103 protein-coding genes and 3 pseudogenes (1 of these 106 cut by a window edge) are annotated in these 105,769 nt (G+C 64.7%); 51 read left to right on the top strand and 55 right to left on the bottom strand.

What is annotated here, in order from left to right; genetic code table 11:
• Positions 1-761, top strand: a 761-nt coding sequence (locus tag B208_RS23040; protein WP_018128982.1) for a CPBP family intramembrane glutamic endopeptidase, incomplete at its 5' end; no start/stop codon positions are given.
• A 539-nt stretch (positions 762-1,300) separates the two neighbouring features.
• Here B208_RS23040 and B208_RS0116300 read toward each other — a convergent pair.
• The 4 genes from B208_RS0116300 to B208_RS0116285 all read right to left on the bottom strand — a co-directional run bounded on the left by B208_RS0116300 (position 1,301) and on the right by B208_RS0116285 (position 4,902).
• Positions 1,301-1,738: a transcription elongation factor Spt5 gene (locus tag B208_RS0116300; RefSeq protein WP_007981573.1), complete on the bottom strand. Its 438-nt coding sequence runs from the start codon at positions 1,736-1,738 to the stop codon at positions 1,301-1,303.
• Positions 1,739-1,748: 10 nt separating this feature from the next.
• Entirely contained in the window at positions 1,749-1,925 is a 177-nt protein-coding gene (locus tag B208_RS0116295; RefSeq protein WP_007981575.1) for a protein translocase SEC61 complex subunit gamma, read from the bottom strand.
• Between the two features lie 369 nt (positions 1,926-2,294).
• Positions 2,295-3,440 carry a cell division protein FtsZ gene (ftsZ, locus tag B208_RS0116290; RefSeq protein WP_007981576.1) on the bottom strand — a complete coding sequence of 382 codons (1,146 nt, stop codon included), beginning with the start codon at positions 3,438-3,440 and terminating at the stop codon, positions 2,295-2,297.
• A gap of 118 nt (positions 3,441-3,558) precedes the next feature.
• Positions 3,559-4,902 carry a D-aminoacyl-tRNA deacylase gene (locus B208_RS0116285; protein WP_018128980.1) on the bottom strand — a complete coding sequence of 448 codons (1,344 nt, stop codon included), beginning with the start codon at positions 4,900-4,902 and terminating at the stop codon, positions 3,559-3,561.
• Between the two features lie 80 nt (positions 4,903-4,982).
• Between B208_RS0116285 and B208_RS0116280 the strand changes: the two genes are divergently transcribed.
• The 6 genes from B208_RS0116280 to B208_RS0116255 all read left to right on the top strand — a co-directional run bounded on the left by B208_RS0116280 (position 4,983) and on the right by B208_RS0116255 (position 9,848).
• Entirely contained in the window at positions 4,983-5,378 is a 396-nt protein-coding gene (locus B208_RS0116280; protein WP_026177897.1) for a universal stress protein, read from the top strand.
• A 78-nt stretch (positions 5,379-5,456) separates the two neighbouring features.
• Positions 5,457-6,608 (top strand): sodium:calcium antiporter, encoded by a 1,152-nt coding sequence (locus B208_RS0116275; protein WP_049805648.1) that lies wholly within the window; start codon positions 5,457-5,459, stop codon positions 6,606-6,608.
• A gap of 53 nt (positions 6,609-6,661) precedes the next feature.
• Complete coding sequence (locus B208_RS0116270) at positions 6,662-7,810, top strand: sodium:calcium antiporter (RefSeq protein ID WP_232423825.1); 1,149 nt, start codon at positions 6,662-6,664, stop codon at positions 7,808-7,810.
• A 38-nt stretch (positions 7,811-7,848) separates the two neighbouring features.
• Positions 7,849-8,652, top strand: a complete 804-nt coding sequence (locus B208_RS0116265; RefSeq protein WP_007981584.1) for a shikimate dehydrogenase — start codon at positions 7,849-7,851, stop codon at positions 8,650-8,652.
• A 26-nt stretch (positions 8,653-8,678) separates the two neighbouring features.
• Positions 8,679-9,389 (top strand): helix-hairpin-helix domain-containing protein, encoded by a 711-nt coding sequence (locus B208_RS0116260; RefSeq protein ID WP_232423824.1) that lies wholly within the window; start codon positions 8,679-8,681, stop codon positions 9,387-9,389.
• A 48-nt stretch (positions 9,390-9,437) separates the two neighbouring features.
• The gene (locus tag B208_RS0116255; protein WP_007981587.1) at positions 9,438-9,848 is read left to right on the top strand and encodes a Rieske (2Fe-2S) protein; all 411 of its coding nucleotides are present in this window, start codon (positions 9,438-9,440) and stop codon (positions 9,846-9,848) included.
• Positions 9,849-9,905: 57 nt separating this feature from the next.
• Here the strand turns inward: B208_RS0116255 and B208_RS0116250 are convergent, their stop codons facing one another.
• On the bottom strand, positions 9,906-10,199 hold the full coding sequence (locus B208_RS0116250) for a transcriptional regulator (protein ID WP_007981588.1): 294 nt from the start codon (positions 10,197-10,199) through the stop codon (positions 9,906-9,908).
• 92 nt (positions 10,200-10,291) lie between these two features.
• On the opposite strand from B208_RS0116250, the gene B208_RS0116245 reads away from it, so the two are divergent.
• Complete coding sequence (locus tag B208_RS0116245) at positions 10,292-12,313, top strand: bacterio-opsin activator domain-containing protein (protein WP_018128978.1); 2,022 nt, start codon at positions 10,292-10,294, stop codon at positions 12,311-12,313.
• Between the two features lie 105 nt (positions 12,314-12,418).
• On the top strand, positions 12,419-13,393 hold the full coding sequence (locus B208_RS0116240) for a sugar phosphate nucleotidyltransferase (RefSeq protein ID WP_007981590.1): 975 nt from the start codon (positions 12,419-12,421) through the stop codon (positions 13,391-13,393).
• Positions 13,394-13,567: 174 nt separating this feature from the next.
• On the opposite strand, the gene B208_RS0116235 is transcribed toward B208_RS0116240, so the two are convergent.
• Together B208_RS0116235 and B208_RS0116230 are read right to left on the bottom strand one after the other, a co-directional pair.
• A complete protein-coding gene (locus B208_RS0116235) occupies positions 13,568-14,275 on the bottom strand; it encodes a diphthine--ammonia ligase (RefSeq protein WP_007981591.1) in 708 nt (235 codons plus the stop codon).
• Positions 14,276-14,312: 37 nt separating this feature from the next.
• The gene (locus B208_RS0116230) at positions 14,313-15,452 is read right to left on the bottom strand and encodes a DUF373 family protein (RefSeq protein ID WP_026177894.1); all 1,140 of its coding nucleotides are present in this window, start codon (positions 15,450-15,452) and stop codon (positions 14,313-14,315) included.
• 174 nt (positions 15,453-15,626) lie between these two features.
• Between B208_RS0116230 and B208_RS0116220 the strand changes: the two genes are divergently transcribed.
• Positions 15,627-18,014, top strand: coding sequence for a DUF5059 domain-containing protein (locus B208_RS0116220; protein WP_026177893.1), 2,388 nt, complete (start codon positions 15,627-15,629; stop codon positions 18,012-18,014).
• 61 nt (positions 18,015-18,075) lie between these two features.
• On the opposite strand, the gene B208_RS0116215 is transcribed toward B208_RS0116220, so the two are convergent.
• The 11 genes from B208_RS0116215 to B208_RS0116165 form a co-directional block, all read right to left on the bottom strand.
• A complete protein-coding gene (locus B208_RS0116215; protein ID WP_007981594.1) occupies positions 18,076-19,257 on the bottom strand; it encodes a DHH family phosphoesterase in 1,182 nt (393 codons plus the stop codon).
• 52 nt (positions 19,258-19,309) lie between these two features.
• A complete protein-coding gene (locus B208_RS0116210; protein ID WP_007981595.1) occupies positions 19,310-20,164 on the bottom strand; it encodes an SDR family oxidoreductase in 855 nt (284 codons plus the stop codon).
• Positions 20,165-20,240: 76 nt separating this feature from the next.
• Positions 20,241-20,642 carry a DUF5791 family protein gene (locus B208_RS24760; RefSeq protein ID WP_018128977.1) on the bottom strand — a complete coding sequence of 134 codons (402 nt, stop codon included), beginning with the start codon at positions 20,640-20,642 and terminating at the stop codon, positions 20,241-20,243.
• Positions 20,539-23,907 carry a DUF7286 family protein gene (locus B208_RS0116200; RefSeq protein ID WP_232423823.1) on the bottom strand — a complete coding sequence of 1,123 codons (3,369 nt, stop codon included), beginning with the start codon at positions 23,905-23,907 and terminating at the stop codon, positions 20,539-20,541. Before B208_RS0116200 ends, B208_RS24760 begins: the two co-directional genes overlap by 104 nt.
• Entirely contained in the window at positions 23,904-24,737 is an 834-nt protein-coding gene (locus B208_RS0116195; RefSeq protein ID WP_007981600.1) for a DUF7284 family protein, read from the bottom strand. The genes B208_RS0116200 and B208_RS0116195 overlap by 4 nt, the downstream gene beginning before the upstream one ends.
• Entirely contained in the window at positions 24,734-25,132 is a 399-nt protein-coding gene (locus B208_RS0116190; protein WP_007981603.1) for a DUF7285 family protein, read from the bottom strand. The genes B208_RS0116195 and B208_RS0116190 overlap by 4 nt, the downstream gene beginning before the upstream one ends.
• Positions 25,110-25,604, bottom strand: coding sequence for a DUF7283 family protein (locus tag B208_RS0116185; RefSeq protein WP_007981605.1), 495 nt, complete (start codon positions 25,602-25,604; stop codon positions 25,110-25,112). Before B208_RS0116185 ends, B208_RS0116190 begins: the two co-directional genes overlap by 23 nt.
• Before the next feature lie 86 nt (positions 25,605-25,690).
• Entirely contained in the window at positions 25,691-27,397 is a 1,707-nt protein-coding gene (locus tag B208_RS0116180; protein ID WP_026177891.1) for a hypothetical protein, read from the bottom strand.
• A gap of 2 nt (positions 27,398-27,399) precedes the next feature.
• Complete coding sequence (locus B208_RS0116175; RefSeq protein ID WP_007981608.1) at positions 27,400-29,463, bottom strand: ATPase, T2SS/T4P/T4SS family; 2,064 nt, start codon at positions 29,461-29,463, stop codon at positions 27,400-27,402.
• Between the two features lie 26 nt (positions 29,464-29,489).
• Positions 29,490-30,032: a DUF7311 family protein gene (locus B208_RS0116170; protein WP_007981610.1), complete on the bottom strand. Its 543-nt coding sequence runs from the start codon at positions 30,030-30,032 to the stop codon at positions 29,490-29,492.
• On the bottom strand, positions 30,029-30,550 hold the full coding sequence (locus B208_RS0116165; RefSeq protein WP_007981611.1) for a DUF7310 family coiled-coil domain-containing protein: 522 nt from the start codon (positions 30,548-30,550) through the stop codon (positions 30,029-30,031). Before B208_RS0116165 ends, B208_RS0116170 begins: the two co-directional genes overlap by 4 nt.
• A gap of 133 nt (positions 30,551-30,683) precedes the next feature.
• On the opposite strand from B208_RS0116165, the gene B208_RS0116160 reads away from it, so the two are divergent.
• Positions 30,684-31,760: a tubulin/FtsZ family protein gene (locus tag B208_RS0116160; protein ID WP_018128976.1), complete on the top strand. Its 1,077-nt coding sequence runs from the start codon at positions 30,684-30,686 to the stop codon at positions 31,758-31,760.
• An 18-nt stretch (positions 31,761-31,778) separates the two neighbouring features.
• Here B208_RS0116160 and B208_RS0116155 read toward each other — a convergent pair whose 3' ends face one another.
• A complete protein-coding gene (locus B208_RS0116155) occupies positions 31,779-33,017 on the bottom strand; it encodes a pyridoxal phosphate-dependent aminotransferase (protein WP_007981615.1) in 1,239 nt (412 codons plus the stop codon).
• A gap of 75 nt (positions 33,018-33,092) precedes the next feature.
• Between B208_RS0116155 and B208_RS0116150 the strand changes: the two genes are divergently transcribed.
• The gene (locus B208_RS0116150; RefSeq protein ID WP_007981617.1) at positions 33,093-33,989 is read left to right on the top strand and encodes a 1,4-dihydroxy-2-naphthoyl-CoA synthase; all 897 of its coding nucleotides are present in this window, start codon (positions 33,093-33,095) and stop codon (positions 33,987-33,989) included.
• Between the two features lie 354 nt (positions 33,990-34,343).
• Positions 34,344-34,739 (top strand): hypothetical protein, encoded by a 396-nt coding sequence (locus B208_RS0116145; protein WP_232423822.1) that lies wholly within the window; start codon positions 34,344-34,346, stop codon positions 34,737-34,739.
• 435 nt (positions 34,740-35,174) lie between these two features.
• Here B208_RS0116145 and B208_RS0116140 read toward each other — a convergent pair whose 3' ends face one another.
• A complete protein-coding gene (locus B208_RS0116140; protein WP_007981620.1) occupies positions 35,175-35,933 on the bottom strand; it encodes a hypothetical protein in 759 nt (252 codons plus the stop codon).
• Between the two features lie 128 nt (positions 35,934-36,061).
• Between B208_RS0116140 and B208_RS0116135 the strand changes: the two genes are divergently transcribed.
• The 6 genes from B208_RS0116135 (at position 36,062) to B208_RS0116105 (ending at position 41,451) form a co-directional block, all read left to right on the top strand.
• Positions 36,062-36,445, top strand: coding sequence for a hypothetical protein (locus B208_RS0116135; RefSeq protein ID WP_007981622.1), 384 nt, complete (start codon positions 36,062-36,064; stop codon positions 36,443-36,445).
• A gap of 374 nt (positions 36,446-36,819) precedes the next feature.
• A complete protein-coding gene (locus tag B208_RS0116125) occupies positions 36,820-37,761 on the top strand; it encodes a 1,4-dihydroxy-2-naphthoate polyprenyltransferase (protein ID WP_007981627.1) in 942 nt (313 codons plus the stop codon).
• Positions 37,758-38,780 (top strand): mandelate racemase/muconate lactonizing enzyme family protein, encoded by a 1,023-nt coding sequence (locus B208_RS0116120; protein ID WP_007981628.1) that lies wholly within the window; start codon positions 37,758-37,760, stop codon positions 38,778-38,780. The genes B208_RS0116125 and B208_RS0116120 overlap by 4 nt, the downstream gene beginning before the upstream one ends.
• Positions 38,777-40,240 carry an o-succinylbenzoate--CoA ligase gene (gene menE, locus B208_RS0116115; RefSeq protein ID WP_007981630.1) on the top strand — a complete coding sequence of 488 codons (1,464 nt, stop codon included), beginning with the start codon at positions 38,777-38,779 and terminating at the stop codon, positions 40,238-40,240. The genes B208_RS0116120 and menE overlap by 4 nt, the downstream gene beginning before the upstream one ends.
• A gap of 133 nt (positions 40,241-40,373) precedes the next feature.
• A complete protein-coding gene (locus tag B208_RS0116110) occupies positions 40,374-41,075 on the top strand; it encodes an NRDE family protein (protein WP_007981632.1) in 702 nt (233 codons plus the stop codon).
• A 25-nt stretch (positions 41,076-41,100) separates the two neighbouring features.
• On the top strand, positions 41,101-41,451 hold the full coding sequence (locus B208_RS0116105) for a helix-turn-helix transcriptional regulator (protein WP_007981633.1): 351 nt from the start codon (positions 41,101-41,103) through the stop codon (positions 41,449-41,451).
• A 4-nt stretch (positions 41,452-41,455) separates the two neighbouring features.
• Here the strand turns inward: B208_RS0116105 and B208_RS0116100 are convergent, their stop codons facing one another.
• The 4 genes from B208_RS0116100 to gatC form a co-directional block, all read right to left on the bottom strand.
• The gene (locus tag B208_RS0116100; protein WP_007981635.1) at positions 41,456-42,121 is read right to left on the bottom strand and encodes a helix-turn-helix domain-containing protein; all 666 of its coding nucleotides are present in this window, start codon (positions 42,119-42,121) and stop codon (positions 41,456-41,458) included.
• 227 nt (positions 42,122-42,348) lie between these two features.
• The gene (locus tag B208_RS0116095; RefSeq protein WP_007981637.1) at positions 42,349-42,666 is read right to left on the bottom strand and encodes a cupin domain-containing protein; all 318 of its coding nucleotides are present in this window, start codon (positions 42,664-42,666) and stop codon (positions 42,349-42,351) included.
• A gap of 213 nt (positions 42,667-42,879) precedes the next feature.
• A complete protein-coding gene (gene gatA, locus B208_RS0116090; RefSeq protein WP_007981639.1) occupies positions 42,880-44,148 on the bottom strand; it encodes an Asp-tRNA(Asn)/Glu-tRNA(Gln) amidotransferase subunit GatA in 1,269 nt (422 codons plus the stop codon).
• A complete protein-coding gene (gene gatC / locus B208_RS0116085; RefSeq protein ID WP_007981642.1) occupies positions 44,145-44,423 on the bottom strand; it encodes an Asp-tRNA(Asn)/Glu-tRNA(Gln) amidotransferase subunit GatC in 279 nt (92 codons plus the stop codon). Before gatC ends, gatA begins: the two co-directional genes overlap by 4 nt.
• A 269-nt stretch (positions 44,424-44,692) precedes the next feature.
• Here gatC and B208_RS0116080 point away from each other — a divergent pair, with 269 nt between their 5' ends.
• A complete protein-coding gene (locus tag B208_RS0116080; RefSeq protein ID WP_007981643.1) occupies positions 44,693-45,667 on the top strand; it encodes a transcription initiation factor IIB in 975 nt (324 codons plus the stop codon).
• 39 nt (positions 45,668-45,706) lie between these two features.
• Here the strand turns inward: B208_RS0116080 and B208_RS0116075 are convergent, their stop codons facing one another.
• The 3 genes from B208_RS0116075 to thsA form a co-directional block, all read right to left on the bottom strand.
• Positions 45,707-45,979 (bottom strand): hypothetical protein, encoded by a 273-nt coding sequence (locus B208_RS0116075; RefSeq protein ID WP_007981646.1) that lies wholly within the window; start codon positions 45,977-45,979, stop codon positions 45,707-45,709.
• A gap of 81 nt (positions 45,980-46,060) precedes the next feature.
• Entirely contained in the window at positions 46,061-46,324 is a 264-nt protein-coding gene (locus tag B208_RS0116070; protein WP_007981648.1) for a DUF7520 family protein, read from the bottom strand.
• 116 nt (positions 46,325-46,440) lie between these two features.
• The gene (gene thsA / locus B208_RS0116065) at positions 46,441-48,003 is read right to left on the bottom strand and encodes a thermosome subunit alpha (RefSeq protein WP_007981650.1); all 1,563 of its coding nucleotides are present in this window, start codon (positions 48,001-48,003) and stop codon (positions 46,441-46,443) included.
• Positions 48,004-48,150: 147 nt separating this feature from the next.
• On the opposite strand from thsA, the gene B208_RS0116060 reads away from it, so the two are divergent.
• Positions 48,151-48,975: an amidohydrolase family protein gene (locus tag B208_RS0116060; RefSeq protein WP_007981652.1), complete on the top strand. Its 825-nt coding sequence runs from the start codon at positions 48,151-48,153 to the stop codon at positions 48,973-48,975.
• A 6-nt stretch (positions 48,976-48,981) separates the two neighbouring features.
• On the opposite strand, the gene B208_RS0116055 is transcribed toward B208_RS0116060, so the two are convergent.
• Both B208_RS0116055 and B208_RS0116050 read right to left on the bottom strand, forming a co-directional pair.
• Complete coding sequence (locus B208_RS0116055; RefSeq protein WP_007981654.1) at positions 48,982-49,905, bottom strand: glycosyltransferase family 2 protein; 924 nt, start codon at positions 49,903-49,905, stop codon at positions 48,982-48,984.
• Between the two features lie 51 nt (positions 49,906-49,956).
• A complete protein-coding gene (locus B208_RS0116050; RefSeq protein ID WP_007981656.1) occupies positions 49,957-50,664 on the bottom strand; it encodes a class I SAM-dependent methyltransferase in 708 nt (235 codons plus the stop codon).
• Between the two features lie 111 nt (positions 50,665-50,775).
• On the opposite strand from B208_RS0116050, the gene B208_RS24460 reads away from it, so the two are divergent.
• Entirely contained in the window at positions 50,776-50,934 is a 159-nt protein-coding gene (locus tag B208_RS24460; RefSeq protein ID WP_007981657.1) for a hypothetical protein, read from the top strand.
• Positions 50,935-51,033: 99 nt separating this feature from the next.
• Here the strand turns inward: B208_RS24460 and B208_RS0116040 are convergent, their stop codons facing one another.
• The gene (locus tag B208_RS0116040; protein ID WP_007981659.1) at positions 51,034-51,432 is read right to left on the bottom strand and encodes a PPOX class F420-dependent oxidoreductase; all 399 of its coding nucleotides are present in this window, start codon (positions 51,430-51,432) and stop codon (positions 51,034-51,036) included.
• 146 nt (positions 51,433-51,578) lie between these two features.
• Between B208_RS0116040 and B208_RS0116035 the strand changes: the two genes are divergently transcribed.
• The 4 genes from B208_RS0116035 to B208_RS0116020 all read left to right on the top strand — a co-directional run bounded on the left by B208_RS0116035 (position 51,579) and on the right by B208_RS0116020 (position 54,210).
• Positions 51,579-51,830 carry a MarR family transcriptional regulator gene (locus tag B208_RS0116035; RefSeq protein WP_026177889.1) on the top strand — a complete coding sequence of 84 codons (252 nt, stop codon included), beginning with the start codon at positions 51,579-51,581 and terminating at the stop codon, positions 51,828-51,830.
• A gap of 110 nt (positions 51,831-51,940) precedes the next feature.
• Positions 51,941-52,711 (top strand): MBL fold metallo-hydrolase, encoded by a 771-nt coding sequence (locus B208_RS0116030; protein WP_007981663.1) that lies wholly within the window; start codon positions 51,941-51,943, stop codon positions 52,709-52,711.
• Between the two features lie 48 nt (positions 52,712-52,759).
• Positions 52,760-53,398 (top strand): YkgJ family cysteine cluster protein, encoded by a 639-nt coding sequence (locus tag B208_RS0116025; protein WP_007981665.1) that lies wholly within the window; start codon positions 52,760-52,762, stop codon positions 53,396-53,398.
• A gap of 380 nt (positions 53,399-53,778) precedes the next feature.
• The gene (locus B208_RS0116020) at positions 53,779-54,210 is read left to right on the top strand and encodes a TRAM domain-containing protein (RefSeq protein ID WP_007981667.1); all 432 of its coding nucleotides are present in this window, start codon (positions 53,779-53,781) and stop codon (positions 54,208-54,210) included.
• A gap of 274 nt (positions 54,211-54,484) precedes the next feature.
• On the opposite strand, the gene B208_RS0116015 is transcribed toward B208_RS0116020, so the two are convergent.
• Positions 54,485-56,212 carry a radical SAM protein gene (locus B208_RS0116015; protein WP_007981669.1) on the bottom strand — a complete coding sequence of 576 codons (1,728 nt, stop codon included), beginning with the start codon at positions 56,210-56,212 and terminating at the stop codon, positions 54,485-54,487.
• Between the two features lie 74 nt (positions 56,213-56,286).
• On the opposite strand from B208_RS0116015, the gene B208_RS23930 reads away from it, so the two are divergent.
• The 3 genes and pseudogenes from B208_RS23930 to B208_RS0116000 form a co-directional block, all read left to right on the top strand.
• A complete protein-coding gene (locus B208_RS23930; protein WP_018128975.1) occupies positions 56,287-56,460 on the top strand; it encodes a hypothetical protein in 174 nt (57 codons plus the stop codon).
• A 192-nt stretch (positions 56,461-56,652) separates the two neighbouring features.
• Positions 56,653-56,811, top strand: coding sequence for a DUF7559 family protein (locus tag B208_RS24455; RefSeq protein ID WP_007981673.1), 159 nt, complete (start codon positions 56,653-56,655; stop codon positions 56,809-56,811).
• Positions 56,808-57,182, top strand: a pseudogene (locus tag B208_RS0116000) (Hsp20/alpha crystallin family protein); the annotation flags it as partial. The gene B208_RS24455 and the pseudogene B208_RS0116000, both read left to right, overlap by 4 nt.
• A gap of 105 nt (positions 57,183-57,287) precedes the next feature.
• On the opposite strand, the gene B208_RS0115995 reads toward B208_RS0116000, so the two are convergent.
• The 4 genes from B208_RS0115995 to B208_RS0115980 all read right to left on the bottom strand — a co-directional run bounded on the left by B208_RS0115995 (position 57,288) and on the right by B208_RS0115980 (position 61,984).
• The gene (locus tag B208_RS0115995; protein ID WP_007981676.1) at positions 57,288-58,427 is read right to left on the bottom strand and encodes an NAD(P)/FAD-dependent oxidoreductase; all 1,140 of its coding nucleotides are present in this window, start codon (positions 58,425-58,427) and stop codon (positions 57,288-57,290) included.
• On the bottom strand, positions 58,424-59,188 hold the full coding sequence (locus B208_RS0115990; RefSeq protein WP_007981677.1) for a creatininase family protein: 765 nt from the start codon (positions 59,186-59,188) through the stop codon (positions 58,424-58,426). The genes B208_RS0115995 and B208_RS0115990 overlap by 4 nt, the downstream gene beginning before the upstream one ends.
• A gap of 98 nt (positions 59,189-59,286) precedes the next feature.
• Entirely contained in the window at positions 59,287-60,072 is a 786-nt protein-coding gene (locus tag B208_RS0115985; RefSeq protein WP_007981678.1) for a DUF7388 family protein, read from the bottom strand.
• Positions 60,073-60,457: 385 nt separating this feature from the next.
• Complete coding sequence (locus B208_RS0115980; protein WP_007981679.1) at positions 60,458-61,984, bottom strand: flippase; 1,527 nt, start codon at positions 61,982-61,984, stop codon at positions 60,458-60,460.
• Positions 61,985-62,439: 455 nt separating this feature from the next.
• On the opposite strand from B208_RS0115980, the gene B208_RS0115975 reads away from it, so the two are divergent.
• Together B208_RS0115975 and B208_RS0115970 are read left to right on the top strand one after the other, a co-directional pair.
• Positions 62,440-63,591, top strand: coding sequence for a hypothetical protein (locus tag B208_RS0115975; protein ID WP_007981680.1), 1,152 nt, complete (start codon positions 62,440-62,442; stop codon positions 63,589-63,591).
• A 188-nt stretch (positions 63,592-63,779) separates the two neighbouring features.
• Positions 63,780-64,991, top strand: coding sequence for a glycosyltransferase family 4 protein (locus B208_RS0115970; RefSeq protein WP_007981681.1), 1,212 nt, complete (start codon positions 63,780-63,782; stop codon positions 64,989-64,991).
• A gap of 2 nt (positions 64,992-64,993) precedes the next feature.
• On the opposite strand, the gene B208_RS0115965 is transcribed toward B208_RS0115970, so the two are convergent.
• The 3 genes from B208_RS0115965 to B208_RS0115955 form a co-directional block, all read right to left on the bottom strand.
• On the bottom strand, positions 64,994-65,707 hold the full coding sequence (locus tag B208_RS0115965) for a TOBE domain-containing protein (RefSeq protein WP_007981682.1): 714 nt from the start codon (positions 65,705-65,707) through the stop codon (positions 64,994-64,996).
• Positions 65,708-65,738: 31 nt separating this feature from the next.
• Positions 65,739-66,740, bottom strand: coding sequence for a M48 family metalloprotease (locus B208_RS0115960; protein ID WP_018128972.1), 1,002 nt, complete (start codon positions 66,738-66,740; stop codon positions 65,739-65,741).
• 85 nt (positions 66,741-66,825) lie between these two features.
• Positions 66,826-68,178, bottom strand: a complete 1,353-nt coding sequence (locus B208_RS0115955) for a cytochrome P450 (protein ID WP_007981684.1) — start codon at positions 68,176-68,178, stop codon at positions 66,826-66,828.
• A 90-nt stretch (positions 68,179-68,268) separates the two neighbouring features.
• Here B208_RS0115955 and B208_RS0115950 point away from each other — a divergent pair, with 90 nt between their 5' ends.
• The 3 genes from B208_RS0115950 (at position 68,269) to B208_RS0115940 (ending at position 70,878) form a co-directional block, all read left to right on the top strand.
• The gene (locus B208_RS0115950) at positions 68,269-68,931 is read left to right on the top strand and encodes a helix-turn-helix domain-containing protein (RefSeq protein WP_007981685.1); all 663 of its coding nucleotides are present in this window, start codon (positions 68,269-68,271) and stop codon (positions 68,929-68,931) included.
• A gap of 120 nt (positions 68,932-69,051) precedes the next feature.
• Entirely contained in the window at positions 69,052-70,290 is a 1,239-nt protein-coding gene (locus B208_RS0115945; RefSeq protein ID WP_232423821.1) for an MFS transporter, read from the top strand.
• Positions 70,291-70,341: 51 nt separating this feature from the next.
• Positions 70,342-70,878 (top strand): Ntn hydrolase family protein, encoded by a 537-nt coding sequence (locus B208_RS0115940; protein WP_007981690.1) that lies wholly within the window; start codon positions 70,342-70,344, stop codon positions 70,876-70,878.
• 32 nt (positions 70,879-70,910) lie between these two features.
• On the opposite strand, the gene B208_RS0115935 is transcribed toward B208_RS0115940, so the two are convergent.
• The 3 genes and pseudogenes from B208_RS0115935 to B208_RS24755 all read right to left on the bottom strand — a co-directional run.
• On the bottom strand, positions 70,911-71,672 hold the full coding sequence (locus B208_RS0115935) for an ABC transporter ATP-binding protein (RefSeq protein WP_007981692.1): 762 nt from the start codon (positions 71,670-71,672) through the stop codon (positions 70,911-70,913).
• On the bottom strand, positions 71,669-72,739 hold the full coding sequence (locus B208_RS0115930; RefSeq protein ID WP_026177887.1) for a FecCD family ABC transporter permease: 1,071 nt from the start codon (positions 72,737-72,739) through the stop codon (positions 71,669-71,671). The genes B208_RS0115935 and B208_RS0115930 overlap by 4 nt, the downstream gene beginning before the upstream one ends.
• A gap of 242 nt (positions 72,740-72,981) precedes the next feature.
• Positions 72,982-73,941: pseudogene (locus B208_RS24755) on the bottom strand (ABC transporter substrate-binding protein); the annotation flags it as partial.
• A gap of 60 nt (positions 73,942-74,001) precedes the next feature.
• Between B208_RS24755 and B208_RS0115920 the strand changes: the two are divergent.
• Complete coding sequence (locus B208_RS0115920; protein WP_007981698.1) at positions 74,002-74,715, top strand: hypothetical protein; 714 nt, start codon at positions 74,002-74,004, stop codon at positions 74,713-74,715.
• Between the two features lie 79 nt (positions 74,716-74,794).
• Positions 74,795-75,685 carry a sulfurtransferase gene (locus B208_RS0115915; RefSeq protein WP_007981700.1) on the top strand — a complete coding sequence of 297 codons (891 nt, stop codon included), beginning with the start codon at positions 74,795-74,797 and terminating at the stop codon, positions 75,683-75,685.
• A gap of 33 nt (positions 75,686-75,718) precedes the next feature.
• Here B208_RS0115915 and B208_RS24450 read toward each other — a convergent pair whose 3' ends face one another.
• Positions 75,719-75,874 carry a hypothetical protein gene (locus B208_RS24450; RefSeq protein WP_007981701.1) on the bottom strand — a complete coding sequence of 52 codons (156 nt, stop codon included), beginning with the start codon at positions 75,872-75,874 and terminating at the stop codon, positions 75,719-75,721.
• Positions 75,875-76,048: 174 nt separating this feature from the next.
• Between B208_RS24450 and B208_RS0115905 the strand changes: the two genes are divergently transcribed.
• Positions 76,049-76,351 carry a HalOD1 output domain-containing protein gene (locus B208_RS0115905; RefSeq protein ID WP_007981703.1) on the top strand — a complete coding sequence of 101 codons (303 nt, stop codon included), beginning with the start codon at positions 76,049-76,051 and terminating at the stop codon, positions 76,349-76,351.
• A gap of 4 nt (positions 76,352-76,355) precedes the next feature.
• On the opposite strand, the gene B208_RS0115900 is transcribed toward B208_RS0115905, so the two are convergent.
• Both B208_RS0115900 and B208_RS0115885 read right to left on the bottom strand, forming a co-directional pair.
• Positions 76,356-76,817 (bottom strand): hypothetical protein, encoded by a 462-nt coding sequence (locus tag B208_RS0115900; protein WP_007981705.1) that lies wholly within the window; start codon positions 76,815-76,817, stop codon positions 76,356-76,358.
• 550 nt (positions 76,818-77,367) lie between these two features.
• Positions 77,368-78,060: an SDR family NAD(P)-dependent oxidoreductase gene (locus B208_RS0115885; protein ID WP_007981711.1), complete on the bottom strand. Its 693-nt coding sequence runs from the start codon at positions 78,058-78,060 to the stop codon at positions 77,368-77,370.
• Positions 78,061-78,202: 142 nt separating this feature from the next.
• On the opposite strand from B208_RS0115885, the gene B208_RS0115880 reads away from it, so the two are divergent.
• The 10 genes and pseudogenes from B208_RS0115880 to B208_RS0115835 all read left to right on the top strand — a co-directional run bounded on the left by B208_RS0115880 (position 78,203) and on the right by B208_RS0115835 (position 88,054).
• On the top strand, positions 78,203-78,829 hold the full coding sequence (locus tag B208_RS0115880) for an SOUL family heme-binding protein (protein WP_007981713.1): 627 nt from the start codon (positions 78,203-78,205) through the stop codon (positions 78,827-78,829).
• A 235-nt stretch (positions 78,830-79,064) separates the two neighbouring features.
• Positions 79,065-80,246 (top strand): annotated as a pseudogene (locus B208_RS0115875) (LeuA family protein); the annotation flags it as partial.
• A 343-nt stretch (positions 80,247-80,589) separates the two neighbouring features.
• A complete protein-coding gene (gene ilvB / locus B208_RS0115870) occupies positions 80,590-82,425 on the top strand; it encodes a biosynthetic-type acetolactate synthase large subunit (protein ID WP_007981717.1) in 1,836 nt (611 codons plus the stop codon).
• On the top strand, positions 82,422-83,141 hold the full coding sequence (gene ilvN / locus B208_RS0115865) for an acetolactate synthase small subunit (RefSeq protein WP_007981719.1): 720 nt from the start codon (positions 82,422-82,424) through the stop codon (positions 83,139-83,141). Before ilvB ends, ilvN begins: the two co-directional genes overlap by 4 nt.
• 11 nt (positions 83,142-83,152) lie before the next feature.
• On the top strand, positions 83,153-84,214 hold the full coding sequence (gene ilvC, locus B208_RS23025) for a ketol-acid reductoisomerase (RefSeq protein WP_007981721.1): 1,062 nt from the start codon (positions 83,153-83,155) through the stop codon (positions 84,212-84,214).
• A gap of 91 nt (positions 84,215-84,305) precedes the next feature.
• Entirely contained in the window at positions 84,306-84,545 is a 240-nt protein-coding gene (locus tag B208_RS0115855; protein WP_232423820.1) for a hypothetical protein, read from the top strand.
• Positions 84,542-85,963 (top strand): 3-isopropylmalate dehydratase large subunit, encoded by a 1,422-nt coding sequence (gene leuC, locus B208_RS0115850; RefSeq protein WP_007981725.1) that lies wholly within the window; start codon positions 84,542-84,544, stop codon positions 85,961-85,963. Before B208_RS0115855 ends, leuC begins: the two co-directional genes overlap by 4 nt.
• A complete protein-coding gene (leuD, locus tag B208_RS0115845; RefSeq protein ID WP_007981727.1) occupies positions 85,960-86,559 on the top strand; it encodes a 3-isopropylmalate dehydratase small subunit in 600 nt (199 codons plus the stop codon). The genes leuC and leuD overlap by 4 nt, the downstream gene beginning before the upstream one ends.
• Entirely contained in the window at positions 86,556-87,536 is a 981-nt protein-coding gene (locus tag B208_RS0115840; RefSeq protein ID WP_007981729.1) for an isocitrate/isopropylmalate dehydrogenase family protein, read from the top strand. The genes leuD and B208_RS0115840 overlap by 4 nt, the downstream gene beginning before the upstream one ends.
• Before the next feature lie 71 nt (positions 87,537-87,607).
• Complete coding sequence (locus B208_RS0115835) at positions 87,608-88,054, top strand: VOC family protein (protein ID WP_007981731.1); 447 nt, start codon at positions 87,608-87,610, stop codon at positions 88,052-88,054.
• A gap of 4 nt (positions 88,055-88,058) precedes the next feature.
• Here B208_RS0115835 and B208_RS0115830 read toward each other — a convergent pair whose 3' ends face one another.
• From B208_RS0115830 to B208_RS0115790, 9 genes are all read right to left on the bottom strand, one after another.
• Positions 88,059-88,469, bottom strand: a complete 411-nt coding sequence (locus B208_RS0115830) for a hypothetical protein (protein WP_007981733.1) — start codon at positions 88,467-88,469, stop codon at positions 88,059-88,061.
• A gap of 57 nt (positions 88,470-88,526) precedes the next feature.
• Positions 88,527-89,324 carry an ABC transporter permease gene (locus B208_RS0115825; RefSeq protein ID WP_007981737.1) on the bottom strand — a complete coding sequence of 266 codons (798 nt, stop codon included), beginning with the start codon at positions 89,322-89,324 and terminating at the stop codon, positions 88,527-88,529.
• On the bottom strand, positions 89,321-90,325 hold the full coding sequence (locus tag B208_RS0115820; protein ID WP_007981739.1) for an ABC transporter ATP-binding protein: 1,005 nt from the start codon (positions 90,323-90,325) through the stop codon (positions 89,321-89,323). Before B208_RS0115820 ends, B208_RS0115825 begins: the two co-directional genes overlap by 4 nt.
• Positions 90,326-90,371: 46 nt before the next feature.
• Positions 90,372-91,688 carry an aspartate aminotransferase family protein gene (locus B208_RS0115815; RefSeq protein WP_007981740.1) on the bottom strand — a complete coding sequence of 439 codons (1,317 nt, stop codon included), beginning with the start codon at positions 91,686-91,688 and terminating at the stop codon, positions 90,372-90,374.
• A 10-nt stretch (positions 91,689-91,698) separates the two neighbouring features.
• Positions 91,699-93,036 carry a dicarboxylate/amino acid:cation symporter gene (locus B208_RS0115810; protein WP_007981742.1) on the bottom strand — a complete coding sequence of 446 codons (1,338 nt, stop codon included), beginning with the start codon at positions 93,034-93,036 and terminating at the stop codon, positions 91,699-91,701.
• Positions 93,037-93,531: 495 nt separating this feature from the next.
• Positions 93,532-95,241 (bottom strand): dihydroxy-acid dehydratase, encoded by a 1,710-nt coding sequence (gene ilvD, locus B208_RS0115805; RefSeq protein ID WP_007981744.1) that lies wholly within the window; start codon positions 95,239-95,241, stop codon positions 93,532-93,534.
• An 87-nt stretch (positions 95,242-95,328) separates the two neighbouring features.
• Entirely contained in the window at positions 95,329-96,708 is a 1,380-nt protein-coding gene (locus tag B208_RS0115800) for an FAD-dependent oxidoreductase (RefSeq protein WP_007981746.1), read from the bottom strand.
• A gap of 97 nt (positions 96,709-96,805) precedes the next feature.
• Positions 96,806-97,057 carry a hypothetical protein gene (locus tag B208_RS0115795; protein ID WP_007981748.1) on the bottom strand — a complete coding sequence of 84 codons (252 nt, stop codon included), beginning with the start codon at positions 97,055-97,057 and terminating at the stop codon, positions 96,806-96,808.
• 52 nt (positions 97,058-97,109) lie between these two features.
• The gene (locus tag B208_RS0115790) at positions 97,110-97,994 is read right to left on the bottom strand and encodes a sulfurtransferase (RefSeq protein WP_007981749.1); all 885 of its coding nucleotides are present in this window, start codon (positions 97,992-97,994) and stop codon (positions 97,110-97,112) included.
• Positions 97,995-98,102: 108 nt separating this feature from the next.
• Between B208_RS0115790 and B208_RS0115785 the strand changes: the two genes are divergently transcribed.
• Positions 98,103-98,402 carry a hypothetical protein gene (locus tag B208_RS0115785; protein ID WP_007981751.1) on the top strand — a complete coding sequence of 100 codons (300 nt, stop codon included), beginning with the start codon at positions 98,103-98,105 and terminating at the stop codon, positions 98,400-98,402.
• Here B208_RS0115785 and B208_RS0115780 read toward each other — a convergent pair.
• On the bottom strand, positions 98,386-99,780 hold the full coding sequence (locus tag B208_RS0115780; RefSeq protein ID WP_007981753.1) for an FAD-binding oxidoreductase: 1,395 nt from the start codon (positions 99,778-99,780) through the stop codon (positions 98,386-98,388). The two genes, B208_RS0115785 and B208_RS0115780, sit on opposite strands and share 17 nt — an antisense overlap.
• A 409-nt stretch (positions 99,781-100,189) precedes the next feature.
• Here B208_RS0115780 and katG point away from each other — a divergent pair, with 409 nt between their 5' ends.
• Both katG and B208_RS0115765 read left to right on the top strand, forming a co-directional pair.
• Positions 100,190-102,337: a catalase/peroxidase HPI gene (gene katG / locus B208_RS0115770; protein ID WP_007981758.1), complete on the top strand. Its 2,148-nt coding sequence runs from the start codon at positions 100,190-100,192 to the stop codon at positions 102,335-102,337.
• Positions 102,338-102,536: 199 nt separating this feature from the next.
• Positions 102,537-104,357 (top strand): S9 family peptidase, encoded by a 1,821-nt coding sequence (locus B208_RS0115765; RefSeq protein WP_007981760.1) that lies wholly within the window; start codon positions 102,537-102,539, stop codon positions 104,355-104,357.
• Here the strand turns inward: B208_RS0115765 and B208_RS0115760 are convergent, their stop codons facing one another.
• Positions 104,358-105,338 carry a WD40/YVTN/BNR-like repeat-containing protein gene (locus B208_RS0115760; RefSeq protein WP_007981761.1) on the bottom strand — a complete coding sequence of 327 codons (981 nt, stop codon included), beginning with the start codon at positions 105,336-105,338 and terminating at the stop codon, positions 104,358-104,360. It abuts the gene before it with no gap.
• Positions 105,339-105,448: 110 nt separating this feature from the next.
• Here B208_RS0115760 and B208_RS0115755 point away from each other — a divergent pair, with 110 nt between their 5' ends.
• A protein-coding gene (locus B208_RS0115755; RefSeq protein WP_007981763.1) for an MFS transporter crosses the window boundary here: on the top strand, positions 105,449-105,769 show its beginning. Its footprint extends 876 nt past the window's final position; 321 of the gene's 1,197 nt are visible here — the first part of the coding sequence; the start codon lies at positions 105,449-105,451; the stop codon falls past the right edge of the window.

Genomic DNA, 105,769 nt, shown 5'->3' with positions numbered 1-105,769 from the left:
ACGGGACCGCCCAGACCGCGGCGGGCGGACGCGCGGTCGGACGGGGTGACGGAGGAGTTGGGGAAGCCGAGACCGTCGCGGACGAAACCACGCGCCGGCCCGAATACGGTCCCTTCGAATCGGCGGCCGACTACCCGAACGTGACGAACGAGGTCACGAATCCGGCGACGGAAGCGGAGTTCACGCCCGGAACCCTGCTCGTCAACGTCGCGTTGAGCCAGGGCTTGTTCGGCGTCGTCCTCGTCGTCGCGGCGGTGAACCTCGCCGCGATTCCCGCGGACGCGCTCGGCCTCGAACGCGTGACCGTCGCTCAACTGGGTATCGGCGTCATCCCCGGCGTCGGACTGTACGCGGCCAACGAAGTCGGCCAGCGCGCCGCGGATACGTTCGGCATCGACTACGACGACGGCCTCCGAGAACTCCTCACCCCCGACTCGCTCGGCGGGTGGGTCGTCCTGTTGGCCCTCGTCCTGCCGATAATCGCCGGATTCGAGGAACTGCTGTTTCGTTCCTCGCTGGTCGGCGTGTTCGCCGCCGGATACGGGATTTCGCCGTGGTTCCTCGTCGTCGCCTCGTCGGTCGCGTTCGCGACGGGCCACGGCGCGCAAGGCCCGGCGGGCGTGCTCGTGACCGGCACGCTCGGCGCGGTGCTGGCGAGCGCGTTCGTCCTGACGGGAAGTTTTCTCGTGGTCGTCGTCGCCCACTACCTCGTCAACGCGCTGGAGTTCGTCGTTCACGCCCACGGCGATTCGTCCAGATAGTCGGCGAACACGGACGCCGCGCGCTCGTACGGGTCGGGCGAGCGAACGTCGATGCCGATGTCCGCGAACGTCTCGACCGCACGCTGTCGGCCACCGGTTCGGAGGAAGTCACATAATAATATCCATGAAGAAGGGGTGCGTAAGTAATATACATTCTCAAATAGAAAATCAGATATAGTGAAAAATAGCTCAGGAAGACATACAACAATCATATTCGCTATCGCATATATATTATGGGTGACTTTTGCACCAAGGATATTACTAATCGCTCAAAATCATCATAATTATGATCAGAATGTGAGAACTCTGTTGATTATTTTGATTGCTTTACTACCGTTTATCGTTCTTGCGTTAATTCATACGTTACGTAACTACTGCCACCGCTCTTCGCTATTCTCGTGAGTAGAACGAGAGCCAGAGGAGCTACTGTTCCTCGCTGTTCCCGTGAGTGACTGCAAGGAACGAACGAGAGCCAGAGGAGCTACTGTTCCTCGCTGTTCCCGTGAGTGACTGCAAGGAACGAACGAGAGCCAGAGGAGCTACCGCTCTTCGGAGTCCAGCACGCGAATCTGATCACCGCGCACGGTGACGGGAATCGGGACGGTCGCCTCGTACAGTTCGACGGTCACTTGATCCTTGCCCTCGTCGATGCGCTGGACCTGTGCCTTCTCGCCCTTGAACGGTCCGGCGATGAGTTCCACGATGTCCCCTTCCGCGATACCCTCGACGTCGGGGGTCGGGGAGAGGAAGTGTTCGACTTCGGATATGTTGCTCTCGCCGGGGACCATGCTCCGCGCGTGGGGAATCTCCTCCAGCACGCGGTTGATGACCCGGTGGTCGTCGGCCTCGACCATCACGTAACTCGTCAGCGAGTCGGGCGCGAGGACGGCGTGAATCTCCGGTTCCTCGCGGTTGATGATCATGTCCGCGACGGTGCGTTCCTGACTTGCCGTGGTCTTTACTGCGTAAATTGGCATTTAGAGTCACCTAGACGGGAACGGGGTTGATGAAAGTCATGATAGCAAAAATCGTGAATCCGAGCAACCCGACGAGCAAGATTCCAGCACCGGCAATCTGTGCAATCTTCGAGAACTCGTCCCACGACGGCGTACTCGCCAGCTTGAGTACGCGCACGTACGACGCGAGGTCAAGTTTAACGTCCATTGTTGGTTGTGCTTGGCTATCGGGCTTTTTCTATCTTTCTACAAAGAGAGAACAGCATCGGGTCCGTCGAAGGGACGTCGCCGGGGCGAAATAGCCGCCGGACACACCCGTTCGTGGCGAAAAACCGAGGATTTCGACCCGAAATGAATTTTCGCCCGACGCGTCGCGGTACCGTTCTCGACGTATCCGCCGGTAGCGCAACCCGCCGACGAGGGCGAGGACGTGGTGCGCGCCGTCCACGGACCGCCGTGGTTGCGGTACAGGACGGCTTCCCGGAGCGATGGCGCGCGAATCGAGGGAGCGTTCGCTACCGAATCGGAGCGTAACAAGACACCCCCACGTTCGGCGACTGCAGAAAAAGGAGACGGACTATTCCACGTAGTCGATGTCTTCCGTCTGCTGTTGCTTCGCCTGCGCTTGTTCGGCTTCGTTACTGCCGTATATCTGGGGCGACTGCACGCCCGTGACGACGATCATGGTGCGCATCGTGCCGTCGAGGTCCTCGTCGATGGAGGTCCCCCAGATGATGCGGGCGTCGGGGTCGATGCGGTCGTAGATCTGCTCGACCACGCCCTCGGCTTCTTCGATGGACATGTCGTTGCCACCGGTGACGTTGACGAGCGCGGATTTCGCGCCGCTGATGTCCACGTCGAGAAGGGGGGAGCGGAGGGCGCTCTTCACGGAGTCCTGTGCCTTCTGGTCGGAGTCGCTCTCGCCGAGGCCGATCATGGCGACGCCGCCCTTCTCCATGACGGTGCGAACGTCGGCGAAGTCGAGGTTGACGAGGCCGGGCTTCGTGATGAGTTCCGTGATTCCCTTCACGGAGCGCATGAGCACTTCGTCGGCGACCTTGAACGCCTGTTTGACGGGGAGTTTGCCGACGGAATCGAGCAGGCGGTCGTTCGGGACGACGATGACCGTATCGCTCACGTCGCGGAGGCGTTCCAATCCGGCCTCCGCGTTCGTGCGCCGGACCTCACCTTCCGCCGTGAACGGCGTCGTGACGATGGCGATGGTGAGTGCGCCCGCCTCGCGGGCGGCCTTGGCGACCACGGGGGCGCTTCCGGTGCCGGTGCCGCCGCCGAGACCGGCGGTGACGAACACCATGTCCGAGCCCTGAATCGCGTCGTAGATTTCGTCCTGACTTTCGAGCGCGGCCTCCTCGCCGACCTGCGGGAGCGACCCGGCACCGCGCCCGCTGGTCTTCTGTTCCCCCATCAAAATCTTCGTATCGGCCTCGATCTCGACGAGGTGCTGAACGTCGGTGTTCGCGGCGACCAGTGACGCGCCGTGAATCCCCTCTTCGGCCATGCGATTGACCGTGTTCCCCCCGCCACCGCCGCACCCGACGACGGTGATGTTCGTTTGGAGTTCTTTGAGAACGTCCTGCAGTTCCTCGTCGGTCATCGTCCCCGACAGGCCGGTGTCCTGCGAGGCACCTCCGATTTGCGACTGGGGGGCACTCTGTTGTTGCCCTTCCGCCTCCTCAATAGCGTCTTCGACGATGGAATCCATCCTTGAACCGTGCTTTACAAACGCAGATTAATTATCTTTCCCCTCTGGCTGACGGATGTCTGACTCCTGTCACCATACCTCATAAAAAGTATTATATAAGAGAACGATTCGCCGGAAATTATCTCACCGGGAAGACATGTGTTCGTTCGGTTTGGACCTCTTCGGGCGGAATCGTTCGCCCGTCCACCGTCACCGCGACCCCGGAGGAGAGTTTGCCGAAGGCGGGACCCTCCGACACGCCGAACGTGCGCGCCTTCTCGGGGTCGAACGAGACCTCGCGCACGACGATTTCGTCCTCCCGGCGTTCGACGGCCGCGTACTTCCGTTCGAGCAGTTCGACCAGTTCGTCGATGATGGCGTCGTAGTCGGCCGGTTCGCGGACCGCCGCGCGTCCGCAAACCAACGTCCCGCCTTCGGTCGTCTCGAACGCTATCGTCCGCTCGGCGACGACATCGAACACGGCCCCCCGGTCAACGCCCGCCGCGGCCGCGAGGAACTCCTCGGGGAACGTCCGGAGGGAGAACGTCCACTCGTCCGGGTTCGACGATACGTCGCTCGCCCGGTCACCGAACCGAAGTCCGGACTCGACCGTCGAGAGTTCGGATTCCAGTTCCTCGGCGAGCGCGAGGGAAACGCCGGACACCTCGCGGACCCACGTCTCGCTCACCACCCGATAGCCGAGGTCGTCGATGACCGCGGCGAGGTCCGTCGTGTCGCCTTCACAGACCGCGTACTCGGCCCCGCTCCGCTCGAACGCCTGTCGAATCACGTCGGGGTGCGCCTCTGGAAGCCCGAGCGTTTCGAGGTTCCAGTCGGACGCGATGTGGCCCACCGCCCAGTCTGTCTCCCGGACGATGCGCTCGAACCGCGTGACGTTGTGGCCGCCGCCGAACCCGACGAGTTGGCGTTCGCGGTGAGGTGAGACGCCGCGAAGGTCAAGGATGGCGCGGGCGACGGCCCGCGCTGCTTCGGGGTCGCCCCACTGTTCGTCGTCGCTACCGAGTTCGACGAACATCGAGGGAACGCCCACCTCGCTCGGGCCGTGGTGGGTACACTCCATTCCGACCTCGTACTCCTCGGGTGCGTGTTCGTCGAACGCCCGAAGCAAGCGCGCGTGGGCGTTCGGGCAGGTCTCGGCGAGCGTTCTGTCTTCGCCGCCGTACTCCGCCGGGCCGAAGTTCCCGGTGAAGTGGGCGGTCAGTAGCGCCCCGGTGTCGCCCGAGTGCCGCGAGGCGAACACGAGCACGTCGGGGTCGGAGAACGCCTCGGCGACGTTCTCGATGTCGAGGTGGAGGGCGTCGAACTCCCGCAGTTCGAAGCCGTCCGTCCGGTAGTACTCCCCGCCGCCTTCGGCGTCGGGTCGGGTTTCGTCTTCGTGTGAACTCCACTCCGCCTCGGAGAGAAGGAACTCGCCGATGTGTTCGGAGGCGTAGTCGGCCCGGCTGACGACGACGGCAATCACGGACACATCTCGGACCGGACGGCGAAAAAGTCCGTCGAATCCCGGAAACGATTAAGCACTGGGCCGAAGTGTGTTACCGTATGAACGTTCTAGTTCCAGTTGACGGGTCCGATTGCAGCATGCGCGCGCTCGATTTCGGAATCGAGTTTGCGAACCGTTACGACGCGGATATCGACGTCGTTCATTTCACCGACGTGAAGGGAGAAGATACCGAATCGCTGATGAATCGAGTGCGATCCGAGCTCGAAGACGCCGACATCGAGAGCGGTACCAGCGTCGCGGTGGACGTCCATCTGGCGGACTTCAAGGCGTCGAACCGCATCGGAAAGAACATCAACGAGATGGTCGAGTCGGAGGGCTACGACCACGTCGTCATGGGACACCACGGCACCGGACGCGTCGGGTCGTTCATCCTCGGGAGCGCGGCGAAAACGGTGCTGGAATCGGGTGACGTTCCCGTGACGACCGTTCCGTGACCGTTCCCGACGGGATGAAAACATCTCCGCAACCAGATAGAACCGCTTAATTAGGGTGCTTTTGAAGATGCCCGTAGTATGAACCCGATACCGACTGTCCCACTGGCGATTTTGCCACCAGTGTGGGAAAACTCGTTACTGCTTCTCGCATCGTTCCTTCTCCTCCTCCTCGGCGCGGAAGTGTTCACGAACGCCGTCGAGTGGCTGGGTCACCGCCTCGGCGTGAGCGAAAGCGCGACCGGCAGCATCCTCGCCGCGGTCGGTACCGCGCTTCCCGAGACGACGATTCCGATAATCGCTATCTTCGGGAGCGGCGGCGGGACGAAAGCCGCGGAAGAGGTCGGCGTGGGGGCGATTCTGGGCGCGCCGTTCATGCTGGTCAACTTCGCCATGTTCCTCGTCGGCACGAGCGTCCTCTACTTCAGGACGCGCCGTTCGAACGGCCAGAAGATGCACTTCAACAATAAATCCACCCGCCGAGACCTCTCTTTCTTCCTCGTCGGCTACACGCTCGCGTTCAGCGCCGCGCTGATTCACAGCGACACTATCTCCCACGGCATCGCCGCGCTGCTCGTCCTGCTCTACCTGTTCTACCTCTACCGCTCGCTCAAGAGCGGGGAACTGGTCGAAGGGGAGGAGCTGGACGACCTCCACCTCGGACTGATGATAGAGGGGTTGGTTCCCGGCATGAGCGCGGACGACAACCACTCCGGCGACCCGCACTCGATTCTGGTGGCGGTTCAGACGCTCGTCGCGCTCGGCCTCATCATCGGCGGGGCGCAGGTGTTCGTCTCCCAGACCCAGTGGGTCTCCGAGGAGGTGCTCGGCATCCCGACGGCCATCGTCGCCCTCCTCATCGCGCCGCTCGCCACCGAACTCCCCGAAAAGTTCAACAGCATCATCTGGATTTCCCGCGACAAGGACACCCTCGCGCTCGGCAACATCTCCGGCGCGATGGCGTTCCAGGGTACGCTCCCGGTCACGCTCGGGATCATGTTCACCTCGTGGGACCTCTCGTTCCAGTGGGGAACCGCGGGCTTCCTGAACGGCCTGTCGGCCATCCTCGCCATCATCAGCGGGTGCGTGCTGTACTTCCGCGCGCGTCGCATCAACGGCAGCAAGATGACGGCGCGCCCGTTCCTCATCGGCGGCCTGTTCTATCTCATCTTCCTCGCGGTGGTCGTCTACCACGTCGTCGTCCTCAACGTCGGCGGTATTTCGGGTCACTGACGGCGCTTGCTGGATGGTGTGTCTTTAATTGACCACCGTCGAAATCACAGCGTATGTCGCTTCCAGTGGCCGGTGCAATGCGGCCTCTCTTGTTGTCGAAATCGTCCACCAAAGGACTGTTACTGCTCGCATCGTTCGGCTTTCTTCTCGTCGGTGCGGAAGTGTTCACGAACGGGGTCGAATGGCTCGGTCATCGCCTCGGCATCTCGGAGAGCGCGACCGGTAGCATCCTCGCCGCGATGGGGACCGCGCTCCCCGAAACGACGATTCCCGTCATCGCCATCCTGAAGGGCGGGTCGGCGGCCTCCGATATCGGCGTGGGGGCGATTCTGGGCGCGCCGTTCATGCTCGCTACCATCGCCATGTTCCTCGTCGGCGCGAGCGTCTACTACTTCGCCGACCGCCGCGCGAACGCCACCGACCTTCATTTCAACGAGGGCGCGACGACGCGCGACCTCTCCTTCTTCCTCGTCGGCTACACGCTCGCGTTCGGTGCCGCGCTCATCCCGGACGGCACGAGCGTCGCCGCGGTGCCGATTCGGGTCGTCATCGCCGCCTTCCTCGTGGTCCTCTATCTCGCCTATCTGTACCTGTCGCTCCGGGCGGGCGAACTGGCCGACAGCGACGACATGGACGACCTCCACATCGGGCTCGCCGTCGAGGGGGTGCTCGAACGGGTCGGCATCGACCCGTCGGCCGACCACAGCTCCGACCCACATTTCGTGCTCACGGCCCTCCAGACGCTCATCGCGCTCGGCTTCATCGTGTACGGCGCGCACCTGTTCGTGGACCAAGTGGAGTGGATGTCGAGCGAAGTCGGCATCCCGTACGCCATCGTCGCGCTCATCATCGCTCCGGTGGCGACGGAACTGCCGGAGGCGTTCAACAGCGTCATCTGGCTCTCGCGGGACAAGGACACCCTCGCGCTCAACAACATCACGGGTGCGATGGCGTTCCAAGGGACGCTCCCCGTCACCCTCGGCATCCTGTTCACGCCGTGGAACCTCAGCCTCGCGTGGGGAACCGCGGGCTTCCTGAATGCGATTTCCGTGCTCTTCGCCATCGTCGCCGGGTGCATCGTTCTCTTCCGCGCGCGTCGCGTCGGCGAGGACGACTTCAACCCGACGCCGTTCCTCGGAAGCGGCGTCTTCTACGTCCTCTTCATCGCGCTCGCCGTCTACTTCGTCATGCTCGGTGCCTGAGGCCCGTCGATTAAGTCCCCCCACTCCCTTCTTCCGCCATGGACGTGTACGGACTCCTCGGCAATCCGGTGGGCCACTCGCTCTCCCCGCCGATGCACGAGGTCGCCTACGACGAACTGGACATGGACGCCCGCTACGTCACCTTCGAACCCGAGGCCATCGGCCCGGCAATCGAGGGGGCGAACGCCCTCGGCATCAGCGGACTGAACGTCACGATTCCGTTCAAGGAGGACGCCCTCTCGCACGTCGAACCGGATTCGCTCGCGGAACACATCGGTGCGGTGAACACGGTCGATTTCTCCGCCCCCGACGATTCCGTCCCGACCGGTCACAACACGGACGCCGAGGGCGCGCGTCGGGCGTTCGAACGCCACGGCGTGTCCCGCGACGGAGCGTCCGCCGTCGTCGTCGGTGCGGGCGGCGCGGCGCGCGCGATTGCCTTCATGCTGGCCGACGACGGCGCGACGGTCGAAATCGCCAATCGAACCGTCTCCCGCGCGGAATCCCTCGCGGCGGATGTGGACGGTGCGAGCGCGCACGGCTTGGACGAACTCCCTGGCCTCGTGTCGGGGGCGGACGTGCTGGTCAACGCGACGAGCGTGGGAATGGAATCCGACGAATCGCCCGTTCCGGCGACCGCGCTCCACGGCGACCTCGCGGTGATGGATGCGGTGTACAGCCCGCTCGACACGCGACTGCTCCGCGAGGCGTCCGCGCGCGGCGCGACGACGATCGACGGTGCGTGGATGCTTCTGTTTCAAGGAGTCGCCGCATTTGAACTATGGACTGGGAAGGATGCACCCGTCGAGCGGATGGACGCCGCCTTGCGAAGACGCCTTTAAGTGAAGGGACTTTGTACTATCCCACAATGGGGCTTATCACACGGCTGAAATCGTTGCTCGGTCTTGGCGATGAGCGGTCGAAGACGCGCAATCGTGACAACGGTGTGACGATAGAGCGCGAGCCGACCGAGACGAGAGCACAGCCCAACGTGGAATCGGAGAACGCAGTGAAAATGGCGGACGAGACCCCGAGCGAAGACACGAGCGTTTCCACCGAGGAGCTCGTCGACGAGGGGAAACCAACCGATCACATAGAGGAAGCCGAGCCGGACACGGCGGCCGAACCCGCGGAAGCGACCGGACCGAGCGCCGACGCGAGCCAACCGGCGCAGACGGAGGCGACCGAGCCGGAACCCGAACCGGACGAGGAACCCGAACCCGAGGCGGAAGCGCCGGAAGCGGAAAGAGAAGGAGAAGTGTCGAAAGAAGAGCCGGAAGGAGAAATCGAAGCGGAACCGGAGGAAGAACCCGAAATCGCGGAGGAGGAACCCGAAGCCGCGGAGGAGGAACCCGAAGCCGCGGAGGAAGAACCCGAAGCCGCGGAGGAAGAGTCCACCGACGCCCGGCCGCTCGAAGACGTGAAGGGAATCGGCCCGGCCTACGCGGAGCGACTGCAGAACGCGGGCGTCGAAAACACGGCGGAGTTGGCGGTCGCCGACCCCGCGGAAATCGCCCGCGAGACCGACCTCTCGACGAAGCGAATCGAGGGGTGGATAGACCGCGCGAAGTCGATGTGACGACCCGTTTGAAAAAGCTCAAACGTCTTCATCGGCAACCTCCGGCCGATGGACGAGAACCGCCGAATCGCCGCCGTCGAGGAGATACCCGACGACACGACGTTTCTGTTCACGATTCGAAACGGCTTCGACGAGGAGGAGGCCGTGCTGGTCGAAGCCGACGACGACATCCGAGCGTGGAAAAACTACTGCCAGCACTGGACCGACGTGCGCCTCGACAAGGGCGACGGCGCGAGCATGCGCGACGGCGAACTCGTCTGTGGCAAACACGGCGCGCTGTTCGAATCGGACTCCGGCGTCTGCACCTACGGCCCGTGTGAAGGCGCGGTTCTCGACGAAGTTGACGTGACGGTCGAAGACGGTGCGGTCTACCTCACCGACCCCGATTACGAGTTCGTCCAACAGGGGTCGTCCATCGAGTACGACCTCTCCTCGAACCGCTCGCTCGGATTCGAATAGCGACGCTGCCGGTGCGGGAGCGTCGTCTCGTCGGAATCACGAGCGTTCGTCCACCGTTTACGGCTCCCGAATCACGAACGTCGGTTCGTCTACCGCCTCGCTCTTGCACTCGGGACATCGTGACGGTCGATTCGCCGGGTTGTCGAACCGGTCGAAGCCACAGTCCCGACACTCGGGCGGGGCGACGAGCAACTGCTCGCCGTTCGATTCGACCGACCGGGCGATGTGTTGAACGTGACGAACGGCCGCACCGGCCGTGATTTCGAACTCCGCGGCGAGTGCGCTCGGGGCGGCCGGTTCGGTCCGGAGGAACGTCGCTATCCGCTCGCGCGTCGTCTCATCGTCGCGCATACACATCGTTGGTCGTCCGGGTTCAAATTTCTAGCGCGAAATTTCGGACAACATAAACTGTTTTCCCGACGCGGTTCGTGAGACAATCTGCGATGGGGGAGCGAACGACGACGGACGAATCGCCGAAGACGGAAATGACGAGGAGTCATACCATTCTGTTCGTCGAACACGAAACCGATATCGCACGGTCGCTCGACCGCCAACACGACGACCTCACGGTACACGTCGAGTCGTCCGTGACGGCGTGTCTGTCCCGTCTGGGGGAGGAAGCGATAGACTGCATCGTCAGCAACTACCACCTTCCCGATTCGACCGGGTTGGACCTCCTCGAAACCGTGCGCGACGACCACCCGAACCTCCCGTACGTCGTGTTCACGGGGGACGGAAGCGAACGAATCGCCAGCGAGGCCATCAACCTCGGCGTGAGCGATTACATTCCCGAGACGACCATCGATGGGACCGACGACCTTCGCAAACGGATCGTGGACGCGATTCGAACTCACCTCGGCGGACGCGGCGAAAGCCGAATCGACACGCTGATGAGCGCGTTTCCGGACGTCGCCTTCCTCCTCGACGAGGATGGGCAATACCGCGAACTGCTCGTCGGTCCAAACTCGGAGAACCTCGCCGTTACCGCGCCACCCGACCTCGTTGGTCGGCGGCTCCACGACGTCTTTTCGAACGACATCGCGAATCGGTTTCTGGAACACATCCATCGGACGCTGGAAAGCGGCCGCGTCGAAACCATGGAGTATCCCCTGACCGTCGAAAGCGGGCAACGGTGGTTCGAAGCCCGCTCGACGCCGCTCGGCCAGGAGATCGACGGTAAAGATGTCGTCGTGTGGGTCGCCCGTGATATCACCGAGCGACGAAAACGCGAGCGAACGCTGGCGCGCCAGCACGACGAACTGGAGACGCTGAACCGGATTCACTGGGTGATTCAGGAGGTCATCCACGAACTCGTGCACGCCGCGACCCGCGACGACATCGAACAGTTGGTGTGTGAGCGACTGGTCGAATCGGGGCTGTACGAACTCGCGTGGACCGACGAGAGCGAAGTCAGTCGCGGCGGCGTGACGCCGCGAACCCGCGCCGGGGGTCTCGACGGCTATCTCGATAGGCTCGTCGAGTTCGGGGCGGATATCGGTGACGACCCCGCGAGCAGGGCGATGCGAACCGACGAACTACAGGTCATCTCGGACGTCGCGGAGACGTCCTTGCTCCCGCCACAGGTCCGCGCGGAAGCGCTGGAGCGCGATATCGAGTCCGGCATCTCCATCCCCGTCTCGTACGGCAACACGATGTACGGGTCGCTGTCGCTCGTCTCCACCCGCTCCGGCGTTCTCGGGGAGCGAGCGCAAGCCGCCCTCGAAATCCTCGGGGACACCATCGGCTTCGCCATCAACGCCGCGCGGAACAAGAAGATACTGCTGTCCGACAGTCACGTCGAACTGGAATTCCACGTGGCCGGCTCGCGGGACGCGGTTATGGCCGCGTCCCGCCAACTCGACTGTACGTGTCACCTCCTCGGGTTGGTTCCGGCCTCGGAAGGGCAACTGCTCCACTACATCCGCGCGGAGGGCGCACCCGCCGACCGGCTCGAGACGCTACTGTCGGAGTCCGACACCGTGGCGGAATGTCGACTCATCGAGACGGACGAAACCGGTCTCGTCATCGAAATCCAAATGACTGAATCGACGGTCAAGCGATGGGTCGAAGCCGGTGCCGCCGTCCAGTCCGCGACGGCGAATCACGGCGAGGTGTCCATCGTCGCTGAAATCCCTCGCGAGACGGAGGTTCGCAAGGTCGTGGATGCGTTTCAGGCGGCGTATCCGTCCGCGGAGCTGATCGGAAAACGAACCATCGACCGACCGATTCAAACCGCACAGGAGTTCCGACAGTCCCTCACCGACCGGCTCACCGACCGACAGGAGACGGCGCTTCGAAGCGCCTATTTCGCTGGATACTACGATTGGCCGCGCGGGAGCACCGCCGAGGAGGTCGCGGGCGCGCTCGACATCGCGTCGCCCACGCTGCACTACCACCTTCGGAAGGCACAACACCAACTGCTCGGCGCGCTGTTCGACGAGACGGGCACCGACGATGCCGACTGATTCGAGGGACGCGCCGCGGATTGTATTCGTCTCCGGAGGTCGTTCGTCCCGCCGACCGCTCCCGCAATGAAAAAGGACTTAGGGGGTCGGGGTGACGGTCTGGCTATGAAAGCCGTCGTCCTCGCGGGCGGATACGCGACGCGCCTGTGGCCGATCACGAAACAGCGCCCGAAGATGTTTCTCCCCATCGGCGAGACCACGGTTATCGACCGTATTTTCGCCGACCTCGAAGCCGACGAGCGCGTCGATACCGTCTATGTGAGCACGAACGAACGGTTCGCTGATGACTTCCGCGACCACCTCGCGGAGAGCGATTTCGAAAAACCACAACTGAGCGTCGAAGACACTTCGGAGGAAGACGAGAAATTCGGCGTCGTCGGCGCGCTCGCGCAACTCGTCGAGCGCGAGGAAGTCGACGATGACCTCGTGGTCATCGCCGGTGACAACCTCATCAGCTTCGACGTGGGCGACTTCGTGAACTTCTTCGAGGAGAAGGGATCGTCCTGTCTCGCCGCGTACGACGTCGGAACCAAGGAGCGCGCGAAAGCCTACGGTCTCGTCGAACTCGACGGCGACCGCGTCGTGGACTTCCAAGAGAAGCCGGACGACCCGAACTCGACGCTGGTGTCCATCGCCTGCTACGCGTTCACCGAGGAAACGCTCCCACTCCTGGAGACGTATCTGGAAGACGGCAACAACCCGGACGAGCCTGGGTGGTTCCTCCAGTGGTTGCAGTCCCGCAAACCCGTCTACGCCTACACGTTCGAAGAGGCGTGGTTCGACATCGGCACGCCCGAGAGCTACCTCGATGCCGTCAGCTGGTACCTCGGCGGCGAGTCCCGCGTCGCCGACAGCGCCACGCTGGAGAACACCACCGTCGGGGAGAACGTCCACGTGATGGACGGCGCTGAACTCGCCGACGCCAACCTCGAAAACGCCATCATCTTCCCCAACGCGACGGTTCGGGGCGGTGACGTGCGCGACTCCATCATCGACGAGGGAACGCACATCGAGAACATGGATTTGGCGGGCGCACTCATCGGTGCCCACACCCAAATCACGAACGAATCGGACGAGTAGACTCTCCCACTTTTTTACGCTCGGGTAACGCGAGAGCCTCCAGCTCTCGCGTACCACTCGCGCAAAAAAATCTGCACCGTCAGAGCGAAGCTCCGACGAGCCGTTCGTTCGCTCCCGTTGGTCGCTCACGAAGAGATCAAAAAGCCGCTCACTCGCCTTGCTCGTTCGCAACGATTACTCGCCGAGCCAAGCGTCCGTAATCCGCACCCGTCCGCGGTCGCCGTCCCACTCGGTTTCGTATTCGAGTTCGATGGGACGGTCCATGTGCGGCGCATCGGTCACGAGGGTTTCGAATTCCCCACCCTCACCGAGAATGTGGACGCCGTATTCGTCGTTGAGGGCTTCGAGTTCGGAAAGCGCGTCCTCGTCCAAGGTTCGTCCGAGCCACGACTCGTCCAAGCCGTAGGCCGCGACTTGGACGATTTTGATCTCGAATCCGGCGTCCAACATCGCATCGGCGAGTTCACGAGGGTCTTCCTGCCAGAGGGGAGCGAACAGGTCGATGCCGAGGTCATCACAGAGATCCTGAATGCGGTGGGTCTGGAATTCGCTTTCGACCGCCCCCGCTGTCACGCCCGCGAGGTCGATATCGAGGTCGCGGAGGGCGTCCGCCATGATTTCCGTCTCCTTGTCGCCCTGTTCGCCCGCGTCCTCGACGGATTCGGCGTCGAAGTTACCCTCGACGTTCACGAGCGGGATGCCGATGCTTTCGGCGGCGAGCGCCGTGAGCTCGGTCGCCGGGACGTGATACATGTACGAGTCGCCCGCCGGGTGGACGGTGAGGAGTCGCTCAACGGGAAGTCCCGCTTCGAGCGCGCGGTAGAGCGCCCACGAGGAGTCCTTGCCGCCGGAAAAGAGGCTGACCCACGCCTGCTGGTTCATACGGAGATTTGCGAACCGGGGAATAAATGCGCCTCGGTTACTCGACCAGTTCTTCGCTGATGGCCGTCCCGCTGACGTAGGAGGCCACGCGAACCCCGACGAGGCTGACGAGGACGCCGAGGACGACGTACACCGCCAGTCGCATGCCGGGGTCGAACGTGAATCGCTGAATCGTCGTCTGGCCGACCACAATCTTGGGAACGACGACGGGAGCTATCTTCCCCGCTCGCTGGAGGAAGTAGGCCGAGAACCCGCGCACGACAAGTCCGACCGCGAGAACGCCGAACGGGAGGTTGAGGTAGGAGTTCCGAACGCGGTCGTTGCGGATGGCTTCGTCCAGCAGGCGGCCCGTGCTGGCGGTGAGGGCGGCGACGGCGATCCACGGGACGCTCTCGAAGACGAACGCCATCGCGGTCATGAGGACGTTGCCGGTGGAATCCATGGGTGCGGCCCGGAGCGCCCCGGCGAACACGCCGATGAGCGACAACCCGACGCCGACGACGTAGGTGACGATGGACACCCGGCCGGAGTAGAGTGCGTCGCGGGCCTCCGCGGGGAGATTGCGGAAGTAGTCGCCGATGGCGAGACCCTTGTAGAGGACGAACAGGCCGATGACGGCGGTGATGGCCGACGTCGCCATGGCGAGACCCAACTGCAACAACAGGACGGGAAACGCGATGAGCGCGATTCCGGTCGGGACGAGCACGGTCTGGCGGAGTTCCTCGTCGGCGAGGAACTGCTTCAGCAGGTAGTACGTCGATTCGATGTCGCGGGCCTGTCGGACGACCACGCGGTCCACCGCGTCCACCCGGGTTCGACTCTCGACGATGGGGACGAGTCGTTCGTCCTCCGCGCTGTCGATGACGACGATGGTGGAGTCCGGGTCGTGTTCCGCCACGAGTTCGTCCATCTGGGCGGCCACGGCGCGGTCCGCGCCGACCCGCGTGTCGGCGGTGCCGGAGATGACGGCGACTATCGACTCCTCGTCCCCGTCCCGCAAGTCGCGGGCGACGCGGAGGGCTTCGAGCAGACAGTTGACACTCGAATCCTCGGGGTCCGCCAGACCGACGTCGGTGACGAGCGCCTGCACGGCCTCCCACCCGGCGACCGGCATCTCCAGCCCCGTCTTCCGACCGATGTCGTTGTTCCTATCGACACACACCACCAGCGTACTCATTCGATATTCCCTCCCAGACGGTGAAAGGTTAAAAAGGTCGTCTTTATCCCAACGTTTTCCATCTGTGAGAGGTCATCCATCGGCGAGAGGTCACCGTGTGACATCCGAACGCATTGTTTTTGGGCCGCCTAAAAATCGGAACGCTTTAGACCTTTAGGTGGGCCTAAATCAAATATGGACATCGATAGACGGACTCTCTTAAAGGTGGGTGGAACGACGCTCGTAAGCGGACTTCTGGCGGGCTGTAGCGCTCCCGACGCCGAATCGACTGCGAAAGACGTCAGCGCGGAGGCGGCCGTCGCGGCCGAGTGGAACGTCCTCCGCGCCCGACTGCACGACGCGTTCGCGCTCGGTGTCGCGGGCGAGTTCGACGCCGGTACGACCGTCGCGGAGGACACCTTCGCCCGGTTCGAGCAGGCCACCGGCGAGTGGGGCGCACACGAGAAACTGGAGGGGACGAGCGAGACACACTACGAGGAGTTCGAGGAGGCCGTCGGCCAACTGAAAACCCGTCTCCGAGAGGAGAACACGGAGGAGATGTCGGTCGAACTCGGACTCGGAAACGAGCACCTCCGGGAGGCGCAAGTGCAACTCGTCGGCGAGCGGAACGTCCGCGCGCTCGACCTGCAACTGCTGGGGACGCGCTTGGAGAACGCCGCGATGGTCGCCGCCGCCGGAAACCTCTCGGGGGCACGGACGATTGCAACGCGGGCGCTCTCCGCGTTCGAGGACGGCGACCTCCGCGACGCGCTCGAATCGGCGAACGAGGAGACCTACGGCGCGTTCGAACACGCCGCGAAAACGATGGTTCGGGCCGCGAAGAACGGGAAGGCGGACGTCGTGGCGAACCAATCGAACGACGCGGTGACGGCCGCCGTGTCCGGGTCCTACGGCCTCGGAACCGAGAACGTCGGGGGCGCGGGCCACATCGCGGTCATGCAGGCACAAGCGTTCGACGCGAACGCCCTCGCCTCGCTCGGCGGGCCGTCCGCTTCGTTCGCGCACGCCGCCACCCTGAACGGCTACCGCATCCGGGCCGCCGACTGCACGCGGTTGGTCGCACGGGGCGAGACGAAGCGAGCAGCAAAGGTCGCGGAGGACATCTTCGCCGACTTCGAAGCCTCGGATGCGCACGAAGCCCTCGAAGAGGGCGACGAGGACGCCTACGAAGGGTTCGAGTCCGGACTCGAAGCGCTTACCACTGCCTCCGAATCCGGCGACGGAACGGCGGTCGAGGAGGCCGTATCGAAGGTCGATACCAACCTCCGGGCCGGTATCGAAACGCTCGGAACGGGCGTCCAACCCGCCATCCTCCAAGCCGGATTCTTCCGCGCCCGGTTCGCCGACGCGCTCGAACGCCACAAACGCGGCGAGTCGGACGCCGCCGCGACCGTCGCACAGTCGCTGTTCGCGCGGTTCGAGAAGAACGAACTCGACATGCACGAGACGCTGGAGGGGACGAGCGAGCAACTCTACGACCGGTTCGAACACGAACACCTGAAAGAGGGGCTGATTCCGGCGTTGAAGGGCAACGGGTCCGGCGCGTCCGCACACTTTGAAGGGGCGATGCAGGCCCTCCTCGACTTCGAGACGAAGGCCGCGAGCGCGAGCGTCGTGGCCGGTGCCGAGGCGAGTTTCATGGCCGGACGGGCCTTCGACGCCGCCGTCGTGGCGAAACTCGGTGACGCGAAGCGGGCGAACGCCATCGTGGAGGCGACCTTTGCACACTTCGAAAGTGGCGCGGGCGGCTACCACGAGGCGCTGGAACACGCCGACACGGACCGCTACGAGTCGTTCGAGGCGGCGCTGGGGAACGTCGGCGGAGCCGACGACACCTACGCGAAAGCCGTGGAATTCGGCCACGAAGCGGTCGAATCAGTTTCCGCCGTCGTGACGAACACTGGCGGCGACTTCGGCGGCGCGGCGGCCACCATCGTGCAGGATTCGTTCTCCCAGTTCGAGAGATCCGAGGTGCACGAGAGCCTCGAATCCGGCGATAAGAACGCCTACGAGTCGTTCGAGGCGAAACTGACCGCGTACGCTGACGCGCTCGACTCCGGGGAGGACGTCGATTCAGCGAACGACGCCTTCGCCACCGCCGCGCTCCGGGCCGAGTTCGCCGTCGTCGGAGAACTCGACAAGGCACCCGTCGGCGAGGCCAAGAAGGAGTCCGGCGAGGAATCGAAGACGAAACTGAAGGGCGGACCGAACGTCCAAAAGGGCGTCCCGGACGCCGCGGACCACGTTATCGACGTCAAAGCCGTCTCGTTCGACCCCGAAAAACTCCGTATCGAAACGGGCGATACCGTCGCGTGGAAACACGTCGGCGGCGAGGCGCACACGGTCACCGCCCGCGAGGAGTCGCTCCCCGAGGGCGCGTCGTACTGGGCCTCCGGCGGATTCGATTCCGAGAAGAAAGCCGTCTCCGGATGGGACGCGGGCAAAGGAGCGGTGCAGTCCGGGCAATCGTACGTCCACACGTTCGAGACGAAAGGGACATTCGAGTACTACTGCATCCCCCACGAGGCGGCGGGCATGACCGGGACGATAGTCGTCGAATAACCCCCGAGAGTTCCGTCTCGGTAGATGATGGCCCGGAGGGAAGTGCCGCAACGACACCTTCTCAGACGTTTCCGTTCAGCGCGTCGAAAATCCCGTCGGTGAACTCCCGTTCCGACCACAGTCCTCCTTCCATCCCACCCGCGACGACCGCCGATTCGACCGGGACCTGACCGCCGCCCATCCGGGCGTGGCCCCCGGCGTCCGCTCCCGGAATGTCGGTGACGGCCATCTGCAACGCTTTTCCCATGTGAACTCGGTCGTCCCGGGAGCGACCGGAGATGTAGAGGGTGTCCTCGCGTCGGCCGTAGACGACGACGGCCGTCACGCCCTCGAGGTGCATCAGTTCGTCCGCAGCCTGTGGAATCGCGTCGGCGTTCGAGAGCGCACCGACGTTACAGACCGCAAAGGACCCGCGGACCTCCCGTTCCGTGATGGCACGCGATTTGATTTCGAGCACTTCGGCGCTCACTTGCGGATTGGCGATGCGGTCGAGACGGTGTTCGTCCACGCCCCGATACAGGTACGCGCTCGCCTCGAATTCAGCCGCACAACAGCCGTTCGTGAGGTGTTTCGTGTCGGATTGGATGCCGTACAACAGGCCGGTGGCGATGTCGGACGGGAGGACGAAATCGTCCTCCGGCGGGACTTCGTCCGGGCCGACCGGCGTCGCGCCGAGGTCATCGAAGTACTCCGCCACGATGGTTGAACACGCGCCGTAGTTCGTCCGTTTGTCCGTGAACACCTCACCGGTCCCGTTGCCGGGGTGGTGGTCGATGACGGCGTAGGGTTCGATTCGCTCCGACCCGTCGAACCCGCGCGGCGTGTTGTGGTCGACGAGGACGATGGTAGAAGCAGCGAGGTCGGTGACGTGTTCGACGCGTTCGAGTTCGAGGTCGAGAATGGTTCGAAACGCGCGGTTTTCCTGATGTCGTATCTGCCCGGCGTACTGAAGCGTTACCTCCGTCCCGACCGTTTCGGCGAGATAGGCGATAGCGATGCCACAGGCCATCGCGTCGGGGTCGGGATTCGGATGCATCAGGACGACGAGTTCGTCCCGTTTCGCCAACGCGCGTTTGAGCCGAGCGCCTTTCGGTCGCCGAATCCAGCGGACGACCAACCAAAGGGACACCGCCAACACGGCCACGCCGACGATACCCCCGACGACGAGCAGCGGATCGTCGGAGCCATAGAGCTGTGCCGTGCGGAACAGCCGTTGTGCGGACTGGTCGCCGCGAAACTGCATATCCCGGAAATCGATACGGGAAACCAAGAACTTTTCCCAACAGTTACAGGTGTCAGACGTTTTGTGAATCCCGGAACGATTCGATGGCCCCCCGATACCCCTCCCTGTACGTCGGGTACCGGAGTTCGTACCCTAACTCGCGGAGCTTTTCGTTCGAGCAGCGCTTGCTCGCTCGCGCTCGCTCGCTCGTCGCCGGTTCCCTCGGCGGGTGGGAAACGCCGCACTCGTCCGCGAGCCAATCTGCGAGCGTCGGCTTCCGAACCGGTTCGTCGTCCGAAACCAGAACGACCTCGTTTCGCCCCCGTCCGGTGTCGAGGAGGTATCGAATCGTCCCCGCCGCGTCGTCGCGGTGGAGCAGGTTCAGATATCGGTCCGAGACAGGACCCTCCAGATAGCGCTCCAGTCGATACCGGTCGGGACCGTACAACCCCGAGAACCGGGTTATCGTCCAGTCCCACCCTCGCTCCGCCCGCACGATTTCCTCGGCGTCAGCCAGGATCTCCTCTCGTTCGGTTCGGGGCTCCAGCGGCGTCGATTCGTCCACGCGAGCACCGTCACGGTCGCCGTACACGCCGGTACTCGACGTGTAGACGACGCGCTCCGGTGACGACTCGCGGGCCGCGAAGTGATCGAGCGCGGTCCGAAGTCCCTCGACGTAGGCCGTGCGCGCCGCCGCCGAATCCCGGCCGTCGGCGCTCACCGCGTAGACGAGCACGTTCGCGTCGGGAATCGAGGACAGCGAATCGCCGTCCGTTACGTCCGCCCGCACCGCGTCGGCACCCGTTTTTTCGACCGCCCGAAGCCCCTCGGACGAGCGTCGCACGCCGACGACCTCGTGACCGTCCGCGAGCAACTCCCGCGCGAGTTCGCACCCGACGTAGCCGCATCCGAGCACTGCGACGTTCATATCGTTCCTTCGAACGGACCGCGGATAACTCCGCCGTCTTCTCGTCTCTCCGCAACCGCCGCCACCCTCGCTGCGTCTATCGGTCGTTTCGCTGCGCGATGGCGTGGTGAACGAGCGCGTACTCCTCCACAGACATCGGCGCTCGCCCCTCGATTTTCTGCTGGACGGCGCGCGCCTCGAAGTCGCCGTCGATGTCCCGTGCGAGCGTGTCCACGTCCAAGAGGCCGGTCGTCATCCCCATCAGGAGGTGGTCGCGCACTTCGAGGAGGATGGCATCCTTCTCCGGCGTGCCCTCCTCGGTGGCGAGAATCGCGGCGGCGTCTTCGAGCGACAGGTCGTCGGCGGTCTCGCCGTCGGCGATTGACTCGACGGTCTCACGGTCGAGTCCCGTCAGTTCCACCACCTCGTCGATACCGACCGACGATATCGTCTCCGAGAGCTCCGCCGCGTACCGTCCGTGGAGTTCCGTCGGCGTCATCTCGCCGGGGTCGTCTATCTCGTCGTAGAGCATGGTCGTCACGAAGGTCTGCGGCATCAAATGGGTTGTCACTCCGGTTCGACCAGCCGGGAGAGCGCTCGTCGGCGTTCCCGTCCACGTCACCGACGCCCGTCTTCCCCGGCGGTACCGCGACGACGACCGTCGTTCCCGTATCGAACGAAACCGGCGTCGTCCGCCCGAGCAGTTCCTTCGTCCCATCGTCGTCCGTGTCCAATCGGACGGGTCCGGCTTGCCGGGAATACGCGACCGACGCACCCGGTGTGGTTGGCGAGCCCTCACGCGCCCGAACCGTGAACCGAGCGTACGTCCCCGACACGTCCACCTGCCAGACGTTGACCGTCGCGTACCAGTAGCCGGGGACGGGAACGACCGGCAGTCCCGCCGGTAAGTCCCCGACGGTTTCGTTGATGGATTCGTTCAATCGCTGCTGCACCCGATTTTCGATGCCCTGTTGTACCGCCGCTTTCAGCTCCGTCACGAGAACGCGGCGGGTCGTGGAGACGGTCGGTGCGACGCTCGACTGGCGTACCCCATCGACGTCCCGTCGTGCCGATTCGAGCGCGAACCGAATCCGAATCGTCGCCGCATCGCGTCGCATTCGGCTCCAATCGTCCCGACGTTCCCTTTCGACCGCTCGTGCGATACTCCCAGCAGCCGAACCGTTCGCGATAGCACTGGCCCGATTCGCCGTCGTCCGCCAGCGGGTCACTCCGCGGTGAACGGCCGTTCGACGCTCCGACCTATCGAGTTCGATGGCGTCGCTCGCGGCGAGTTCGCCCCGGACGTTTCGTTCGATATCGCCTATCGATGAAGACAGCGCCCGCTGAAGGTCGTCGCGTCGTCGTCGAAGCGACGCGTTCGTTTCAGTCGCAAGCGTCTCGTTCGCTGCCCGAAGCGCGACGCCAGCGGTCCGTAGCCGAACTCGTTTCGGCTTTCGTCCATCCGGGAGCAGCGAAACGATGCCGTCCGAAATGTCGGACGACGGAACCGTGAACAGGTTGACGTTCCGCGCCGAAAGCGGGTAGGTCTTCGACCCGCGCGGGACGGCCGAAACGTGGCGATGTTTCACCGCCGAAAGCGTCAGATACGGCGGTGCGCCATCGACGCTGATATTGACCGGTGTTCCGGGGCCGCTCGTTCGCAGCCGATGCGTGGACGGAGAGGTGACCCTCCGACGAGCCGCGAATATCCGTCGAATTCGGTCGAGCGAGACGCCCGTCGCGTCCCGCACCGCCCTGCCGAGTCCCATCCGCGTTCGACGGGTACGCTCCGCCCTGCTATCGAGTCGGTCGATGACGGCATCGAGATACGTCGCACGGGCCGCGTATCGCGCCCGTTCGGCGGCGTCCTCGTATCTCGCGGGTACGCCGATCAGCGCGCTTCGGTCGGCGCGAAGGGACGACGCCAGTTTCGCCGCCGGATTCGTTCCGCCAGTTGCGAGAGTCCCGCGGGAAACGGTCACCGAGCGGTTTCGAACCCGGTTCCGAAGCGACCGCACGTCGCGGTACGCCCGCGCTCGAAGCAAATTCGAATATCGACCCTGCACCGCGACCGCTCGCGTGTTCATCGTTCCGACGCTCGCACGACGTGCCAACCCGTCCGCGCCGCCGCGGTCGGTGACGAGACGTTCTATCGCCATTCCCCGAACGTCCGCGAGGTTCGGCCCGGCGGCCCCATTCGCCTCGTGGGCGCTCGGAAGGGGTCGAACCGGTGCGCGGTCCGTCGTCACGTGGTCGCCAGCGACGCCGAGCGAGACGACGAACTCGTCCGTCCACCGGTGGGTCGTTCGGACGGTTCGATTCGTCGGTGGCCGTGGTTGCGTCGGAGGTGTGGGTCCCGGCGGCGTCGGTTGTGGTCGTGGCGAAGTGCCGGGGAACGGCAATCGCGCGGTCCACCCGCGATTCTCATCCTGCGTCGTGTCTTCCCGCTCCCACCGCCGAACGACGGTGTGCGTTCGAACGACACGACGGGCACCGGTCCAGAGGAGGTGCCAGCCCCGCCGTGTTCCGGGAGACGACGCACTGGCGTTTTGGACCGAAACGTGCGTTTTCGTTCGCTCATCCCGGAGCGTCCATCCCTCACCCGGCGGACGGGGATGCGGTTTCAGTTCGTCGCGGACGGTTCGAACGCTCGCAACTGGGCGGACGGAAACGCGATACGCCGACCCGATTGCGGCGTCCAACTCGCTCGACTCGCCGCCGTCGATGAGGTCCAAGAGTGCACGCTCCGCCGATTCGTTCACGCCGATGTTCATTCCCGTTTCGGGGGAATGCGCGGAGTCGAGCGGTTCCGACGCCGCATCGAGTGAACCGTCGATGGTGCCGTCCGCACCGCCCCCACCCGCCGTGTTCAGAACGAGGTCCGTCCAGAGCTTTCCGTGTTGGGTCGTCGGAACGAGAAGGTCGGTGAGACCGACGCGAGCGGTTGCACGACGAACTCCCCGTCGTCCGTCGGGGTCACTCGTCCCGAACGATTTCGTCTGCTCTTCGAGAATCGCGCCGTTCGTCAGCAACTCGATGTGGCGGTTCGACAGTACGTTTGCAATCGGTGCTCCGCCATACTGTGCGTATCCTCGTGCCCACGTTACCGCGTAGAGCCGGGCGGTCAGTCGACGGCCGAGTCCCGGGTCGAGCGGCCCGCTGTCGAGCCGCCGCTCGAATCGCTGAACGCGCTCGTGCAGCGCCAGAACCGGCGTTTCAACCACGAGCGTCACGTTTTTCTTCGTGGCGGCGACGGTTGTCCCGCCGCGGGTCGCACGCATCGACACGCCGTCGATGCGAACCCGTAGCCCGGCCTCCGTCAGGTTCCCGACCGGTTCGACGTGGACTCGTCGCTTCGCCCGTCGAAGTGCCGTCGCGTTCGGCGTCGCCGGGAGCGATGCGGTCGCACGCACGTCGCCGCCGTGGGCACCCACCGAACGCAATCGTTCCCGCGCTGTAAGATAGATTCGAAGGCGGAGGTAGTCCCGAAACGGAGCTGCGCCGTCCATAACCCGCCCGGCGGTCGTGTTCGCCGGACGAACGAGCGGTTCGGCGGCCGCTTCCCGACCGGCCTGTCGGACCGCCCCGCGGAGCGCCGTCCGAGTTCCGGCGGTTACGGTTCGCATGCTCTGCTCCACATTCTCGTTCACGTGCGGTGCCGGTCGAGCCACCAGCGCACCCGCGAAGGAGAGACTCCCGACCAGCAGTAGGACGCCGATCAACGCGAACGGTACCCGTCCGCGGGTGTCGTCGGCGAGGTTCACGCGTCCCACGTCCTGACGACGAGTCGCGTCTCGCCGAGCGACACCGACCGGGCAGCCTCGGTCGGCGTCCGGAACGTTGACCGGAGGTCGGCTTCGACGGCGGCGGTCAGCGCGTCGATGAGTGCACGTCTCGCTCGGTCAGTGGTGAGAGTGTTCGTATCCAACCCATACACGTCGTACAGCCGAACCAACCGTCTGAGTCGAGCCGCAACCGTCGCTCCCGTCTCGCGGTCGTGTAGCGCCAGCGTCGTCGTTCGGTTCGGAACCAGACCGATAACGATTCCGGCGGCGACGACCCGCGCGACGTCGCGGTAACCGCCGCGTCGAGCGGCGTCGAGTGCTCGCTCTCGAACCGGCGGAAATTTGTTCGGAAGCGTGATCTCAGCCGCGTGAACGTCCACTTGGGGCGGCGGTGATTTACCGACGGCGAACCGCCCTCGAAGGTGAGCGTTCCGATACGGTTCCCATTGGACGAGGAGTCGCATGCGGGACGGGCGGTCGAGTCGTTCTCGCACACGGCGAGCGACCGCGTGCTCGAACGGGTCGCTCGCCCGTGACAGTTCGGCTCCGCGAACGGACGCGTTTGCCAGTGCGGTCTGGCCGAGCAGTCCGGCGAGGGTACCGCGTGTCGTCCGATGAATCGCTCCGTCGTCGGTCCGAATCGTGTAGTTCAGTCCGGCGGTGCTGGTCGTGAGGACGTTCGCCGTCGATTCGGCCGTTCGCGTCCGCGCTGTCGATTGCGGTGGCCTCGCTCCGGCGAGGACGAAAGCACTGGCGCTGACCAGCAGCAGGCACAGGGTCACGTCGAGAACGGTGCTGATGGCCCTCATTTCCACACCACCACGCGGAGCCGTCCCGGTCGAACGTCACCCGGCGCGATTCGAACGCTCACCGTCGTTGCCGCTGGGCTGCTCGGAACTTTGGCGTTCGGCGGTGGCGTCGGCCCGTCGTGCCACTCACGCTTTCCTACCGTGAGCGTAACGTTGCAGTGATAGCCGTCGGGCGTCGCGGAGGACTCCGCGAGACGCGTGGGAATCAAGATGCCGTTCGAACTCGCGGCGTCCCGAACTGACGAAAGCGTCGTCGGTCCGAGAGTTCGCTCGGATCGAGGCATCGCGTCGCCGAGGACGCCGGTGTAGGCGAGCAGTCCGAAACAGACCGCGAAGACGGCGACGATGGCCGCGACGGGTTCGGTCTGTGCCCTACCCGGAGACCAGCGTCGCATCGACTCCCTCCCACGAAACACAGCGAACGCGAAGCGTGCTATGCGCCCGTCGCCAGACCGACTGGTGGTCTCTGGATTCCCGTATCGCCGCGCGGAAGTCGGCGGGCGAATCGAACACCGCGGACGGCGGCGACCCGGACAACACGCGGTTCAGTCGGGAAGTGGAGTCGGAACGCCTTCCCCCGTCGGGAACGACTGGAACGACCGGACCGTACGCGAACGTCGCGTGCGCGATTCCGCCCTTCCCGTTCAGCCCCAACCGCCGCGGACCGAGCTTTATCTTCCGCGCCGACAGCGGGTGTTCGGCGGTCGCGGTGTAGGTGCATCCGGCGACGGAATCGACCGTATCGGCGACACTTGCGGCGTTCGGCGGCGGTGCGGTCGGCAGTTCGATGGCGACGCCGAGGACGGCGAAACTGACAACCGTCACGCCGAGCCAGACGTACCACGCGTCGAGGGGTGCGTCGAACATGGGACGGAATGGTCCCGTTTTCGTACTTAAATGTACGCCGAGAATATCGGGGGACGGGACACCCGAGAACGAACACCCGTGAGCACTCAGGTCAGCGCACCCGCCAGCACGAACGCGAGGAGGTACACGACGGTCGCGGACAACACGGAATGGCCGACGCGGTAGCCGACCAGCGTCCGGTCGAGTCCGTGTTCGAGTCCGACCGCGAGCGTCGTGACGATGGCCGAAAGACAGAGGACGTAGATGCCGACCGCGAGGCCCAGTACATCCACCGGAAACGCGCTCCCGAACGAACCACCCATGCCCGACATTCCGCCCGCCAGCGCGACGGTCGCACCCGAGACGAGGGGCCCGAATATCGCCGCCGTATGTCGGAGGGTCTCGGTCACTTGCGAAAGCTCGCGTCGCGCCTCGCGTTCGACGCTCTGCAGGTCGTCCAAGTGGTCGGCCATCGCCAGAACGGCACCGCCAGCGGGTCGCCCCTCGTCCGCGGCGAGCGCGAGGAGTGCCACGGCGCTCCGAGCGCGCGGACTCGGTACCGTCGAAAGCGCCCCGTAGTCGCCGAGAAACGACTCCCGAACGCCCATCCTGAGCTGTCGCTGTATTCGCGTGGCTCGCTCGAAGACGGCACCCGTCTCCCCACCGATTTCGTCTGCAGCGGCGACGATGGCCGTCTCGACCGCCAATCCTTCCTTCACCCGGCGACCGACGAGATAGAGCGCGTCCGTGAGGTCCGCTTCGACCGCTCGAACCCGGTTTCTGACGAGAACCGTCGGACGCGTCACCCCGACCAGTAGGACACCGACGAGACAGCCGAAGCAGGCTATCCAGCGCGTCCATCCGGGGAGGAAAACCGTCGTGACGACCAGCGCGAGACCGCCAGCACCGAGGCCGGAAATTATGACCGGCCACAGTCTTTCGGGAACGTCGGGGTGTGACCGCGAGACGTCCGGCGGCGGAAACGCGACCGGCCGACGGGTGAGCAACCACACGCTCGTCGCCAGCAGGAGTGCGGGAAGCAGAACGTCGTAACCGGCGACCAACACGGCGGGCGACAGCGGCAGTCCCGCGGTTCGCGCCGCCGGAAGCACCGCGACCAGCGCCAGCGGAAGCAGGACGCCGAAAGCGTACAACGCCGTCGCTGGCCCGCGAATCTCGGCGACGAACTCCGCCATCCGTTCTCGCGTCCCGTCGAGAATCGCGGCGAGTGCGCGGTCCAACGTCCGCGCTCGTTCCCCCGGTGGTGCCTCGCTCGCCGCCGAAATCAGTACCATCGACCGATGAAGCGGCGGGTTCCACGGTTCCCACTCGGCCGCGAACGTTGTCAGTCCGGCCATCGGCGACCCGACCGAGCGTCGAACGTGGTCGCCCAGACTCGACGCGAGCGGGCCATCACCCGTCCGTGCAGCGAACGCGGCGGCCCCTTCCGCGGTCGGTTCTATCCGCATCCACAACACGGCGCGGGCCGCGAGGTCGGGCGCGTCGCCGAGCGCTTGCGTCCGCTTCGCGGCGGCGAGGAGTTCGGGTAGATGTCGAAGCAGAGAGGAGAAGCCGACGGCGATGGCGACCAGCAGCACCCCGACTACGATGCGGAGCGCTGGCGGAGCCACGGCCGCACCGACGACGGCGACGAAACACCCGAAAACCGCCGCACCGTTCGCACCCCGACCGACTGCAACGCTGTCGATTTCTCCTCCCAGAAAGCCGATGGCCCGGTCGATGTCGTCTTCCGCCGACACGTCCCACGGGTAGAGGGATGCGAGGCGAGCACAGAGCGACTCGAAGCGTCGCACGATCACGCCGAGTCGCCCCCGATTTGGCCACTCCTGATTTGGGCACTCCCAATTCCGTCGGTTCCGAATCGATTATCTCCGATTCGGTTCGTCGAGACCTCGAACGAGGGCGCGACCCGTTCGACGCGACGCTCGATACCCCGAGTTCGGGCGGCGAGCGCCGCCCGAACGTCCGCGTACGTCTCCGTCGATTCGGCGAGCGAGGCGACGAGGACGCTGTTTCCCCGCTCGATCCGACCGGTCGGAACGAGGTCCCCGCCGTCGAGTTCGTACAGCGGTTCGAACCGCACCGGGTCGGCGCCGTCCGTTTCCGGGTCCCCGTTCGTAACGACCTCCTCGATACGCTTTACCCGCTTTCCGTGCGTGCCGTCGGTTTCGTAGGATTCGAGGGTGACGACGAACTCGGTCGTCGCGAACGAAGAAGGCGGGACGCCGAGGTCGGTGACGACTCGTTCGTACACCGCATCGCCGCAATCGCCGTGTATCGTCCCGAGGACGGCGTTGCCGCTCGCGCCGACGCGCATCGCTTCGTACAGTACGCTCGCCTCCTCGCCGCGGACTTCTCCGACGACGAGCGCGCCGTCCCCCAACCGGAGGGCCGTCCGAAGCGCGTCGGCCGGGCGGAGTCCGGGTTCGTCGTCGTTCGCCGTCGTCCGGAGTAACTGCACGTCGCGGCCGTCTCCCTGCAAGGATTCGACCGGTAGTTCCGGCGTGTCTTCGAGGACGACGGTTCTGACTCGCGGCGGGAGTTCCCAGAGCAACGCTCCGAGGAGCGTCGTCTTCCCCGCCCCGCGCGGTCCGGCGACGAGTCCGGTTCCATCGCGTTCGACCCCGACCGAGAGGAGGGCGGCCGCGTCCGATGGAAGCGTTCCGTTTGCGACCAGTGCAGGGAGGGTCCACCGTTCTTCGGACTGAACGCGGAAAGCAAAGCCAATGCCGTCGCTAACCGGGTCGGTCACGCCCGCGACGCGAACGGTCGTGCCGTCGATTTCGGCAACGGCGTCGAGGGTCGGGCTCGCACGCGAGAACGCTCTCCCGCTCGTTCGCCGAAAGCGGGATGCGAGCGACGCCGCTCCGTCCGCGGTGAGGTGGACGTTCGTCTCCATCTCCTCGCCGTCCGCTCGCACGCGAAGCGGATTGTCGCCGACGGGGGCGGTTGCGAACACGTCGGAGACGGCCGGGTCGGCGAACAAGTCCGTGAGGACGCCGTATCCGTGCGTGTACTTCCGGAGAACGTCGGTGAGGGCGTCTACGTTCGCATCCTCGTTCGCCCCTGCTCCCGTACTCACCCCCGCCTTCGCCCCTGCATCCGTGACTTCTCCCGCATCCGCGACTACTCCCGCCTCCGCGACTGCCCGGACGGCACGGCCCGGTGCTCGCTCCCCTTCCGTAACGCCGCCGTTTGCGAGGTGCGTCGCGGCCCGGTCGAGCGTTTCGAACGCGTCGGGTCCGAGGTCGTACTCCAGCGGTTCGAGGTGATAGATACGACGCGATTCACCGGACCGCTCCGCGTCGGTTCCCGCCTCGTAGTGGCGAACCGTCGCGCCGGTCGAAAGCGAATACCGGTCGTCAAGTCGGGCGTCCGCGGGCGGACGGAGCGACACTTGCGACCGGGCGATGGTCGGCCCGACGAACGGACGAAAGAGGGCCGAATAGTCGTCGAACCGATGGACGCCCTCCGCGAGGCCGGTTTCCGCGGCGATGTCGAAAACCGGTCCCGCCCGTCCGACGGCATCCACGCCCGCCCGAATCGGGTCGGAACGCGCTCGTTCCGCGAGCGTGTCGTCGTGGGCGGTGACACGCTCGACGAACCGTCCTGCCGCCACGAGAAACGCCGCGCCGTCGCCTTCGTACGTCCGTTCGACGCCGGTCGCCCGCGACACGATTCGGTCCGCGTCGCGGTCGGTGAGCGCGTCGATGACTGTTGCGCGGCACGCGGGGCGTTCAGCGAGTTCGCCGTTTCCGGGACAGTCGTCCGCATCGACGGTCAGCGTCGCGCCGTCGAACGAGGGGTCACAGCGGCAGTCTCGGTCGTCGGACGAAGCGCTCGACAGTGGGTTCCACATGGACTTCCGTGGTCGCGTTCTCCGTCTTAAAGTTGAGCCGCCGGGACGACGAGGACGGTCCGACGTCCGCGGTATTCGACCAACAGCAGCGCGATGTCCCGCCGAGCGGGTGCGTGGACGACGAGAGGTTCTCCGTCCGGTCGGACGGTCCACCCGCCATCCGTCTCGCTTCTCGTCGCGATGCGAACGTCGAACGGGACGTGTCGGACGCGGGTCGATCCGCCCGCGACACGATACGCGAGCACGTCTCCGAAGTCGTCTTTCAAACTCTGACGGCCGGGAACGCCGCCGATGGCGACGAACTCGATCCGTCCCACCGTCACGGATTCGGGCGGGAGCGACAGCGAAACCACTCTTCGCGCGCCGCGCGGACCGCCCCCGGTCGGTGGAAGGTCGCCGAACCTGACAGCGGTTTCGTCGGCGAGGTCGGTCATCGAGCGCGAGACGGTCGCCAGTTCCGCGTCGGCGCGGTACGTCGCCCGGTCCCGACGGGCGTGGTCGATGGCGGGAACGGAGACGCTACAGAGGGCGAGCGCGAGCACTACGGCGAGAACGGTGCGAACGCTCACAACAACTCGCGGAGGCGCGCCGTGAGCGAACGGTCTCCCGATTCGGTGCGGTCGCCGTCGGTGCGTGGAATTTCGTACGGTGATGGAGGGTTCGACCGGCCGGAACCTTCGGAATCGTTACCTGAGTGCTGTCGGCCGGTTTTCGAACCGCTCTCGGAATCCATCCCGAACTGCCTCGCGGAGGTTACCCGATTCGACCGGGAAGCCGTCCGGTTCCTCCCGGTTTCGAAACTCCGTTTCGAGGTGTCTGACTGGCACGCTTCCGCCTTCGCTAGAGCGGCGTCTACGCGGCGCTCCACGTCGTCGTTGACCGCACGAATGTTGCCGACGTAGCCGCGAAGGGCTTGGACCGCGGCGTCGAGTTCGTCCAGTTCGGTTTCGAGTTCGTCCATCCGCGCGGCGAGGTCGGCCGTCGTCCGGCGGAGTTCCGCATCGTCCTGTAGTGCGGGAATTTCACCGTCCGTCAGCGTTTGTTCGAGTGTTGACACTCGTTCGGAAAGCGTTTCGAGGTCGGGCATCGTCGGTGTTGGGCGCGTTTTCCTATTTAAGGCTTCGTAGACCGAGAAAGAGGTGTTTCTTTTCCTTTGTTTCTCGATATTTACGCCGTATTACGTCGGAAAATTCATATGTCGTGAATCAGTTCCATCGCCCATGAAAGTCGTCCTGATTGGGGTGGGTCAAGCGGGAGGAAAACTCACTCAGAGACTGGTAGAATTCGACGCGAACATGGATTTCAACGCGGTTCAAGGCGCGTTGGCTATCAACTCCGCGAAAACCGACCTGCAATCGCTCGACCTCGATACCGTCCTCGTCGGCCAAGACCGAGTGAAGGGCCACGGGGTCGGCGGAGATAACGAACTCGGCGCGGAAGTGATGCAAGACGACGCCGGTGAAGTGATGAACGCCCTCGACGGCCGCATCACCGCGAGGGCCGACGCCCTCTTCGTTGTCGCGGGACTCGGCGGCGGAACCGGAAGCGGCGGCGCGCCGGTCCTCATCCACGAACTCCAGCGAATCTACGAAATACCCGTCTACGCGCTCGGCGTCCTCCCCGGGCAAGGCGAAGGGGCGATGTACCAAGCCAACGCGGGACGCTCGCTGAAGACCGTCATCCGCGAGGCCGACGCGACCCTCCTCATCGACAACGACGCGTGGCACGAGACGGGCCAGAGCGTCGGCGAGGCGTTCGAGAACATCAACCAGCAGATAGCCCAGCGCGTCGGCCTGCTTCTCGCGTCCGGCGAGGCGGTCGAAGGCGTCGGCGAAAGCGTCGTGGATTCGAGCGAAGTCATCAACACGCTTCGCTCGGGCGGCGTCGCGGCGCTCGGCTACGCCAGCGCCGGTGCCAGCGAGGACAGCGGCGAGAACATCAACACCGTGACGAGCAACACCCGGCAAGCGGTTCTGAGCAACCTCAGCATGCCGAAGGCGACGGATGCGGATTCCGCGCTGTTGGTCGTCGCGGGCGACGCCGACAGGATTCCGCGGAAGGGTGTCGAAAAGGCCCGGCGATGGCTCGAAGGCGAAACCGGCAGTCTGCAGGTTCGCGGCGGGGACTTCCCGCTCGACAGCGAACGACTCGCCTCGCTCGTCCTCCTCGGCGGCGTCGAACGTTCGCCGCGCATGCAGGAGTTCATGGAGCGCGCGAAGGAAGCGAACAAGCAGGAAACGCGCGAGGAAGACCCCGCCGAGATGTTCCACAACGACGAGATAGACGACCTGTTCTGACTTTTCGGAGATTAGGGATTATTCGAATTCGTCTCGAACCAACCGTTCTATTCTGTCGAGCCCGAGTTCGATTCGGTCGAGGCTGTTGGCGAAACTCAGTCTGAGATAGCCCTCGCCAGCATCGCTGAACGCGCCGCCGGGCGCGGTGACGACGCCGTAATCGGACAGCAGGCGTTCCGCGACGTCGAAACTCGACCCGTCCAATTCGCTCACGTCGAGGAAGGCGTAGAACGCACCCTCGGGACGCGGACAAGAGATGTGCGGAATCTGAGCGACGCGCTCGGTCAGGTAATCACGGCGCTCGCGGAACGCGTCGTGCATCTCGCGAACAGGTTCCTGTGTGCCGGTTATCGCCGCGAGCGCGGCCTGCTGGCCGACGCTCGACGGACAGGCGGTCGTACTCTCCCCGAGGCTCGTGGCGGCTTCGACGACGGGTTCAGGTCCGACGAGCCACCCCATTCGCCACCCCGTCATGGCGTACGTTTTCGAGCAGGAATCGACCGTCAGTACGCCCTCGTAATCGGTGTACGACGTGATGCGTCGATAGTCGTCGTCGTACGTCAACCGCGCGTACACCTCGTCTGCGATGACGTAGGCGTCGTGGTCGGCGGCGGCTTCGACGACCGTCTTCACGGCGTCCTCGTCGTAAATCCGTCCCGTTGGATTCGACGGCGTGGTCAGGATGATGGCGGCGGTGTTCTCGTTCAAGTTCTCGATAACGCGCTCCGGGTCGAGGTCGAACCCGCTTTCCTCGGCCAGCGGCACTTCGACTGGTTCCGCACCGGCGAGGATAACCTGATTCCGGTAGTTCGGCCACGCGGGCGTCGGGATGATGACTTCCTCGTCCGGGTCCGCGATGGCGGACAGCGCCAACGATAGCGCCTCCATCCCACCGTTCGTAACCGTCACTTCTTCGGGCGAGACGGGAACGTTCGTCTCGGTTGCCATTCGCTCGGCTATCGCTTCGCGGAGTTCGGGGATTCCGGCCCCGGAGGTGTAGTGCGTCGCGCCGTCGCGGGCGGCGTCCGCCGCCGCGTCGATGACGTGTTCGGGGGTGTCGAAGTCCGGTTCGCCGACCTCCAGTCGAACGAGGTCACCGCCTCGCTCCTCGGCGAGTTCGAACATCACGCGGATGCCCGACCGCTCGAAGGCGTCTGCCCGTGCGGATGTCTTCATGTATCCGTCGTCGTTTTCGCGCGGCAAGTAGCTTCGCAGTCCCCCCGCGGTTTGCCGGGTCACGGGACTTCGGACGACCAAGCGAACGAACGAGGACCGGCGAACGACCGAGAGCGGACGGGAACCTATTAGACCGCCCCGCCGCCAGTTTCGAGTATGGTATCAGAACTCTTCGACGCCGAGCGTTGGGAGGAGATTTCCGACTTCGATTTCCGCGATATCACGTACCACCGGGCCAAAGACCAGGGAACGGTCCGCATCGCGTTCGACCGCCCGGAGGTTCGAAACGCCTTCCGCCCCGGTACGGTGGACGAACTGTATCGCGCGTTGGACCACGCCAAACGCCAGTCGGACGTCGGCTGCGTCCTCCTCACCGGCAACGGGCCGTCGCCGAAAGACGACGGCTGGGCGTTCTGCTCCGGCGGCGACCAGCGCGTGCGCGGAGGAGAGGGATACGAATATCAGGGAGAGGACGCCGATAGCGAGGACGCCTCCGAGGCGGGCCGCCTGCACATCCTCGAAGTCCAGCGGCTCATCCGTCACATCCCGAAACCCGTCATCTGCGTCGTTCCGGGATGGGCCGTCGGCGGCGGTCACAGCCTCCACGTCGTCTGCGACATGACCCTCGCGTCCGCGGAGCACGCGAAGTTCCTTCAGACCGACCCCGACGTGGCGAGTTTCGACGGCGGGTTCGGCTCCGCCTACCTCGCGCGGCAGGTCGGCCAGAAGAAAGCCCGCGAGATATTCTTCGTCGGCAAGACCTACTCCGCCGAGGAAGCCGAGGAGATGGGCATGGTGAACGAATCGGTTCCGCACGAGGAACTGGAGGAGGTGGCACTGGACTGGGCCGAGGAAATCAACGGCAAGAGTCCGACCGCGATTCGCATGCTGAAGTACGCCTTCAACCTCGAAGACGACGGCCTCGTCGGACAGCAGGTGTTCGCCGGGGAAGCGACCCGCCTCGCGTACATGACCGACGAAGCGCAGGAGGGACGGGACGCGTTCGTGGAAAAGCGCGACCCGGACTTCTCGGACTATCCGTGGCATTACTAAGCACCTTTTACCACCCACCTTTTACGACGGTCACAAACAAGAGCGATGGCGTTCGCCATCGCTCTTGTTGGTTCCCTGTAAAAGCTGGACCAAAAGCACTCCTCCCTCGCTTCGCGTTGCTCCGGAAGACGCAAAGCGTCTTCCGTACTCTCGTTCGCTTCGCTCACGAGAACTCCGCTCGGTCGTCGGCCCGCTCGCTCGTCACTACGCTCCTCGCTCGCGGTGAGTGACCGACCGCCTGGTGTTCGTGGAGAGGAACTTCGAAGCGGCGGGAAAGTCGTTCTGCGGAAGGTCAATCGACCGTTTCACCCTACAGAGGCATTATATTCTTCTGGAACAACACGAAAAACGAACATGACTGATACAGTCGATGGAAACAACACCCTGCTACCGGGTATGGCGGCAACGGGCATTTCGGTGTTCCTCGTCGTCGTTTCGATGTGGTTCTGGACCGAATTCGCGTTCGCGAAGCCACCGCTTTCGATTCCGGTAATGGTCTACTTTCTGGGCGGGATTTTCCTCGTGCAACTCGCGCGGAGCGTCCTCATGGACGATTGGACGCGTCGCGTCGCGGCGCTCGGCGTCGTGGTCGGGGCTCTCGTGATGCTGTTCGGCATGCGGCCGACGGGCTACTGTGCGGATGCGACCGCATCGAACTGCGGCACCTCGTTCGATCCCGTCTTCCCGATTCTCGCCCTCGGATTCCTGCTGACGACCGCCCTGCTGTACGTCGATATTCGACGCCGGTAGACCGTTAGAGTCCGTTCGCGGGTTCACCGGGATCGGTCGGATTCGCTTTAAGTGGTTCTCGTGATAAGGTGAAGCTATGGACGGTAAGACGGTCGGATTCTTCGGGTACCAGTCTGCTTCGTAGCCGATGGCTTCTCACGTACACTGAGGTTTTTCGAAAACCGTGGGAAGCCCTGCTCTCTTTAAGAGATTCTCGTCACAAAGTAGAGATATGGACGGTTCGACGAGGATTCTACGGCACTCACCGCTCGGGAGCGACTGCTCCCTTCGTCTCCTGTAACTCCGCCTCCTGCAACTCCGGCCGGAGCCCCCGCACTCCGCTGTTTCCTTTAAGTAGTTCACGTGATAAGGTGAAGCTATGGACGGAACGAGGCCGGTTCTACCGTACACTCTCATTCCAGAGCGACAGTGACGACAGTCGGCAACGTATCCACGTTACGCCCTCTTCTCTCGACGTTCGTCGTCTCCCCACCGGTCCGTCAAACTCGGGAGGTTCGGGTCGCGGTGCGGGTTTCGCCCGTGGACGGCGAACTCCAAGTCCTGCTCCTCGATTTGGTGTTTGAGGACCCGCCGAAGCCGATTCAAACTCGTGATGTCCAGTCCGTGTTTCGTCGTGAGTTCGGTGAACTGCTCCTCGTCGGTGAGCGACTGGAACGACTCGTAGAGCTCCGTCAGTCGTTCTGGGGGCTGCTGGCGAATCCACCGGTCGTCGTGCAACCCGAGGTAGTGTTCGCGCTCCCGGTCTACCACGTGACGAATGACGACCAGCGCGACCTTCGGGATGGCCCGCTGGCTCCCGAAGACGGTCAAATCCAACTCGCTCATGATGCCGATAACGCAGTCTCGCTGCCACGGCGTCAACGACAGGTCGTTACAGAGCGCGTGGCTGACCCGGAGTTTGTCGAGTTGGTGCATCCGGCTGCTGTGACCCGCCATCGCGGAGTGGCGCTCCTCGTGTAGCCGACGGACGTTTTCGCTCAAATCCGATTCCGGCGAGTCCGCCCGCCCGATAACCGTCGCGCTCGGCGTGACGGGACCCCAGCGACGAACCGATTGGTCGCGCTGAAGGTCGGCCCGTCGGACCGTCCCGTCCCCCGGGCGTCTGCTCAGTTGCAGTGGCGTGTCGTCGCTCACACTCCGCCCGTCGTCGGACTGCCAGTGAACGACGTGCGAACCGCCGTCAGTTTGACGCATCGCGTCCCACTACTCGGTCGATATAGTTCAAAGGTGTGCCTCGGGAGAGACCGTTGACACTATCCGGTGAAATGTCGGCACCACTTCCCGGTGCAAAGATACTTTCCACGCGTGATTGTAGCACAACTATGAAGAATCGAACGGCCGCGCTCGCCGGAGTCATTCTCGGGTCTCTCCCCGTCGCTGTCCTGTACGCGGATGGGTATTGGGACGTACAGTTGGCGGCGGTCATCTGGGGCATCTACGCGCTCGGTGGGTGGCTGATACTCCGGCAGGAAGACATCTGGCGGACGGGGGGTAACCGGTGGAGTGCTCTGCTCGTCGTCGTAGCTATGGGCGGGTCACAGTTCGGCGTCCACATGGACCTCCCGATATCGGAGAGACTGACCATCGCGCTCTGGTTCCTCGTCCTCGGCGTCGCGTTCGCGGCGGCAGCCATCGGCGTCGAGATGGCCGAAACGACCGACGGGCAAGCGTCCGAGCAGGATAGCTACGTTCCGTCCGCCGACTGACGGACGTGCGAGATGGTGTTTGGATACCCACCGCTCACGGAAGACCATAGTTCACCGAAGAAACGACCTCGTACCGTCCATATCCCCACCTTGTGACGAGAAGCACTTAAATGGCGTCCCGCGGAGCGCCGACGACGAATCACGAGAAGATGTAGCGTCGAACCGAGCGGTCGCTACCGAAAACCGAGCTACCGCTGTCGAACGACGAGTACCAGAGAACGACCGCCTTACCGTCCATAGCTTCAGCTTGTCACGAGAAGCACTTAAACGACCGTCGCGGTATCGAGTTCGACTCCGAGACAGTAAGCGAAAACGCCGGCGGAGTTTCCTGAAATCGTAGATGCTATACACCTCTCGCGGGAACTATCTCGATAATGAACGATACGGCCACCGAAATCTCCCGACGGAAAGCGTGGCTGATGGCGGCCCGCCCACACACGCTCCCGGCCGCCGCCGCGCCCGTCATCGTCGGCGTCGGCTTCGCGCTCCACGAGGGGCTGTTTGCGCCCCTCCCTGCGCTCGCGGCGCTCGTCGGCGCGGCGCTCATCCAAGTCGGCACGAACTTCGCAAACGACTACTACGACGCCGTGAAGGGCGTCGATACCGACGAACGAACGGGTTTTACCCGCGTCACTCAGTCGGGGCTCATCTCCCCGAGCAAAGTCAAGCAGGCGATGTACGGCACCTTCCTGCTCGCCATCGTCGTCGGCGTCTACCTGGTCTACGTCGGCGGCCTCCCGATTCTCGTCATCGGTCTCGCCAGCGTCGTCAGCGGTATCGCCTACGCGGGCGGGCCGTTCCCGCTCGGTTCCAACGGATTGGGCGACCTGTTCGTCTTCGTCTTCTTCGGCGTCATCGCCGTGATGGGGACGTTCTACGTACAGGCCGCACAGATTCTCGCCGCCCCGTTTTCCATCGGAATCCCCGGGGGAACCGTCACGATGCACGCGTTTCTCGCAAGTCTCCCCGTCGCGGCGATTTCGACGAACATCCTCGTCGTGAACAACATCCGCGACTTGAAGAACGACCGGAAGGCCGGAAAGCGGACGCTTGCGGTGCTCATCGGCTATCGAGCGAGTCGCGGCGAGTACGTCGGCATGCTCGCACTCGCCTACCTCGTTCCCGTCTACTTCGCCACGACCGAGGCGTTCGGGGTCGGCGTCCTCCTGCCGCTCCTGACGATTCCCTACGCCGCGATGGTCGCACGGACGGTCCTCACGAAAACGTCCGGGGAAGCCCTCAACCCCGCCCTCGAACAGACCGGAAAGCTGCTGGCCGCCTACTCGGTCTGCTTCGCCCTCGGAATGGTGGCATGAACGTCGAGACACACGAGTTTTCGCTTCCGTTGACGTCGCCGCTCGACACGGCTCACGGGGCCATCGAGCACCGGAAGGGCATCCTCGTCCGCATCGAGGACGGCGACGAGGTGGGCATCGGCGAAGCGACGCCCCTTTCGGGGTGGACGGAATCGCTCCCCGCCTGTCGGGCGGCCATCGCACACGTCGATGACCCCGAAACGGAGCTCTCCAGCCTCGAAGCGACGCCGGCGGCCAGACACGGCCTCTCGCTCGCGCTGGCGGACCTCCGCTCGAAGCGGGCGGAAGAGCCGCTGTATCGCTACCTCGGCGGGACGGAGCGGGTCGAAGCCGTTCCGACGAACGCGACCGTCGGCGACGCCCCCCGCGACGAGACGGTGGCGGCGGTGAACGAGGCGGTCGATGCGGGTTTCGAGTGCGTGAAGGTGAAAATCGGCGCGCGGTCGGTGACGGACGACGTGGCTCGGCTCCGAGCGGTACGGGATTCGGTCGGGTCCGAGGTGGAACTCCGCGCAGACGCGAACGGCGGCTGGTCGCGCACACAGGCGCGCGAAGCGTTCCACAAACTCGACACCCTCGGGGTCGCGTACGTCGAACAACCCCTTTCGTTGACGGACATCGAGGGATTGGCCGAGCTTCGCGGTCGGTCGGTCGGCGTCGCGGTAGACGAGTCCCTCGTCGATTCGTCTGTCGATGCGATTCTGGAGGCGGACGCCGCCGACGTGCTCGTCTGCAAGCCGATGGTGCTCGGCGGCCCGGACAGGGCCGTCGAGGTCGCCGAACGCGCCCGAGATGCGGGCGTCACACCGGTCGTCACGACGACCATCGACGGCGTTGTGGCCCGAACCGCGGCGGTTCACGCGGCGGCGGCGATTCCCGACCGCCCCGCCTGCGGGTTGGCGACCGGAACGCTGTTGGTCCGCGATTTGGGTCCCGACCGGACGCGACTCGTGGACGGTGCGGTCGGCGTCCCGCAGGAACCGGGCAACGGCGTGGCGGACACGTGGGGTGCGCCATGAACGACTGGCTGACACACCGTGCCGACGTGTCGCCCGAGGCGACCGCCATCGTCGAGGCGTCGGACGGGACCGAATGGACCTACGAGCGACTCGATACCGTGGTCGAGGAAATCGCCGGGAAACTCGCGGCGCTGGGGATTCGAGAGGGCGACCACCTGGGGATGCTGATGGAGACGCGAATGGATGGCGTCGTCCTCGTTCACGCCGCGATGCGACTCGGGTGCGTGCTCGTCCCGCTGAACGTCCGTCTCGCCACGCCGGAACTCCGGCGGCAGGTGGCCGTAACGAACCTCTCGGCGCTCGTCTGCGAAGCCGAGACGGAATCGGTCGCCCGCGACGCGGCGGGGGACGTCCCCGTCGTCTCGGTAGACCCGTCGGACACGACGCTCGCCGACCGCGACCCGGCGGCGTTCACGCCCGCCGACTGGTCGCGCGAGGACCCGCAAGTGCTCCTGTTCACGTCGGGGACGACCGGCAACCCGAAGGCCGTCACGCTCACGATGGGCAACCTGTACGCCAGCGCGACCGCCTCGGCGTTCCGCCTCGGCGTCCTCCCCGCCGACCGCTGGCACCTGTGCCTCTCGACGTACCACATGGGCGGACTCGCACCGCTCCTCCGTTCGACGCTGTACGGAACGACGGTCGTCCTGCAGAAGCGGTTCGACGCGGAGGAAACCCTCTCTCACCTCCGCGAGTACGAACCGACCGGCATCTCGCTCGTCCCGACCATGCTCCGGCGACTCCTCGATTCGGGCGACCTCCCCGATTCGCTTCGGTTCGTCCTCCTCGGCGGCGCACCCGCCCGCGACGACCTCATCGAGGGGTGTGCGGACCGCGGCGTTCCGGTGTGTCCCACCTACGGCATGACGGAAACGGCCTCCCAAATCGCCACCGCCACCCCCGACGAAGCGGCGTCACACGTCGGCACCGTCGGACGGCCGCTGGTGTTCACCGACGTGTCCGTCGTCGCGGACGACGGGTCCCTCGCGCCGCCCGGGGAACCGGGCGAACTCGTCGTCTCCGGGCCGACAGTGATGGCGGGGTACTACGGGAATCCCGAGGCGACCGAGGAGGCGTTTTGCGAGCACGGATTGCGGACGGGCGACGTGGGATACCGCGACGAAGGCGGCCGACTGTGGGTGTTGAACCGCCGCTCCGACCGCATCGTCACCGGCGGCGAGAACGTCCACCCCGGCGAGGTCGTCGACGTGCTCCGCGACCATCCGGACGTGGCCGAGGTCGCGGTCGTGGGCGTCGAGGACGACGAATGGGGCGAGCGAATCGCCGCGCTCGTCGTGCCCGACGACGACGCGCCCGTCACGCTCGACTCGGTTCGGGAGTTCTGCGACGACCGCCTCGCGGGATACAAGCATCCCCGTCTGCTCGACACCGCCGCAGAACTGCCGCGGACCACCTCCGGGACGGTGGACCGCGAGGCGGTTCGGGAGCGCTTCCGGTAGTTGTGAGTTCGGTAGGTGCGGTTCGGTGGGCGCGATTTCGGAGATTCCCCCCGACGATTCCACCGAGCACGAGACGGTGACGACGACCCCGTGACGACCAACCCTTTTATCGAATCCACGCCTATCCGTTGGCGTGTGTACACTCATCGTGGCGTGGCGGGTGTTCGAGGATGCACCCGTCGTCGCCGCCGCGAATCGGGACGAAGCGCTGGGGCGGCCGTCTCGGCCGCCCGGCGTGCTGGACCGAAACCCGACGGTCGTCGCCCCACAGGACGAGGAGGCGGGCGGAACGTGGATCGGCTACAACGACCGCGGCCTGTTCGTCGGCGTGACGAACCGGTGGGTCGAACTGGAGGGCGAACGCTCCCGCGGCCTCCTCGTCCGGGACGCGCTCTCCCACGAGTCGGCCGCGTCCGCCCGTGAGTTCGTCGTGAACGAACTCGACGAACGGACCTACGCCGGGTTCAATCTCCTGCTCGCGGATTCGACGGAAGCGACCCTGTTCGAATGGGACGGAACGCTCGAAATGACGCGACTCGACCCCGGCGTCCACGTCGTCGTGAACCGGGGATTCGACGACGCGGCACCGAAATCGGAGCGGATTCTCTCGCTCGCGGCGACGAACCCGGACGACCCGCCGTCGCTCGCCGACTGGCGGGAGCGGGCGAAGTCGGTCCTCCGAAATCACGAGGTCGAAGCGTGCGTCCACGGCGACGGGTACGGCACCCGCTCGTCGTCCATCGTGACCCTGTTCGAGGACGGGTCCGGGACCTACGAGTTCGCCGACGGCCCGCCCTGTGAAACATCGTACGATAACGCGGAAGGTCACATTTAAACGCCCGCCCGTCCCTGTAGTGAACATGAGCACGGCAACGTCCGAGGAGGACCTCACCGAGGACGAGTACAACGGACTCGAACTCGTCCGCGAGACGGGCGGCATCCATCAGAGCGATTTCTGGAAACGGCTCGACGTCTCGTCGCGGAAGGGAAGCCGAATCGTCGAATCGCTGGAGCGGAAAGGGTTCGTCCAGCGACAGGAAACGGTCTACGAGGGACACAACACCTACTTCATCACGCCCGCCGCGAAGGACCTCGACTTCTCGCTGTTGATGGCGGGCGACATGCTCTCGCCGTTCATCGGGGAGGAAGAGATAGACCCCGAGAGCGACGCGTTCTCGCAGTGGATAATGAACCTCGCGTACGAAGAATAGACTCTTATTCCGATTCGTCGGTGTCCCGGCCGATTATCAGCGTATTTTTCACGAGGCTTCGATGCCCCCGGCGCAGTCGCTCGGAGACGGCTTGGTGCGATACGTCGAGGTCGTCCGCGAGGTTTTCGGCCGATGCCTCGCGGGGGATGTCGTAGTATCCCTTCTGGAACGCCAAGGTCAGCGTGTCCTGCTGATCGTCGGTGAGTCCGAACCGTCCCTTGCGGCCCTCTTCTAACTGATAGATGTTCCGTATGTCGAGCGAGAGGTCGTTCTCGCGGCAGTACTCGTAGGTGTCCGACAGCGCGTCACGGTCGGGGAACAGGATGCGGAGGTGCCAATGGGTGCTGTTGCCGGACGCGGAGAGGACGGTCGCCTCCTCGTCAACGAGGATGTGAACGAGCGTCTGGATGTGGTCGGTCCACTCCATCTGGTACAGCTGTTCGTCCTCCAAGTCGGCGAGCAACGTCAGGTTCTCGACGCTCGTGTCGTCTTCGAGTATCGATTCCGTTCCCTCGCCCCCTCCGTTCGCCCAAACGAACGGCATCACCCGGTCGTCTTCGTGGGCGACCACGCGCTCGATTTCGAATTCCAGGTCCTCGTGTTCGGTCAACGTCTCCCAGAGCGCGAACTCGTCGGCGGGAATCTCGACTTCGACGACGGTACCAACCATACCGGCAATCGAACTGCCGGGAAGAAATATCCGTTGGCACCACCATCCCGGGAAATCGATTTCAGACGACTCCGTGGGCGAGAAAGGACGTTGTTCCGACGCGCGACCGACCCAAATCACGCGCTTCTCGCCCGGTTTGGACGGAGTATCGGCGCGGTCGGACACGAGTCGGGACCGTGAAACGTGCCCGTCGGTCGATTCGATGCCGACGGCCGTCTCTGAATTGCTTACAGGTAATCCTCTCGCGGTGGCGAGAATACGTCGATAATCTCGCCGGAATCGATTATTTCGTAGCTGTGTTCGACGCCACCCGGTATCGAATAGCTGTCTCCGCCCGCTATCAGGTCGTCGTCGTCTCCGATGTGGAGCCGATACGTGCCCGAAATCACGTATCCGCTCTGTTCGCTCTCGTGGCTGTGCGACGGAACGTCGTTGCCTTCTTTCAGGTGCATCTTCGTCACCATCGACTCGTCGCCGACCGCGAGCACGTCGAACTGTACGCCATGAAACTCGTTCGTATCCGCGTCTTCTGCTTTGACTATCATCGGAATCGCAACCGATAATAGGGCATTTATACTATAATATCATTCCTAGTTTATCATCCGCGTTATTCTCCCGTCGAATAGTGTAGTTCCATCGCGGCATAGCCGATTGCCTCGTAAAACTGGACGCTCATCAAGCGATTTATAAAGGATGTCGCTCTTCAATCGTCGTCTTCCGAACCGGTGTGACTGCCACCCGCAAAAACCCGAATCCGACTACTCCAACGCGCTTCCAACCCGAATCACGCGCTTCTCGCCGAATTTCGGCCCGATGAACTGCACGCCGACGGGAAGTCCGTCGGTTTCGCCCGCCGGGACGGAAATCGCGGGGAGGTTGGCGAGGTTGACCGGGACGGTGTTCGCGTCGGCGAGGTACATCTGCAGCGGGTCGTCCAGACTCTCGCCGAGTTCGAACGGCGGCGTGGGCATCGTCGGACTGGCGAGCACGTCTACGTCCTCGAACGCCGAGTCGAAGTCCTGCTTGAGCCACGCTCGGGCGTCCTGTGCTTTCTTGTAGTACTTGTCGTGATACCCCGCAGAAAGCGCGTAGGTACCGAGCAGGATGCGTCGTTTCACCTCGTCGCCGAAGGCCTCCTCGCGCGTCTCGGAGAACGTCTCGTTCCAGTTGCCGTCGAACCCTCCCGAATTGCCGTAGCGAACCCCGTCGTAGCGCGCGAGGTTCGAGGACGCTTCGGACATGGCGATGACGTAGTACGCCTCGACGGCGTGTTCGACCGAGGGAAGCGACACCTCGTGGACCGTCGCGCCCTTCGCTTCGAGGTCGTCCATGGCGTCCCAGAACCGCTCGACGACGCCTTCGTCCGCCCCTTCTACGAGTTCCGTCGGGACGCCGATGTCGAGTCCGTCCACCTCGCCGTCCGCGGCGCTCGCGTAATCGGCGTCAGCGCCTTCCTCGCGGGTCGTCGCGTCGTGGTCGTCGGGTCCGGCGATGACGTCGAGCAGGGTCGCGGCCTCCTCGACGGTCGGCGCGATGGGACCGATCTGCTCCAGACTGTTCGCGTAGGCGACCAAGCCGTAGCGCGAGACGAGTCCGTAGGTCGGCTTGATGCCGACGACGCCACAGAACGCGGCAGGACAGCGAATCGACCCGCCCGTGTCGGTTCCGAGCGCGAGCGTGGCCTCACCCGCCGCGACCGCCGCGGCGCTCCCGCCCGAGGAGCCGCCCGGAACGCGACCCTCGGCGACGGGGTTTTCGGTGGGGCCGAAGGCGGACGTTTCGGTCGTCGTCCCCATGCCGAACTCGTCCATGTTGGTCTTGCCGACGATGGTCGCCCCGGCCTCCTTCAGTCGCGTGACGACCGTGGCGTCGTAGGGCGGGACGTACTCCTCCAGCATGGCCGACCCGCAGGTCGTTCGGACGCCCTCGGTGCTGATGTTGTCCTTGACGGCGACCGTCGTCCCGGCGAGCGGGCCGTCGTCCGCGCCGTCGATGGTCTCCTCGGTGATGAATATCTGGTCGCTCATGAGACGTTCGGCCCCTTGAAGTAGCCGTCTTCGGTCTCCGGTGCGTTGTCCAGCGCGTCGGCTTGGTCGAGGCTGGTTCGCACCTCGTCCTCGCGCATGACGTTCACGAGGTCGGCCTCGCGCTCGACCTCGGGCACCTCGTCCAGCGTCTCGAAGTAGCCAAGAATATCGGCGAACTGTCCGGCGAATCGCTCGGCTTCCTCGTCGGAAACCCCGACGCGGGCCAACCGTGCGACGTACCGAACCTCGTCCGGTCCGGGAGGCGTATCGCTCATGTGTTGACGAACCCCCGGACGAGCGGTAAGGGTTTCGATACTCACTGCCGGATTGCTGATAAAGCGGGACGAATCACGAGTCGTGCAGGGAAATCGAATACTGCATTATTCCTGCCAAAACCCCGGATGAATCCGCCGTTTTCGAATCGAGAAAATGCCTCTTTTGCCCACCGGATTTAAGTTGCTGTACGTTCTATAAGATATGTCTATCGATTCTACGGCTCTCGTAGTGCACCATGACCCTCTATCTATGTTCCTGATAGTACGCCATGACTGATACACGTACCCGACCGACCGAAGAAACGGAAACAACCGGTGAGCAAACCAAGACGCAAGCCGACGAGCAACAGCGGTGTCCCGAGTGTGGCGGCCCGCTCGTCACCGACGAGGAGCGCGGTGAGCGGGTGTGTGACGATTGCGGCCTCGTCGTCGAGGAGGATGCGGTGGACCGCGGCCCCGAGTGGCGCGCCTTCGACGCCAGCGAACGCGAGCAGAAGTCCCGCGTCGGCGCGCCGACGACGAACATGATGCACGACAAGGGCCTATCGACCAACATCGACTGGCGCGACCGTGACGCCTACGGCAACTCGCTCGGTTCCCGCCAGCGCGAGAAGATGCAGCGACTCCGCAAGTGGAACGAGCGCTTCCGCACCCGCGACAGCAAGGAACGGAACCTCAAGCAGGCCCTCGGTGAAATCGACCGCATGGCGAGTTCGCTCGGCCTGCCCGATACCGTTCGGGAAACCGCGAGCGTCATCTACCGCCGCGCACTCGACGAGGACCTCCTACCGGGGCGCTCCATCGAGGGCGTCGCAACCGGCGCGCTGTACGCCGCCGCGCGACAGGCCCGAACCCCGCGGAGCTTGGACGAGTTGACGGCCGTGTCGCGCGTCGAGAAGGACGAAATCGCTCGCACCTACCGCTACATCGCACGCGAACTCGGCCTCGAAATCGAACCCGCCGACCCGAAGAGCTACGTCCCGCGCTTCGCCTCGGAACTCGACCTCTCGGACGAAACCGAACGCCGCGCCCGCTCGTTGCTCGACACGGCGACCGAGAAGGGCCTCCACAGCGGAAAGTCTCCCGTCGGCCTCGCCGCGGCCGCCGTCTACGCCGCCGCGCTCCTGACCAACGAGAAAGTCACCCAGAGCGAGGTCAGCGACGTGGCGAACATCAGCGAGGTCACGATTCGCAACCGCTACCACGAACTGCTCGACGCCGAAGAAGGCACCATCGCGCCGTAAAACCGCACGAAAATCGAATTATTTTGCGTCTTTGCCCCGTTAGCGGCCGTTCCATCGCCGCGACAGCGACGGCCCGTAGGCGAAGAAAACGATGCCCGTCCAGAGGACGGCGAAGATGACCGCGCCGCTCATCGTCGTCGTGACGTACTGGACGAACGAGAGGTCGGTCGTCAGCGGGTCGTACGTGTCGAGGATGACGTAGAACGCGAAGAGCGTCGGCACGTTCGCCAGCAGAATCGTGGCCGCGACGGCGAGCAGGTCGCCGGTCGTGGCCCCTTTTTTCGACGTGCGCGAACGGGTTCCGGTTGCCATACCGAATGGAACTTCTTCGATGGGAAAAACGGTTTCCGTCTCACGTCACGGCGTATCACCTCGCTCGGGTCCGTCGTCCGTTCACGCCACGCTGTTGCTGTCGAAGCGCGAGGCGAACGAAACGAGCGCGAACAGCAGGACGAGGACGACGGTCGTGAGCACCATTCCGAACACGGCCATGGAGACGGGACTCATGTCGAACAGCGAGAGCCCGAACAGCGAGAGCGTCTTTCCGCGGTTCTGTCCGGTCGCACCGACCGTGAGTCCGATACCCCCGGCGGCGAGCACGACGGTTACCGCGGTGGCGAGGAAGATAGGGCGGCTGGAGATGATGCGGTCGCTCATCGGCGGTAATTGACACCGGTCGGGGTTAGAACTTGCTACTTCCGGTCGCAACGGATCGGGACGAGTCGAGACGGACGGGGCTCCGAAAAATCGAAAGTCGAGGGCGGAAACCGCGCTTATTCGGCGGCGATAACGTCGTCGATGCGGACGATCATCGTCGCGGACTCGGTGGCGCTCTCGACGGCCTCACCCTTGACGGCGGCGGGGTCGATGACGCCTTCCTCGACGGGGTTCGCGATTTTCCCGGTCTCGCCCGAGGAGATGATGCCCGCGCTGCCTTCCTCGTCGTCGTTCGCGGCGCGGAGGTCCACGAGCGCGTCGATGGGATCCATGCCGGTGTTCTCCGCAAGGGTTCGCGGGAGGACTTCGATGGCGTCGGCGAACGCCTCGACGGCGAGCTGCTGGCGGCCCTCGATGCCCGCGGCCTCGTCGCGGACGCGGCCCGCGATGCTGGTTTCGATCGCGCCAGCGCCGGGAACGACGTTCTCGGTTTCGACGGCGGAGGACACGACGTCGAGTGCGTCCTCGATGGCGCGCTCCAGTTCGTCGACGACGTGTTCCGTGCCGCCGCGGACGAAGACGGTGACGGACTGTGCCTCGTCGGCACCCTCGATGAACACGAGGTCCTCGTCGCCGTACTTCTCGACGCGGATGGAGTCGGCGTGGCCGAGTTCGTCGTCGTCAACGTCGTCAGGCTTGCCCGTGCGCTTGCCGCCCGTGGACTGGGCGATGGCGCTCGTCATGTCGTCGTCCACGTCCTCGAAGGCGAGGATGCCGTGTTCGGCGAGGTACGCCGCGGTGCGGTCCTCGATGGACGAGTGCGAGAAGACGACATCGACGCCGGCGTCGGCGATGGCGTCGGCGAGTTCGCGGAGCTGGTCGTTTTCCGCGTCCATCGCGGCGGTGAGTTGCTCGACGTTATCGACGGAGTACTCGGCGTCGATTTCGGTTTCGCGGACGCCGAAGGAACCGTCGGTGGCGAGGATGGTCGCGTCCTCGACCGAGCGCGGCATGTTCTTGTGTGCGGGTTCCGCGTCGGTGACGATGCCCTCGATGAGTTCCGTGGCGCTGGAACTCGACCCGGTTTGGGTGAGGACGCGAATCTCGTCGCGGTCGATTCCCTCGTCGCCTTCGACGCCGCGGACAGCGTTGACGACGACTTCGGCGAGGCGCTCGGTCGTGATGTCGCCGGTTCCCTTGCCGGTCATGCTGGATTCGGCGACCTGTTGCAGGAGGTCGTCGTCGATATCGACGTCGAGCGCGAGGTCGTCCACGGCTTCGAGCGCGATGTCGCGGGCGCGAGCGTAACCTTCCACGATGGTCGTCGCGTGCACGTCCTGTTCGAGCAGGTTCTCGGCTTTTGCGAGGAGTTCCCCGGCGAGCACCGCCGCCGTGGTCGTCCCGTCGCCAACTTCGTCCTCCTGTGTCTGGGAGACTTCGACGATCATCTGGGCGGCGGGGTGCTCGATGTCCATCGAGTCGAGAATCGTCACCCCGTCGTTCGTGATGACCACGTCGCCGTCGTCCGAGACGAGCATCTTGTCCATCCCGCGCGGACCGAGTGTGGTTCGTACGGCCTCGCTGACCGCTTTACCGGCGGAGATGTTGGAGGACTGAGCGTCACGACCCTGCGTCCGTTCCGTCCCCTCGCTGAGGATGAACATCGGTCGGCCGCCCATGCGTCGCTGTCCAAAGCCTGATTCTGACATACGTATAACGAATGATTGATGTTCTATATAAATCTTTTTACTCCGTTCGCCGGACGGGACGCGGTTGCGGCCATCGACCGATAGATACATGCCCGACCCTCATCGAGAAATTTTCAGATGCTGGAACTGGAGCACCGGTTTCGTGTGGTGGACGTTCACGCGCGGCTTCCCGTCGAGGAGTCCGTGACGGCGCGGGGACGAGCCATCTCGCCCGACAAACTGGAGCGCGAACTCCACCAAGCGGGCGTCGTCAGTGCGGTCGTGTTCCCCGGGCCACAGGAGGGAAACAGCTACCTCCGGGCGAACAACGCCGTCGCCCGACGGAGCGTCGAGCGCCCGTTTTTCGCGTTCGCGCGAATCAACGGTCCGCGTGACCCCGACGGGAGCGCCACGGCACGACTCAGGAACTTCAGGTCGCGCCGGAAGGACTGGCACACCTCTTCCGACGACATCGAGCAGTACGCCTACGACGACCGCTTTCACGGGTTCAAACTCGACCCGACGCGCGACGGACTGCCGGACGACGACGTGCTCTCCCGGCTGGAGGACGTGAACCTTCCCGTCCTCGTCCACGCGGGCGAAGGTTTCTCCCCCGAAACTGCGGCCGACACCCTGCTCGACCGTTCCTTTCCCGTCATCCTCTCGCACTTCGGCGGATTTCCGCTGAACCGCGACCTCATGGCGGACGCCATCGACCTGCTGGACTCCTACGACAGTTGCTATCTCGACACCAGTTTCGTCCGCTACCGCGAGCAGATGGAGCGGGCCATCATGGAACACCCCGACCGCGTGCTGTTCGGAAGCGGTGCCCCGAACGCCCACCCGAACGTCGCCGTGATGGAAATTCTCACCCTCGACGTGCCCGAGGACGCGATGCGAAAAGTGTTCACCAAGAATCCCTCGCGCGTCGTCGAAGCCCTCGCACCGGAGTACGACGAGTAGCGACGGTCACTCGACCTCTGGTTCCACGTTGCGCCAGTCGTAGCGTTCGACGGCGCGGTCGGCGCGCGAGGAGAGTCCGGCGGGGTTGCGCGCCTCGCTCCTGTCGCGAAACCGTCCGAGGAACCCGTCTTTGGTCCCACCGGCGATTCCTTTAATCACTTCTTTGCCGCAACCCGCCCAGAGGGACGGTTTCGTCTCGCCCGAGGCGACCTCCACCCCGGCGGTTCGCGCGTCACGGATGGCGTCGTGGAAGGTTCGCCTGAACACCGTCAGCCGCGGGCCGTAGTTTTTCACCAGACGATAGGAGAGCGAGCGGTATTTCGTGCACCAGTCGCGTTCGACGCCCTTCTCGTCGGTCTCGTCGCGGCACACGGCCACGTCGGGCGACCACGTTATCGACCGCTCCTGTCCCGCGAGCCGATGGGCGCAGTCGCGCGCGCCGCCGGTTTCCAAGTTCTCGTCGAAGCCGTCGACCGCTTCGATGCCGTCGCGGGTGAACGCCACGTTCTCGCCCGAAAAGTAGGTCACGTCGCGTCCGGCTATCGTCCGCGTTTCGACCGTTTCGGTGGTCATTCCCGCCCGAACCATTCGATGCACCGGCCCTGTTACCACGTCCGCGCCGTCCGCGATTTCGTCCCTAATGCCGTCGTACCACGAGGCTTCGACGGTCACTTCCTGCCCGATGAACGCGACGACTTCGCCGCTCGACTCGGCGAGTCCGGCGTTCCGCGCGACGTTCAAATTTCGGTCGGAGATCTCGACGAGCGCGCTCACGTCGGAGCGGTTACAGACCATACCGGACGTGCCGTCCGCGGAGGGCCCGTTGACTACGACGACCTCGGCATCGGGTGCGTATCGAGTAACGGCATCGAGTGCGTCGCTCAGGGGTTCGCGACCGTTGAGCGTCGGGACCACCACGGACAAGTCCATATCCGCTTTTCAGATACCGAGTACGTAAAAGCAATTCGGCACGCGTCCGACTCACTCGACGCTCGTGTTCCAGTAGGAGACGGACGCGAGTTGGTCACCGATCATCGTGTCACCGATAGCGGTGTCCATATCCCGGATACGCGACGCCACCACGTCGGGGATTTTTCGGTAGAAGCCGTAGGGGAGTACCCAGTCGTGGTCGGAATCGACCAGCGACAGACCTGTCTCCCCGAGGAGCTTCTGGACGTCCTCGAGCGAGTACAACCGCGACCCCATCGGCAGCAACCAGTTGTAGAGGCTTCGCGTGCTCGGCCCAGCGAACGTATCGAAGAAAACCTGATCCTTCGAAACGCGACGCATCTCGCTCAGGAACGAGGCCGGCGTGTTCGCGAGGTGGAAAAACCGCATGGCGAACACGGTGTCGAAGTGGTCGTCCGGGAACGGAAGACGGGCGGCGTCGCCGCGCATGAACTCCAGATGGTCCGCGACACCGGCGTTCCGAGCCTTGTGACGACCCTGTTGGAGCATCGCGGCCGAAATGTCGAGTCCAACGATGTCCGCGCCACGCTCGGCGAGCATGACGGTAAACCGGCCGGTTCCGCAGGCTATTTCGAGAACGCGTTTTCCCTCGACCGGACCGATAGCGTCGAGGACGGCTTGCTTCTCGCGGCGGTCGATGAGTCTACCGCCACGGGAGAATCGCTTCTCTTCGTATTCCTCGGCCACCTCCGTAGCCTGATACCACTCCTGTCCCTTCACACTTTCTTCGTCCGAAGAACCTCACCCGAGGGATAAAACGGTACTGGAAGTGGATAGACGGACGGGGGAACGCCTTTGCACGTCCGGCGCGTACCCTATGCGGGGTTTCGAATGCCGACCTGTAACCACTGTGACGGCGAGTTCACCGCGGACGACCTCGTTCGTCACGAATACGAGAGAGTCATCGTCGTTCACTGCCCGGACTGCGGGTGCGTCCTCGGACAGTACAACCGCCACAGCGGACCGCCGAAAACCGACCGACGACGGTAACCACTCGTCGCGCGTCGGCCGATTTGCCCGTCGGTCTCTCCGTATATCGACCTATCCGCCCGTCGGTCTCTCCGTATATCGACCTATCCGCCCGTCGGTTCATCCCCCCGTGACCACGCGGTCGGGACGAATCCGAATGATGACCCGCGGACCGTCCTCCTCACCGAGGTTCGGGTACTCATCGCGGTCCATGTACCGTCGGGTGAGTTCGTTGATGTGGTCTACCGCGCCGTCCTCGGTGACCTCCTCGACTTCGCCGCGAACCGAGACGAACCGGTACGGGTCGTCCGGGTCGATGATGGAAAGGCCGACCTTCGGGTTTCGCTGTACGTTTCGCTCCTTCTGGCGACCTTCGGCGGTGTTCACGAGGAGGTGGTCGCCGTCGTAGCCGACCCAAACGGGCGTCACCTGCGGTGTTCCGTCCGGCATGACGGTCGCGAAGTTGGCGAACGTTTTTCGCTCGAACAAGTCTCGAAACTCCTCGGGTATCGATTCCATAGCGGGTTCACGTCGGGAAGAATCCTGTACCTTCCCCCCGACGTATCACTCTGACTAAATGTGATATTATGACGTTTAAGGTGTGGATATTGTATGAACACACCTATAGCCAACGTTTACCACCATGCCGTGGTCGCATGATATACATGAGCACGACTGTAGCAGAACCAGCGCGCGATTTCCGTGAACGACTCCGCGAACTCCCCCCCAGCGCCAAACTCGTCGCCAAGGTTCTGGAGACCGAAGAACCGCTGACGCAAGGCGAACTCGCCGAGGAATCCCTTCTCCCCGACCGGACCGTCCGCTACGCGCTGACCCGACTCGAAGAACAAGACCTCATCGTCTCGCGTCACAGTTTCCGCGACGCACGGAAGCAAGTTTACCTCCTGAACAACTGATCCGTTCGCTTCCCACCTCCCACCTCCCGGCTCCCACCTCCCGGTTTTCTCGCCATCGGTTTTCGGACGTTTTTCCCGTCGTCTTCCGCCGTCGTGACCACGAACGACTTTTGTCGCTGGCGTTCCTCGCCGCGGACGTGAACGCTATCACCGTCCCCACCGAGACGCTGGCCCCGCACGGGGAGACGAACGCCTACGTCGTCGATACCGTTCTCATCGACCCGGCGGGGCGGACGGCCGAACTCGACCGGGCGGTCGGTGGCGTCGAACACGTCGTCCTCACGCACACCCATCCCGACCACGTGGGCGGCGTCGCGCATTACGCCGACGCCTGCGATGCGACCGTCTGGGCGCGACAGGGCCGCGAGGAGCGCTTCGAGCGCGCCACGGGCGTCGCCCCGGACCGAACGTTCCGCGGGGGGACGACCGTCGGCCCGCTGACCGTCATCGAAACGCCGGGACACGCCCCCGACCACGTTGCGTTCGCCACGGACCGCGAAATCGTCGCAGGCGACCTCGCCGTCGCGGACGGGAGCGTCGTGGTCGCCGCCGGGGAGGGCGACTTGCGCGCCTACCTGACCTCGCTCCGGCGACTGTACGCGCGGAATCCCGCGGTGCTCCATCCGGGCCACGGCCCCGCCATCGAGAACCCGCGACGGACGATTCGACGACTCATCGACCACCGACTGCACCGCGAAGAGCGCGTGCTCGACGCGGTTCGAAGCGGTGCCCGGACGCTTCCTTCGGTGACGGACGCCGCCTACGACAAGGACATCAGCGCCGTCAGGGAGTTCGCGGAGAAAACCGTGGCGGCCCACCTCGAAAAGTTGGCCGTCGAAGGGGACGTCACGTGGGATGGCGAACGCGCTCGTTCGACGTGAAAGAAAAAGCCCACAACCGTTTTCCCTCCGCACGCGAACCATCACGCCGTGGAAACTCTCGAAGCCGAACTGGAACGGGCGAAGTCGCTCGACGTAACCGACCTCGCGGACGCGATCGAGGACATCGGGTTCGAGTGCACGCGCTGTGGTGCCTGCTGTACGAGCGAAGCAGACGACCCGCACACTGCGACCGTCTTCCCCGACGAAGTGCGCGAATTGCAGGAGACGACCGAGTACGACTTTCGGGACGTGGCCCGACCCATGCCCTTCGGTCTGACCGAGGACGGCGGCGAGACGTTCGAGTGGGCGCTCCAGACCGACGACTGCGGCGACTGTCGGTTTTACGAGGACGGAATCGGAGCGTGTTCGGTCCACCCCGACCGACCGCTCATCTGCCGGACGTACCCCTTCAGCGTGGCGCTCGGCGGGACGAGCCAGCCGATGGGCGACCCCGTGGACGAGTCGGGAGTCGTCCGCGCCCACGAGTGCGAGGGCCTCGGCCGCAACATCGACAGAGAACACGCCGAAGAACTCGCGGCGGCGCTCAAGGAACGTGCCGTCCGCGAACTCGAAGAGGCCATCGGCGTGCGCGACAACTACGACCCCGCGAACCCCGACCCGGGCGAAATCGTCGTTCACGACTCGGAAGGCGCGAAGAACCCCGACGGAACAGCGTACGAAAGCTGAGGACATCCCCGAGAGGACGACACCCTCCGACAGCGAGCGGCAGACGCGAACGGAGTGAGCGCCGCCGCGAGCGATAGGCCGGTGATACAGCCGCCAGAAACCGGCCGGTGATGCAACCATCGGAAACCCGCCGGTGACACAACCGTGGAAGCTAGCAACCCTCCGGAAAATCGGAGATTTTCCGGGCCGAGGAGCGACCAACGGAGTGCCCTTGGCACGACGGACGGAGGTGACGACGGCTTTTGGTCCAGATTTTGCCAGGAAGGAAGGCCGAATCCGGCGCTAATAGCGCCGGATTCGGCTCCTGACCGCAGCAAAAGCTGGTGTTCGATAATTCTATAATGGTTGACTACTTGGATTCATGTGGAGGTCTACGACCCTTGGAAATCTCTGACAAGCTCCTGTGTCTGTTCAGCGCTGATGTTACTCTCAAAGGCGACGAGTATGTCGTCTCAGTTCCACGACGTGAAATCGACACGGGTTCAGTCGAACCGGGAGAAACCTACCGTGTCGCGCTTATCTCGCGGGAGACGGAAGAAGAATCGGACGACGAGCAAACAGCGACGACGACAACACAATCGAGTGCCAACACCGGCTCCGTCTCGTCGGAACCACAGCCACCCGTCGAGGCCGGAGAAATCCGCTACGTCGAAGTCGAGGACATCGGCAAGCAGGGCGACGGTATCGCCCGCGTCGAGCGGGGTTACGTCATCATCGTCCCCGGCGCGGAAATCGGCGAGCGCGTAAAGGTCGAAATCACGGAAGTCAAGTCGAACTTCGCCGTCGGCGAAATCATCGAAGAAGAGTTCTAAACGACCTTTTATCGAGGGTCGCTCGCGACCTTCGATAAAAAGCTCGACCAAAAGCACGCCGCTTGAATGGCGCATGGAAGAGCGAAGCTCTTCCAATGTAAAATGAAAGCGGCGGCCCGCTCGTTCGTTCCTCACTCGCGGTGGAACCGCTGGTCACTAGCGGGTGTGTCACCGGCCGATTTCTGGTGGGTGTGTCACCGGCCTACCGCTCCCTCGAATCCGCGGCTCGCTTCGCTCGCCGCCGACGCTCGGTCGCTGTGAAAATCGTCGTCGGTCAGTCCGCGTTTCTGGAGACGCTCGCCCCGGCGTACTTGCTGAGGTCCACGTCCACCGTCTCGGCGAGGTCGTCCGGCGTCTCGTAGGGGCGGTTGACGATGACGTTTCCGGCGCGCTGTTTGCCGAGACCGGGAATCGCGGTGAGTTCGTCCATCGTCGCGCTGTTCACGTCCAGCGGGTACGGCACGCCAGTGACGGAGCGATAGCCGTGGTCCACGACGGCCACGTCGATGGTTCGGCCGAGTTCGCGCTCGCCCGGAATCCCGACCAAGAGTGGATAGGTCCCCAACTGGCGTCCGAAGGTTCGCCCGTCCTTGTGGTATTCGAGGTGGACGTTCGGCAGCACGGTCCCCGGCGGGGCGACCCGCTGGAGCATCGGGTTGTCTATCTTCTCGCGGACCTCGCTCTTGTACTGCTTGAACAGTCGTTTGTGGTCGTCGGCGATGTCCGTCCCCACCGAGTTCATCTCCGTGCCCGAGAACGCCATGACCTGCCGGATGTTCACCCGGCGGAGCATCAGCCCCTCGTCGTAGACGCGCTGGAGGAACTCGCGGTTGTGGTCGAACGTCTCTTTTCGCTCGCCCTTCAGGCCGTGAAGCAGGTTGATTCCGGGGAGCAGTTTCGGCAGTCGGTTCGCGGCGTCCGGGCCGTGCGTCGGAGCGTCGTCGGGCGATTCTCCGGGTCGCCAGCCCGCCTCCTCGTTGACGATTTTCACCGCCTCGAAACACTCCTCGGCGGTGACGTTCAGGTTGTTCTGCTCCTGCACCACCGGGTCCGCGGATTCGAGACCGAACGCGGCGGTGTCGCCGGGCGTGTTGTGCTCGGCGATGACGCGAATCCCCTCGCGGGACGGTTCGGGCCACTCGACGATGGTGATGGGGTTCATGTTGTCGAGGTGGAGCGTCCCGAGGTCCGGCGCGACTTCACGAATCCCGCCGTACAACTCGCGGAGCGCGTCCGGGTTCGGCTTCTCGCCGTCCCCGCCGTAGGCGAGGATATCGGCCTGTCGCCCCAGTCGGAAGTGGCGGACGCCGCGGTTCGAGAGGCCGTCCACCTCCGCGACGACGGACTGGGGTTCGCGGAACGACGGGTTGCCGTACAGCGGTTCCGTGCAGAACGAGCAGCGGTAGGGACACCCGCGCGAGGTCTCCATCTCGCAGATGAGGTAGTCGGGATGGTTGGGGTGCTGTTCGACCACGAACGCGCCCGCTTCCGCCCAGCGGTCCACCTCCTCGTTGTCCCGCATCCGATTGTTGTAACCCTCCAAACCGCTGTCCACGAGGTCGAAGGCGGCGGCTTCCACGTCGCCCTTCGCCACGAAATCGAAGTCGAGGTCGTCGCGCTCCGTTTGGGTTCCGCCCGCGTTCTCGTCCCCGACGCCGAACTTCACGGGACCGCCCATCAAACTGATCCCGTCGGCGGTCCACGCCATCTTCCGCACCTCGTCCGGTTCGGCGGGCGTCCCGCCGACGTACTTGCCGGGAACGGTCATCCCGCCGATGTAGACGAACAGGTCGGCATCGGCCACGTCCGCCCACTTCGCGTTGTCCTCCCGGAGTTCGTCGATGGTGTGGTACGTGATCCGTTCCTCCGGCACCCCCGCATCCACGAGCGCCCCGGCGGTGTAGCGCGGGTACGTCGAGATGTACGGCGGCACGCCGAAGTGAGCCGGTTCGTCGACGTAGCCGTCCACGAGCGTCACGTCGAGGGTCGCGGGGTCGGTCATACCCGCTTTTGCGACCGGACGGATAAAACGGTGACTACCCGCTACGATAGCGCGGAGGTGGTTTCTCGCGTCGGTTGCCACGAAACGACGACCGACACACCGTGACGAGACCCCTTCTACCGTTCCACTGTGGCGCGCGCTGGCGGGACGACGCGGCCAGCGAGGTTTCGGAGAAACCTCTGGGTGAGCGGTGTAACCGCGAACCCGCCTCCGGCGGCGTCGTCCCGGTGAAGTCGCGCGAGGGATGAACGGAACGAAGTGGAGTGAATCGGTTGGAGAGGATGTGGTTGTCGCGGTTGCGGTGCGGTAGCGGGTGGGGGCTCTTAACGTCTGCTCCGTAGCAACGGTCAGTGTGACCTCGGAACCAAACCCAGTTCATGGCGACGCAAATTCTGGTCGAAGTCCGCGCGTTTATTTTCGTCCGGGACGTATCGTCGCGTATGCCCGCGACGCTTGAGGTCAAATGCACGGACGACGGCTGCGAACTGGACATGTTCGAGATGCACTACACCTACGACATGCCGGATGACGTCGGCGTGAACGACTTCCAGTGCCCGTACTGTGGAGAAACCGACTGCCTCGAAGCAATCGAACTATGACGCTCCGCGACCTCGGGCGCTCAACCGTGACGGCCGTCGCGTCGAAAGTCGGCCGCGCCGCGAGCAAAGTACAGGAATCCCGGCCGATTCCGTCCGACCTGCTCGAAAGCGAGGACGCCTATCTCATCGTCTTCGACGCGGCGGGAGCGACCGGCAGCGACGTGCAGGTCCGGTTCGTCCGGGATTCCGTCCTCGTTCGAATCGACCGGTTCCGAGACTTCCACGAGGGATTCGACATGGTGTTCCCCGGCCGCGGGATGTCCCTCGACGGACAGGTCGAACTCCCGGCGGACGCCGAAGTCGACCCGAAAAAAGCGACGGCGACGCTGACCGACTCGGGCACCCTCCAAGTCACGGTGCCGAAAGCCGAGTGAAGAGCGGCTTTCGATACGTCTCAGTTTCCGACGCGTCTCCGTTTTCGATACGTCTCTGTTCCCGACGATTCCATTTTTGACGACACTTCTCTTTCGAGTTCCTCAGTCGACGGCCATCCCTTCCACGATTTCGAACTCCTCGTCGCCGGTGAAGCGCTTCGGGTCGAACTCGGGGATGCCGCCCTCGCCGAGCACGTCCTCCGCGATGGCTTCGCCGAGCGCGGGAGAACGCATGAATCCGTGGCCCTGCCAGCCAGCGGCGACGTAGCAGTTCGGTCGGAGTTCCCCGAGAAGCGGGTCGTAGTCGGGCGTTGCGGTGCAGAGGCCCGCCCACGCTCGCTCGATGGTCGGGTCGTCCGCCTCGAAATCGAGCCGATGGGCGAGGCGTTCGTGCATCGCCGTTTCGAACGCGGCATCGCTCGCGTGTTTCCAGTCGGTCGGATCGCTTTCGACTTCCTCCGTTCCGTCACCGGCGAGCAGACCCTCGGGATGCGGACGAAGGTAGTAGCCCTCCGTGGCGTCGTACAGCATCGGCGTGTCGGCGTCGAACGCACAGGTGAGCGCCTGCACGCGGTAGGGTTTGAGCGCGACGGGAATTCCCGCCTCCGCCAGCACGCGTTTCGTGTGTGCGCCCGCCGCGACGACGATGGCGTCGAACGGTTCGCCGTGGTCGTCGTCCGGGAAAATCTGGGGTTTCCCGTCGGCCGCCGTGCCGTCGAGTCGGACGCGAACCTCGGTCTCGGTTCGAATCTCCGCGCCGTTCTTCTCGGCTTCCGCGGCCATCATCCGCGCGTAGCTTCCGGGGTCGGTTCGCCCGGTGTTCCGAGCGATGGCGGCGACGCCGATGTCCTCGGCGTTCAGCGCCGGGTACCGCTCTTCGAGTTCCGAGGCGTGGATGAACGCGACGTCTCGCCCGTGTTCGCGCATCCGAGGCACCTGCTCGCGGATGGCCGCCGCGCGCTTCTCGTCGCCCGTGCGTGCGAACCAGACGTAGGGCGTCTCTACGAACTCGAATCCGCCGGTGCCCGAGAACTCGCGGAAGCGTTCGATGGCGCGCGCACCGACGCGGGCGTCCTCCGGGGCTGCGAAGGCGTCGTAGAGCACGCCCGCCGCTCTGGCGGTGCTCTCCCCCTCGTTCGGAATCGTCCCCGCCTCGAACAGCGTCACGTCGGCTCCGCGGACAGCGAGGTCCCGCGCGGCCGTCAACCCGACGGCACCGCCGCCGACGATACCGACGTTCATCGGTGGTCCTCGGGCCAGAGGTGGTCGATATCCTGCTCACCGAGCCACTCGACCAGCGCGGCGAGTTCGTCGCTCGATGCGTCGAGCAGTCGCGCACCGGCCTCCCGCGACCCCCTGGTCGGCTGGCCGACGACACCGCTCTCGGAGAAGTCGGCCGTATCGAAGCCGACGTTCGCGCCGTGGACGTCCTCGCCCCACGCGTCGTTCGCGCCCGCCTCGGCCGCTTCGAGCGCCGCCTCGCGGACGAGTTCCTCGGCGACTTCGAGGAGCATGCTCGTCTCTATCTCGTCGGCGTGCGTGATTCCCATCCCGAACTCGTCTTCGAGCACGTCACCGATTCCGCCCCACCAGTTCCACGGAACGGCGTAGGCCACTTCCTCGCGGCGGACCCGGCGTGCGACGCGCCGGAGCGCGCCGTCGTTACCGCCGTGACCGTTCACGATGACGACCTTCTGCACGCCGTGGCTGGCGATGCTGGACACGATGTCCGTCACGTAGTCCTCGAACGTCGCCGGGTCGGTCCAGAGGGTGCCGTCGAACTGGCGATGGTGTTCGCTGACTCCGACCGGAACCGTCGGGAGGAGAACGACGTTCTCGCGGTCCCCGAGCGTGCCCGCGACGGCCTGTGCCGCCATGAAATCCGTACCGAGCGGGAGGGCGGGGCCGTGTTGTTCGACGCTTCCCGTCGGGAGCAGTGCAACGTCCACGTCCGAGAGCGCATCGCGGGCCGTGGTCGTCGTCTCTTCGGCAAGTCGACTCATGACGCTGTGATTGCAGTCGCGGTATTTGTAACTGGGTGTCGCGGCGAACGGGCAACGCTCGCGGCGAGCGGAAACGCGGCCGAAGACCGCGAAAAAGCTTAGCGGTCGAGGAACGAGTCGATGCCCCGGGCGGGATAGCCGACCACGAGGTCCACGCCGGCCGCCTTCAGTTCCTCGACCCGCTCGCCGACCTCGGTGGCCGTCCCGACGAGCGCGAAGTCGCGGCTCGCCGCGGAGAGCACGTTCCGAGCGCGACCGTCGGCGCTGGCATCCGTCGGCGCATCGTCAGGGAGCGCCCGCGCCACGGGTTTGCGCCGGGCGACGTACGCGCCCACCGCGTCGAGTATCGCGTCCTCGTCGTCGGTGAGGACGGTCGGCGCGTACACCGCGACCGTCCCGTCGAACCCGGCGGCGCGAAGTGCGCGCACGTCGCGGGTCGTCGAGCGGGACAGCAGTTCGAACTGCGTCGCCCCCGTCGCCGTGGCGACGCGTTCGATACCCTCCGTGCCGACCCACCCGTCAGGGGACCGCTCCAGCGCGGCCCCGAGTCGAGGCGCTATCGCCCGACTCCGTTCGTCCTCGGTGAGATAGGCCGAGTGTCCGGCGACGAACACCGTTCCGACGCCGTCCGGCAGTCGGCCGAACAGCGAGTCGTCGCCGAGCGGGTCGAACCCGTCCGCCCGGACGGGGACGGTCATCAGCACGTTTTTCTCCGCCGCCAGTTCGCGGAGCGTCTCCGTGTCGGGAAGGTGCTCGCGGCCCTCGTAATCTATCGTCACCGTCTCGAACGGCATCGAGTGTGCCCGACGCACGTCACACTCTGCGGGTTTGAGCGCGGCGGCGTCGAGGCCCGTTCGAGCGAGGGCGTGACTACTGGCTAGCATGTACTATCACCTCTCGCAGTCAGAAGTAGTCGATTACTGTTCTCGCGGAACGCGATCCATCGTCTGTGCGACCATAATCCCCGTAACGCCACCGAGGTCAAAAGGCTGTCGGCAGTGGCAACGATTCGAGGGACACCGGAGCGTGGTGGCATCGCGCCGTTCTCTATCGAAGTCGATAGTCCGATTCGGTGCCACCCCGTTTGGTTTGGTGTCTATCTGTTCGATTTAGTGGATATCTCATCGAGTCAGTAGAATTTGATGGAGTTCAGTAGAATTCGGTATCAAATAGTATCATAATGTACAAATCGGTGAAATACAGTAAAATTTAGTATTCCCGCTTCGGGTCGGGTGTTCGTTTGACGGTCCGGCGCTCGTCCGAGTCCCGTCACTCGCCCTGCATCGGGACGTAGCGTTGAATCGCGGGGACTTCGACGCCGAGCGCCCCCTCGATGAACTCGATGAACGCGCCGTCTTCCGGTTGGAGACCACCGGCGAGGGTGACGGCGGCGAGGCCGACGAGTCCGGTGCAGACCAGGAAGACGGGGAGCGTCAGCAGGGAGAGCGTCAGCCAGCGCCCCGCGAGGAGACCGACGGGAAACAGGACGAGCGGCAGGACGATGTACGTCCGGTTCGTGTGCGTGGAGAACGGGGTAATTCCGCACTTGGTCAGGAGGACGACGTTGAGCGCGAGGTTGCGGACGACGTAGGCCCCCGACGACGCGACCGCGGCACCGACCATCCCGTACGTCGGAATCAGGAGGAGGTTCACGGCGAAGTTGAGCGCGAGCGTGAGGATATCTACCCCGAGGATGGCCTTCGTGTGGCCGAGCGCGGCCAGCGTCGTTCGGTTTCTCCCCGCCGCCGCGCTCGTGAAGAAACCGACCGAGAGGAGCGCGAGGACGATACCGCCGCCCGTGTATCCGGACCCGAAGAAGAGCGAGAGCACGTCGTCCGGGAAGACGGTGAATACGAGAAAGGCGGGGAAGGTGAGGACGTAAATCCACTTCGTCGTGATGCGATAGATACTCGTCACCTCCTCGCGTTCGCCGTCCGCGTCGAGGCGGGACGTGAGCGGCAGGTAGAGGTAGCCGAACGAGGAGATGACCATGAGCAGGCTGTTCGCCAGCGGGTACGCCGCGTTGTACACGCCGACCTCGTTCGAGGTGCGAAACTGGGCGAGCATGAGGGTGTCCATCCGCGTCAACAGGATGGAGAGCACCATCGTCACGATGAGGGGTGCCGAGTAGGTGAGCAGTTCGCGGGTGTGGGTCCGAACCGGTCCGACGAGACGGACGAGGCGGTTCGAGAGGAGGTAGACGACGAGGAGCGTTGCTAGCGTGGCGGCGAAGTAGGCGTACCCCACCGACACGAGGTCGAAACCGCCCGCGACCAGCGCGACGAGCAGGACGATGCGGAGGCAGGGATGGAGGAAATCCTTCGTGTACAGTTTGTAGCGCGTGTTCTCCATCCCCCGGAGCGCGCTCACGCCGACGGTCAGGCCGACGCTGACCGGAATCGTGAGGACGAACAGGCGGAGCAACTCGCGGGCGACGTTCGTCTCGAACAGCGCGATGGCGATGCGGTTCACGTTCAGGTACAGGACGAGGCTGACGGCGAGGCTGACGGCCAGCGCGAACCCCAGGCCGAACAGCCACACGCCGCGAACGTCCCGGGCGTCGTCGTACCGGGAGACGAACCGCGGAATCCCGTCGTTCAGCCCGACGAGCGAAATCGTCGTTCCGATGGTCATGATGGCGAGCGCGATGGTCACCTCGCCGTACAGTTGCGGCGAGAACCAGTGGGCGATGACGATGCGTTCTATCAATCGACCGACGGACGCGACGACGACGCCGACGACGATGAGCACCGAACTCGACAGCAGTTTCGAGAGGTGGGAGTCACTCGTCGCCATTCGAAACGGAAGAAACGGAGGGACACACGTTCGACGAACGACCGGGGCGTTCGAATCGGGGGCATCGGAGTCGTTTCACTCGCGGTCGGTCGAGTTCTCCTTGCATTCTCGGGGTCACGGTTGGACAACCAACGCGTCCGTGTGGCTTTGTTATAGGGACCGTACGCCGGAGTAATCGCCCTCAACCGCACGGTCCGGTCCGTCATCGACCACACCACGTGAAGGATAGTCATGATATTTTCACACAATCATGGAGTTCGTTGTGACCTTCACATCGGTTGAGACGTACAGCGCGACACCGAAAGAATATTAATCGGTCTCTTTGCATTGAAGACCGCATGGCACGCGATTGCAGTACGACAGCAGACGATAGTCGTGCGGATAGCGATTCCGTCGACCGTCGTTCGTATCTGAAGTTGACCGGTGCGGCTGCGGTTGCCGCGGCTGGTACGGGTATGGCGACCGGCGTCACGGCGGCAAAAGAGTACGAAACGATCACGATTCCCGCGAACACGGCGAAGCAGTTCACCGTCGGCAGCGGCGAGACGTTCGAGAACAAGCTCATCGACATCAGCGCGTCGGGCGCGGACGTTCGCATCGTCGCGAGCGGCTCCGACTGGACGATTCGCAACGTCGGGGTCACCGGCGAGGCCGACACGAGCGGCCCCCACTCGCCGGGAAAGAACCTCGGCGGCTATCCCAACCTCATCACGGCGTCGGGTACCGGAACCATCGAGCACGTCTACCTCGGTGACGGCGTTTCGGGCGACATGGTTCGCAAGGGCGCCATCGGGATTCCGAAGTCCTTCGCGGGACACATCGACATCACCGAAGTCACGATGAACGGCTGGACCGGCAACGCGATTTACGCGGGTGGCGCGGCGAAATCGAGCGGCGGCGGCGGAACGCTGGCGTTCGACCGCTGTCTCATGAAGAACAACAACATCAGCCACCTCCGCATCGCGACGGACGGCACGACGGTGAAAAACACCGTCATCTACAACACGAACGACGTCCCGCTCCACCCGATAAACGGCGGCGTCGTGAACTCCCGCGGCGTCTACGACGGCTACGGGTCGGAAAGCGACGTGGTGACGTTCGAAAACTGCGACATCGACTGCACTGACTCGAACACGAACGGTGCGGCCTCGGCGCTCGTCGCGGCGCACACCACGTTCAAAGTGAAGAACTCGCAGGTCAAGGGCAGCCTCATCGGCAACGTCGAGACGACGAACGTCGGCGGTAACCCCTCGCACGAAGCGCCGACGGGTGCACCCACGACCGCGAAAGACGCCGCGACCGGTTCGACCTCGACCGGCAGCAGTTCGCCGAAGAAACGGAAGGGAAAGCAGGCGAAGACGACCGAACAGGCGAAACAGAGCGAGAAGAACGGGAAGAAGGCCGAGAAAGCCAAGAAAACGAAGAAGCAGAATAAGGCCAAGAAGGCCAAGAAAAACAAAAAGGCCAAACCGAGCGACCCGACGATGAACCACGCGTCGGCCTCCGCCGCCGCGCCCGATTCGGCGGACTACTGTTTCACCTACAACGGTCGTCGCTACTGTTTCGACTTCCATCGTCTTCGTCGGTTGCTGTTCGGCATCCGTTGAGAACGAACCGAACACCGGGGGACGTATTTTTCGCCGCGTAGGGGGGACGTACCGGTGCGGAACGCGGCCATTGACGAAATCACGACGAGCCATCGCGCCCGAACGGAAACGTCTCGGGGTGTGAACTCCGGCGGGAACGTCGTTCCAACGACGCATAACAAAGTGCAATTAACCCGTCGAGCAGGTAAATGAGCAGTGGTAATCGACTGCACCAACGCGGCGTCGAAACCCCGCAAACGGAACACGACAGCGGCGACGTACGTTGGCGGGTGGACGAGCGAGCGGAAGAGTTGAGCATCGGCATGTACTACCGGAAGGCCGGAACGAGGGACGCGGGCGGCGTCGTGATGTACGTTCAGGAACTCCTGGACGCGCTGTCCGCCCACCAGTCGGCCTACCTCTACACGGAGAACGGTGAGTTGACGCCGAAGATGCGCACGACGGACGCCGAAATCGTCCCGCTGTCGGTGGCGGGCGCGCTCGATTCGCTCTCGTCGCGCGTGCTTCCCGGACTCGCGGAGACGCTCGTTCCCCTCCTCGGCGCGATACGCGACGGGACGATACGGCACATGAACGAGACGCTGGACGTGCTCGTGACCCACAACTATCTGGACGACCTCGTCCTCTCGAATCTCCTCGACGTGCCGGTGGTTCGTGTCTTCCACGGCTTCGAGCGAACCGGCTTGGGAACGACCGCACACGGGTTGCTGTCCGACAGCTACTCGATAGTGAATTCGGTGCAGACGAGCGCGGAGTTCGTCGAGGAGTTGGGACACGAACCGGATGGCATCGTCTATCCCGGCGTCGATACCGACCTGTTCCACCCCGACGCGCCGCCCGTCTTCGAGCGAGACGCGCCGTCGGTGTTGTTCGTCGGCCGGTTCGTGGAGTCCAAGGGCCTCTTCGACCTCATCGACGCTCTCGCGGCGGGACGCGGCGCGGGGACCGAGGACGTACACCTGTCCATCGTCGGCCGCGGCGACCGCGAGGCGGTGGAACGGAGCGTCGAACGGCACGGGTTGGAGTCGTCCGTTACCATCGTCGGGTCGGTGCCGCACGACGACCTCCCCGGCTACTACACCGCCGCGGACGTGGTGTGTTCGCCCTCCCACTACGAGAGCTTCGGCATGGTCAACATGGAGGCGATGGCGTGTGGCACCCCCGTCATCACCACGACCGTCGATGGCGTCACGGAGTACGCCATCGACCGCGAAACCGCCCTGCTCGTCCCCCCGGAGTCCCCGGACGCCATCGCCGACGCGATAGCGACGGCCGTCGATTCGGCCGAGTTACGGACCCGCCTCGCGACCCAAGGCAGGGCGGTCGCGGAGCGCTATTCGTGGGAACAGTCCTCGAAACGGCTCGCGGACCTGTGTTTCGACATCGTGGACGGTAACTGAGTTCACGGGTCGGATTCCGCCCGCGACGGAACCGCCCGCGTCGCCGTCGCCTTGAACGAGGCGACGACGTCCGCACCAGATTCCAACCCCAACCGCTCGACGCTCGTGGTCGTGACGAGTGCCCGTAACGGCGTCTCGCCGCCCACGTTGACCGCGACGCGGGCGATTCGCTCCCCCTCCTCGACCGACCGAACCGTCCCCGAAAACTGGTTTCTTGCGCTCGTCGCGTCGCCGGTCGGCGCGGCGTTCGAACTGTACAGCGTCACCACGTCCGAGCGGATACAGACCTCCACCGCGTCGGTGTCCGCCGGAACGAGCGCCCGGACGACTCCCACGTCGGTTTCCACGAGGCCGAACTCGCCGTCCCGCTCGGTGACGGTTCCGGTGAGCACCGTCTCGTCCACCTCGGCGAGCCCCGAGGACTCCGCCGTGAGTCGCCGAAACCGCTGGAGAAGTCGGCGCGCTCCGTCGGTCAACGTGCTACCACCGCCGGACGACCCGCCGCGTTCCCGGCGGACGAGCGGTCCGAAACCCTCCTCCAAGGTCACGATTCGACGCTGTGCGTGGGCGTACGACCGGCCGAGTGCGGTTGCCGCCGCGTTGATCGATCCGTGTTCGTCGATGGCGCGGAGCAGGCGGACGTCCCGCTCGTCGAAGGCAACGTCGTCGGCGACGAGTTGTGCGTCGAACGTCGCCCGTGGTGTCCCGTCGTGCATCGTCACGTCTCCCGTCGCACGCCGCGGTACATCAGTTCTCCGACCTCCCGGCTTCGAACCCGTCCGCCGCGGCGTGCAGTCGTTCGAGGCGCGTTTCGAGCGGCGGATGCGTCGCCAGCCACGGCGAGTCGGCGGACCCCGACGCCGCCGCCTCCGCGTCGGTCGCGATTGAGAGCGGGACGATGGCGCGCTCCGGCGGGATGTCGTAGGCGTCCCGCATGTCCGTCGGGGGTCGCGCGGCCGTCGCGTCGTACAGCGTTCGGAGCGCCGACGCGAGCGACCCCGGATTCCCGGTGATTCGAACCGCGCCCCGGTCGGCCGCGAGTTCGCGGTACCGCGACAGGAGCGCGAGGAGGAGCCGCCCGACGAAACTGAACGCGGCCGAGAGTGCGAACGAGGCGGCGAAAAACAGCCCGACGAGCGGGTGGGCACCCCGCTCCGCGTCCAGCGCCCAGTGTTTGTCGGCGTATCGGCGCACCCGCAACGCGATTCGCAGGGGAACCGACGCGAGGGTGACGACGAGGAAATCCCGGTGACGGACGTGGGCGAACTCGTGTGCCAAGACGGCTTCGAGTTCGTCGGGCGAGAGCGCATCGAGCAGCGCCGTGGTCACGACGATGGTCGCGCTCTCGGGCGAATAGCCTGTCGTGTAGGCCGTCGGGACGTTCGAGCTTCGGCACTCGATGTCCGGCCGCGGCACCGACAGCTGGCTGGCGATTTTGGTCGCGCGCGACTCGACGTTCGCCGGAACGTCCGCGACTACCGGGTCGGCGTCCTCGTCGTCCGAGTAGTCCGTCAGGTCGCTGTTCGCGTAGCGCTCGATGCAGTAGAATCCGAGCGCGCTCAATCCGCCTGCCAACCCGCCCATGACGAGAACGACGGTCATCGTCGTCCCCGTGAACAGCGCGACGAACCGAGCGGTTTGCGTGGCGATGAACCAGACCGTGACCGGGATGGCGACCGCGAAGCAGACGATGAGTCCCATCGTGGCGACCATCCGAACCTGCAATCCCCTGTCCGGTTTCCACGTCATAGCAATAAAATCGACGCGAACGGTCATGTACGTTTTCCAATTTCGCTGAACTGTCTGGAAGGTCCGTCCCGCTCGACCCCCGTCCTCAGTCCGAGCGGCGGTGGACCGTCATCGGAATCTCCTTCTTCGGGCGGGCGGTGATGGTCGCCATCAGGTCCAGTTCGGCCTCGGGCGCGAGTTCGATGTGGAACTGCTGGTAGATGGTGGCGAGCAGGAGGCGCGCTTCGAGCATGGCGAAGCGGTCGCCGATACAGCGCCGCGGTCCCGCGGCGAACGGGAAGTACGCGAGTTTCGGGAGCGACTTCTCGAACTCGTCGGTCCAGCGCTCCGGGCGGAAGGCGAGCGGATCGTCGTACCAGCGCGGGTCGCGGTGGACCACCCACTGGTTCATCTGCACCGTCGCGCCCGCCGGAATCTCGTAGCCGCCGATGATGTCGGGTTTGGTCGCTTCGCGGACGATGCCCGGCACCGGCGGGTACAGGCGCATGGACTCCTTGACGACCTGTTCGGTGTAGGTCAGCTCGGAGACGTCTTCCATCGTCGGCGTCTCGCCGTCGAGCACCTCGTCCAGTTCGGCGACGAGTTTTGTTTCCACTTCGGGGTACTGGGCGAGGGCGTACATCGTGAGCGTCAGCGAGAGCGCCGTCGTCTCGTGCCCGGCGAGGAGGAGCGTGACAACCTCGTCCCGAATCTGCTCGTCGCTCATGGGGTTTTCGTGCTCGTCGGTGGCCGAGAGGAGAGTCGAGATGACGCCCTCGCCGTCCGGGTCGTTGCGCCGCTCCCGAATCATCCGGTAGACGACGCCATCGAGTTTCTCCCGCGCGTCCTTGATGCGCATCCGCGACGGCGTGGGAATCTTCGGCGGCAGAATGAAGTTGGCGAGGTTTTCGGTGCCGAGCATGAACTCCTCCAGCGCCGACCCGATGGTGTCCACCTCGTCTTCGATATCGACGCCGAACAGCGCCCGAGCGACGATTTTGAGCGTCACTTCCATCATGTCCTCGTGGACGAGTCGGGTCTCACCGTCCTCCCACGTTTCGAGCGCCTCCTCGGTGAAATCCGTCATCATCTCCGAGTACCGCTGTATCTCCTTGGGGTGGAACGCGGGCTGGATGAGGTGGCGGTTCCGCCGCCACACCGCACCCTCGCTGTTCAGGATACCGTTTCCGAGGACGGGACCGAGGATGTGTTGGAAGCCCTCGCCCTTGATGTAGTTCTGGTTGTTCTGGACGAGGACCTGCTCGATGTAGTCCGGGTGGTTGAGCTGATACATCGGCCCGTCGAGTTCCTCCCAGTGAGCGATGTCACCGTACTCGCTGGCGGTTCTGGTTATGAAGCCGAACGGGTCGCGGATAAATTCGAGTCGGGTTCCGACTATCGGCAGTCCGTCCGGTCCGGGCGGCGTCTCTCCGGTTGCGGGGGGTGTGTCGCTACTCATCCTTACCCGATAGTTGTCGTCCCGGCCGTCTATGTCTGTTTCCCATCATCCTAGGGGTGTTTAAATACCGTCGGGCACTACGACCTCGACATGCGGTACGCGACCATCGTCCTGACGTGGGGGGAGGACGTGAGCGTCCACCCCGTCGACGACCTCCTGATGGGAACGAACGACGTGGCTATCGAAACGATTCAGTACGTCGGCCCGGTGTACGAAGGCCGGTACGTCGAGTTCGTCGAACTGCACGGCGACCTCGACGTGGCGCGCGCGCTGTTGGCCGACTCGCCGGAAACGGTCGAATACGATATCGTGGGCGAGAGCGACCGTGGCGTCCTCTACCTCCACTGTCAAACCACTGGATTAGTGGACGACCTCCTGACCATCCTGCGCGAGCAGCAGATCGTCCTCGACTGGCCGATGCGGTACATCGACACGGACAGCGAGCGCGGCCTACAACTCACGGTCCTGGGGACCAGCGAGGCGATTCGCCGCGCGGCTGCGGAGATTCCCGAGGGAATCTCCCTCCGACTCGAACGGATGGGCGAGTACGAACCCGACACGGGAAAGCTGTCGTCCATCCTCACGGAGCGACAGGAGACGTTGTTCGACCTCGCCGTCCGGGAAGGCTACTACGAGGTGCCGCGGGAGACGACCCATCGGGAACTCGCGGACGAACTCGGCCTCACGACCGGCACCGTCAGCGAACGCCTCCAGCGAATCGAAGCGAAGTTGGTCAGCACCTACGTCGATTGATGGCCGGACACGGGCGAGACACGAACGGGACACGACAGGCCACAGGAAGGAAGGGATGTGGCTAACTTCCTCCGCGGCGTCTCAGATAGTGTGGTAGCACGCACCACGGGATAGGGGACCATGCCATCGTCACAGCCATCCACACCGGGGAATCGGGAGGAGAACGAGAAATCGACGTCGCCGTGGCAACTGCCGACGGTGCAGATCGTGCTCGCGGCCACGCTCCTCGCGCCGCTCGGCGTGCCGCTCATCAGCCCGACGCTCCCCGCGTTCCGCGACGCCTTCGGCATCACCGACGCGCAAGCGAGCCTGCTCATCAGCACGTACTTCCTGACGGGTATCTTCCTGTCGCCGTTCATCGGCATGCTCGCCGACCGAATCGGACGGCGAGCCGTCCTCATCTGGGGCCTCGTCGCCTTCAGCCTCTCGGGCGGCGCCATCGCCGTCGCGCCGAGTTACGAGGCCGTGATGGTGCTCAGGACCATCGGCGGCACCGCCGCGGCGGGCATCTTCATCACCACCGTCACGCTCATCGGGGATTCGTTCGAGGGCACCCAACGGAACACCGTCCTCGGGATGAACAACGCGGTCCTCTCCGCGGGGGCCGGACTCTTCCCCATCGTCGGCGGGGCGCTCGCCACCGTCTCGTGGAACGTGCCGTACGTCGCCTACCTGCTCGGCCTGCCGCTCGCGCTCTACGCGGTTCGACACCTCGAAGAGCCGGACCACGAACGCGATTCGAAGGGTTTCGCGTACCTCCGCCGCGCCGCGAGCGTCCTGAGCGGCCCCGACGCGCTCGTCTGCTACGGCGCGGCGTGCATGACCGAACTCCTGCTGTTCGGCACGGTGCTCACGATTCTGCCGTTCCTCCTCGCGGGCGATTTCGGCATGTCGGCGTTCGCCATCGGACTCGTGTTGTCCGTCGCGGAAATTTCCTCGGTGGTCGTCTCCGCGAAGAACGGCTGGTTCGCCCGGTACACCTCGAACTACGGCCTCATCGCCGCCGGATTCGCCTGCTACGCGGTCGGACTGTTCGGCGCGTGGCTGGCCCCCTCGCCCGTCTTCATCGCGGCGACGATGCTCGTGTTGGGCGCTGGCCTCGGCCTCTCCATGCCCGCCGTCGATGCCGCCATCAGCGACCTCGTGTCGACCGGACTTCGCGGCGGGGCCTTGAGCCTGCGCAACAGCACGACGTTCCTCGGTCGCGCCGCCGGGCCGGTGCTGTTCGCCGGATTGGCGGAGGTGACGGGCTACTACCCCTTGTTCGTCATCAGCGCCATCGTCGCGCTCGTCATCTCGCTCTCCATCGCGTCGATGAGCGTCTACCGGACCCGTCGCCACTCGGCCGTCCGAGCGTAAGTCGGGCCGGACGGCGATAACCCTCTTTTCGCTCCGTCGCGTTGCTCCCCCATGGCAACCGTACTTGGAATCAGATGCGACGACGGGGCCGTTCTCGCGGGCGACCGGCGAGCGACCGTCGGCGGCACGGTTCGCTCCGACGCTGTTCGACGGGTGTTCGACTACGACGACGCCGCCGCCGCGGTCGCGGGGGACGTCGGAGCCATCGAGGAGTTCGACCGACGCTTCGACTCCGAGCTTCGGGGGGACCGCCTCGAACGCGACGAACCCGTTCACATCGACCGAATCGCGCGAACGGCGGCCGACCTCGCGGGCGAAATCGGCGTCGATGGACTGGTCGCGGGGACTGACTCCGACGGCAACGCGGCCCTCCGCGAAATCGGAAGCGACGGTCTCGTGTTGGCGTCCGACGCCACCGCGCTCGGGAGCGGCGCGTCCGTCGCGTACGGCCGCCTCGAAGACGCCGACGCGGAGGCGAGCCTGGACGACACCGAAACCCTCGCTCGGGAGACGCTTTCGGTCGTCGCCGAGCGCGACCCCGACACCGGAAGTAACATCGACGTGCTCCGGTTCGAGGGGACGGACTGAGCGCGGGAAGTCGGGCAATCGGCGAAAAAGAGTCAGTCCCGGCCGCGTTCGGGAACGAGAATCGGGGTTTCGTCCTCGACCAGTCGAACCGGAACGTCGAACACGCGTTCGACGTGTTCCGGCGTCAGCACGGACCCATCGCCGAGAGCGACGACTTCGCCGTCGGCGACCAACAGGAACCGGTCCGCGTACCGCGCGGCGAGGTTGATGTCGTGCATGGCGTAGACGACGGCGTTGCCCTCCCGACTCGTCCGCCGGACGAGTTCGAGCACGTCGAGTTCGTGGCGGATGTCCAGGTCGCTCGTCGGTTCGTCGAGGACGAGCGACGACGGGTCTTGCGCGAGCGCGCGGCCGAGCATGACCTTCTGGCGCTGCCCGCCGCTGAGTTCGTGGAGGTTCCGCATCGCCAACTCGGTGATGTCGAGCGAGTCGAGCACCGCCGCGACGCGCCGCTTGTCCTCCTCCGTCGGCCGCCAATCGAGGTACGGCTTTCTCCCCATCAACACCGCGTCGAACACGGTGGACGGGACGGTCGTGGATTCCTGCTGTGGCACGTAGCCGACGCGCCGCGCGATTTCGTCGCGGGAGAGGTCGGAAAGCGAGTCGCCGTCGAGCGCGACGCTCCCGCGAATCGGCGACTGCAGGCCGAGAATCGTCCTGAGAAGCGTGCTCTTGCCGACGCCGTTCGGGCCGAGGACGGCGAGCACCTCGCCCGGTTCGACGCCGAGCGTCACGTCTTCGAGGACGGGCGTCCCGTCGTACCCGACCGCCAGTCCGTCAAGTTCGATGCTCACCAGTGGTCTCTCCCGTTGACGATGAGGTAGACGAAGAGCGGGACGCCGATGAAGGACGTGATGATGCCGACGGGCAGGACGATGGGCGAGAGGAGCGTCCGGGCCGCCGTATCGGACGCGAGGAGGAGGGCACCCCCGCCGAGACAGGACGCGGGAATCAGGAATCGCTCGTCGCCGCCGACGAGTCGCCGGACGATGTGCGGTACCACGAGACCGACGAAGCCGATGATGCCGAACAGCGAGACGACGACGGCCGTCAGGAACGACGCGACCACCATCCCGGACAGGCGCGTTCGTTCGACGTTGACGCCGAGGCTTCGAGCGGTTTCGTCGCCCGCGTCGAGCAGGTTGTACTCCCACGCGTTCCGCACGAAGTAGAGCGTGGCGAGGACGACGCAAAGCCAGAGGAAGGCGTTCGATTTCCACGTCGCGCTTCCCACGTCGCCGAACTTCCAGAAGACGAGCGTGGCGAGTTGGACGTTCGTGGCGAAATACTGCATCGCGGTCGTTCCGGCCGTGAACAGCGACGCGAGCGCGATGCCGGTCAGGAGCAGGGTTTCGGCGGACGCCCGCTTGTACTTCGCCACGGCGAGGACGAACCCCGTGGACCCGAGCGAAGCGAGGAACGCACAGACCGTCGTCGTGTAGGGATTGTGCAGGAGCACCGTGGTCCCGCTGTCCCGCACCGCTCCGGTTCCGAGGACGATGATGGCGAACGCCGCGCCGAACGACGCCGCCTGCGAGATGCCGAGGGTGTACGGCGAGGCCAACGGATTCCGGAGCACGCTCTGGAGGACCGCACCCGCGATGGCGAGGCCGAGGCCCGCGCCGACCGCGGCGACGATTCGCGGCAGTCGGATGTTCCAGATGACGGTCGCGTGGACGCCCGACGACCGCCCGAGGAGTATCGACGGCAGTTCCGAGAGCGGCACCGAAATCGGGCCGGAGACGAGCGCGTACCCGGCCACGACGACGAGCGCGACGCCGAGGCCGACGATGAACGCGAGCTTTCTCCGCGTCCGTTTGCGGTACCGGGAGAGGACCGCCGGTTCGATCGATTCTTCCATCTCGTACCGGTTCCTCCCTGTCCGCCGTTCATCCGACCGAATCCGTCGCCGTACGCCGCCGCCGCTTCGTCGTACACCGGCTCGCCGACGAACCGCTCGTAGATGGCGTCCGCCTTCTTCGCCGGGTCGATGTCGCCGAACTGGTCGGGGAAACAGGCCGTCCCGACGGCGTAGGCGTCAGCCAGCGCCGTCCCGAAGTTGATGGAGTAATCGCGCGTCGGGAAGACGCCGAACACGTTGCCCTCCTCGACGGCAGCGATGGATTCGTACTCCGATTTCGAGAGGTCGTCGTAGGATTCGGTCCCCAAATCCACGAAGACGTACTCGGGGTCCCACTTGATGAGTTGTTCCGCGTCGATGGTGACGCGCGGTGCACCCTTCTTTTTCTTCAACCCGTCCGTCACGTCGCGCGCGACGTTGTTCGTCCCGACGAAGGAAAACGGCGGGTACTCCGGTTGCGTGTACAGCAAGCCGTGTTTTCCGCGGCCGAGATAGCCGACGTAGGTTTTCGGCGGGTTCGAAACGCCCGCCGTCCGCCCGTTCAGGTCCGAAATCGTCTCTTTCGTGTACGAGACGAGTTCGTCCGCGCGTTTCTTCTCGTTCAGCACCTCGCCGACGAGTCGGAGCGAGTCGTAGAAGTCGGGGCGGAGGGCGTCGTTCAAATCGCCCGGATTGATGCTGACGACCGGCGTGTCGAGTTTGTTCTGCAGGCCGTCGGCCTTTTTCGCGCTCGCGTAGGCCCGAACGACGAGGTCCGGGTCGCGTTCGAGGAGCAACTCCGGGTCGGGACTCTTCCGGGACCCGACGGACGGGAGCTCCTGGAGTTCGGGACGGGCGAGAACGTACGGCCTGAACGGACGCTTTTCGTTCTTCGTCTCCAGTCGCTCGACGCCGACCACGCGGTCCGTCGCGCCCAGATACGTGATGAACCGGAGCGCACCCGGCCCCAACCCGACGACGCGCTCGACGCTCGCCGGAACGGTCACGTCCCGTCCGGCGGCGTCCGTCACGGTCCGCGTGCCGCCGCCTGCGTCTTCCGACCCGGAGTCGCTCGTCGTGGTCGTTCCTTTCGAGCTATCCGCGTCGGTCGAGGTCGTCGTGTCCGTTCCCTTCGACCCGGAACACCCCGCGAGCAGCGACACGCCGAGCGTGCCGGGGAGCGTCCGCCGCAAAAACCGCCGTCGCGACCGTTGTTTCTCCATCGGTACAACGAACTCACCGCGAACCCATAATCGTTAGGAACCCGGGTGTGATGGACGACCATGCAACTGCTGGTCGCCATCGACGACACCGACGACCTCGACAGCGAACTCGGCACCGGGAAAGTCAGTCGGCGATTGGCGACCCGACTGGCCGACGAAATCGACGGCATCGAACTGTACGGGAGCGTTCGACAACAACTGCTGGTGGACCCGCGCGTCCCGTACACGACCCACAACAGCGCGGCGTGTCTCGTCTTCGACTGTTCCGCCGAACCGTCGGTCAAGGGCGCGGCGGCGCTCACCGGTGACTATCTCGAAAGCGTGCAGGCTCCGAACGCCGACCCCGGACTGTGCGTGGCGTTCCGAGCGGACGTCACCGATGCGGTTCGTCGATTCGGCGAATCGGCGCAGAACGACGTGCTGGAGAAAGCCGACGCGTACGCGCTGGCCGAGGAGGTCGGACTCTTTCTCGACGAGTACGGCGGCACCGGCGACGGCGTTATCGGCGCGCTCGCCGCGGTCGGACTGACGTGGGGCGGCGACACCGGCCGGTTCATCGCGTTCGAGGGCATCCGGGAGTTCGAAGGAACGGTCGCGGTGGACGCGATTCGGGACGTGGGAATCACGCCCGTCGCGGACGACGGGACGGAAGTCCGGAACGGAACCGTGGAAACGCACGACTGGATTCGGCCGCAACTCCGCGGCGGCGACCCCGTGCTCCCGATGGAGCGGACCGACCGCGGAACGTGGATACCGCGGAACGTCATCGGCTAGCCGCCCACGCGTCGAACGTACCATCGCGCAGTAACGTGCCCGTTATTCCTAAGTGGAAATAAGGAGACGGTCCGGACGTATGTCAGAGACCGCGCGGGACGACGTTCTCGTCACGGCCGAGTGGGTCGAAGAGCACCTCGACGAGTTCGGGAGCGACGACCCGGACTACCGTCTCGTGGAGGCGGACATCGACTACGACGAATCCTACGCCGAGACGCACATCCCCGGCGCTATCGGGTTTCGGTGGGGTCCGCACCTACAGGATTCGTTCCAGCGCGACATCCTGAAGAAGGACGATTTCGCCGAGATGATGGGCGAACGAGGCATCGCCGACGACAGCACGGTCGTCCTCTACGGCGACGAATCGAACCAGTGGGCGGCTTACACGTACTGGCAGTTCAAATACTACGGCCACGACGACGTGTACCTGCTCGACGGCGGTCGGGAGTACTGGCTCGAAAACGACTATCCGACGAGCGACGAGGAACCGACGTACCCCGAGACGGACTACGAGGCCGGTGGCCCGTTCGACCACCTTCGAATCTACCGCGAAGGGGTCGAGGACGCGATAGAACTCGACCTGCCGCTCGTCGACGTTCGGTCGGAAGCCGAATACCGCGGCGAAAAAATCGCCCCGGAGGGAAGCCCTGAAACCGCCCAGCGGGCGGGTCACATCCCCGGCGCGACGAACATCACGTGGAGCGAGAACCTGAACGACGACGGGACGTTCAAGGACCGCGAGGAACTCGAAGCGATGTACGAAGAGTACGACATCACGGGCGACAGCGGCGTCGTCACCTACTGTCGTATCGGCGAGCGCTCCTCGATAACGTGGTTTACGCTCCACGAACTGCTGGGCTTCGAGGACGTGCGCAACTACGACGGGTCGTGGACCGAGTGGGGTAACCTCATTCGAGCACCCATCGAAGCCGAGACCGACGACCCGGCGAGCCGGGCGAGTAAAGGGTAGTCCCCCGGTTTCGGTCGGGGATTTTCCGTTCCGTTACGCTTCTCGGTTCTGGTCCCGTCCGTCTTCCGTTTCGGTTTCCGACTCCCGCGACTCGACGTCACAGAGGAGGTCGGGCGTTCGCTCGTGGCGCGGTGTCTGTGCGAATCGTTTGATTTGTCTGAAATCTTCGTCGGTTAATCCCGATTCCATACTAATCTTGGCGATTCTATGCGGTATATATCTATGCAAAATAGTGGGTTTTCTGAGCTATCGGGAAACAGTCCTGTCACTCCAACTTCGAAAATATATAGTTTATATATTATTCCCCAATTCATTTCGTGAGGTTTTTATATGCCGTCGTTGCCACCAAACAGTAGCCGAACTATGTCTCCGGGAAACCAACTGGCTCCCCCACAACCGACGGTACCGACGAACGAACCGCCGCGAGAGTTCACCGTCCGAGAGGGAGAGCGGGTGAGTGAGACGGTCATCCGCGCCATCTCAGAACAGGACGACGTGAGTCTGACGGACATCGTTCCCCTCTACGAGCGTATCGACCCCGACGCGCTGGACGATTTCTTCGAACCCACCTACGACGGCCGCTCATCGACCGCGACGAGCGTCGAGTTCGAGTACGGCGGTTACACCGTCGTCGTCCGCGGTTACGGCGTCGTCGAACTCCACTGACCGTCTACCGTCCCTTTTCGACCGCGGTCACGGTGACCGCTCGAACGCCGAACCCCTCCCGGAGAGCGCCCGCGACGGCCTCACGGTCGCGCGCCTCGCCGACCGTCAGTTCCGCGACGACATCGACTTCGATGTCCGTGGCTCGGGGGCGGAATCCGGCGTGTGCGACATCGTGAACGTCCCGAACCCGGTCGATCGCCGCGAGCGCGTCCCGTGCCGCCATCGTGAGGGTGCCGTCTGTTCCTCGCGGGACCAACACCGTGACTTCGGCAGTGACCGTCACTGCATGGAGTGCCTGTGGCATACTGCTCCCGCGCGATTCGAACGCGTCGTCATCCGCGACCCATCGAAACCGATGGGCCGCGGCGTGGGGTAGACCACTACCCGACAGGAGCGGTGGAACGGGGACGAGGCGCGACGGTGCGGCCGACGGCGACTCGAACCGTTCGACAGCGACGCCTCTCACGGGATTCGTCCGAGGACGAACCACGGCGTGGACGCTCGCGGACGCGTGCCCGTTCCGGCCACGACGCCCGTGAGTTGTATGACACCCGACACTACGCCGTCACGAAAACGAACGCCGATGCCGGGACGAAAACGAAGGTGAACCGAGCCGATGGCGGCTCGAACCCACGCGGAACGGGGTCTCTCTCGATTCGGTGAAATCGAAGAAAGCACCCGCCGTCGCTGGCAGCGGCGTCCGCCTTACGCGACGAGCGTGGGTGTGGACCGAAGGTGACCATCGGCGACACCATACCACCCGTCGCGTCCGCGGGAACGATTCCCTTTGGGAGAGCCATACCGGCCCTTCCACGCGGAAATCCCAACCGCGGACACCCCGCTCTCGAAGAGAACGGAGCGCATCGGGCGCGATTGGGTGGTAATGGTCATGATGATCACTCGGAGTCGGTCCGGGTGTATCATCACGTATTTTGGCTAATATAATAATCGTTGTGCAACCGAGAGAGTGTCTAGCACTCGCGCTCGACCGACCGCAACAACCACTCGATGACGCACTACCACTCGATGACGCTCCGGTCCCGCCACAGTTTCCCGCTGGGGTTTCCGGGTTCGAAGCGCGCCAACCACACCGGCGTTTCGGCCCCTTTCTCGACGCTCCGAGGCGCGCCGGACCCACCCATATCAGTCCGCACCCATCCGGGACAGACGGCGTTGACTAGGAGGTTCGGGTACTGCGTCGAAAGCGCGTCGGTGAACGCGTTGACGCCCGCCTTCGAGACGCCGTAGGGGAGGTGACCGGTGTCGATGCCGCCGTCGAACTGTCCGGACCCGCTCGAAAGGGTGACGACGCGGCCGCCATCGCGGACAGTCAGCAGCGACAGCGCGTGTTTCGTGACGAGCATCGGTCCGTGAAGGTTCGTCCGAAGCGTCGTCTCGATAGTCTCGCTGTCGAGCGAGTCAAGTTTTCCCGTCGGGCCGTACGTCGCGGCGTTGTTGACCAGCACGTCGAGTCGCCCCGCTTCGTCCGCAATCGTCCCGACGGCACCCCGAATCGTCTCCTCCTCGGTCACGTCGAGACGGACCGCCCGCTGGTCGGGTGCCGTCACGGCGTCCGGGTCCCGCGCCCCGGCGTACACCGTCGCGCCGAATTCGGCGAGTCGCGTCGCTATCTCCTCGCCGATGCCGCGGTTCGCGCCCGTGACGAGCGCGACCTGCCCGTCCAGCGAGTCGTACAGGTCGATGTTCATACGGGCTTCACGCCGCCCATCGCCATTCGTGTTGTGCCGGGATGCGCGACTGACCCCGCCGACCGCCGCCTCCCGACCCCACCGTTCGAATCCCAACGACGGGGGGAGTAGCTACTTGCCGGTCGCTGTCGTATGCGATACGATGGCACGAAACATCACGAAATCCGCCGCGCTCGCCCTCGGGACCGCCGCCGCACTCGGTGCGGCGTGGGTCGGGTGGGGTGCCTACACCCGGCGGACGACCGACCGAGTGCCGTACACGACCGCCCTCCACGTCGATGGCGTGGAGATTCGACGGTATCCCGATACGGTGGTCGCCAAAACGACCGCGGACAGTCAGGGGGAAGCCTTCCAACGGCTGTTCCGCTACATTCAGGGCAACAACCGTTCGCGGGACGAAATCGAGATGACCGCGCCGGTTTCGACCGGACGGGAGAAGATAGCCATGACCGCACCCGTCGCGTCCGAGTCGTCGGACGGGAGGATGGAAATGGCGTTCTTCCTCCCCGGCGAGTACACCGCCGAGGGCGCGCCGGAACCGGAAGACGAGGCCGTAACCATCGAATCCATCGAAGCCCGAACCCTCGCCGTCCGCCCGTTCTCGTGGTACGCGACGGACGCGCGGGTCGCCGATAACCGACGACGGCTGTTCGACACGCTCTCGGCGCACAACCTGACGCCGACGGGCGACCCGTTCCTCCTGCGCTACGACGACCCGTGGACGCCGCCGTTCATGCGCCGGAACGAAATCGCTGTGGAGTTGGAGTAGCGGCGAAGCGCAGCGGCCGAACTAACTCTCCTGTCCGAATTAAATCACCCCTCATCCAATTTAGTGTATTTAAGGTCATACTACCCCGTTGATGGCATGCGATTATGGCGTACCGTTCGCGGTTTTCGATATTCTGTTCGTTTGAAACGACCTGTCTAAGCACCACGCTTAAATAGGAGGTCGCCACTTCAACCGAGTACAATGTCACACAACGACATGACCCCTAACAGGGGGGGTCGAGTTCTTCGAGGGCACGTTAGCCCACACCGACGAGATTGAATCAGTTCGAATTTTCGACACGACGCTCCGCGACGGGGAGCAGACGCCGCGCACCTCGTTTACGCCGGACGAGAAACGCGACATCGCGGCGACGCTGGACGAGATGGGGACCCACGTCATCGAGGCGGGCTTCCCGGCGAACGGCGACGCCGAGTTCGAGGCCGTCCACGACATCGCGGCGTCCACCCGCGCGACGACCTGTGCCTTGGCACGAATCGTCGACGGCGACGTGGAAACCGCGCTGGACACCGGCGCGGAGATGGTGCACGTCTTCGCATCGACCAGCGACGTGCAGATAGAGGATTCGATGCACACGACGCGCGACGACGTGACCGCCCGTGCCGTGAAAGCGGTCGAACGGGTCGCCGACGCGGGCGCGATTCCGATGTTCTCGCCCATGGACGCGACGCGGACGGACCCCGACTACATGGCGGAAATCGTCGAGGCCGTCAGCGAGGCGGGTGCCGAGTGGATAAACATCCCCGACACCTGCGGCGTCGGCACGCCGAGTCGGTTCGCCGACTTGGTGTCCCACGTCCGAGAGCACACTGACGCGCGCATCGACGTTCACACGCACGACGACTTCGGCATGGCGACCGCGAACGCCATCGCCGGAGTCGAGGCGGGCGCGGACCAAGTGCAAGTCAGCGTCAACGGCATCGGCGAGCGCGCCGGAAACGCGGCGTTCGAGGAGGTCGTCATGGCCGTCGAGAGCGTCTACGGCGTCGATACCGGAATCGACACGGAACGCATCACCGAGCTGTCGGACACGATAGCGGAGTACAGCGCGGTGGACGTTCCGGTGAACAAACCGGTCGTGGGCGCGAACGCGTTCGCCCACGAGAGCGGCATTCACGCCGCGGGCGTCATCGAGAACAGCGACACGTTCGAGACGGGCGTGATGAAACCGGAGATGGTCGGGGCGCGACGCGAGTTCGTCCTCGGCAAACACACCGGGACCCACGCGGTACGGAAACACCTCCGTCAGTCCGGGTTCGCCCCGACCGACGCCGAGGTCCGACAGATTACGCGCCGGGTCAAAGACCGCGGCGCGGAGAAAAACCGCGTGACGGTGAGCGACGTACAACGATTCGCCCGCGAACTGGGCGTCGATTCTAGCGAGGAGGCGAACGCGTAACCATGGCCTTCCGCCGCTTTCCCACCCACCGTGAGCCGCGGCCACCCCGACCGCGCAAGAATTGCCCGGCACGTAAGGGCTATTTCGGTTGCACCTCGAATGGTGTTAACACAGATGCCACGACGACGTTCGACCCGCGGTTCGCAAGCGTCGAGCGTTGCGGCCGTGGAGCGCGTACGCATTATTGTAGGGGTCTAGCTACCCCTCACCTCTTCTCACCACCGAACCGGAACGAATCGCAACCCAACAGCACGACGCATACGCGCATATCGATGACAGGCACACGACCGCAATCAGACCAGTATCGACCGACGAACACCGACCGAACCGAGGTGGCGGATTCGTGAGCGAACGCACGGTCCACCCCGTTCCCCACGACGCGGACGAGGGGGAAGCGAACGCCACGGAACCCACGGAGGAACCGACCGAATCGGCCGTCGCCGATTCGAACGAACCGAACGCGACGACTGAGCCGACCGCGGACGAACCCACAACGGGCGCACAGTCGCTCGTCTCGACGCTGGAGGCCGCCGGTGTGGAAGCCATGTTCGGCGTGCAGGGCGGGGCCATCATGCCCGTCTACGACGCGCTGTTCGACTCGGACATCCACCACGTGACGATGGCCCACGAACAGGGCGCGTCCCACGCGGCGGATGCGTACGGCGTCGTCAAGGGCGAACCGGGCATCTGTCTGGCGACGTCCGGGCCGGGGGCGACGAACCTCGTCACCGGCATCGCCGACGCCAACATGGACTCCGACGCCATGGTCGCCCTGACGGGCCAAGTCCCCTCCGGAATGGTCGGCTCCGACGCCTTCCAGGAGACGGACACGACGGGCGTCACGGCCCCCATCACGAAGCACAACTACTTCGCGGGCGACGCGGACACGGTCGGAGATATGGTCGGCGAGGCGTTCGCGCTCGCCGAGACGGGCCGCCCCGGGCCGACGCTCGTGGACCTGCCGAAGGACGCGACGCTCGCCGAGACCGACGCCGACCCCGGCCGCACGGAAACGCCGGACACCTACTCGCCGCAAACGGAAGCGGAGTCCGATGCCGTCGCCGCCGCGGCGCGAGCCGTCGAGGGCGCGGAGAAGCCGTTGCTCCTGTTCGGCGGCGGCGTGGTCAAGGGCGATGCGTGCGAGGAGGCGCGGCAGTTCGCCACCGAGCACGGCATTCCCGTCGTGACGACCATGCCCGCCATCGGGTCGATGCCCGAGGACCACGACCTCTGTCTGTCGTGGGCGGGCATGCACGGCACCGGCTACGCAAACATGGCCATCACGCACTGTGACGTGCTGATAGCCGTCGGCTGCCGGTTCGACGACCGATTGACCGGCGGCGTGGACACCTTCGCGCCCGAGGCGGAGGTCGTTCACATCGACATCGACCCGGCCGAAATTTCGAAGAACGTCCACGCGGACTATCCGCTCATCGGCGACGCGGGGACGGTCGTCGAACAAGTCGATACGGAAGTGTCGCCCGAGGACACGAACGACTGGGGCGCGTGGCGCGAGCAGTGCTCGTCGTGGAAGGAAGAGTTCCCGCTGACCTACGACACGCCCGAAGACGAACCGCTGAAACCGCAGTTTGTGGTCGAGGCGCTGGACGAGGCGACGGACGACGACGCCATCGTCACGACCGGCGTCGGCCAGCACCAGATGTGGGCCGCGCAGTTCTGGACGTACCGCAGTCCGCGAACGTGGGTGTCCAGTCACGGTCTGGGAACGATGGGCTACGGTCTACCCGCCGCAATCGGCGCTCGGTTCGCGGCCGACGACGACCAGCAGGTCGTCTGCATCGACGGCGACGGGTCCTTCCAGATGACGATGCAGGAACTCTCCGTGGCGGTTCGGGAGAACCTCGACATCACCGTCGTCATCCTGAACAACGAGTACATCGGGATGGTTCGCCAGTGGCAGGACGCCTTCTTCGAGGGACGGCGGATGGCCGCCGAGTACGACTGGTGTCCCGAGTTCGACAAGCTGGCCGAAGCGTTCGGCGCGAAGGGCTTCGCCGTGGACGACTACGACGAGGTGGCCGACACCATCGAGGAAGCGCTGGCCTACGACGGCCCGTCGGTCATCGACTTCCACGTCGACCCCGGCACGAACGTCTATCCGATGGTTCCGAGCGGCGGTGCCAACGGCAAATTCGCCCTCTCGGAGGACCAACTATGAGCGGGGAAGACGCGACTGACGACCAGTCCGCGCAGAACCCGTCCGGAGGAATGCCCGGCACCGCACCCGACGACCGACCGCATCCCGACGGTCGCCGGAACGAACAGGGCATCCGAATCGACCCGGAAGCGGAGGCGGAACCGCGACGGCGAACCGCCGTCGTCTCCGCGCTGGTCGAACACGAACCGGGCGTCCTCTCGCGCGTCTCCGGGCTGTTCTCCCGGCGACGGTTCAACATCGAGAGCCTGACCGTCGGCCCGACGACGGTGGACGGCCACGCGCGAATCACGCTCGTGGTCGAGGAGACGGAATCCGGCATCGACCAGGTGGAGAAACAACTGGCGAAGCTCAAGCCAGTCATTCAAGTGGGCGAGGTGGACGACCCGGCCGTCCGCGCCGAGTTGGTGCTCCTGAAGGTCCGCGGCGACAGGCCCGACGAGGTGCACGCCATCACCCAGATGTATGAGGGCCAAACGCTCGACGCCGGACCGCGGACCATCACGGTCCAGATAACGGGCGACCAGCAGAAAATCGACGACGCGGTGGACGCCTTCCGCCAGTTCGGCATCATCGAAATCGCCCGAACCGGCCAGACCGCGTTGGCCCGCGGCGACACGCCGACGACGCCCGGCGAGGAACCGGGCCACTCCACTCAACCGCCCGAAGACCCCCACAGCGCGGAGGACAGTGAGACGACCGACACGACCGAAAACTGAAGATTACAACAATGACTGATCAATACGACGCGACGATATACTACGACGACGACGCGGACGACAGCTATCTGAACGACAAGACGGTGGCCGTACTCGGGTACGGCAGTCAGGGCCACGCCCACGCCCAGAACCTCGCGGACAGCGGGGTAGACGTCGTGGTCGGCCTGCGGGAAGGTTCCTCGTCCCGAAAAGCGGCGGAGGCCGACGGACTCCGAGTTGCGACGCCGACGGAGGCCGCGAGCGAGGCGCAGGTCGTCTCGGTGCTCGTGCCGGACACCGTGCAACCCGCCGTGTACGCCGACATCGAGTCCGAACTCGAACCCGGCGACACCCTGCAGTTCGCGCACGGTTTCAACATCCACTACGGCCAAATCGAACCGTCGGAAGACGTGGACGTGACGATGATCGCGCCGAAGTCGCCGGGCCACCTCGTCCGCCGAAACTATCAGGCCGAGGAAGGGACGCCCGGCCTGCTCGCGGTCTATCAGGACGCGAGCGGCGAGGCGAAAGAGGAAGCGCTGGCCTACGGCAAAGCCATCGGCTGCACCCGCGCGGGCGTGGTCGAAACCTCGTTCCAAGAGGAGACGGAAACCGACCTGTTCGGCGAGCAGGCCGTCCTCTGTGGCGGCGTCACGGAACTCATCAAGGCGGGCTACGAGACGCTCGTGGACGCGGGCTACTCGCCCGAGATGGCCTACTTCGAGTGCCTGAACGAGATGAAACTCATCGTGGACCTGATGTACGAGGGCGGCCTCGGCGAGATGTGGGATTCGGTCTCCGACACGGCCGAGTACGGCGGTCTGACCCGCGGCGAGGTCGTCGTGGACGACCACGCCCGCGAGAAGATGGAGCAGGTGCTCGAAGAGGTGCAAAACGGCGAGTTCGCCCAACAGTGGATCGTCGAGAACCAGGCCGGACGCCCGTCGTACCGCCAGAAGCGAAAGGCCGAGAAGAACCACGAAATCGAAGAGGTCGGGGACCGCCTCCGGGAACTCTTCGCGTGGTCGGAGACGGAAGACGAGGAATCGGAATCCGAAGAGAAAGAGCAAGAGCGGGTGACAGCAGATGACTAGCGATGTTCCGAAGGATCATCGAAAAGCGAGTAGCGCGGAACACCGTTCCGCGGACAGTCAAGCGGCAACGCCGCGAGACAACGGTGAAACCGTGAGCAGCGATGGTCCGGAAACGATGGGCGAAATCAGCCACGTCCACCCCTTCGCCGACCGCGGGGCGATGACGCGCGTGTTCAGTCGCGGCCGAATCGTCGCGGACGGCGGGGAACACGAATCGAACGACGAGGAGACGAAGACGATGGCCGACATCGAGCACGAAGCGCCCGCGGGAGCGGGTGACTCGGCGGGCGTCTTCGAACGCGGCCACGAGTTCCGGGTACAGTACCGATGAGCGAGGGAACGCTCTACGACAAGGTGTGGGACCGACACCGGGTGACGGACCTGCCGACGGGCCAAACCCAACTGTTCGTCGGCCTGCACCTCGTCCACGAGGTGACGAGTCCGCAGGCGTTCGGGATGCTGGAGGAGCGCGACATGGAGGTCGCGTACCCGGAGAACACGCACGCCACGGTGGACCACATCGTCCCGACCGCCGACCAGTCGCGCCCCTACAGTGACGACGCGGCGGAGGAGATGATGTCCGAACTGGAGGAGAACGTCCGCGAGGCGGGCATCGACTTCTCGCACCCCAAGTCGGGCGACCAGGGCATCGTGCACGTCATCGGGCCCGAGCAGGGGCTGACCCAACCCGGCATGACCATCGTCTGCGGCGACAGCCACACCGCGACGCACGGCGCGTTCGGCGCGCTCGCCTTCGGCATCGGGACGAGCCAGATTCGGGACGTGCTCGCCACCGGGACGATAGCGATGGAGAAACAGAAGGTCAGAAAAATCGAGGTTACGGGCGAACTCGGCGAGGGCGTCTCGGCGAAGGATATCGTCCTCGAAATCATCCGCCGCCTCGGCACCGACGGCGGCGTCGGCTACGTCTACGAGTATGCGGGCGAAGCCATCGAGAACCTGGACATGGAAGGTCGGATGAGCATCTGCAACATGTCCATCGAGGGCGGCGCTCGCGCGGGCTACGTCAACCCCGACGAGACCACCTACGAGTACCTGCGCGAGACTGACGCCTTTAGCGACGACCCCGGGAAGTTCGAGGAACTCAAATCCTACTGGGAGTCCGTCCGCTCGGACGAGGACGCGACCTACGACGACGAGGTGGTCATCGACGGCGGCGAACTCGAACCGATGGTGACGTGGGGGACGACGCCCGGACAGGGCGTCGGCATCACGGAAACGATTCCGGACCCCGACGACCTACCGGAAGACAAGCGGGAGACGGCGCGACAGGCACAGGAACACATGCGCGTGGAACCCGGCGAGACGATGGCGGGCTACGACATCGACGTGGCGTTCGTGGGTTCGTGTACGAACGCTCGACTGCCGGACCTGCGGCGCGCCGCAGCGGTCGTGAAGGGACGCCAGGTCCACGACGACGTGCGGGCGATGGTCGTCCCCGGCAGCCAACGCGTGAAGGCCGCCGCGGAGGAGGAAGGCTTGGACGACATCTTCCGCGAGGCCGGTTTCGACTGGCGCGGTGCCGGTTGTTCGATGTGTCTCGGCATGAACGACGACCAACTCACGGGCGACGAGGCCAGTGCGTCCTCCTCGAACCGTAACTTCGTGGGACGACAGGGCAGTCCCGACGGACGGACGGTCCTGATGAGCCCGGAGATGGTCGCGGCCGCCGCGATTCGCGGCGAAGTGACCGACGTGCGCGAACTGTCGGAGGTGGCGAGCGCATGACCGACAAAATCACGCACGAATCCGGAACCGGAATCGCCGTGCGGGGCAACGACATCGACACCGACCAGATAATCCCGGCGCGGTTCATGAAGGTCGTCACCTTCGACGGATTGGGGCAGTTCGCCTTTTTCGACCAGCGGTTCGATTCGAACGACGACCCGCAACCGCACCCCTTCAACGACGACGCGCACAACGGCGCGTCGATTCTGGTCGTCAACGCCAACTTCGGCTGTGGCTCCTCGCGCGAACACGCGCCGCAGGCGCTCGCCCGCTGGGGAATCGACGCCATCGTCGGCGAGAGCTTCGCCGAAATCTTCGCGGGCAACTGTCTGGCCCTGGGGATTCCGACCGTCACCGCCGACGCCGAGACGGTCGAGGCGTTACAGGATTTCGTCGAGGAGAACCCCGACGCCGAAATCGAGGTCGACGTGGCGGACGAGACGGTCAGCTACGACGACCGAACCGTGCAAGCGAACGTGGACGACGCCCAGCGACAGGCGCTCGTGGAGGGCGTCTGGGACACGACGGCGCTGATGAAGTCGAACGAAGCGGAAATCGAGAAAACGGCCGAGAGCCTCCCATACGTCGAACAATGAGCGAACAAATAGCGGTCATCCCCGGCGACGGAATCGGACAGGAAGTAGTACCTGCGGCACGACGAGTCCTCGAAGCCGTCGGACCGGAGTTCGAGTTCGTGGAAGGCGACGCGGGCGACGCAGTGAAAGAGGAGACGGGAACCGCGCTCCCGGACGAAACTCGGTCACTCGTCGCGGCATCCGACGCGACCCTGTTCGGCGCGGCGGGCGAGACGGCGGCCGAGGTCATCCTCCCGCTTCGGAGCGTGGTGGACTCGTTCGTCAACGTGCGCCCCGCGCGGGCCTACCCCGGCACGGACGCGCTTCGCCCCGAGACGGACCTCGTGTTCCTCCGCGAGAACACGGAGGGCGTCTACGCGGGCCACGAATCGCGGCTGAGCGACGACGTGGCGACGCTGACCCGCGTCGTCACCGAATCCGCCTCCGAGCGGCTCGCCGAGTTCGCGTGCGAGTACGTCGAGGGGCGCGACGAGGAGTCGTTCACCATCGCCCACAAGGCCAACGTGATGCGCGAGACGGACGGCGTGTTCCGCGACACGGTGGACCGCGTTGCGGACGTTCACAGCGTCCCGCACGACGAGATGCTGATGGACGCGCTGGCGACGCACCTCTGCTTGCGACCGGAGGAGTACGACGTCATCGTCTGTCCGAACCTCGCCGGCGACGTGCTCTCGGACCTCGCCGCCGGACTGGTGGGCGGCTTGGGCCTGCTTCCCTCCGCGAACATCGGCCCGGACAACGCCCTGTTCGAACCCGTCCACGGCACCGCCCCGGACATCGCGGGCGAGGGCGTGGCGAACCCCGCCGCGACCATGCTCTCGGCGGCGATGTTGCTGGAGCATCTGGGCTACGACGAGGACGGAACGGCGGTCAGGGCGGCCGTCGAATCCGTTCTGTCGGACGGCCCGCGGACGCCCGACCTCGGCGGCGACGCGACCACCGAGGACGTGACGGAAGCGGTGCTGTCGCGGTTGTAGCCATCTTCTTCTTTCAGGGCCAGACGGCGGCCGACCGGAACGACCATTCGCGCATCCCAGGAAGTGACCCTATGAACCTTCTCGACGGCGTGTACGAGACGCACGTGGACGTGGCCGATTTGGAGCGGGCGATGGTGTTCTACGGCGACACGCTCGGCCTCGAACTCGGGCGGCACGAACAGGAACGAAAAATCGCCTTCTACTTCACCGGCACCCCGCGCTCGATGCTCGGCGTGTGGGAGAAAGCGGACCCGAAGCAGAGCCACTTCGCGTTTCGCGTGGCGGAGGAGAACGTGGACGACATGCTCCCGTTCCTCGAAGACCGCGGCATCGAACCCCGCGCCGCCTTCGGCGTCGAACCGGACGAACCCATCGTCCACCCGTGGATGCCGAGCGCGACGGTCTACTTCTCGGACCCGGACGGTAACTCGCTGGAACTGCTGGCGGACCTGTCCGACGACCCCGACCCGGACGGGCAACCGATGCCGCTGAGCGAGTGGCGCGAGCGGCGGGAGTAGTCCGTCACGTCGCGCTCCAACCGTCGATTTCCCCGGCGTCGACGAGGTACGCGAGGGTATAGAGCGTGATGGTGGTCCATGCCCCCGCGACGTAGCTATTCACCGTCACGGTCGGAATGTCGACCGTGAACATCGTCCACCAGACGACGATGGCGAAGGCGATGATGACCGTCCCTCGCCCGGCGACGCCGATATCCCCGAACCATTCTCCGACGCGTTGCCCGAACGACGTATTTCGGGCGGGACCCATCGCCACCGCGAACGAGACAAAACCTATCGCGCCCCACGTCCACGAAATCGAGTCGAGCGGGGAGAGATTGATAACGAGCGGGATCCACATGAGAGCAGTCGACGCCACCTCCATCCACGTCGGCGGACGGTCGGGGAACCACTCGGAGACGGTTTCGGGGACCATGACAGTCCGTTATTGTAACCTGTGCTACTAATAAACTCGTGTGCCCGGCGAACCGTCTCAGTCGGTCAACCCGTACCCCTTCCGGAACAGGTACGTGTCGATACCCATCACGACGAGCGTCAGTCCCGTCAGGACGGCGAGCGAGAGGTTCGGGTCGAGTTCCGACGCGCCGAGGAAGCCGTATCGGACGCCATCGACCATGTACACCATCGGGTTGAGCATGGTGAGGTCGCGGTAGATGCCGGACGGGAGGCTGTCGAGCGTGTAGAAGACGCCGCCGAAGAAGACGAGCGGGCGGACGATGAACTGGTTCATCATCGTCAGGTTGTCCCAGTCGTCCGCCCAGAGTCCGCCGACCACGCCGAAACTGGAGAAGAGGAGCGTGATGACGAGCGCGAAGGCGACGAGGTAGAACGGACGGGCGACCCCGACGGACGTGAAGAACGCTCCGAGGACGGCGATGAGCGCCCCGACGAGCAATCCCCGCGTCGCGCCCGAGACGATGTAGGAGGCGACCATCCGCGAGTAGGACATCGGCGAAGTCAGCGTCTCCTCGATGTAGCGGTTCCAGCGCCCGTGGAAGATGGAGAAACAGGAGTTCTCGAAGGCGTTGGAGATGGCTCCCAGAACGACCAGGCCGGGCAAAATGAAGACGATGTAGGGGACGCTCTGGCCGTCGAACTTCATCATGCCGACGCGGTTGCCGAGGATGACGCCGAACACGGAGAAGTAGAGCACGTTCGTGACGAACGGCGGGACGAACGTGTTCCGCGGCCGACGGAGGAATCGAAGGATTTCGCGGCGGGTCAGGGTGACGAATCCCGTGAGGCCGGAGGTATCGGTTTCGCCGCTCACGCGCCGTCACCCCCGGCAATCGCGGCGAGGTCGGAATCGTCGCGGTCGTCCTCGTCGGGCGATTCGTTCCCCGTGGTCTCCCCGGTTCGCGTCATCTCGACGAACACCTCTTCGAGCGAGGTGCGCGAGATGTCGAAGTGGACGATTTCGAATCCCTTTCGGTCGAGTTCGCGGACGAGTTCCGGGGCGAGCAGTCCCGCTTCCGGGGCCGTGACGACGAGTTCGTCGCCGTCCAGTTCTATGTCCTGGATTTTGTCCCGACCGGCCGACAGGTGTGGCGCGGATTCGGGCGGGTTGCGGAGCGAAATCGTCACCTTGTCCGGTCCGCGACCCATGAGTTCCTCGGGGCTCGCCACCTCGACGATTTGGCCCGAGTCGAGGATGGCGACCTCATCGCAGAGACGTTCGGCCTCCTCGATGTAGTGGGTCGTGAGCAGAATCGTGGTGCCCGACTCGTTGAGTTCGGTGATGAGGTCCCACAGGTCGTGGCGCAACTGCACGTCCACCCCGGCGGTCGGTTCGTCCAGAATGAGCAGGTCGGGTTCGGTGATGAGCGCCCGCGCCAGCACGAACCGGCGTTTCATCCCGCCGGAGAGCCAGTCGAAGCGCGTGTCGCGCTTGTCGTAGATGCCGACCCGCTTCAGCACCTCGTCGGCGCGGTCCCGGGCCTCCGACTTCGGAATGCCGTGATACCCGGCCTTGTGCTCCAACACCTCCCGAATCGGGAAGAAGCGGTCCACGTTGAACTCCTGCGGCGCGAGGCCGATTCGGTCGCGCGCCTCGCGGTAGTCGTCTTCCACGTCCGCACCGAACACCTCCGCCGTCCCGCCGGACTTCTTCACGAGGCCGACGAGGATGTTGATGAACGTCGTCTTGCCCGCACCGTTCGGACCGAGCAACCCGAAAAACGACCCCTTCGGAACGTCGAGGTCGACCCCCTTCAGCGCCCGTACCTCCCCGTACTCCTTTTCGAGGTCACGTATGCGTATCGCAGAATCCATTCGAAAAACGGTAGTCGTCGGGTACGGTTAAGGGTGCTGAACCCGGTCAGACGTTCCCAAGCACGTCGTCGGCGTCGTCCAGATAGGCCGCCAACTCCGCCTCGCCGTGGGCGAACGAGAGGTGGTGGCGCTTGTACGGGTTCGGCGTGAAGAAGTGACCTCGTTCGCGCATCCCCGCCGCGAACTCGCGGAAGCGCTCCTCGTCCAGTCCGAGGATGTCCTCGTAGTTCTCCGGTTCGCCCGTCACGCCGAACTGGACGCTGAAGATGCTCCGGTGTCCGACGACGCGACCCTCGATGCCGTGGTCGGAGAGCAGGTCCCGGAGTCCGGCCCGATACTCGTCGCCGAGGTCGGTGACGTGGGACTGCACGTCCTCCTCGACGATGGTGTCGATGGTCGCGCGCGCCGCGGCGAGTCCGGGCAGGTTACCCGAGTACGTCCCGCTGATGACGACGCCGGATTTGTTGTCGCCGCCAGCCTGTTCGAGCAGGTCCGTTCGCCCGCCGACCGCCGCGATGGGGTAGCCGTTGCCAAGCGCCTTCGCAACGCAGGTCAGGTCGGGTGTGACGCCGAACTCGCCCTGTGCGCCGTGCGGCGAGTGGCGGAAGCCGGTGATGACTTCATCGAAGATGAGCGGCACGTCGGCGTCCCGCGTCACCTCGCGGAGCGTTTCGAGGAACTCCTGTCGAGGTAGAATGCAGCCGACCGAGTGAGGAACGGGTTCGAGGATGACCGCCGCGATGTCGTCGCCGTGTTCGCGGACGACCGCTTCGGCGGCCTCGCTGTCGTTGAACGGGACGACGAGCGTGTTCTCCACGGCGGACGAAAGCATCCCCTCGGATTCTGGATGTGGATCGCCGAGTTCGTCCTCCGGCGGGTAGACGCTCACGTCCACGTAGTCGTGCCAGCCGTGATAGCAGCCCTCGAACTTCAGAATCTTCTCGTTGCCCGTGTACGCTCTGGCGAGTCGAATCGCGTGATACGTCGCCTCGCTCCCGCTGTTACAGAAGTTGACCTGCTCGACGCCGGGGAGGAAATCGACCAGTCGCTCGGCGACTTCGACTTCGAGGGGAGCCGTCCCCGTGCCGTAGAGGACGCCGCCGTCGATGGCGTTTCGGGCCGCTTCGTCCACTCGGTCGTCCGCGTGTCCGAGGATGATGGGACCGAAGCCGAGGTGGTAATCGACGTACTCCTCGCCGTCGACGGTGGTCAGCGTCGCGCCGTTTGCGCGTTCGAACGCCACGTCGCCGGTGTCGTACGCCTGCGCCCGGAGCCCGGTCTGTGCGCCGCCCGGAATCACCTCGCGGGCGCGCTCGACGATTCGCTCGCTCCGCGTCGTGTCGGTTGTCGGTTCCGAATTCATGGACGGGAGGTTAGTCGTCACCCGTTATAGTGTTGAGTGCGTCGCTCCGACCGATGCTCTCGTCGTCGGCCCAGACGCCGGTGCCGAAGTCGATTGCGTCGTTCCACTTCGCCACGAGCGTCGTGACCGCGAGGTCGCCGGTGATGTTGTTCATCGTCCGCATCCGGTCGAGCAGCGGGTCGATTCCGAGGACGAACGCGATGGCCTGAATCGGCAGTCCGACCTGCGTGAACACGACGGTCATCATGACGATGCTCGCGCCCGGAACGCCCGCGGTTCCGACGCTGGCGATGAGCGCCGTGACGAGGATGCTCAACTGCTGTGAAATCGTGAGCGTCGTGCCGACCACGTTCGCGGTGAAGATGGCGGCGATACCGAGGTACATCGCCGTCCCGTCCATGTTGATGGTGGCACCGAGCGGCAGGGAGAAACTGTACACCTCTCGGTCGATGCCGAGGTTCTCGTCCGCGTTCGACATTGTGACCGGAAGCGTCCCGCTGGACGAACGGATGCTCAACGCCGTCACCATGGCGTCCTTCCCGCCGCGGACGAAATCCATCGGGGAGTGACCGACGAGTCCGCGGACGATGACGAGAAGGTACACTATCGATATCTGGAGGCCGATGGCGATAGCGAGCGTGGCGAAGAGCTTGAACAGGGAGAGGATGGCTTCCGGCCCCGTCTGGGCGAACAACGCGGCCATCAGCGCGAACACGCCGATGACGCCGTACTCCATGATTCCCCAGACGATTTTGAACATCACTTCGGCACCCGCTTCAACCACGTCGAACGTGGTCTGGACGCCGTTGTAGACGTCGGACCCCTCTTCGGCCTCGTCGCGGACGACCGTCAGGCCGATACCGAACGCTAGCGCGAAGAAGATGACGCCGAGGATCTTCCCCTCCGCCATCGCGCTGAAGGGGTTCTGGGGGACGATGTTCAGGAGAACGCTCGCCAGTCCCGACGCCTGTTTCGTCTCGACGGCCGGTTTCGCCAGCGCGTCCTTGAGGTGCAGTCCGACGCCGGGGTCGATGAGGTTCGCCACGCCGAGACCGATGGCGATGGCGACCCCCGTCGTGAGGAGGTACAGGAAGATGACCTGTCCGCCGACCTTTCCGAGGTTCTTCGGCGAGAGGTTCCGCGCCGCCATCACGAGCGTGAACACGACGATGGGAACGATGACCATCTTCAGCAGTCGGACGAAAAGGTCGCCGAGCGGTTGGAGGTTCGTCGCCGGTTCGCCGACCACGAGTCCCACGACGGACCCGAGGACGAACGCCGCCGCGATACGGTAGATGATGGCGACAGATCGATAGCGTCGCCATGCCCGTTGTACAACACTTGCCATACGTCTTCAATAGTATCCAAAAACAATGCAAAAACACTTCGATTCTCGGCAGAAGATGGGAATAAATTCCAATAATAACTATTATATTGAATATGTTTACATTTCGTGAGGGTGGTAATAGGTGGTCATCGATGGTCACCTCTGTCGTCCGGTTCCGTCCTCGCCGTTAGCGCTCGCGCTCGGTGGGGTAATCGTCGGAAAGAGTATCGTATGAACCGGGTGTCGTTACTCCCGCTTCGCGCCCGGATTCGTCACCGCGCCAGTTCCACCTTTTTCCGCGGTCGGAGGCAGAATCCGGCGCGGTTCTCGCCGGATTCCGCTTCTCCCTCGAAAAATCTGGACCAAAAGCCGAGTCACCCCGCTTCCGTCGCTCCTTTCAGTCGCTCCGTCGGGGGTTTCTCGGCCCGCTTACTCGGCTCACGGCTCCGTTCCGTCGCCGTTCGCGTCCGAGGCGCAAAGCGCCTCGTCTCGTTCGCGGTGGGGGTGCTTACGAAGTTACTCCCGCTTCGCGCCCGGATTCGTCACCGCGCCGTTGGCCGCCGACCCGAACGTTTCGCCGTATTTGGCGAGGACGCCGGAGTCGTAGCGCGGGGCGTCCGGTTCCCAGTCGTTCAGTCGCGCGTCGAGTTCCTCCTCGGAGAGGTCCACGGAGAGTTCGCGGTTCGGGATGTCCACCGTGATTTCGTCGCCGTCCTCGACCACCGCGATGGGTCCGCCGTCGCGGGCTTCCGGGGCGACGTGTCCGACCATGGGACCGCGGGTCGCGCCGGAGAACCGGCCGTCGGTCAGGAGCGCCACGTCGTCCTCGTGGCCCTGTCCGACGACGGCCGCCGTCACGCCGAGCATCTCGCGCATGCCGGGGCCGCCGCGCGGGCCTTCGTTTCTGATGACGATGACATCGCCCGATTCGATGCCTCCCTCTTGAACGTACTTCATCGCGTCCTCCTCGTTCTCGAAGACGCGGGCTGGACCGCTGTGGTGGAACTTGTCCTCCCCCGTGACCTTTAGGACCGACCCGTCGGGCGAGAGGTTGCCTTTCAGGATTTTGATGGCCCCTTCCTCGTGGAACGGGTCGTCCACGGGGCGGAGGAAGTCGGCGTCGGAGTCGCCGGAGACTCCTAGATGGTCGAGTTCCTCCTCGATGGTGCGGCCGGTCACGGTCATCGCGTCGCCGTGGATGTAGCCCCCGTCGAGCAGTCGCCGGAGGACGACGGGGATGCCGCCCTCGTCGTGGAGGTCCTTCATGACACGCGTGCCGCCGGGTTGGAGGTTGGCGATTTTGGGCGTCCGGCGCGAAATCTCGTCGAAGTCGTCGATGTCGAGGTCGATTCCGGCCTCCGCCGCGAGCGCGAGGAGGTGCAGGACGGCGTTGGTCGAACCGCCCATCGCCACCTGTACCGCGATGGCGTTCTCGAAGGATTCGCGCGAGAGGATATCGGACGGTTTGCGGTCGTTTTCCACCGCGTCCAACACGAGTTCGCCCGCACCCTCCGCGACTTCGTATCGTTCCGGCGATTCGGCAGGTGGACTGGCGGACCCGAGCGGTGCGAGGCCGAGGACTTCGCTGATGGTCGCCATCGTGTTGGCGGTGAACATCCCGCCGCAGGACCCCGCGCCGGGACAGGCGTCGTGTTCGAGTTCGACCAACTCGTCCTCGGTCATGTCGCCGTGGGCCACCGCGCCGACGCCCTCGAAGACGTTCTGAACCGTCACCTCGCGCCCCTCGTGTTCGCCGGGGAGAATCGACCCGCCGTACAGGAAGACGGTCGGCAGGTCGGTGCGGATGGCCGCCATCATCATGCCGGGGAGGTTCTTGTCGCACCCCGCGACCGTGACGAGCGCGTCCATGCGCTCGCCGAAGGCGACGAGTTCCACGCTGTCGGCGATGACCTCCCGCGAGATGAGGCTAGCCTTCATCCCCTCCGTCCCCATGGAGATGGCGTCGGAAATCGTGATGGTGCCGAACTCGATGGGCATGCCGCCCGCCTCGTTCACGCCGTCGATGGCCGCCCCGGCCACGTCGTCCAGATGGACGTTGCAGGGCGTGATGTCGGCCGCGGGGTTCGCCACCCCGACCATCGGCGAGGAGAGGTCGTCGTCATCGAAACCCATGGCGCGGAACATCGCCCGGTGCGGCGCGCGTTCCGGGCCTTCCGTCACTTCTCGGCTCCGCAACCCGTCGTCTTTCTCCGTGCTGTTGCTCATGACTGTGAGTAAGGGCGGCACGCCGAGTTAAAGCCTCCCGAAGCGACAGACCTTGCTGTCGAATCGCCCGGAGCGCTCGGCCGGGAATCACGCCCGCTGTCGAACGAAGTCAGCCGACCACCCGGACGGCTTGAGGACGCGCCACGCGACGGCCGGGCGGAACAGCGAACTGGGCGGGCGCTCCATCATCAACACCCGGACGAACGCGGTGGCGAGTTCGCCGTCCGTGTGCGCCTTGCGAATCAAGCGGGAGAGGTACCTGCCGACGAACTCCGTGCCGCGCGGTTTGGGACCCGTCGTCCGTTCGAACGCGAAGTCACTGCCGACCCCCAGCAGCCACGCGGTATCGACGACCGGTTCCGCGCGATCGAAAAAGCGGAGCGCGAGGTTCTCCCGACCGCCCGCGGACAGCGTGTGATGCAACACGAGCGCTTCGAGCGCGGCCACCGACATCCCCTGTGCGTAAACCGGATTGTAGCTGGCGATGGCGTCGCCGACCACGAGGAGACCGTCGGGGAATCTGTCGAGACGCTCGTAGCGGTATCGCCTGCTGGCGGGAAACGGATAGCGGTGGACGGCCTCCGCAACCGGCGGATGCTCGTCGAGCAACTCCTTCACCTCGGAAACGGGGAGGCTTTCGGCGAACTCGGTGAACCCCTCGAAATCACCCGGCGGAACGTCGCCGTGGACGCCGTTCATGTTCACCACCCAGCGGTTTCCCTCGACGGGGGCGGCCATCCCACCGCGGGTGTGCGGCGGCGCGGGCGGCACGAGGAACGTCCGGCGGTCGTCGGGCGGTCGCTCGACGAAGGTGGTGCTGTAGTGCACGTCGATGTGCACCTCGTCCAGCGGCGGCGGCGCGTAGCCGTGAGCTTCCAGCCACTTCGGCGTTCGACTCGTCCGGCCGGTGGCATCGACGACTAAATCGGCGCGCGCTTCCTTCCGCTCCTCGCCTTCGTGGAGCACGACGCCCTCCACGGTCGTCGCCGCGTCGTCACAGAGGAACTCCACGAAGCGACAGTTCGGGCGGAGATGCACGTCGTCGAGGTCGGACACGCGCCGTCGAACGACCTGCTCGAACAGCGGTCGGGTCGCGGAGACGTTCTCCATCGGCGTCGGCCCGTGGGCGAGAAAACCCCCTTCGCCGTAGAAGTTCACGTCGCTGGAGAAATCGACGACGACCCCGCCTGCGGAGACGAGCGCCTCGCTGAAACCCGGGAACAAATCCTCCAGCGTCGCCCGTCCAGCCTCCATGAGCGCGTGCGGTTGGCGTCCTTGCGGGACGCCGGGACGAGCGACCGACTCGTCGGGAAACGAATCGCGGTCGACGACCGTGACGTTCTCGAACCGGTCGGACAACACCCGCGCGGTAACCAGACCGGCCATTCCCGCCCCGACCACCACCGCCGTCCCGCTCCGCGCCGACGGATTTGCGCCGTCGTACCGCGGAACGGTTTCCAAGGTCATGCGGACATCCCTCCCCACCGCTGACTTCGCGCAGCAATGTGTTAATCATTACCACACCATCTGTCTTCGGAGGTTCACCGATATGGTGTCCCCCCTCTCACGCCAGTTCGGAGCGGATATCGTCCACCAACTCCCGCGCCCGTTCGACGTGCTCGTCCGCCTCCTCGCTCCCGGTCTCCTCGACGTGCGAAAGCAACTCGTCCGCCTGTGAGACGCGCTTTTCCACGGCCGGTTCGGGCGCGCCTCGGGCGTCCCCGACGACCGCTTGTGCTTCGCCGAGGTACTGACTCGGGCGCGTGGCGACCGGCAACGACGCCGTGGCTTCCAGGTGGTCGTACAGTTCGGCCACGAGTTCGTGAAGTTCGGTGATGGTGGCGATTCGTCACCTCGGAAAAAAGAAGTTACTCCTCGCCGGTTTCGATGGGCGCTCGAACCAGATTGCCCCACTCGGTCCACGACCCGTCGTAGTTGCGCACGTCCTCGAACCCAAGCAGGTCGTGGAGCGCGAACCACTCGATGGAGGAACGTTCACCGACGCGACAGTAGGCGATGATGGACTCCTCGCCGTCCACGCCGTGGTCGGCGTACAGTTCGCGCAGTTCGTCGGCTGACTTGAACCGGCCGTCGTCGGCGAGGACTTGCGCGACCGGAACGTTGCTCGCGCCGGGGATGTGCCCGCCGCGTTGGGCCGTCTCCTGCAACCCTTCGGGCGCGATGACTTCGCCCGTGAACTCCTCCGGCGAGCGCACGTCCACGAGCGGCAGGCCGGATTCGATGGCCGTGTCCACGTCGTCCTTGTACGCCCGGATGCTCTCGAAGGGGCCGCGGGCGTGGTACTCCTGTACCGGGTGGTCGGGTACTTCCTCGGTCAGTTCGTAGTCGTTTTCGACCCAGTAGTCCTTCCCGCCGTTCAGCACGCGGGCGTCCTCGTGGCCGTAGTATTTGAACTGCCAGTAGGCGTACAGCGCGAACCAGTTCGGAATCCACCCGTCGCCGTAGAAGACGACGGTGGAGTCCTCGTCGATTCCGGCGTCACCCACCACTCGCTCGAAGTCGTCTTTCTTCAGGATGTCCCGCTCGGTTTCGTCCGAAAGGTCCTCGTCCCACTGCAGCCCGATAGCGCCAGGGATGTGTCCGTCGTCGTAGCGCGACGGGAAGTCGCTGTCGGGTGATTCGGGACTGTTGACCTCCACGAGGCGATACGCCGGGTCGTCGCTTTCGAACTCCTCGATGTTGTCTTCCACCCAATCCGCCGAGACGAGAACGTCGTTTGCGTACGCTGACATCGAACTGTGGACGACGCCCGACGGCAAAACTCTCCCGGCCAGCGCGACCCGTCTCCCGGAACGTTTCCCGCCCGAAGGACTACTTTCGCGGCCGTCGTTGACCGTGGTATGTCGAACACATCGGTCCGCGAAACGGTTTCGACGCTCCGAGAATCGCGGGAGGCGATTCACGAGGGGCGAATCGCCATCGCCGAAGCGAGGGTCGAACTCCGAGCGCGCTACGACCGCGCCCAGCGTCGAATCGACGACATCGACCGCGCCCTCGACCTGCTCCAGGAAGAGGGTCCCGAAACCGACCTCCGAGAGCTGTTCGGACTGCTCGACAGCGACGGCGCGTCCCCCGAACGCGCCGTTGGCGACCGCCCCGACGGAGAGGTCGGAGAGGTCCCCGCTATTCCGTCACGGTGACGGTCTCGACGGGGGCGAACACCCCGTCCGGGTCGTACCGCTCCTTCACCGCCGCCAGACGTTCCTCGTTCGCGGTGAACGACGTTCGGGACGCCTCGTCCCCTTCGAGCATCGAGAAGTTGACGTAGGTCGCGCCGGTCGAATACTCCTTGGTCGCGTCCCAGAACTCCCGAACCCACGCGACGTTTTCCGCGTCGTCGGCCGGGTCCTCCCACGTCCCGTCGATGCTGAGCAACGCCGCGGCGCTCCGGTCGCCGAAGGCGGTTTCGTCGCTTCCGACGCGGGCTATCTCCCCTCCGAGCGACCGAATCGGGACGAGGGTCCGCGGCGACGGTCGCCGCCGCGCGAAGTCGAGAATCGTCTCGGTTTCGTCGTCGCCGAACGCGGCGAGGTAGTGCGATTTCCAGTAGTAGCGGTCGCCGTCCGGGAACGCCGCGTCGAGCATCGACTGTACCTGCAGGTAGGGCATCGGTCCGCTCAAATCGAGGAGCGGCGTTCCGATTTCCCGGAGGGGCTGCATCGCCTCTGGCCCCCTCTCCGGCGGTCCGGCGTACATCCCGACCACGCTGATGAACGGCGTGCCGTGAAGTTCCTCCGGAAACATCGGGTCCGGCGGAACGCTCCAGATGAGCGCATCGACCGTTATCTCGTCCGGCGCGTCGGTCATGAACTCGCGCCACGCCGAGAGCACCGCCTCGCCGTCGTCGAGCGGGTAGAGCGCGCCGAGGAAGAACACCTCCGGGCCGAGTCGGAGACACTCGTACTCGAAGGACGTGACGACGCCGACGCCGCTCCCGCCGCCGCGGAGCGCCCAGAGGAGATCTTCGTGCTCGCCCTCGCTCGCGTGGACGAACGCCCCCTCGCCGGTTATCACGTCGGCCGAAACGAGGGAATCACAGGTGAGTCCCAACTTCCGTCGCGTCCATCCGTACCCGCCGCCGAGCGTGAGTCCGGCGATTCCCGTCTCCGAGACGACGCCGCCCGGTGCGACGAGCCCGAAGGCCTGCGTCTCCCAATCCACGTCGGCCCACGTCGCGCCGCCCTGTGCCCTGACGCGGCGGTGTTCGGGGTCCACCGTGACGGACCGCATCTCCGAGAGGTCGATGACGAGGCCACCGTCGCGGACGGCGGTTCCGGCGACGTTGTGCCCGCCACCGCGTACCGCGACCGGGATGTCAGTCTCGCGGGCGAACTCGACGGCCTCCTTTACGTCTCCGACGCCGGAACACCGCGCGATGATGTCGGGGTGTGCGTCCCGCATTCCGTTCCAGACGATTCGGTCCTCCTCGTATCTCGCATCACCGGGGCGTGAAATCCGCCCCCGGAACCGCTCGTCTATCGTTCCGTCCTCGCTCGTTTGGTGTGTTTTCGTCCCCATCTCCACCACCCCAAACGTATGTTAGCATCCGACAACCAAAGTGATGTATCGCGTGGCGTCTGCCACGATATACGGCGGAAAAATTATAGAAGACAGGAAACGAACGCTCGTTCGAACGACTCATCGAAAAGCCGTCCGTTCGATGGCATCGTATCGTGGTTTTTGCGAACGTATTTTCTAAATCGGGAAAAATTATTCTCGGTGAGAGAACTAGTACGGCCATATTTAGAAGTGAAGACAGAGAATGGGAAACATAAGCGGCAAATTTATAAACAATACCTCTTATATTCTACGTACAGGAGATCCTGTTAATGTCCGAGGATACACCCAAACACGGCATGGCGGAACCCGATTACGAGCAGGAGAACGTCGAGGCGTTCGACCGCGAGGAGACGCAGGAGGTCTCCCGATGACGCTCGGTGACGACCACGACTGGTGGCCGGAGCACCTGAAGGTAGAGCTCCTCGACCAGAACGCACGGGACGTCGGTCCGATGGACGAGGAGTTCGATTACGCCGAGGCGTTCGAGTCGCTCGACCTCGACGCCGTGAAGGCGGACATCGAAGAAGTGATGACGTCCTCGCAGGACTGGTGGCCTGCCGACTACGGGCACTACGGGCCGCTGTTCATCCGGATGGCGTGGCACAGCGCCGGGACGTACCGCACCAAGGACGGCCGCGGCGGCGCGTCCGGCGGACGGCAGCGCCTTCCGCCGATCAACAGCTGGCCGGACAACGTCAACCTCGACAAGGCTCGCCGTCTTCTCTGGCCGGTTAAACAGAAGTACGGCCGCAAGCTCTCGTGGGGCGACCTGATCGTCCTCGCCGGGAACGTCGCCCTCGAATCGATGGGCTTCGAGACCTTCGGCTTCGCCGGCGGCCGAGAGGACGACTACGAGCCCGACGATGCGGTCAACTGGGGTCCCGAAACCGAGTGGGAGAAGACGTCCTCCGACCGATTCGACGAGGAGGGTCACCTCGAAGACCCGCTCGGGAACACCGTGATGGGCCTTATCTACGTGAACCCGGAGGGTCCGAACGGCGAACCGGACCTCGAAGGGTCGGCGAGGAACATCCGCGACACCTTCAGCCACATGGCGATGAACGACGAGGAGACGGTCGCGCTCATCGCTGGCGGGCACACCTTCGGGAAGGTCCACGGTGCCGACTCCGGTGACAACCTCGGTCCCGAGCCCGAGGCCGCTCCCATCGAAGAGCAGGGCCTCGGCTGGGAGAACGAGTTCGGTGAGGGCAAGGGTCCCGACACCATCACCAGCGGCATCGAGGGACCGTGGACCAGCGCACCGACCAAGTGGGACATGGGCTACATCAACAACCTGCTCGACTACGAGTGGGAGGCCCACAAGGGTCCCGGCGGCGCGTGGCAGTGGCGGCCGGTCGATGAGGAGGCACAGGACACCGTGCCGGACGCCCACAAGCCCGACGAGTCGGTTGACCCGATGATGCTCACGACCGACATCGCGCTCAAAAATGACCCGGACTACCGGGATATTCTGGAGCGCTTCCAGGACAACCCGGACGAGTTCCAGGAGTCCTTCGCAAAAGCGTGGTACAAACTCATCCACCGCGACATGGGCCCGCCGGAGCGGTTCCTCGGTCCCGAAGTTCCGGACGAGACGATGGTCTGGCAGGACCCCGTTCCCGACGTCGACTACGACCTGATCGGAGAGGACGAAATCGCCGAACTCAAGCAAGAGATTCTCGACTCCGATCTCTCCGTCTCTCAGCTGGTCAAGACCGCCTGGGCGTCCGCGTCGACGTTCCGCCACAGCGACAAGCGCGGCGGCGCGAACGGGGCTCGCATCGGTCTCGAACCGCAGAAGAGCTGGGAGGTCAACGAGCCGGACGAGTTGGAGAGCGTGCTGACGACCTTGGAGGGTATTCAGGAGGACTTCAACAGTTCGCGCTCCGACGACACGAAGGTGTCGCTCGCCGACCTGATCGTGCTGGGCGGTAACGCGGCCGTCGAGGAGGCGGCCGCGGACGCCGGCTACGACGTGGAAGTTCCGTTCGAACCGGGCCGGACGGACGCCACGCAGGAGCAGACCGACGTCGATTCCTTCGAAGTGCTCGAACCGGACGCGGACGGATTCCGCAACTACCTCGGGGACGACCTCGACCGCCCGGTGGAGGAGGAACTGATAGACAAGGCCGAGCTACTGACCCTGACGGTGCCCGAGATGACGGTGCTGGTCGGCGGCATGCGCACGCTGGGCGCGAACTACGAGGACAGCGACCTCGGCGTCTTCACCGACGAACCGGAGACGCTGACCAACGACTTCTTCGAGAACCTGCTCGGAATGGACCACGAGTGGGTGCCGGTCTCCGACGACGAGCAGGTCTTCGAGCTCCGTGACCGCGAAACGGGCGACGTCGAGTGGGAGGCGACCCGCTTCGACCTCATCTTCGGATCGAACTCCCGACTCCGTGCCGTCTCGGAAGTCTACGGAGCGGACGACGGCGAGGAGAAGTTCGTCCGGGACTTCGTCGACACGTGGGACAAAGTGATGAAGCTCGACCGCTTCGACCTCGAATAACCGCAGTCACGAGTCACCGATTCGGTGGCCGCGTGCGGCGTCTCGATGGCGTCGGCACCTGATTTTTCTCGCGCGATGGTTCGAGCGCTCGTTGCAGCACGGTCGCCGATTCCGCGATTGTAGCGCCGAAAATATAAGATATACTACTGAAACGGCGTTCTGGAAAGGTTGATACTTTGACTGTTGGTATTCGGACTCGATGACAGGAGATTTTTCCCTCGAATCCCTCGCACGCCTCCCGGTGTTCAGCCGTCCGGCGGCGTCACCCGACGGCGAGCGGGTCGCCGTCTACTACGACAGCACCGGCCGCAACGAACTCCACGTTATCGACGTGGGAACGGGCGAAATGCGGCAGGTGAGCGACGGCGAGGTGCCGCGGAACGTGAGCCAGCCGTTCGGGTGGGCACCGGACGGCGAGCGCATCTACTACCATCTGGACGACGCGGGCGACGAGCAACACGACATCTGGGAGATAGACCTCGACGGGAACGCCGCGCCGGTCGTCGAGGACTCCGGGCAGTGTATCCTCAACGATATCGACGACGGAAAACTGCTCTACGTGAGCAGCGCCGACGGGCAGATGAACCTCTACCGCTACGACCGCGAGACGGAAACGAGCGAGCAACTCGCGGAGTACGAGTTGGGCGTCTTCCACGCGTCGTACGGTCCCGACGGGGACCGGATGGTCTACATGTCCAACGAGTCGGACGATTTGACCAACATGGACGTGTACGTGGCCGACGCCGACGGGTCGAACCCCCGGAATCTCGAACTCGGCATCGACGGGAACGAAACGCACTTCGAGGACTGGTCGGCGGACGGAACGAAACTGCTCGTCTCGGATAACGCGGCGGACAAGACCCGAAGCGGCGTCTACGATTTCGAATCCCAATCCGTCGAGTGGTTCGGCGACGGCGAGTACGTCGAGGACGGCGTCGCGTTCCTCCCGGACGGAAGCGGCTTCCTCGCGCTCCGAAAGCGTGACGCCGCCGTCGTTCCGCTGGTGTACGACTTCGACGGGACCGCGACGGAACTCGACCTCCCCACGGGCGTCGCGTCGTTCCCGCTGTACAGCGACTCCGCATTCCTCGGCGACGGTCGCGTGCTCGTCGAAGGGACGACGCCGACACAGCGGCCCGCGCTGCTCGTCTACGACCTCGAAACGGGCGAGACCGAAACGCTTCTCGAACCGGTTTACGGCGACATCGACCCCGAGTCGTTCGCCGACGCGGAGTACATTACGTTCGAGTCGCACGACGGCACCGACATCGGCGGCCTGTTGTACGATTCCGGCGAACGCCCGTCCAAGGCGGTCGTGAAGGTTCACGGCGGCCCGCCGGTACAGGATCAGCGGAACTTCAAACGACGGACCCAGTTCTTCCTGAACCGGGGCTACTCCGTGCTGGAAATCAACTACCGGGGTTCCATCGGCCGCGGACGCGAGTTCAAGGACAGCCTCATCGGCGACTGGGGCGGTGCCGAACAGGCGGATGTCGCCGAGGGCGTCCGTTGGCTCCGCGACAAGGACTGGATAGACGAGGACGAAATCGTCGTGTACGGCGGCTCCTACGGCGGCTACAGCGCCTACTGGCAGATGGTTCGGTACCCGGAACTGTACACCGCGGGCATCGCGTGGGTCGGCGTCACCGACCTCCACGACATGTACGAGAACACGATGCCGCACTTCCAAACCGGCCTGATGGAGAAGTACATGGGCGACCCCGACGAGAACCACGACCTGTACCGCGAGCGAAGCCCCATCGAGTACACCGAAAACCTCGATTCGCCGCTCCTGATGGTCCACGGCGTCAACGACCACCGGGTGCCGGTTTCGCAGGCCAGACTGTTCCGCGACGCGCTGGACGAAGCCGGATTCGAGGAGGGAGAGGACGGCGACTTCGAGTACGAGGAACTCGGCGAGGAGGGGCACGGCACGAACGACATCGAGCAGAAGATTCGCTCGATGGAACTCGTCGCCGACTTCCTCGACCGGCGGGTGGCGACGAACTGCGTATCGTAATCAGCGGTCGTCCACGACCGCCAATCCGCGCGCCGTCGTCCGTTCGAATTCGGTCGGCCACTCCGCGACCACTTCTCGCCACGTCGTCCCGGCGTCCTCGGTTCGGAAGAGGCCGCGGTTGTTGACGGCGTACAACTCCCCGTCGGCGGTGCCCGATTCGAAGACGGCCCGGGTGACGCCCTCGCCGGTCGGGAGGCCGTCCAACCGCTCCCACGGTTCGCCGTCCCGCTTCCGGGAGACGATGGAGTCCGCAGAATCGACGTTGTGGGCGGTTCGCGGCCCCGTCGCGCTGGAGAGGAGGACGGTATTCGGGTCGTCCGGCGCGAGCGCGACGCTCCAACAGTACCGGCGGTCGAGTCCCTCCTGCGGGTACTCCCACGTCTCGCCGCCGTTCTCCGATTCGGCGTAGCCGTCCCCCGCGGCGGACCAGACCTGCCCCGGCGCGTCGGGATGGGTGGCGAGCGAGTGGTTGTCCACGCGAGCGGTCGGTACCTTGTCCTCCCACGTCTCGCCCGCGTCGTAGGTTTGGACGAGCGCCCCCGCCTCGATACCGACGTAGAGGTGGTTCGGGTCGTACGGGTCGGGTTCTATCCACCGGACGTGATGGGTGTGCGGACGGGGCGGGAACGACCAGTTCGGTTCCGACGGCAGGTCCGTCAGCCCCTCGCGGCGCTCCCACGAGTCGCCGCCGTCCGTGCTTCGGTAGACGGCGCTCGGTTCCGTGCCGACCCACACGGTGTCCGGGTCGGTGGGGTCGATGGCGAGCGACATCACCGACTCGCGGATGGTCTCCTCGCCGACCGACTGGAACGACTCGCCGCCGTCCTCGCTCCGGAAGAGACCGGCGTCGAACGTGCCACAGAAGACCCGTTCGCCCGTCGCGGCGACACACTCCAAGTCGTGGTCCGACAGCCGAACCGCGGCCGTTCCCGCTCCGTCGGTGACGAACAACCCGTTTCGCATCGCGGCGTACAGTCGCATACCGGGAATAACGGACTCCAGCCGCCTGAAGCTATGGACTAATTGAAACATATTCTACAGGAACGGATTTCAGGAAACCGTTTACTATCGACCGTTCGAACGCCGACTCGATGTCGCGCTCGTCGGCCATCTACAAGTACTACTGCTACCAAGCGACCGTCTCGTTCGGGTTCTTCTCGCCGATATTCACCCTCTTTCTCCTCTACCGAAACCTCGATTACACGCAAATAGCGCTTCTCAGTGCGCTCTACTCGACGCTGACCGTTCTGGGCGAGATTCCGACGGGCTACGTCGGCGACCGCATCGGCCGCCGGGACAGCCTCGTCGTCAGTTCGGTCTGCATGACGCTCTCCATCCTCGGATTCGTCGTCGCTCGCTCCTTCCCCGCGCTCGCCCTTTTGTACGTCCTGTGGACGCTCGCGCTCGTCTTC

Source organism: Haladaptatus paucihalophilus DX253 (genome assembly GCF_000376445.1).
GTDB classification, from domain to species: Archaea; Halobacteriota; Halobacteria; order Halobacteriales; family Haladaptataceae; genus Haladaptatus; species Haladaptatus paucihalophilus.
The sequence above is the reverse complement of the archived record's forward strand: the minus strand, read 5'-3'. Positions and strand labels throughout refer to the sequence as shown.

Excerpts from the sequence above, each read along its gene's own strand:
- B208_RS0116300 (WP_007981573.1), bottom strand. The coding sequence starts at position 1,738 with ATGCCAATTTACGCAGTAAAGACCACGGCAAGTCAGGAACGCACCGTC.
- B208_RS0116295 (WP_007981575.1), bottom strand. The coding sequence starts at position 1,925 with ATGGACGTTAAACTTGACCTCGCGTCGTACGTGCGCGTACTCAAGCTG.
- ftsZ (WP_007981576.1), bottom strand. The coding sequence starts at position 3,440 with ATGGATTCCATCGTCGAAGACGCTATTGAGGAGGCGGAAGGGCAACAA.
- B208_RS0116280 (WP_026177897.1), top strand. The coding sequence starts at position 4,983 with ATGAACGTTCTAGTTCCAGTTGACGGGTCCGATTGCAGCATGCGCGCG.
- B208_RS0116275 (WP_049805648.1), top strand. The coding sequence starts at position 5,457 with ATGAACCCGATACCGACTGTCCCACTGGCGATTTTGCCACCAGTGTGG.
- B208_RS0116270 (WP_232423825.1), top strand. The coding sequence starts at position 6,662 with ATGTCGCTTCCAGTGGCCGGTGCAATGCGGCCTCTCTTGTTGTCGAAA.
- B208_RS0116265 (WP_007981584.1), top strand. The coding sequence starts at position 7,849 with ATGGACGTGTACGGACTCCTCGGCAATCCGGTGGGCCACTCGCTCTCC.
- B208_RS0116260 (WP_232423824.1), top strand. The coding sequence starts at position 8,679 with ATGGGGCTTATCACACGGCTGAAATCGTTGCTCGGTCTTGGCGATGAG.
- B208_RS0116255 (WP_007981587.1), top strand. The coding sequence starts at position 9,438 with ATGGACGAGAACCGCCGAATCGCCGCCGTCGAGGAGATACCCGACGAC.
- B208_RS0116250 (WP_007981588.1), bottom strand. The coding sequence starts at position 10,199 with ATGCGCGACGATGAGACGACGCGCGAGCGGATAGCGACGTTCCTCCGG.
- B208_RS0116245 (WP_018128978.1), top strand. The coding sequence starts at position 10,292 with ATGGGGGAGCGAACGACGACGGACGAATCGCCGAAGACGGAAATGACG.
- B208_RS0116240 (WP_007981590.1), top strand. The coding sequence starts at position 12,419 with ATGAAAGCCGTCGTCCTCGCGGGCGGATACGCGACGCGCCTGTGGCCG.
- B208_RS0116235 (WP_007981591.1), bottom strand. The coding sequence starts at position 14,275 with ATGAACCAGCAGGCGTGGGTCAGCCTCTTTTCCGGCGGCAAGGACTCC.
- B208_RS0116230 (WP_026177894.1), bottom strand. The coding sequence starts at position 15,452 with ATGAGTACGCTGGTGGTGTGTGTCGATAGGAACAACGACATCGGTCGG.
- B208_RS0116220 (WP_026177893.1), top strand. The coding sequence starts at position 15,627 with ATGGACATCGATAGACGGACTCTCTTAAAGGTGGGTGGAACGACGCTC.
- B208_RS0116215 (WP_007981594.1), bottom strand. The coding sequence starts at position 19,257 with ATGCAGTTTCGCGGCGACCAGTCCGCACAACGGCTGTTCCGCACGGCA.
- B208_RS0116210 (WP_007981595.1), bottom strand. The coding sequence starts at position 20,164 with ATGAACGTCGCAGTGCTCGGATGCGGCTACGTCGGGTGCGAACTCGCG.
- B208_RS24760 (WP_018128977.1), bottom strand. The coding sequence starts at position 20,642 with ATGACGCCGACGGAACTCCACGGACGGTACGCGGCGGAGCTCTCGGAG.
- B208_RS0116195 (WP_007981600.1), bottom strand. The coding sequence starts at position 24,737 with ATGAGGGCCATCAGCACCGTTCTCGACGTGACCCTGTGCCTGCTGCTG.
- B208_RS0116190 (WP_007981603.1), bottom strand. The coding sequence starts at position 25,132 with ATGCGACGCTGGTCTCCGGGTAGGGCACAGACCGAACCCGTCGCGGCC.
- B208_RS0116185 (WP_007981605.1), bottom strand. The coding sequence starts at position 25,604 with ATGTTCGACGCACCCCTCGACGCGTGGTACGTCTGGCTCGGCGTGACG.
- B208_RS0116175 (WP_007981608.1), bottom strand. The coding sequence starts at position 29,463 with ATGTGGAACCCACTGTCGAGCGCTTCGTCCGACGACCGAGACTGCCGC.
- B208_RS0116165 (WP_007981611.1), bottom strand. The coding sequence starts at position 30,550 with ATGCCCGACCTCGAAACGCTTTCCGAACGAGTGTCAACACTCGAACAA.
- B208_RS0116160 (WP_018128976.1), top strand. The coding sequence starts at position 30,684 with ATGAAAGTCGTCCTGATTGGGGTGGGTCAAGCGGGAGGAAAACTCACT.
- B208_RS0116150 (WP_007981617.1), top strand. The coding sequence starts at position 33,093 with ATGGTATCAGAACTCTTCGACGCCGAGCGTTGGGAGGAGATTTCCGAC.
- B208_RS0116145 (WP_232423822.1), top strand. The coding sequence starts at position 34,344 with ATGACTGATACAGTCGATGGAAACAACACCCTGCTACCGGGTATGGCG.
- B208_RS0116140 (WP_007981620.1), bottom strand. The coding sequence starts at position 35,933 with ATGCGTCAAACTGACGGCGGTTCGCACGTCGTTCACTGGCAGTCCGAC.
- B208_RS0116135 (WP_007981622.1), top strand. The coding sequence starts at position 36,062 with ATGAAGAATCGAACGGCCGCGCTCGCCGGAGTCATTCTCGGGTCTCTC.
- B208_RS0116125 (WP_007981627.1), top strand. The coding sequence starts at position 36,820 with ATGAACGATACGGCCACCGAAATCTCCCGACGGAAAGCGTGGCTGATG.
- B208_RS0116120 (WP_007981628.1), top strand. The coding sequence starts at position 37,758 with ATGAACGTCGAGACACACGAGTTTTCGCTTCCGTTGACGTCGCCGCTC.
- menE (WP_007981630.1), top strand. The coding sequence starts at position 38,777 with ATGAACGACTGGCTGACACACCGTGCCGACGTGTCGCCCGAGGCGACC.
- B208_RS0116105 (WP_007981633.1), top strand. The coding sequence starts at position 41,101 with ATGAGCACGGCAACGTCCGAGGAGGACCTCACCGAGGACGAGTACAAC.
- B208_RS0116100 (WP_007981635.1), bottom strand. The coding sequence starts at position 42,121 with ATGGTTGGTACCGTCGTCGAAGTCGAGATTCCCGCCGACGAGTTCGCG.
- B208_RS0116095 (WP_007981637.1), bottom strand. The coding sequence starts at position 42,666 with ATGATAGTCAAAGCAGAAGACGCGGATACGAACGAGTTTCATGGCGTA.
- gatA (WP_007981639.1), bottom strand. The coding sequence starts at position 44,148 with ATGAGCGACCAGATATTCATCACCGAGGAGACCATCGACGGCGCGGAC.
- gatC (WP_007981642.1), bottom strand. The coding sequence starts at position 44,423 with ATGAGCGATACGCCTCCCGGACCGGACGAGGTTCGGTACGTCGCACGG.
- B208_RS0116080 (WP_007981643.1), top strand. The coding sequence starts at position 44,693 with ATGACTGATACACGTACCCGACCGACCGAAGAAACGGAAACAACCGGT.
- B208_RS0116075 (WP_007981646.1), bottom strand. The coding sequence starts at position 45,979 with ATGGCAACCGGAACCCGTTCGCGCACGTCGAAAAAAGGGGCCACGACC.
- B208_RS0116070 (WP_007981648.1), bottom strand. The coding sequence starts at position 46,324 with ATGAGCGACCGCATCATCTCCAGCCGCCCTATCTTCCTCGCCACCGCG.
- thsA (WP_007981650.1), bottom strand. The coding sequence starts at position 48,003 with ATGGGCGGCCGACCGATGTTCATCCTCAGCGAGGGGACGGAACGGACG.
- B208_RS0116060 (WP_007981652.1), top strand. The coding sequence starts at position 48,151 with ATGCTGGAACTGGAGCACCGGTTTCGTGTGGTGGACGTTCACGCGCGG.
- B208_RS0116055 (WP_007981654.1), bottom strand. The coding sequence starts at position 49,905 with ATGGACTTGTCCGTGGTGGTCCCGACGCTCAACGGTCGCGAACCCCTG.
- B208_RS24460 (WP_007981657.1), top strand. The coding sequence starts at position 50,776 with ATGCCGACCTGTAACCACTGTGACGGCGAGTTCACCGCGGACGACCTC.
- B208_RS0116040 (WP_007981659.1), bottom strand. The coding sequence starts at position 51,432 with ATGGAATCGATACCCGAGGAGTTTCGAGACTTGTTCGAGCGAAAAACG.
- B208_RS0116035 (WP_026177889.1), top strand. The coding sequence starts at position 51,579 with ATGAGCACGACTGTAGCAGAACCAGCGCGCGATTTCCGTGAACGACTC.
- B208_RS0116015 (WP_007981669.1), bottom strand. The coding sequence starts at position 56,212 with ATGACCGACCCCGCGACCCTCGACGTGACGCTCGTGGACGGCTACGTC.
- B208_RS24455 (WP_007981673.1), top strand. The coding sequence starts at position 56,653 with ATGCCCGCGACGCTTGAGGTCAAATGCACGGACGACGGCTGCGAACTG.
- B208_RS0115995 (WP_007981676.1), bottom strand. The coding sequence starts at position 58,427 with ATGAACGTCGGTATCGTCGGCGGCGGTGCCGTCGGGTTGACGGCCGCG.
- B208_RS0115990 (WP_007981677.1), bottom strand. The coding sequence starts at position 59,188 with ATGAGTCGACTTGCCGAAGAGACGACGACCACGGCCCGCGATGCGCTC.
- B208_RS0115985 (WP_007981678.1), bottom strand. The coding sequence starts at position 60,072 with ATGCTAGCCAGTAGTCACGCCCTCGCTCGAACGGGCCTCGACGCCGCC.
- B208_RS0115980 (WP_007981679.1), bottom strand. The coding sequence starts at position 61,984 with ATGGCGACGAGTGACTCCCACCTCTCGAAACTGCTGTCGAGTTCGGTG.
- B208_RS0115975 (WP_007981680.1), top strand. The coding sequence starts at position 62,440 with ATGGCGACCGGCGTCACGGCGGCAAAAGAGTACGAAACGATCACGATT.
- B208_RS0115970 (WP_007981681.1), top strand. The coding sequence starts at position 63,780 with ATGAGCAGTGGTAATCGACTGCACCAACGCGGCGTCGAAACCCCGCAA.
- B208_RS0115965 (WP_007981682.1), bottom strand. The coding sequence starts at position 65,707 with ATGCACGACGGGACACCACGGGCGACGTTCGACGCACAACTCGTCGCC.
- B208_RS0115960 (WP_018128972.1), bottom strand. The coding sequence starts at position 66,740 with ATGACGTGGAAACCGGACAGGGGATTGCAGGTTCGGATGGTCGCCACG.
- B208_RS0115955 (WP_007981684.1), bottom strand. The coding sequence starts at position 68,178 with ATGAGTAGCGACACACCCCCCGCAACCGGAGAGACGCCGCCCGGACCG.
- B208_RS0115950 (WP_007981685.1), top strand. The coding sequence starts at position 68,269 with ATGCGGTACGCGACCATCGTCCTGACGTGGGGGGAGGACGTGAGCGTC.
- B208_RS0115945 (WP_232423821.1), top strand. The coding sequence starts at position 69,052 with ATGCCATCGTCACAGCCATCCACACCGGGGAATCGGGAGGAGAACGAG.
- B208_RS0115940 (WP_007981690.1), top strand. The coding sequence starts at position 70,342 with ATGGCAACCGTACTTGGAATCAGATGCGACGACGGGGCCGTTCTCGCG.
- B208_RS0115930 (WP_026177887.1), bottom strand. The coding sequence starts at position 72,739 with ATGGAAGAATCGATCGAACCGGCGGTCCTCTCCCGGTACCGCAAACGG.
- B208_RS0115920 (WP_007981698.1), top strand. The coding sequence starts at position 74,002 with ATGCAACTGCTGGTCGCCATCGACGACACCGACGACCTCGACAGCGAA.
- B208_RS0115915 (WP_007981700.1), top strand. The coding sequence starts at position 74,795 with ATGTCAGAGACCGCGCGGGACGACGTTCTCGTCACGGCCGAGTGGGTC.
- B208_RS24450 (WP_007981701.1), bottom strand. The coding sequence starts at position 75,874 with ATGGAATCGGGATTAACCGACGAAGATTTCAGACAAATCAAACGATTC.
- B208_RS0115905 (WP_007981703.1), top strand. The coding sequence starts at position 76,049 with ATGTCTCCGGGAAACCAACTGGCTCCCCCACAACCGACGGTACCGACG.
- B208_RS0115885 (WP_007981711.1), bottom strand. The coding sequence starts at position 78,060 with ATGAACATCGACCTGTACGACTCGCTGGACGGGCAGGTCGCGCTCGTC.
- B208_RS0115880 (WP_007981713.1), top strand. The coding sequence starts at position 78,203 with ATGGCACGAAACATCACGAAATCCGCCGCGCTCGCCCTCGGGACCGCC.
- ilvN (WP_007981719.1), top strand. The coding sequence starts at position 82,422 with ATGAGCGGGGAAGACGCGACTGACGACCAGTCCGCGCAGAACCCGTCC.
- ilvC (WP_007981721.1), top strand. The coding sequence starts at position 83,153 with ATGACTGATCAATACGACGCGACGATATACTACGACGACGACGCGGAC.
- leuC (WP_007981725.1), top strand. The coding sequence starts at position 84,542 with ATGAGCGAGGGAACGCTCTACGACAAGGTGTGGGACCGACACCGGGTG.
- leuD (WP_007981727.1), top strand. The coding sequence starts at position 85,960 with ATGACCGACAAAATCACGCACGAATCCGGAACCGGAATCGCCGTGCGG.
- B208_RS0115840 (WP_007981729.1), top strand. The coding sequence starts at position 86,556 with ATGAGCGAACAAATAGCGGTCATCCCCGGCGACGGAATCGGACAGGAA.
- B208_RS0115835 (WP_007981731.1), top strand. The coding sequence starts at position 87,608 with ATGAACCTTCTCGACGGCGTGTACGAGACGCACGTGGACGTGGCCGAT.
- B208_RS0115830 (WP_007981733.1), bottom strand. The coding sequence starts at position 88,469 with ATGGTCCCCGAAACCGTCTCCGAGTGGTTCCCCGACCGTCCGCCGACG.
- B208_RS0115820 (WP_007981739.1), bottom strand. The coding sequence starts at position 90,325 with ATGGATTCTGCGATACGCATACGTGACCTCGAAAAGGAGTACGGGGAG.
- B208_RS0115815 (WP_007981740.1), bottom strand. The coding sequence starts at position 91,688 with ATGAATTCGGAACCGACAACCGACACGACGCGGAGCGAGCGAATCGTC.
- B208_RS0115810 (WP_007981742.1), bottom strand. The coding sequence starts at position 93,036 with ATGGCAAGTGTTGTACAACGGGCATGGCGACGCTATCGATCTGTCGCC.
- ilvD (WP_007981744.1), bottom strand. The coding sequence starts at position 95,241 with ATGAGCAACAGCACGGAGAAAGACGACGGGTTGCGGAGCCGAGAAGTG.
- B208_RS0115800 (WP_007981746.1), bottom strand. The coding sequence starts at position 96,708 with ATGACCTTGGAAACCGTTCCGCGGTACGACGGCGCAAATCCGTCGGCG.
- B208_RS0115790 (WP_007981749.1), bottom strand. The coding sequence starts at position 97,994 with ATGTCAGCGTACGCAAACGACGTTCTCGTCTCGGCGGATTGGGTGGAA.
- B208_RS0115785 (WP_007981751.1), top strand. The coding sequence starts at position 98,103 with ATGTCGAACACATCGGTCCGCGAAACGGTTTCGACGCTCCGAGAATCG.
- B208_RS0115780 (WP_007981753.1), bottom strand. The coding sequence starts at position 99,780 with ATGGGGACGAAAACACACCAAACGAGCGAGGACGGAACGATAGACGAG.
- katG (WP_007981758.1), top strand. The coding sequence starts at position 100,190 with ATGACGCTCGGTGACGACCACGACTGGTGGCCGGAGCACCTGAAGGTA.
- B208_RS0115765 (WP_007981760.1), top strand. The coding sequence starts at position 102,537 with ATGACAGGAGATTTTTCCCTCGAATCCCTCGCACGCCTCCCGGTGTTC.
- B208_RS0115760 (WP_007981761.1), bottom strand. The coding sequence starts at position 105,338 with ATGCGACTGTACGCCGCGATGCGAAACGGGTTGTTCGTCACCGACGGA.